This is a genomic window from Acinetobacter bohemicus ANC 3994, assembly GCF_000367925.1.
In the GTDB taxonomy this organism is placed as follows: Bacteria; Pseudomonadota; Gammaproteobacteria; order Pseudomonadales; family Moraxellaceae; genus Acinetobacter; species Acinetobacter bohemicus.
Genome location: NZ_KB849164.1, coordinates 1 through 115,343 on the forward strand (window position 1 = coordinate 1; position 115,343 = coordinate 115,343).

Sequence of the window (115,343 nt, forward strand, 5' to 3'; positions counted from 1 at the left end):
TAGGGGTTGCGCAGGATAAGAAACTGTATAGAATACGCAGCATCCCGACGAGATAGACGGAAACAAGCGAAGCATGAAGTGCTGAGATGTTAAGTTTATTGAGTTGAGCTACTTAATTACTGACGAAGTATTAAGAAGATCATTAAGAGATTATGAAGAACAACTTGTGTGGATTTTTACTGGTTGATTGATCGAAATTATTTTCATTGATTGATGGTAGAAATTACTCGAAGTTTATTTGAGAAATATTTGTCAGAAAATTGATGAGCCAAGATTGGTAGCCTTTAAGCTACTACTGATTTTAAACTGAAGAGTTTGATCATGGCTCAGATTGAACGCTGGCGGCAGGCTTAACACATGCAAGTCGAGCGGAGATGAGGTGCTTGCACCTTATCTTAGCGGCGGACGGGTGAGTAATGCTTAGGAATCTGCCTATTAGTGGGGGACAACATTTCGAAAGGAATGCTAATACCGCATACGCCCTACGGGGGAAAGCAGGGGATCTTCGGACCTTGCGCTAATAGATGAGCCTAAGTCGGATTAGCTAGTTGGTGGGGTAAAGGCCTACCAAGGCGACGATCTGTAGCGGGTCTGAGAGGATGATCCGCCACACTGGGACTGAGACACGGCCCAGACTCCTACGGGAGGCAGCAGTGGGGAATATTGGACAATGGGGGGAACCCTGATCCAGCCATGCCGCGTGTGTGAAGAAGGCCTTTTGGTTGTAAAGCACTTTAAGCGAGGAGGAGGAGCTCTAGACTAATACTCTAGATGCTTGGACGTTACTCGCAGAATAAGCACCGGCTAACTCTGTGCCAGCAGCCGCGGTAATACAGAGGGTGCAAGCGTTAATCGGATTTACTGGGCGTAAAGCGTGCGTAGGTGGTCTTTTAAGTCGGATGTGAAATCCCTGAGCTTAACTTAGGAATTGCATTCGATACTGGGAGACTAGAGTATGGGAGAGGATGGTAGAATTCCAGGTGTAGCGGTGAAATGCGTAGAGATCTGGAGGAATACCGATGGCGAAGGCAGCCATCTGGCCTAATACTGACACTGAGGTACGAAAGCATGGGGAGCAAACAGGATTAGATACCCTGGTAGTCCATGCCGTAAACGATGTCTACTAGCCGTTGGGGCCTTTGAGGCTTTAGTGGCGCAGCTAACGCGATAAGTAGACCGCCTGGGGAGTACGGTCGCAAGACTAAAACTCAAATGAATTGACGGGGGCCCGCACAAGCGGTGGAGCATGTGGTTTAATTCGATGCAACGCGAAGAACCTTACCTGGTCTTGACATAGTAAGAACTTTCCAGAGATGGATTGGTGCCTTCGGGAGCTTACATACAGGTGCTGCATGGCTGTCGTCAGCTCGTGTCGTGAGATGTTGGGTTAAGTCCCGCAACGAGCGCAACCCTTTTCCTTATTTGCCAGCGGGTTAAGCCGGGAACTTTAAGGATACTGCCAGTGACAAACTGGAGGAAGGCGGGGACGACGTCAAGTCATCATGGCCCTTACGACCAGGGCTACACACGTGCTACAATGGTCGGTACAAAGGGTTGCTACCTAGCGATAGGATGCTAATCTCAAAAAGCCGATCGTAGTCCGGATTGGAGTCTGCAACTCGACTCCATGAAGTCGGAATCGCTAGTAATCGCGGATCAGAATGCCGCGGTGAATACGTTCCCGGGCCTTGTACACACCGCCCGTCACACCATGGGAGTTTGTTGCACCAGAAGTAGGTAGTCTAACCGTAAGGAGGACGCTTACCACGGTGTGGCCGATGACTGGGGTGAAGTCGTAACAAGGTAGCCGTAGGGGAACCTGCGGCTGGATCACCTCCTTAACGAAAGATTGACGATCGGTAAGAATCCACAACAAGTTGTTCTTCATGAAGATGTATCTGAGGGTCTGTAGCTCAGTTGGTTAGAGCACACGCTTGATAAGCGTGGGGTCACAAGTTCAAATCTTGTCAGACCCACCAATCTAACGAACGAAGATGAAGAAATTCATTGAGAGACAGAGAAGAAGATATATCGAATCTAATGATAAGCTGGGGACTTAGCTTAGTTGGTAGAGCGCCTGCTTTGCACGCAGGAGGTCAACGGTTCGACTCCGTTAGTCTCCACCATATATAAAGCTAGGTGATTACAGAATTTAGTGAATATAAAAACTTAATTAAGTTTTTAGTTTATTAAATTCTGTGATTTATCACAGTTACCTACGATCTGACGAAGACGTAGTTAATCATTAACAGATTATAAATTTGAGTTGAAATAAATTGTTTAAACTCAGAACTGAATTGACATTAATTTGTATCACGCAAGTGTTACGAAGAAATGAAAATAAAGAACTGAGCACTAGCGATTAACTGAATCAAGCGTTTTGGAAAACGAACTAGATTGAAGCTGTACTGTGGTTAAATCCACAAAACTCGAAGCAAGGTCATCAACATTAACTTGTAGTGTTGAAACGACTGTTTGGGGTTGTATAGTCAAGTAATTAAGTGCATGTGGTGGATGCCTTGGCAGTCAGAGGCGATGAAAGACGTAATAGCCTGCGAAAAGCTCCGGGGAGGCGGCAAATATCCTGTGATCCGGAGATTTCTGAATGGGGAAACCCACTTACCATAAGGTAGGTATCGCATGATGAATACATAGTCATGCGAAGCGAACGAGGGGAAGTGAAACATCTCAGTACCCTTAGGAAAAGAAATCAATTGAGATTCCCTTAGTAGCGGCGAGCGAACGGGGAAAAGCCCATTAAGTTATCTAAGTTCTAGTGGAATGCTCTGGGAAGTGCAACCATAGTGGGTGATAGTCCTGTACACGAAAGGGCTTAGATAATGATGTCGAGTAGGGCGAGGCACGTGAAACCTTGTCTGAATATGGGGGGACCATCCTCCAAGGCTAAATACTCCTGACTGACCGATAGTGAACCAGTACCGTGAGGGAAAGGCGAAAAGAACCCCTGTGAGGGGAGTGAAATAGATCCTGAAACCGCATGCATACAAGCAGTGGGAGCCGGCATTGCGTCCGGTGACTGCGTACCTTTTGTATAATGGGTCAGCGACTTATATTCAGTAGCGAGGTTAACCGAATAGGGGAGCCGTAGAGAAATCGAGTCTTAATAGGGCGAATTAGTTGCTGGGTATAGACCCGAAACCAGGTGATCTATCCATGAGCAGGTTGAAGGTTGGGTAACACTAACTGGAGGACCGAACCCACTGTCGTTGAAAAGCCAGGGGATGACTTGTGGATAGGGGTGAAAGGCTAATCAAACTTGGTGATAGCTGGTTCTCCCCGAAAGCTATTTAGGTAGCGCCTCGGACGAATACCATTGGGGGTAGAGCACTGTTTCGGCTAGGGGGTCATCCCGACTTACCAAACCGATGCAAACTCCGAATACCAATGAGTACTATCCGGGAGACAGACTGCGGGTGCTAACGTCCGTAGTCAAGAGGAAAACAATCCAGACCGCCAGCTAAGGCCCCAAAATTATAGTTAAGTGGGAAACGATGTGGGAAGGCATAGACAGCTAGGAGGTTGGCTTAGAAGCAGCCACCCTTTAAAGAAAGCGTAATAGCTCACTAGTCGAGTCGGCCTGCGCGGAAGATGTAACGGGGCTAAAACTATATGCCGAAGCTGCGGATTTGCAATTTATTGCAAGTGGTAGGGGAGCGTTCTGTAAGCCGATGAAGGTGGATTGAGAAGTCTGCTGGAGGTATCAGAAGTGCGAATGCTGACGTGAGTAACGACAATGCGAGTGAAAAACTCGCACGCTGAAAGACCAAGGGTTCCAGTCCAACGTTAATCGGGGCTGGGTGAGTCGACCCCTAAGGCGAGGCCGAGAGGCGTAGTCGATGGGAAATTGGTTAATATTCCAATACTTCTGTGTAATGCGATGAGAGGACGGAGAAGGTTAAGTCAGCCTGGCGTTGGTTGTCCAGGTGAAAGGTTGTAGGCATGTATCTTAGGCAAATCCGGGGTACTCTATGCTGAGAACTGATAGCAAGCTGTACTTGTACAGTGAAGTGGCTGATACCATGCTTCCAGGAAAAGTCTCTAAGCTTCAGTTACACAGGAATCGTACCCGAAACCGACACAGGTGGTCAGGTCGAGTAGACCAAAGCGCTTGAGAGAACTCTGCTGAAGGAACTAGGCAAAATGGTACCGTAACTTCGGGAGAAGGTACGCTGCCGACGGTGATGGGATTTACTCCCTGAGCGGTTGGCAGCCACAGAAACCAGGCCCCTGCAACTGTTTATTAAAAACATAGCACTCTGCAAACACGAAAGTGGACGTATAGGGTGTGATGCCTGCCCGGTGCTGGAAGGTTAATTGATGGGGTTAGCGTAAGCGAAGCTCTTGATCGAAGCCCCAGTAAACGGCGGCCGTAACTATAACGGTCCTAAGGTAGCGAAATTCCTTGTCGGGTAAGTTCCGACCTGCACGAATGGCATAATGATGGGGGCGCTGTCTCCAGCAGAGACTCAGTGAAATCGAATTCGCCGTGAAGATGCGGTGTACCCGCGGCTAGACGGAAAGACCCCGTGAACCTTTACTGCAGCTTGACATTGAACTTTGATCTTACTTGTGTAGGATAGGTGGGAGGCTTTGAAACTCGGACGCTAGTTCGAGTGGAGCCAATCTTGAAATACCACCCTGGTAATATTGAGGTTCTAACTCTGCTCCATTATCTGGAGCGAGGACCATGTCTGGTGGGTAGTTTGACTGGGGCGGTCTCCTCCTAAAGAGTAACGGAGGAGTACGAAGGTGCGCTCAGCGTGGTCGGAAATCACGCGTAGAGTATAAAGGCAAAAGCGCGCTTAACTGCGAGACCCACAAGTCGAGCAGGTACGAAAGTAGGTCTTAGTGATCCGGTGGTTCTGTATGGAAGGGCCATCGCTCAACGGATAAAAGGTACTCTGGGGATAACAGGCTGATACCGCCCAAGAGTTCATATCGACGGCGGTGTTTGGCACCTCGATGTCGGCTCATCTCATCCTGGGGCTGAAGCAGGTCCCAAGGGTATGGCTGTTCGCCATTTAAAGAGGTACGCGAGCTGGGTTTAGAACGTCGTGAGACAGTTCGGTCCCTATCTACCGTGGGCGTTGGAAATTTGAGAGGATCTGCTCCTAGTACGAGAGGACCAGAGTGGACGAACCTCTGGTGTACCGGTTGTGACGCCAGTCGCATCGCCGGGTAGCTATGTTCGGAAGGGATAACCGCTGAAAGCATCTAAGCGGGAAGCCTACCTCAAGATAAGATTTCCCAAGGACTTTATGTCCTCTAAAGAGCCGTTGAAGACTACGACGTTGATAGGTTGGATGTGGAAGTGCAGTGATGCATGAAGCTGACCAATACTAATTGCTCGTGAGGCTTGACTATACAACACCCAAACAGTTGTATTGCTCATCTAATTCGATACAAAATACTTGATTTAGTTTAAAAGCTAGTTACAATACCAACTCAAATTTAGCATAATCTGTTAATAACTCATTTGGTACAAAGTAAGGCATACGAAATAAACAGCGTAAATAAGACCCGAAAAAGTCCATAAACAGTTGTGCTGGCGACAATAGCAAGAGTGAACCACCTGATCCCTTCCCGAACTCAGAAGTGAAACCTCTTCGCGCTGATGGTAGTGTGGGGTTACCCATGTGAGAGTAAGTCATCGCCAGCTCATTATTACTAAAAACACCCCAACCTAAAAAGTTGGGGTGTTTTTTTATGCGGGGGGAAAATTAAATAAAAATATAGGCCTTAAAATGAGCCTTTGAGCGGATATTAAAATTCGATATTATGAAGCTTCTTGCTGTATTGAGTTACTTGCATTTTTAAGCATATATAGTAATTGTCCTAAAAGGATATCTTTCTCTGCTAAAGCAATAATAATCATGGGATGGTTTACAGAAGGAACAGAAGTTAAGATAGCTTTACCATTTTCAGCATCTAGAGTGATTGATTGGCAACCATTTAAGTGAATTTCCTGCATAAAAGCAGAAACCATAGCAAGAATTGAGCTACTAACCGCAGCTAATTTGCCATTATTATAATTGTCTTTTTTATGAATAGTTGCAAGCTCAAAACCATCTGTTGAGCAGAGCATAATAAAGTTCACACCTCTAACACTATGTATAATCTCTTGAATTTGATATTTAGCAAATTGAATTAGCTCTGGTGATGCTGCTCTGTTATTTTTAAGTGCGAACATAATAGCTCCTTTATGCAGTTATTTGATGATTAACTTCTACAGAAGTGATTAATGCTTCAAGTAGAAGGAGTACATCTTCTTTTTTTCGAGCATCGATAAAAAATAGTGGTGAATATAGATCCTGACTAATCAGCCAATCTTTGTAAATTAAAGTTGATTTTGTATTGTCTACATCTGTATGGGTAATACCAATTGCAATATTGTCAGTATGATTTTGGAATGTATCGAGGTAGTTTTCGAGTTCTTCAATCGGATTTTCAACCGTATGGTCGATTAAAATAATGGCACCAATGGCGCCTTTACATATGACAGACCAAATAAAATCAAAACGGCTTTGCCCTGGAGTACCATATAAACCGATTTTAATACCATCCTCAAGGGTTACTTCACCATAATCTATACCGACCGTGGTTTCCATTTTATTGTGGCTTTGTTGATCGGTATTAAAAGCTTCAGTAAGTAAAACAGGCACATCTGAGAGTGAGCGAATGGCTTCCGTTTTACCAGCTCCCATTGAGCCTGCAAAAACTATTTTGTATTGTTGTAGAATCATAACTTATTCCTTAAAAGCCAAATTTTCTGCGTAATTTACTGAAAAAGCTTTGTATCGTACTTTGTTCTTTTTGTTTGATTTCCTGTGATGGTGGGGCGTAATGCTTGTCCCAGATATTTATTTTCTCAATATTATTTGCTGCAATATTGGTTGCAATAAAGTGCCGTACTGTATTTTGAGACAAATTAAGTTGTTCTGCTATTTTTGAAATTTTTCCACCTTGTATAAAGCAGGCGGATAGTTGGAAAATAATTTTCTGATTAGATTGATCCGATGGTTTTGGCCATGTGTGAATTTTATAATGACCATCTTCAGGCGCTAAATTGTCAATAATTTCAGGTGAGTTCCAGAATAGATTCCATAGCCAATCCTGCAATATAAACTTCTCTTTGCGAGAAACCTTGGTTAGATCCGTTGTATTCGCTAAATTATAATGAAAACTCTGGTTTGTGCTCTTGATTGTCCTTTGCGTACTTAGCCAAGCCGTATTCTGCGCAGGGTGTATGACCGCTAATGTTCCAGCATCATCTTGTAAATGTAATTTTGAGTTATGTTGGATATCATATAAATTAAGGAAAAACTTTTTATCTAAAGTCTCGGTCTCATCCGTAATCAGAAGTTCATCAGCTACATTTTCTTTATGGGGAGCACTAATCAAAGCGCGATTGATCCATTCAAATAAATTTTCTTGTTCAGTCACAGGTAAAAATAAGATGTTATTTTCAAGCTGTATTTGGGTTGATGATGGCGTGGATGTTTTTAACCACGGAAAGCAGTTTTTATTGATAATTCGCTGTATGTTTTCTGTTTTGTAAAAGCTTTCATTAATACATAGACAATCAATATTTGGATCTGTAGCAGTAACCCATTGGAGCATATAGTTTTGCGGGATTAAGTTGCGTAGCTGAATTTTTAATTCTTCAGAATGATTGAGACTTAATCCAGCAATCGCAATATTTAAATTTTGCTTATTCATATGCTCACCCTGTTGTATTGGGTTTAGGGGAATTTAAGAACTAAAAAGCCTTGTAGATCTAAATATACAAGGCTTTTATCAGATTTAAGAGAAACTTAGTCCTTTCTCATAGCCTTTTAATTCATGACGTGCCATGGCTAAATTTGCTTTAGAACGGTCTAGCACAAGATAAAGAAAAACATTCTCATTTTTTTCAAGTGGACGAATGATATGGTATTGCTTACCTAGAGTAATCAAGATGTCTTCAATTGCATCATTCAGATTTAAGGCTTTTGCCACACGTCGTTTAGAACGAACGACTTCTGTATTACCAGCAGCAGCTAGTTCTAGATCAATGTCACCTCCGCCTTGTGTTGCAAGTGCTAAGCCACTTTCACCGTCAACTAATGCAGCCGCATGGAAGCCATCGATATTTGTTAATGAATCAAGTGATATTTTAGCCATATTTATTTTCTCTCTCTGATTGTTATAAAGAATTATTTGATATGTTTTTGGCTTGCTTGAACTGTTGGTTAACAAGTTAATTTCATTATAGAAGTGCGCTTAATTTTATCAATGCAATTAATTTTCTAACTAAAAGTTATTGAAAGTGAAGCGAAAAAGTTGATCATTTTAGTCAATTTAAATGTGTATTAGCTCACATTTTTTCTAAATAAGTGCATGTTCGTTGTTTTATTTTTCTGTAATATTTGGAGTTATTTGATAATGTAAATAAATGTAAAAACCAGCGAAAAAATTATAAAATTACATGATATAACGTAAAATTACATATTGATACATGGTGGGGAATTTAAAGAGAGTAATTTTGAATGTTAAATTACTTAGATTAGCATTTGAAGTGCAACACCATGTTCTTGCAATAATACCTGACTCGGACTTTTATCCGAGTCTTTTTCTTGGACGGTGATTCAATCGGTAAGTGATCTCAGCAATATATTCGTCTGAATAATCATTTAAATTACTCCCTTTTCTAATATATTGCCGTATTAATCCATTCGTATTTTCATTTTTCCCTCTCTGCCATGCACTGTAAGGATCAGCAAAGTAGAATTCTATTCCCAACTCATCAGCAATTTATTCATGAAGACTAAACTCTTTGCCATTATCCGCAGTGATTGTTTGTAATTCTTCTTTTATCGGATGCAGTAAATCAACAGTCGCTTCACGAACATCCTGACTCTTACGGGTACTGCACTTTTTTAGCCATAGATAGCCTATTTTTCTGTCCACAATAGACACTAAAGATTGCTGATGAATGATTTGAGGTCTTTCGTGAATACTTCTTCGATTGTTCAGTTTCCCACGGGTTTCTGGATGTCCATACTTCCTCTTGCGCTGATTCCTAAAACGTAAATGCTGATATAGGTGACCTCCCTTCATTTTATCTTGAAGAATATAACGGTAAATTGAATGCATACTGACAGCAATATATGAAGCAATCTGTTCAGGACTCCATTGCAGAGCAAGATAACTTTTGACCTGTTTCCATACAGCAGGATCAACAGTTTTATGATTTGAGCTATGACGTGTTTTTGCCAGCTTATGAGCATGTTTAGCAGGTTGAGCAAAGTAAGCATTTCTGTTTCGATTACGTTTGATTTCTCTACAAATCGTAGATGGGGCACGCTCCAATCTGAGTGCAATATGACGCTTAGAAAAACCTTCACGTAATAAAGCGTAAATCTGATATCTTTCTTCTTGAGTGAGATGAGTGTAGTTCATTGTGCAACTTTGACTTTGGTCGGTCTGGAAGCAAAATGCTATCTCATCTCACTTCCTACCTAAATTAATCTTTGTTGCACTTCGTTTGAGAATCTAAGTTTTTAAAAAGATAACCCAAAGATAGGTTATCTTTTTTCTTGATTAAACAAAGATTTGAGTTGCTGCACAATATAAAACCCAAAGAATAATGAGCGCGACTATAGGTTCAAAAATTTTTGCCCACATTGGAACAGGCACGGCTAAAGTCTCTGAGCTATTGTGTAGATCTTCATTTGCATGAATTTGTGGTTGATTGACCATTTGATTAAACTCCTTCATTGTTGAGTCTAATGATATCTCTTCTTGCACGATCGGTTTAGAGCCTTTTAGTTCTGACAGGCCATTTGTTAACCAAACCCAGTCTGTGGCTTGACCTGAAAGGTGTTCGATTTGTCCTAAAAGTAGTTCATGTAATCCGTTAATTTTGAGATTGCCAATATCGTTGAGTTGTTTAAGCTCAGCCAGTTGTAATTTTAAGATCTCAGTAACGGTTTGCTCTAATTCATTTTTAGCTAATAGGGATCGATTGTTTGAAGACGTGGTGAGATGACGTGCCACCTCTTGAATAAAAAGTTCATCCGGTGAGGCTATTTCTTGATAAACTTTTTTGTCATCAGTACGCCAGAGTGTAATTAACTTACCTAATACCAATGCATTAATTTCTAATAAATACTCTTTTCGTTCTTCTTTGCTGTATTGTTCGAGAAGCTGAGGCTTCTGAGTATAAATCTGCTCAGCAAAATATTGTACTAAATCAAAAGCCATCAACTTACTCCATATTATTTTAGTCTAATAACCGTAGGCTCGGTTTTTTCTTAGGTGGTTTAGTTTCTTCTGCCTGTGTGGTTGATTTTAAAGTATCTTCAGAGATTTGGATATCTTCATATTCATTTGGATCAAAGAATAAGCCTTGACCATTTTCACGTGCATAAATCCCGATTACCGCATTTAAAGGGATGTAAATATCACGCGAAACGCCACCAAAGCGAGCAGAGAACGTGATTGTGTTATTGCTCATATTTAATTTGTGTACGGCATGAGGTGCTAGATTTAGAACAATTTGTCCATCTTGAATAAATTGTTCTGGAACCATTGTATTTGGTTGGGTGGCATCGACCAATAAATGAGGGGTGAGGTTATTGTCACAAATCCATTCGTAAATTGCACGAGCAAGATAAGGGCGTGTAGGAGTGAGGTTTAATTCTGGTTCAGACATTGAAAAATACTCTATTAATTAACTAAAACATCACGATATTTATTTTTTTCCTGCATGGTCATCGACTTGGTAAAAGCAGGACGGCTAAATATACGTTGGCAATATAATAAAATCGGTCGGCAATGTTGTTTCGGAAGTTCAATTCCCATTGAATTTAACCGTAGAAAGATGGGGGCTAACATACAATCTAGAATGGTAAAATTTTCCGACATGAAATAGGGGAAATGCTGAAATAGAGGGGTTAAGGAAATTAGTATATCGCGCAGTTGCTTTTGTGCTTGGGCTTTTTCTTTTTCATTCAAGCTATCAGGATGACGCAACATAATATCTGCAAGTTTTAGCCAGTCTTGTTCGAAGCGCCAAATGTATTGGCGCTGTTCGGAACGTGGCATTGGTGCGTCGGCATACAGTTTGTTTTGACGGTAACGATCATCTAAATATTCAGAAATAATTCCTGTATTAAATAATTTAAGTTCGTTTTCAATCAGCATCGGCAATTGATTATATGGGTTTAAGCTAGCCAGATCTTCGTCGTCTTCATCCACCATAATAAGGTGATATTTAATTTGCTTCTCGGCAAGGACATAACGAATCCAATGTGAACGAAAGTCATCTGCATGGCTATACAGTGTAATTCCTTGAAGAGGTGCGGTTTCGACGGACATAATCCCAAACAAAGCAAAGTGAATAGAATAGAATACTAAAATTCAGCATGAAAATCACGAGAACAAATGAGAGAAATTTTAATCAGATATCGTGAAGCAATAATTTATGCTGTTGTCTTAATTTTATTGGGCATGGGCTTTTTAGGATAGGGCTGTAATTGCTGTATTGCTTTTGAGGTAATGTGTTGAATATGAAAATTTAAAATATAAATTTTTTTAGGGTGTTGGTGAAAAAATTAAGACATAAAAAAGCCTTGGATAAACCAAGGCTTTTTGTCCGATTCGGTAAACGAATTAACGTTTAGAGAACTGAGGACGTTTACGTGCTTTACGTAAACCAAGTTTCTTACGTTCAACTTCACGAGCATCACGAGTAACGAAACCAGCTTGACGAAGAGCAGGTTTTAAAGTTTCGTCAGAAGCGATCAACGCACGAGTAATACCGTGACGGATAGCGCCAGCTTGACCACCAATACCACCACCAGCAACAGTGATGTAAAGGTCAAACTTTTCAGTAACTTCAAGAAGTTCTAAAGGCTGACGAACAACCATACGAGCAGTTTCACGACCGAAATATTGCTCAAGTGTACGGTTGTTGATTACGAGTTTACCAGTACCAGCTGATAGGAAAACACGTGCAGTTGCGGTCTTACGGCGACCTGTACCATAATTAGTAGCCATGTGCTGTTATCCCTTAGATGTCCAAAACTTGTGGCTGTTGAGCAGTATGAGGATGCTCAGAACCAGCGTACACTTTCATTTTTTTGATCATTGCATAACCAAGAGGACCTTTTGGTAACATACCTTTTACAGCTTTTTCTAAAACTGTTTCAGGTTTGTGAGCAATTAACTTCTCGAAGTTAGTCTCACGGATACCACCAGGGAAACCAGTATGGCGATAGTATTTCTTATCCTGAGCTTTTTTACCTGTTACAGTAATTTCTTCAGCATTGATAACAACGATGTAATCGCCAGTGTCAACGTGCGGAGTATAAGAAGTTTTATGCTTACCGCGTAAACGACGAGCGATTTCAGTCGCAAGGCGACCTAAAGTTTTGCCAGAAGCATCAACAACATACCAGTCATGTTGAACTTCAGCAGGCTTAGCGCTGAGAGTTTTCATTAAACCACTACCTATTATAGTTGGTTTGGACTATGGAATCTGTCCAAACAAAAGGAGACCGAATTCTACCTGAAAGACAGGTGAATCACAATGAAAATATAGAATTTCAAGCGCTGTATTATAGGCTATTGCTCAATATTTGACTAGTGACTTTTAAGATATTGTGCTATTTGTTTATTTTAATGAATATCAATGATTTGATTTGAAATAAAAATGCTGAAACTAAAAATAAAAACGACAGCTTAGCGTACTAAAGTTCAATTTATTGGGCTAATTTTATTTGCGCATATTTTGCCGGCATTATGTATCCCTTTGTATTCTCTTATCATTCAAGCTAATGCAGGGGTATGGATTATCTTTGTCTTATTGGCTGTAATGGTTGCTATTATGTGGGGTTTGGCTTTATTGCCTATTTTACTTTAGCTGATTGTACATTTTATTTTATGAGCGCCGATTGCTTACAGTCTCTTTCTGATGATGACTTTAAGTCTTGTATATCTCCTGTATCGCTCTTTTCCTCTCATGCTTGATTGGCTTCTTAAAGCATGCAGCATTGCCTCTGTTATGGCTATTTTCATTTATATTGCATTATTTATTGCTTATTTATCTGCTGCTATGGTTCCACCATCGTCCTAGCTAAAAACATAAAAAGCAACGGCATTTATTTTCTAGATTCAGTAAAATAGCGGCACTGAAATAAGTCTGCATAGGTCAGCCATGCTTCCTCTATATGTCACCAGCGGTGAGCCTGCTGGTATCGGTCCTGATATTTGCCTAAGTTTGGCAGATCGAATTGATGAGCGTCCAATTGTGGTTTTGGCAGATATTCATATGCTGAAGCAGCGGGCTGAAATTTTAAATCAGCAGATAGAATTGATTGAGTATCAAGGACAATCTAATACATCTGCACAGGGGCAACTTTATGTGGAGCATGTTGGATTAAATACAGAGGTTGTTTTAGGGAAATTAAATGCTCAAAATTCAGCTTATGTACTCGAACAATTACGTCGTTCAGCCGATTATGCCATGCAGGGTAAAAGTGTAGGCGTTGCAACGGCACCCGTACAGAAATCAATTATCAATGATGCAGGCATTCATTTCAGTGGGCACACCGAATATTACCAAGAGTTTGCGGGTGTTGAACGTGTGGTCATGATGCTGGCAACCAAGACTTTAAGGGTTGCATTGGCAACCACGCATCTTGCATTACGGGATGTGCCAGATGCCATTACCGCAGAGCGTCTGCATCAAGTGATTGATATTTTAATTTATGATTTAAAAACTAAATTTAAGATAGATCAGCCGCATATTTTGGTCTGTGGCTTAAATCCTCATGCAGGTGAAGACGGTTATTTAGGCCGTGAAGAGATTGAAGTGATTAATCCAGTGCTTGAAAGCTATCGTGCACAAGGCATTGATATGAGTTTAAGCCTTCCTGCCGATACCTTATTTACCCCTGAAAATTTAAAAGATGCAGATGCAGTTTTGGCGATGTATCACGATCAAGGCTTACCTGTGTTAAAATCTCAAGGATTTGGTGAAGCCATTAATATTACTTTAGGCTTACCGTTTATTCGTACTTCTGTAGATCATGGTACAGCACTCTCCCTTGCAGGTACTGGACTGGCAAAAAGTTCAAGTTTGCACGTTGCTGTCGATTTAGCCCTTGATTTAGCCCGTCACTGATTTTTTGGTGAATAACCTTCACGTTGGAACTGTTTTTATGTATCAGATTAATGCCCTAAACCCAAAAGAAGAAGGGCATCAGGCTCGAAAACGATTTGGTCAAAACTTTTTACATGATCAACGTGTGATTGCCAAAATTGTGCGATCGGTCAATCCGCGTGCTGGTGAAAATATTGTTGAAATTGGTCCCGGTCTTGCAGCATTAACTTCGCCTTTGATTGGTGAGTGTGATGCTTTAACGGTCATTGAGCTGGATCGTGACTTGGCAGCGGGTTTACCGGGTCGTGTGCCACATCCTGAGCGTTTGACTATTGTTGAAGCTGATGCTTTGAAATATGACTATACCGCGTTGTTTCAAGAAGCTCGCCCATTACGTGTCGTCGGGAACTTGCCTTATAACATTTCAACGCCACTACTTTTTCATCTCTTGGAATTTGGCGATAAAATTAAAGACATGCATTTCATGTTGCAAAAAGAAGTGGTTGATCGTATTACCGCTGCTCCAAATACCAAAGAATATGGCCGTTTATCAGTCATGATTCAGTATTATTGCAAACCGACATTTTTATTCGAAGTACCACCGGGGTCTTTTAATCCACCACCGAAAGTGACTTCTGCTGTGTTCCGTTTAGAGCCTTATGCGGTGAAACCCGTGATCGCTAAAAATGAAAAAGCTTTGGCCCGTTTGGTTTCGCACGTCTTTACGCAGCGTCGTAAAACTTTGCGTAATAGTTTGAAAGGGATGTTAGTAGAAGAAGCTTTCGAAAATGTAGGCATCGACCCGATGGCACGTCCAGAAACTTTAACGATGGCTCAATTTGTTGCTTTGTCAGATCAAATGGTGGCTTAAACGTGGCTCGCTCCGATATTAGACACAACTATGTGATTGGTGATGTTCAGGGCTGTTTTGAAGCCTTGAAAGCCTTACTCAAAGAAATTAAGTTTGATCCCGATCAGGATTTTATTTGGTTTGCAGGCGATTTGGTTGCCCGTGGTGAAAATTCAATTGGTGTACTGCGTTTTGTGAAAAAATTGGTTGATCGTGGTGTTGCTGCAACGGTATTGGGCAATCATGACTTAACCCTTTTAGCCTGTGCACGTGGCGTAAAAGAGCTCAAAGATAAAGACAATACGCGTGATGTGATTGATGCAATTGACAGTGATGATTTGATTGATTGGCTACGTAAACAGCCGTTATGTCTTTTTCCGACTGAGCACACTATTTTGACGCATGCCGGTATTCCATGTATTTGGTCGGCAGAGCAAACATTTGCTTTCGCTAAAGAAGTTGAAGCCATGATTAGTCATGAAAATTTTGACTTGGTGGATACTTTCTTAGCCGAGATGTACGGTAAACAACCGGATTTGTGGTCACATGATCTTGAAGGTAATGCGCGTTTACGCTGTATTACCAACTATTTAACCCGTATGCGTTTAACCAATGCGGAAGGGAAAATGGAATTCAGTTTTAAAGATTCACTTGACGATCCAATGCCTGCTGGTTTCCAGCCTTGGTTTGAGTTTGAGTCGGAAGCTGCCAAAACGCATCAGATTATTTTTGGTCATTGGGCGGCATTACAGGGTAAAACTATTAATTCTCAGATTCAAAATGTCGACGGTGGTTGTGTGTGGGGCAATCAACTGGTTGCTTATCGCTTAGAAGACAAAGAAATTTTTAAAGTTGATAATTCAATACTTTAATTTTTAGCTTTATTTTAAAAGCGGATCTAAGTGACATTATCTTGTCTAGTCTGTCCAGTTCTAAAATAAAAAAAGCCGCAAAATTGCGGCTTTTTTCTAGTGCAGCTTAGTCTAGACGAATCCAAGTTTGATTGCGTCCTAATGCTGAAACACCCATATAGGCTCTGAGGGTTAAGCGTTTGCCTGATGCACTCAATTTCATTTTTGCATCATAGAGTTTGCCCGCAAGTGGATCAATCACGCGGCCATGTTCATAGCTGTTGGTGCCTTCCACGTGCTTCAAACCCTTAAGAAGCTCCATGCCTAAAATAGGTTTGTTGGTATATGGCGCTGGGCATTTATTACATATTTCTCTTGGTGTATAACCCGGACGAGGCGTGATTTTCACAATTTGGCCCGTATAGGTGCCGTTGCTTTCTTTACTGATTTGAATCACTGCTTTGGGAGAGCCGGTTTTATCATCAATTTGTTGCCACGTACCGCTTAAATCCTGCGCCAGTGCAGATCCACTTATTGCAGCACCAAGCAGCAGAAGTCCTAATTTCAAATTTAGCTTCATAAATATTCCTATGCGATTCCATCGCCACTTTAAACTTTAATTGGCGCAAAAGCCTATTCTTGGCGAATCCAAGTTTGTGTGCGGCCAATAGCAGAAATGCCGATATAGCCCCTTAACAGCAGGCGTTTACCATTAGTTGATTGTTTTCCTTTCAGATTGTAAATCTTACCAGAAAGAGGATCAAGAATTTGACCGCCAGCGTACAGGTTTTCTCCTTCAAATTTTAAATTTTTAAAGATTTCTAAACCCAAAATTGGCTGATCTGTATAAGGCGAAGGACAATTGACGCATTTTTCCCGAGGGGTATAGCCTAGGCGAGGGGTAATTTTAACAACTTTTCCTGTAAAGGTATTATTTGAACTTCTATGAATTTCAATAATGGCTTTTGGTGAACCTGTTTTATCATCAATTTGTTGCCATGTTCCTGATAGATCTTGTGCCAATACATTTCCACTGAAAAATAAACTGGCAAAAGTAACAAGCAAAATATTCTTTTTCATATCAATTCCTTTGCTTATGGAGAGTAATTTTTTTATCCAATAAGCACATCTTATGATTGTCTGGGAATTAGTCAATATATTGCGTCATAAAAAACAATAATAATGTGAATGATTTAAATAACGGTGAATAAAAAAGCCACATAGTGTGACTTTTTGTCAGGATGAGACATTAATCATTTTTGATCCACGTTTGACTACGTCCTAAGGCCGAAATACCGACATAACCACGTAAATTTAGACGTTTGCCATTGGGACTCAATTTTGCTTTCATGCTGTAAATATTGCCAGAAAGTGGGTCGATAATTTTACCGCCACTAAAATTTAGTCCTTCAACGTATTTTAACCCAGTTAACACATCCATCCCCAGAATAGGTTTATTGGTATACGGTGCTGGACAGTTGATACAGGTTTCTTTAGGTGTATAGCCTGGACGAGGCGTTATTTTGATAACTTTTGCGGTAAATGTGCCATTTGCTTCTTGGCGAATCTCAAGAATCGCTTTTGATGAACCTGTTTTATCATCAATATTTTTCCATGTCCCCGTGATGTCTTGTGCAAAGGCAAGACTACTAAGCGAAGAAAAAACCACTGCTGTTAAAATTTTAACACTTTCCATTAACAAATTCCTTTTTGATAATTTTGTGACTCATTTTCATTCTAGATTTATTTTTTATACTAAACAATCATTTGTTTGTTATTGTGATTTTTGAGTCACATTTTTTGTAAATAGAGTATAAATGTTGGCAACCAGATGGCCGTAAATACGGCATTTACTGCCATACCAAAAGCCGCATAGCGTCCAGCAATGCTACCTCTTTGCCATGCTTGGGCTGTACCAATGGCATGTGCAGCTAAGCCTAATGCCAAGCCAGATGCTCTTTCATCATGAATATGACGCAAGATAAATGGGGAAAATGCAGCACCAATCACACCAGATAAAATTACAATCAGAATGACTAAGCTGAGTGGGGCATGCAGTAGCGTAGCGATATTAATTGCAATCGGCGTGGTCACAGCACGTGTTGAAAATGCCATAATGCTTGCATCTGACATATGTAATAAATAAGCAAGTCCCATGGGCAATGCCACGGCACTGATACTGGCAAAGACCAAAATACCAACAATTGCTTTGAGGGGTAAGTCGTCATAACGCATGGCTGCCAGCGGAATGGCTAAGGCAACAGTGACGTAACCGAGTAAATGATTAAAAAGCGGATTAACTTGGTTCATATATGATTCATAAGGCATACCAAAGACAAACAACAGCCCAATAATGAAGAACATACCAATCACGATGACCGGAACTTGTGGAAGTTTTTTATTGATAGGTTTAGCAATCAGATAAGCCATCAGCGTGATGATAAAACCAGAAAGTACTGCGAACATATGATTTCCCTATAACCAGCGTTTGGCCATTTTTGCATACACCCATAATGGAATAAGGGTACTGATGAACATGACGATGAGAAAAAGAGGAATTTCTTTGCCCATTTGCACCAACATAATCAGTGAACCTGCACTAATGGGTAAAAAGGCAAAAGCACTTTCTTTCATAATTTTATTGTTGGTATCGACTAAACGGGCTGGTAATTTATGCACATTTCTCCAAACCAGTAATGTCATTAATAAAGCAATTAAACCGACGAGATTGCCTAATTCAGGATGATTGAATTGTGTCATTAACCAAACTGCTCCCTCACGAAAGCAGATGATTAATGCCAGTGTACCGATCCATGCAGGCCAGTCGATTCTTTTTATCCAGTCCATGTTTACCAAACTTTAAAATTATACTTATCACGTTTTAACCGATTTATCTTTTAATTTCAAATTCCTCAAGCGGTCTTTTAAACTGGGTGGCTTTATGACCTAGAATTTCATCAATCGGTAGGTGGGCTTGTTTAATCAATTGTTCCAGCTTTTGTGGGGCAATAATGACATGTAAATGCAGGTTACCTTGATCATCATAATTTTCAGTTTGAATGACATTGAGTGCATACAATTGAGTGCGCAATTTTCCATATTCTGGTTTTAACACCAACTCGAAGCTTTGCAGTTGCCCCATCAAGCATTCTTGAACGGCTTGGCGTAATAGGTTTAAGCCTTGTTTAGAATGTGCCGAGACATAGACACGATCGGGTAGATGCGGCTTGGCATAGACAATTTTGGCATCTTCGCCACTAACATCTATTTTGTTATAGACACGTAGTACAGGAACGTCCACCCCGATTTCTTTTAAAACTTTCTCAACTGCTTCAATTTGCTCCATCATATCGGGACTACTAGAGTCAATAACATGGAGCAGTAAAGTCGCCTCTAAAGTTTCCTCAAGCGTGGCTTTAAAGGATTCTACCAAAGCATGTGCGAGGTTGCGGACGAAACCCACGGTATCTGCAAGGACTAAAGCACCAATACCATCCCAATTTAAACGGCGTAAAGTCGGATCTAGCGTTGCAAATAATTGATCTGCCGCATAAACGTCAGAGCGGGCGAGTATATTGAATAATGTAGATTTACCTGCATTGGTATAACCCACTAGAGAGACCGTTGGAATAGCAGCTTTTTGTCGTGCAGCACGACCTTGGATACGGGTTTGGCGAACTTTTTCCAGCTTGTCTTTTAGCTGTCCAATACGTAAACGCAGTAAGCGACGGTCTGTTTCCAGTTGCGTTTCACCTGGTCCACGTAAACCAATACCACCTTTTTGACTGTCTAAACTAATGCCACTACCGACTAGTCGAGAAGACAAATAGTCCAATTGTGCCAATTCAACTTGCAGTTTACCTTCATGGGTACGTGCGCGTTGTGCAAAGATATCTAAAATGAGGCGAGTACGGTCGATGACCCGACATTGCATCACTCGTTCTAAATTACGTTCTTGTGAGGGGCTGAGGGCATGATCAAAAATCACCAAATCTGCTTCTAAAGCTTTTGCTAATTCAGCGATTTCTTCAGCCTTTCCTGAACCGATAAACAGTTTAGGATCTGGTTTAATGCGTTGAGCGGTAATGTGTTCTAGAATTTCAGCACCAGCAGACTGCGCCAATAAGCGAAATTCTTCAACATCAAGGTCATCTAACAGTTGTACGGATACACTGACTAATATGGCGCGGTTGCTATCTTGATGTTGTTCAATATATTCCACTAAATGCAATCTCAACGACATGAAAACTTTATTTTAGTGGAAAATTACTGCTGATAGTAAAAAATAGCGAAAAGTTCAGCATGCATCGTAACAAAACGTTGAGTGAACAAAAATAAGGCCATGATTTGTCAGTATGATGAACCTTCATTGATTTTAACTGGCTGACAGTATTAATCATTTTAAGGCTTGAAGATGTTTATATTGGCTATATCGCTGTGGGTAGAATGGGTATTTTTGTTTAAAGCACTGACTTAGTCATTTTAATCATGCAGCAAAAAACCATCGGGCGGTTTTTATGATCAATGCAAGATGAAAATGAACAGTATAGAATGGCAGCAACTGAACGATTAATGCTGTATCTGGTAATTAGTGATCAATCTATGACTCAATCCTCTGTAACTGAAAGTTCGTCGTTAAATAGCATGTCTAAATTTTTGTTATATAGTAAAAAATTGTTGGCTGGTTTGGGAGCGATTCTTCAAGGGTTTTATTTGGTTTTTCGTCATCGTTTATATAAAGATCCGAACAACCCAAATAATACGCGCTATGTGCAACACTTTTGCCGCCAGTTAAGCAAAGTATTTAATATTGAAGTTCAAATTCATGGGCAGATTCCAAGACAATCTGCTTTATGGGTGAGTAATCATATTTCTTGGTTAGATGTTGCTGTTTTAGGTTCAGGCGCTCGGGTGTTCTTTTTAGCAAAAGCTGAAATTGAAAAATGGCCATTATTTGGAAAATTGGCTAAAGGTGGCGGAACGCTGTTTATTAAACGGGGTTCTGGTGATTCAGTTAAAATTCGTGAACAAATTACCGCGTTCTTAAAGCAAGATATTCCAGTATTGTTTTTTCCTGAAGCAACCACTTCTGATGGTTCAAAAATAAAAAAAATCTATGGGCGTATTTTAGGTGCAGCGATTGAGGCCAATCGTCCGATACAAATTTGTTTAATTTGTTATGTGAATCAACATGGACAATTGGATATGGTCGCGCCGTTTGTCGGTCATTTAAGTTTTATCGATCATGTCAAAAATGTCTTGGAAATGCCTAAAGTGACAGCTCATTTAATGACATTGCCGGCAATTTCGGTTGAGGGGCATACCGTCGAAACCTTGACTCAAGAAGTGCAAACCAAAATGGTTGAAGGTTTAGCGCAATTACAGCAACGAGTTCTGCAAACCGATAGCGTAAATGACTAAAGATGAACGGCGAAGGAAAACAGTGCGTCTAGCAAAGAAGGCTTACATAAAGCCTTCGATAGGCAGCCATGAAATGATTTTTACCCCAGCTTTTTGCCACCATTTCATTTTCGGTTCTTTGTGATAGATTTTAATGTCGCCATTATGCTTTTTAATTTTCCAGTTGATATTTTGATTGGCATCCAAAACCAGTTTATAGGCATATTTAGATAAATTTTCATCCATCGTTTGATGAATGGCTTTGGCTAAGTTGGGGCTATTCAGCAGAACGCCAATTTCAGTATTTAAATAGGCTGAACGAGGGTCGAAATTAAAAGAACCAATAAAGACTTGTTTTTGATCAATCGCCATGAGTTTGGCATGTAGGCTAGAGCGGCTTAAACCTTTTAAGCTGACTTTGGTTTTTTCCGCAATTTCCTCTGTATTGGCATTTAAGTTTTCAGCTTCAGGTGCGGACAAAAATTCATACAGTTCTACCTTATTTTTTAATAAATCTTTGCGATATTTAGCATAAAAAGCATGGACCACAGCGACATCATTGGCTTTAAAAGAATTGGTCAGGACACGGACTTGGATATTACTTTGAGCCAGATCGCTGAGCATTTTTTCGCCTTTCTTTTCAGGGACGAAATAAGCCGAAACGATATCCACACTGTGTTCTGGGTTTTCTAGATGATTAATCAGCTGAAAATTTAAATATTGTTCTTTCTTGGCTTTGGATTTGATTTTACTTGGTGAATCATAAACCACTTCGGCCTTGACCCAATCAAATTGAATACTATTATTGAGCCACTTTTCAACATTATGGGATCGGGTGGCTAAATCAAGATAATTTTGTACGGTAATCTCTTGATAATAATTATTAAGTTGTTGTTTTAAACTTTCAAAACGCAAGGCATAGTGTCTTGAATTAACAATTTGTTTTACTGGAAATGCATATTCATCATTCCAGTATTCATCAAAAGAATGAATGATTTCATCAGATGCAGAGCCGACCAGCATGACATCGACATCGGAAAATTGATAATTGTCACTGACGTTATAATATTGATTACTCATATTGCGCCCGCCAATCAAGGAGATTTGATTGTCTGCAATAAAGCTTTTGTTGTGCATACGACGGTTAATGCGTTTTAAGTCGAGCACCATATCCATGGCACGGTAATGTCTAAATCGGTAGGGGTTATAAAGTTTGACATCAATATTCTGATGTTGATCGAGTGCAAGATAAATGCCTTCCATTTTTTTGGCATTGTTATCATCCATCAATAAACGGACTTTTACACCACGATCAGCCGCTTTAATAATAGAATAAAGTGCTAGTGAGCCAATTCTATCGTTATCCCAAATATAATATTGCAGATCTAAGGTTTTTTCTGCTTTATCAATAAGATGTATACGTGCTGCTAAAGCCTCAAGCGGATCATATAGCACATGATAACCGGTAAGATTAGGATTTTGTTCTCTTAATGGCTCAACGATTTTAGCCAGTGAGGTTTGCTCTGTTTCGGTATCGAACGCATATTCCATCGGTTGTGGTGTTTGTTTGGGGAGCGTTGAACATGCAGGCACCCCTAAAATGAGGCTACAACTCAGCAATACTGCGGTTTTATAGGTAGAAAAACCATACCCTTTACCGCTGTTTAATTGTGCTATTTGCTGGGGAGATCGCGCCATATTTTATAAACAATACCAAAAATTGGTTTGAGTATAAGTGCCAGCTGTGAAAAGATAAATATCAAAAGAGATGAATGATGTCATATCATCGTTATCATTAGAGAAGTTATTATGTGGGATACGCACTCCGTCGTTTTTTATTTTTATATCAGTTTTGTCGTGATCGGACTTTGGGGTGTTGCACAGGCATGGCTAAGCCAAACGCGTACTGAAACCATTCATCCCTTTAAAGCCTTTGTTCATTTATTGGCATTTTATTTATCTTATTTACTTTTCCCTTTATTTTTCTTCAGCTTGTATGCAGGGTGGAGTGGTTATTACTCGCTTCATGAAGCCGTCTTTATTTTTGGACTTAGTTGCCTGCTGATTTATGCACGCTTTATTGAACCCCATCATGTCGGGGTGAAAACCATGCAGTATCAATTGAATCCCGATCAAAAAATGCAGCAGCCGATTAAAATTGCATTGATTGGCGATTTACATATTGGTTTATTTTCAGGGCATGAACGTCAACTCAATATTATTGTAACGAAAATTAATCAGCAGAATCCTGATTTAGTGCTGGTGGCTGGGGATTGGACTTATGAACCAGAAAACACACTTGCCGATGAACTGGCGATTTTAAAACAGATTAAAGCACCGGTTTATTCGGTGAATGGCAATCATGATGAACAGTATCCTGGACCACCGATTCAAAATTTATTAAGACATGCCTTAAAGGTCAATAATGTGATTGATATTGAAGGCCAGATGGTGGAGTTTGATGAATTCCGTTTGCTTGGGGTCGGTGATTTATGGGCAGGAAAAACCGATATGCGTTATATGCCGGACTTGCCGCAAGATAAGCCGTGGCTACTTTTATCACATAATCCCGATACGGTAGATATGGTGCCAAAATTACCAACACGGCCATTAATGCTGTCTGGACATACGCATGGCGGACAAGTTGAGCTGCCGTGGCTGACCAACTATATTATGAAAAAAGTCTCTATTCTTGGGCACAAGAAGGGGTTATATCAACACGAAAATGCCGATGTGTTTGTGACGGTTGGCACGGGAATGGTGGGTGTACCATTTCGTTTTCGCGTCCCCCCAACCATTGACATTATTGAGTTGGTTTAACGCGGAAATATAAATTTGCCTGTTGATAATTTACGCTATGATAAAGATCAAATAAGAACCATAGGAGGAGACAATGTCTTTTTCGCAAGAAGTGGGACAGTTTTTCGCATTAACAGAAACGCAATCGGCACAGCTCGAAGCGGGTTTTATCCGTTTAGAACAGGACTTTCAGCAAGCAGCAGCGGATGAGGTGAATACGCCAGAATTTGCGCGTGCCTTTTATCAAAAGTTTGAACAACTGATCGCAGCATTTGGCTTTGATGAAAGTAATGTGGAAGCATTGCTTGAGCATTTATATGGCACAGAGCGCTATCGCCAACTGGTGACTTATATTGTTCCGAGTTATTACAATGCTGGTGGCGATCGAATGGTCTTTGAAGAGATCTATCAAGAAATGTTAAGTGATGAACAAATCTGAGAAAACCGTATTTGAGAAAACAATCTCTGAGAAAATCATATCAATCTCATAAGAAATTAGATAAAAAACCAGCGTGAGATGACGCTGGTTTTTTTAGGCTTTGATGAACTTAAACTTGGTTGTTGACGTCATCATTTTTTGTTTCACGAATGGCTAAGAAAGCCAGCAGTGACAAGATGGATGCAGCAGTTAAATAATAACCGACTGCTTGTAAACCATACGTGTTGGCAAGTTTAGTTGCAATTAGTGGCGCAAAAGATGCCCCAAAAATACCCGCAAGGTTAAAGGTTAATGCCGAACCGGTATAACGAACTGAAGTCGGGAAGATTTCAGACAGGACCGTTCCGATTGGACCATAAGTCATGCCCATTAAGGATAAACCTAAGCACAGGAACAGGAAGACCATGACTGTGCTGCCCGATTCAAGCATACTCGAGAACACTAAACCGAATAATGCACAGGCGATACAGACGCCAATAGAGGTCGCTCTACGGCCAAATTTTTCAGCAAAAACCGCAGAAAGCGGAATAAATGCTGCAAAGCACAGCGTTGCAAGCAATTGAAGTTCTAAGAATTCAGCACGGCTATAACCCAGTTTTGTGGTTCCCCAGTTAAGTGCGAAGACTGTGGTTAAATAGAACACGACAAAGGTACAAATTGCAGCAATTGTACCCAAAATAAGCATGCGCCAATGTTTGGTCATGACTTCTTTAAATGGAATATTAACTTCTTTTTGCTTATCCAAGACTTTTTGGAATGCAGGTGTTTCGTGTAGTTTAAGACGAATCCAAAGACCGACAATCACCAGCAGTGAACTGGCAATGAATGGAATACGCCAGCCCCATTGCATGAAGTCTGCTTCAGACATCAATGCACCGAGGGTTAAAAAGGAACCTGTGGCTAAAATAAAGCCGATAGGTGCCCCCAGTTGCGGGAACATGCCATACCAAGCACGTTTGCCTTCAGGTGCATTTTCAGTGGCAAGCAATACTGCACCACTCCATTCACCGCCTAAACCCAGCCCTTGCCCTAAACGACATAGTGCCAGTAGCAGTGGCGCAGCAATACCAATTTGCGCATAGGTGGGCAGTAAACCGATACACACGGTGGAAACACCCATGGTCAGCAAAGCGGCAACCAGTGTGGCTTTACGTCCAATTCGGTCACCCAAATGTCCAAACAGTGCAGCACCAATAGGACGCGCAATAAAGGCAATGGCAAATGTGGCTAACGATTGGATGGTTGCAGTCGTTGGATCTGTACTTGCAGGAAAGAACAGATGAGGAAAAATAATGACGGCAGCTGTGGCATAAATATAAAAATCGAAAAATTCGATTGTTGTACCAACAAGGCTTGCGCTAAGTACACGGAATTTTGAATTGGTCGCGACTTCTTGAGTAGCGATAGAGTTTGATGACGCCATAAGAACCTTACACTTACTAAAAATAAAAAAACTTAGTTTTAAAAGGGTAATCTTTTTAAAAAAGGCGTAATTTCTTAAAAAAATACGAAATACCGACTGATGCCTACGGATTTAGGGTTGCTAAAAAATGTAGAAATAGAGGGTTATATCACGTAAAGATAGATGGCTAAGAAATGTGATCCAGCACCAATCAATACAAAAACATGCCAGATAGCATGGGTGTATCTTACTCTTTTTAAGGCATAAAACAATGCACCAACGGTATAAGCAAGCCCGCCAATGATCAGATAGGTTAACGCGGGTTGACTTAAAAAGCGTTGCATATCATCCATGACCAGTACTGCCAGCCAGCCCATCAACAGATATGCGAAGAGCGAAATCTTATGAAAGCGATGAATGAAAACTAACTTGAATAGTGTACCAATTGCAGCAATCACCCAAAGTGCAATTAACAAGTAATGTGCTTTTGTTGTGGGAATTGCGATCGATAGAAAAGGGGTGTAAGTTCCAGCAATCAAATAATAAATAGCGGTGTGATCCAGTTTTTTATACCAATAGCGTTTGGTGTCGTCAGTGGCAAAGTGATAAAGGGCGGAACTTGAGAAAAGCAGGATCATACTGAGCGCATAGACACATAGGCCTAGAAATTGTCCTCGTGGTAAATCACTGCCTTTAATCAACAACAAGACACCCGCAATGACCGCGAGTACTGCGCCAAGTGCATGACTCATTGCATTTATTTTTTCTTCACGTGGATCGTAAGATTGCATATTGGAAGTCGTCATGGTAGATTTCTATTATTAAAAATACACTTGTATAGTAATGAAATTTTACCTTTAAAGTAAGAAGTTTTACACTCACAGCTTAATTTATTTGAGTTATCTTCATGTCGCAATTGGCTTCTTCTTTTATTCAGGAACAACAATTCTTAGATGCCTTTCAGCAAGCCATTGAAACGCAAAGTTTTGATCGAATAATTCTGAGCCAATATAAAGGTGAATTAGAACATTTAGAGAAAATCACGTTACGCGTCATTTTATTACAAGATCAGCCTGTTTTAAGTGGCTTGTATCGTTATAAGACTCAGGATGTTACGAAAAACTATCCTTTGGCGGAAGCGCAGCCACTCATTCAAGATTTATTGGCACACTGTAAACAAGCCAATCTTTTTACCCGTACAGAAGAGCTGCAACTGAAAAAGAATAAGAAAAAAGCCATGTTGACGGTCACTAAAAATCAAGCTGCCGCAAAGTCCCAGACTTTAGAACAGCAACAAGGGCATGATCGTGCCAAGCATCGTTATGTTGATCAGGACAGTTATTTTTTACAACCGTTAGGGATTACCGACAACAAAGCACAAATTATTCCAAGCATGGCGCGTAAGTGGAAACAGATTAATAAATTTGTGGAAATTTTTTCAGGTGCTTTAGATCAAATCACAGCGCAAGCGCATACTTTACGTGTGGTTGATTTTGGTTCGGGTAAAGGTTATTTGACCTTTGCTTTATATGATTATTTAGCCAAACAAGGTCAAACGCCATTTGTCACTGGGGTAGAGTTGAACCCGAAAATGGTCGAATTTTGTCAAAAGGTGGTGCAAGAATCGCAATTTACCCAACTGGATTTTTTCCAAGGCGATGTCCGCACTTATCAACCTGAACACTTAGATGTGATGATTGCACTACATGCGTGTGATGTTGCTACTGATTTTGCCATTCATACCGGAATTCGTTTAAACGCACAAATGATTATGTGCGCGCCGTGTTGCCATAAAGAATTACGTCCACAGATGCAAAGTCCAAGTGTGTTGAAGCCGATGTTGCAATTTGGTATTCATGCCGGACAGCAAGCAGAAATGCTCACCGATACCATTCGTGCCTTATTGTTAAAAGCCTATGGCTATGAAACCAAAGTTTTTGAGTTTGTGGCTTTGGAACATACCAGCAAAAATAAAATGATTTTGGCGACCAAGCGTCAAGATTTTGAAGCCCCTGATCAGGCTGTTTTGGCGCAAATTGTGGCGTTAAAACAAATGTATGGTATTCAAAAACACTCGCTTGAATTGCTATTAAATCATCAGTGGGATCAGCAAAATATTGGTGAAAAGTGTTAATTTAAAATGAATGAAGCAGTCGCAAGGCTGCTTTTTATCTCTAGGAAAATGATTTTTGATGACCCCATTTATGATACGCACAGGCAGTTGGGATGAATTGCAAAATGATGCAAAACTGATTCGTGAACAGGTATTTATTCAAGAACAGCAGATTGCTGCTGAAGATGAATGGGATGCAGAAGATGCCATTGCTTTACATTTTATTGTTTTAGATGATCAGCATCAGCCAATTGCTACGGCACGACTTTTGAACAATAACAGTGTCGGACGTGTTGCTGTACTGAAAGAATATCGCGGTAAGGGCATAGGTCGTTTGTTGATGCTTGAAATTATTCAACAGGCGAAACATCAACAGCGTGAATTTTTAAAGTTGTCGGCACAGGTTCATGCCATCGCGTTTTATGAAAGTTTGGGTTTTAAAGTTCAGGGCGATGAATATTTGGATTGTGGCATTCCACATGTGGATATGCGACTTTTATTCGCTTGATGGAATGATTGATTTTGAATCAATAAAAGCCGCTTCTTCGTTGATGCTGATCAGTTAAGGGGTTATACAATGAATTCCTTAATTTTTTAGTTATTCACGACGGGGTCTTATCATTTTGAATTATATACTTGGAGCTCATCAGTTCTTTTGTCTCGCCAAAAGAACCAAAAGCATTTGTCATCCGCAAAACTCGTCAAATACCTTTTATTGATCAATTCATCGCAGAAACTGTACTTATCCAAAGTAGTTTTGCCTCGAACAGTTGCGGATGACATTTCCGTGAATCACATAATATATAGAATTTTAAAAAGAAAAAGCCAGTCAATTTCTTAACTGACTGGCATTAACTTTTCGTGGCTTTTATTTGCTGAATCTAAAAATTAATGACCATGTTCAGATTCAGTTGCTGTTTTATTTTCTGTCATCCCAGCATGCTCGTCTGCTGACATATGATGCATTTCTGTGCTTGCTGCTGCACTTGCCGCACTCGGATTTTTTTGCTTTTCAGCTTCAGCCAGTGCTTCTTGAGACATGACAGGTGCATTTTTAAAAGCAGTCTGATTGCTCTCAGCACGTTTCTGACTTGGCATGTAATCAGGTTCGTTGGTTACAGCAAGATAGAAAAAGCCAAGGAAAAAAGCACTTAAAATAAAGGCAATAATGAGCGCTTTCCAACCCCAAGGCGATTTTTCAGGAGAAGTGTTATTAGTCATGAGAAAGTACCAAAATGGATAAAAATAAATCAGAATCTATGTAACTTTATAACACATTATTGTTTGAAAGCCGATGCTTAAATAACGAAGCCCTTCATTTAAGTAACAGCTTAAAGCATTAATTTTTATTTTGAATATGACCAAAAGCATATCTGCCTTGAATGAAAAAATGTCTAAGGTGGAGATCTATTTTGAAAGATAAAATAACGGTTTGAGACATCATCGCCCTAATCTTGAATCAAAAAAGGGCGATCATAGGGTGTATTTATCAGCGCATATTAGGCAATTTTTTCGCCAGTACGAGCTTGATCTATCAGCAGTTGTGGCGCTTTAAAACGTGCACCGTATTTTACTTCTAGTGTATTGGCACGGATTAAGGCTTTTTCTAAACCATATTGATTGAGAAACTGTAACGCACCACCTGTCCAAGGTGCAAAACCAATACCAAAAATCGAACCGACATTGGCATCGACCACGGATTCTAAAACACCTTCTTCCAAACAGCGCAAAGTATCTAAAGACTGTACAAACAGGAAACGGTCAATCATTTCCTGTTCGGACATTTCCGTGTCTTTTTTCCAGTGGCTTAAACCCTCCCATAAATGTTTTTTGCCATTTTCAGGATAGTCATAAAAACCGGCACCTGCGGCTTTACCTTTACGTTGAAATTGATGAATCATGGTTTCAATCACATCATCTGCACCTGAGCGTGGCAGCTCTTTGCCTTCAGCTTGCAAGGCTTTACGGGTCTCATTTGCCACATGTTCAGATAAGCTCAGCGATACTTCATCCTGAATGGCAAGTGGCCCTACAGGCATCCCTGCTTTAAGGGCCGCCATTTCAATTTTGGCAGGATGCACACCTTCAGCAAGTAAACGTAAGCCTTCTTGCACAAACGTACCAAATACGCGACTGGTAAAGAAGCCACGACTGTCATTAACCACAATTGGTGTTTTGCCAATTTGTTGCACATAGTCATAGGCTTTGGCTAATGTTTCGGCTGAGGTGTTTTTACCTTTAATAATTTCAACCAGTTGCATTTTATCGACAGGGCTAAAAAAATGTAGACCAATAAAATGACTATCGTCTTTAGAGGCTTTGGCCAGTTCGGTAATCGGCAAGGTTGAGGTATTGGAAGCCATAATACCGTCATTGACTAAATAGCTTTCTGCTTCTTGGGTAACTTTGGCTTTCAGTTCTGGATTTTCAAAAACGGCTTCAATGATTAAATCGCAGCCTTTTAAGTCCTCAGCAGATGCTGTTGCTGTAATCAGCGCTAAAATTTGCTCACGTTTTTCCGCAGTCAGTCGTCCTTGGGATACTTTTTTATCCAGCAGTTTTTGGCTATAGGCTTTGCCTTTTTCTGCATTTTCCAGCGTCACGTCTTTGAGTACAACTTGAATGCCTTTACTTGCTGTTACGTAGGCAATTCCTGCACCCATCATGCCTGCACCGAGCACAGCGACTTTTGTAGCTTTCCATTTGGTAATATTTTTGGGACGGCTTGCACCCGATTTAATCGCATTTAAGCCGTGCCAGAAGGTGCCAATCATATTTTTGGAAATTTGACCCGTGGCAAGATAAGTAAAGTAACGTGATTCTATGGTCAGAGCCGTATCAACATCGACCTGAGCACCTTCCACGGCTGCTGCCATAATTGCTTCAGGGGCAGGGTAACAACCTTTGGTTTTATCGCGTAGCATGGCAGGGGCAATCGCCAGCATTTGCGCAACAGCAGGTGTTTTAGGGTCGCCACCGGGGATTTTATAATCTTTTACATCAAATGGTTGTTGTGATATTGGATTGGCTTTGACCCAAGCAATGGCTTTATCTAAAAGCTCTTGTTCATTTTCAGCCGTATCGTGGATTAAGCCAAGTGATTTTGCTTTATCAACACCAAACTGCTTGCCTTCCATTAAGAAAGGAAAAGCATTTTGCAGACCGAGTAGGCGCACCATACGCACCACACCACCACCACCCGGTAGTAAACCCAAAGTGACTTCAGGTAAGCCAAATTTGGCTTTAGCATCATTTAAAGCAATACGATGATGGCAGCCTAAAGCCAGTTCCCAACCGCCGCCCAGCGCTGTACCATTTAAGGCTGCGACCACAGGAATCCCACGCGTTTCGATATAACGCAGCTTGGCTTTCATCTCTTCAATCATGTTGAAAAATGTTGTGGCATGATCCGGCTCTGCTTGAATCAGTTCATCAAGGTCACCGCCTGCAAAAAAGGTTTTTTTCGCTGAACGCAAGATAATGCCTGAAATTTCGGCATCGGCTTGTAGCTTGGAGACGATATCTTCCAGTGCCACACGGAAATCAGCGTTCATGGTGTTGGCAGATTGGTTGGGAGAATCTAAAGTCAAAATGACAATATTATCGGCATTTTTTTCATATTGAATTGCGCTCATGATTATTCTCCTTATACCAATTCAATAATGGTTGCGATACCCATACCACCACCGACACACAATGTTGCAAGACCACGCTTTTTGCCTTGACGTTCTAACTCATCCAACAAGGTGCCTAAAATCATTGCGCCCGTTGCACCGAGTGGATGTCCCATTGCAATTGCACCACCATTGACATTGACTTTGGCAGGATCAACCTTAAGTTCCGTGATGAAACGCATCACAACGGCAGCAAAAGCTTCATTTACTTCAAACAGGTCAATGTCATCAATCGTTAAGCCTGCTTTGGCTAAAGCTTTACGTGCAGCAGGTGCAGGGCCTGTCAACATGATAGTCGGGTCACTACCAACCAATGCCGTTGCCAAGACTTTGGCACGCGGTTTTAGCCCTTGTTCTTGGACTGCTTTTTCAGAAGCCAGCAAAACGAGTGCAGCACCATCGACAATACCCGATGAATTCCCTGCATGATGGACATGATTAATTTGGCCAACTTCGGGATATTTTTGTAGGGCAATGGCATCGAAACCCATTTGGCCCATCATGGTAAAACTGGGATTGAGTTTGGCTAAACCTTCCGCAGTGGTATGGGGTTTAATAAATTCATCTTCAGCTAAAATCGTCACGCCTGCTTTATCTTTCACAGCAACAATCGATTGATTAAAATAACCCTTAGCTTGTGCCACAGCGGCTTTTTTTTGTGAGTGCTCGGCAAAAGTATCGACATCAGAACGCGTATAACCATCAATGGTTGCAATTAAATCTGCACCAATGCCTTGGGGAACAAAGTTTGCCGCCATGTTGGTTTCAGGGTCCAGTGCCCAAGGGCCGCCGTCTGAACCCATCGGCACGCGAGACATCGACTCAACCCCACCTGCAACCACAAGATCTTCCCAACCGGAACGGACTTTTTGCGCAGCCATATTGACGGCTTCTAAACCCGAGGCACAAAAACGGTTGATTTGTACGCCAGCCACATCATTGTCCCAACCTGCTGCAATGGCAGCGGTTTTGGCAATATCAGCACCTTGATCACCAATAGGGGTGACACAGCCCAACACAATGTCATCGACTTTAGAGGTATCCAGTTGATGACGGTCTTTTAGTTCATTGAGCAATGTGGTCAGTAGGGTGATGGGTTTCACTTCATACAGTGAACCGTCTTTTTTTCCTTTTCCGCGTGGTGTGCGAATGGCATCAATGATGTAAGCCTCGCTCATACAATATCCTTTTTTATGACTTTAAAATTGTTATGCTTTTTCGATTTTAATGATTAATTGTTGAAGTGCAATGACCAGAACGGATCAGATCAAATGAGTTTTTTAGCCAACCTGATGGAATTGTGCTGTGATTAGCCATGCTGTTTATTTTTGTCTTTTTAGTCATGGGTGGGTTCGCTTTTAATTAGACTGCATCTTCAATATTTTTTGCTTGATTACATGGGGTAAAGGGATGCTCAAACTAAAAAGTCGCTCTGCTGTCATTTTGTTGCTGTTGTCTTTAGTCGGGTGTGATTCATCTGGTGGTGATCTGGGAAAAAATAATATGGGAGAGAACAAAACTAAAGTGAGTCAGACTTATTCGAATCAGGTGGCTAATGACAAAATGTTATTGGTTTTGTCCGCGCCATCCATCCATGATCCTTACTATAAATCAGCATTTCAACGCATTGTCGATTTCCAAATTAATTACGCAAAATCAATTTTGGGTAATGATAATGTGGTGATTTTAGTCGATGAAGACACCAAGCCTTTTTTCACAGGCAAAGTGCCAGAAGATATTTTACTGGTGGATGACGTGCGTGATATTTGGATGCGTGACTTCACCACGGTCAATCCAAAGCAGCCTGTGCAATTTAGCTATACTTGGGCTTCGATGAGCCAGAAGCAAAGTCAGGACGTACAAAAAAGTTTTAGTCGTTTTGCTGACCGCTATAAAATTCAACGAGCCAAAACAGATTTGATGATTGATGGTGGGAATCTTGTCGATGATTATGCAGGGCGTGTGATCACAACGACTCGTTTTATGGAAGATAATGAACTGAGCTATGATGAAGCCAAACAAGAATTAAAAACCGTTTTAGGCGCGAGTCAAGTTGCAATTTTAGAACCTGATGAAGAAGTGCTTGCCCATTCCGATGGCATGGTCAGCTGGGTGGATAAAAACACACTGCTGGTCAATGATTATTCAAAAACACCTTCTTTTAGAACCGTGGTCATGGATGAGTTGAAAGCTTCATTTCCATCAGTAAAAATTGTTGAAGTGCCGGTTGAGTATAAAACCAATCCGAAAGGACAATGGGACGGCTTTGAATCGGCATGTGGTGTCAATCTTAACTCGACCGTGACTTATAACAATATTTATGTGCCGACTTTTAATATGCCGCATGATCAAAAAGCGCTGAGGATGATTAAGCAAAACACCACTAAAAAAGTCATTCCTGTAAATGCTGAAAGTGTTTGTCCTATGGGCGGCAGCGTACGTTGTCTGACTTGGCAAGTTACAGGTGAAAATGCAGTGAAACTCATTCAAGCTGCGAGAGAAAGATAATCATTTGAATAACTTGCATCTGCTGCTTCACAGGTAGATGCAAGTCCGCTAAACTCGCCTGCCATTTTTATTGTGCTGATAAAAAATGAAATTTATTAATATTATTGGTACCACAGGCTCAGGTAAATCGACATTTGCCCGAAAATTGGCACAAAAGCAACAATTACAATATATTGAACTTGATAATTTATTATGGCTGGATGATTGGCAGGAGTCAGCAGATGATGCCTTCTTTTGCAAGCTTAAATCGAGTATGGAGGCAGCTGCAACAGGTTGGGTCATTGATAACCTCTATACCCGAAGCATTGAGATGATTTGGTCACAGGTTGATACGGTCATTTGGTTGGATTATTCATTTTCACTAAATTTGTATCGTCTGACTAAACGGACTTTATCTCGTGTTCTGAGTCAGCAACCATTATGGGAAAATTCTAACAACAGGGAAAACTGGAAAATGATGTTATCCAGAAAATCAATTTTCCTCTGGATGCTTCAGAAATATCCACAAAATAAACAAAGATATGTCGCCATGATGCAGGACTCTAAATATCAACATATTCAATTTATTCGTTTAACATCACCCAGACAGGCGCAGGAGTTTTTAAAACGCTTGAGCGATTTCAATTGAAATAAAAAAACCTGAGTAAGACTTATAATGTCAGTTAGTTAAGAAGTTGACTGGGGTTTTATTTTTTAAATTCATGATGTTATTCGATACGCGAAAATGTCATCCGCAACTGTTCGAGGCATGAGGTGTATACACCGCAAGATTGGAAAAGTACAGTTTCTGCGATTTATTAATCAATAAAAGGGATTTGGCGAGTTTTGCGGTGAGGCGCACTGCGCCGCAAGATGCCTTTCTTGCGAACTCAAAATATATTTTGAGTTTCTCATTTGGGCTTATCCAAAGTAATAGATGAGCTCCAAGTATTTGATTTAAAAATATAAGACTCCGTTGTGGAGAACTAAAAAGTTAAGGAGTTTATTATAAAACTCCTTAACTGATCAGCATTAGAGCAATGCTCAGGCTTTTTTATCAACTCATGAAAAATTAATGATAGCCGTGTAATTGACGGTACAGTCCCGGTGTGACACCTGTCCATTTTTTAAATGCACGGTGGAAGGTACTGGTTTCACTAAAGCCAACTTGTTGTGCTACATCTTCCAAGGTTAAATTTGGATTTAATAATAGATGGATTGCAGCATCACGGCGTAAGGCATCTTTCACACCTTGATAACTTTTGCCTTCCGCAGCCAAACGACGACGTAAAGTTTGCGGTGAAAGATAGAGCATTGACGCGACATCATTCAAGGTTGGCATTTCTTCACCAATTTGGCTTTTTAATACGTCACGAATACGTGAAGTTAAAGAGTTGGTGTTTTTAAATTTAACCAAAAGCTGAGCAGGCGCAGCTTTCAGGAATTCTTCAAGATTTTCTTCCGTTTGACGAAGCGGTAAATCTAGATAGTCGGCAGCAAAGGTAATTTCGGTACGCTGTGCATCAAATTGCATGACAGGTGCAAAGAACAGTGCATCGTATTCATCTGCATGCGCAGGACGAGGGTAGCCAAAATGCACGCGTTCTAAAGGCAGACGGCGTTCAATCAACCAAGATGCTAAGCCATGCCAAATCATCAGCATGCTTTCAGTAATGAAATGATCTGGATCTAGACTTTTTGGAATTAGGGGAACCAGACGTGCTTCATGCTTGTCGCGTTCTAGGGCAACTGACCATTCATCACCAAACAGTTTATAAAACTGCGATGAAAGTTCTAAAGCATCTCCAAGCGTTTTGGCGTGGATAATGAGCTGACACATAATGGCAAAAGTGCCTAAACGACGTGGCTGAATATCAAAGCCGATATGTTCGTCTTGGGTTACCATCCACAACATTTTAATAAAACGGGTGTACTGTTCTGGGGAAATACGTGCTTTAGGCTGACGTAATAACTCTGCCTCTATGCCGACATGGGACAATAAGGTTTCAACGTCCATGCCTAGACGTTTGACACCTGTGAGAGCCGCATTGACAAAGTGGATACTAATCGTATCGCGACTCATGTTAAATCCTTCAGTCTCTTTTATATTCACTTTTAGTTGACCTAAATGACGCTAAAAATTATTTGAATAGCAATTTACAATGGGTATTTTGCCTTGTTTACATCTTAAATTGCCGAAATGATCAAGGTAAATGGCTGAACATGACATTGTTTTATGACTTTTATATTTCTAATATGGATAAAAAATCAACATAGAGTGAGTAAAAATAACATGGATACAGCTTTAAAGGGATTGAAAGTCCTCGATTTTTCCACACTTTTACCGGGGCCATTTGCCACATTGTATTTAGCAGATTTAGGTGCAGAAGTGATTCATGTCGAATCGCCTTCACGCCCAGATCTGATTCGTATCTTCCCGCCTTATGCCAATGGACAAGCGACTTCACATAGTTATTTGAATCGTAATAAGAAATCTATAGCCTTAGATTTAAAAGATCCGCAAAACATAGAACTGATTAAAAGTAAAATTGCTGATTTTGATATTGTGGTGGAGCAGTTTAGGCCCGAAGTGATGAAACGACTGGGTTTGGATTATCCTACGCTCGCAAAAATTAACCCGCGATTGATTTATTGTTCCATTACGGGCTATGGGCAAACAGGACTTTATAAAGATAAAGCCGGTCATGACATTAATTATCTTGCCCTTTCTGGGATTGTCGGGCATAGCGGTCGACAAGACAGTGGCCCACCGCCAATGGGCATTCAAATTGCTGATATTGCGGGTGGTTCTTTACATGCGGTGATTGCTATTTTATCTGCGGTGATTGAACGTCAACGCAGTGGACAAGGGCAGTATATTGATATCTCAATGACCGATTGCGTGGCTACTTTAAATAGTATGGCTGCGGCCGCTGTTTTAGCTGGAGAAACCAAACAGTATGCAGAACAATCACATTTAAATGGCGCGACTTATTATGACTATTATCAGACCCTTGATGGTCGATATTTATCGGTAGGTAGTATTGAACCGCAGTTTATGTCGGGTTTAGCCACCGTTTTAGAACTGCCGATCCTTTTAGAAAAAGGCACTTCTTTTGATGCGACAGATCAAAAGTTAGTGAAACAAGCACTGCAAGAAAAAATTAAAACCAAGACATTCACAGAATGGTCATCCATTTTTGCAGAATTAGATGTCTGTGTAGAACCGGTTTTGCACTTAGATGAAGCATTAACTTCGCCTTTGGCAAAACAACGGCAATGGGTGGTTGATGTTCCTCTTGCTGAGGAAAGTGCACAGACCGAAGCTCAGTTAGCATGTCCGATTAAATTTTCACGCTCAAAGATGAGCTATAAGCATATTGGCAAAAAATTAGGCGAAAATTCTTTTTAAATATCACAATGTGATAAAATATAGCCATATTTAAACAAAAAAATAACAAAAATATGCATTATTTACAAATGATAGGCGTAACCTATACATAGGTTACATATTGTTGAAAAGGTCACTAATGATGAATAAATATAGTAGAGAAATATTTTTTGGAATTAGTTTTTTAGCAGTAAGTTGCACAATACAAAGTACTTTTGCTAATAGTGCTTTTTCATCTGAAAGCCCGTGGATGTTCGGTGACTGGAATGGTCAACGTACTGAATTACAGCAAAAAGGTTACGCCTTTAGCCTAGGTTATACCGGTGAAATGGCAACCTTGCTTGATGCAAGGCATGCTTCTAGCCATGGCACTGAATATGCGGATCAATTCGCGATCGGTGCGCATTTCGATTTAAACAAAATCTTAGGTTGGCAAGATACTGAAGCACAAATTACCGTGACTGAGCGTAATGGCCGTTCACTTTCACAAACTTCAGATGCATTAAATGGTCAATCGACTGGTGTTGGAAATGGTCATTTAAGTTCTACACAAGAAGTCTGGGGCCGTGGTCAAACTTGGCGTTTAACTGATTTTTGGATCAAGAAAAAATTCTTAGATCAAAAATTAGATGTGAAAGTGGGGCGTTTTGGTGAAGGTGAAGACTTTAATAGTTTTGACTGTGACTTCCAGAATTTGGCTCTTTGTGGTTCTCAGGTGGGTAACTGGGTCGGTGATCAGTGGTACAACTGGCCAGTCAGCCAATGGGCTGCACGTGTGAAATATAACGTCACGCCAGACATTTATGCACAACTAGGTGCATATGAATACAATCCTGAAAATTTAGAGCGCGGTAAAGGCTTTAACCTCAGCACCGATGGTTCTCATGGTGCCATTATTCCTGCGGAATTGGTTTGGACACCGAAAATTGGTGCACAAAAACTTCCGGGTGAATACCGTGCCGGTTATTACTACAGCACAGCTGATGCTGGAGTGATTGCTCATCAAGATCAAAAAGACCAGCATCAAGGGGGCTGGATTGTTGCGAAGCAACAATTAACGGCACATAACGGTGATGTCTCTCGTGGTCTCACTGGTTTTGTCAACGCGACTGTGCATGATTCAGAAACCAACAATGTTAGCGATATGCAAAATATCGGTCTGGTTTATAAAGGCGCGATGGATTCACGTCCTAAAGATGAAATTGCTTTCGGTCTTGCACGTATCAACTTGAACGATGCTCTAAATGATGGTCGTAGCGAAGAATATGATGCAGAAGTTTACTACGGTTTACATGCAAGCAACTGGTTAACCATTCGTCCGAATGTTCAATATATTCGTCATGTCGGTGCATATAAGCATGGCGAAAATGCTTGGGTGGGCGGGGTTAAGTTCCAAACAGCATTCTAGTTTGTAGATAATAAATACTTGAGTAACAACTGAAGCCTTGAATTTTTTGCGCTTTCAGACATGCTATATCGGTAGCCTTAGGTATTTAAACTTAGGTATTTAAAATCTAAAAACTAATAAAAAAAGCTTCTCATACTTGTTCACAAGTATGAGCTTTTCAATTAAGAATTTTAGAAATAGGTGGTTAATATGAATACTCCATCTTCAGGTTCAGGATTAAAAACGATTTTAGCCATTGTGGCTATTATTCTCGGTTTAGTTCTGCTGATTGGAGGGATTTATCTTGCAGTGCTTGGTGGGTCTTGGTACTACATCATTGCAGGTTTATTCTTCATCGCGACTGCAATTTTATTGCAAAAATTAAAAAGCTCAGCACTGATTGTGTATGCAATATTGGTATTGGGTACAGTGGTATGGGGCTTATGGGAAGTGGGTTCTGACTTCTTCGCATTGGCTCCTCGTTTGGATATTTTGGGTCTATTTGGTCTTTTATTGTTAATTCCAGCGGTCACTCGTGGTTTTAATGAGAGCAAAGGTGCAAAAATTGCTCTGACCGGTACATTGGCCATCACTATTGCAGTGATGATCTATGCGGTATTTAATGACCCGCAAGAAATTCGCGGTGAATTAACCACTAAGCAGCCTGCCACTGCACAGCCGATTCCGGGGATTGCAGACGGTGATTGGCCAGCCTATGGTCGTACTCAGTCAGGTCTACGTTATTCGCCATTAACTCAAATTAATTCAGAGAACGTGAAAGACTTAAAAGTCGCTTGGACGTATAACACAGGCGATTTTAAAACTGAAAATGACTCAGGTGAAACCACCAATCAGGTGACGCCAATTAAAGTTGGCGACAATATGTACATCTGTACAACGCACCAAAAATTGGTTGCGCTAGACCCGACAACGGGTCAGGCGAAATGGACATTTGATCCGAAATTAAAAGCGGATAAAACCTTCCAACATTTAACTTGTCGCGGTGTTTCATATTTTGATGCGAGCAATACCGCTGGTTTCGAAACCAGTTTAGCTGCGAAGAAAACCATTTCAGCAGAATGTCCTCAAAAAATCATTTTACCTGTCAATGATGGTCGTCTGGTTGCGATCAATGCTGAAACGGGTAAAGCATGTACTGATTTTGGTAAAAATGGCGAAGTTGATTTACAAAAAGACATGCCATTCCCTTATCCGGGGGGGTATATCCCAACGTCACCGCCAGTGATTACCGGTACAACCATTATTATTGCTGGTTCAACCACAGATAACTATTCGACTGAAGAGCCATCGGGTGTGATCCGTGGTTATGATGTCAATACGGGTGAACTTCTTTGGGTCTTTGATACGGGCGCGGAAGATCCAAATGCCATTCCTGCACCGGGTCAAAAATATGTTCAAAACTCGCCAAACGCATGGGCACCTTTAGCCTATGACGCGAAGTTGGACATTGTGTATGTGCCAACGGGTGTCGGTACGCCTGATATTTGGGGCGGTAACCGTACTGAGTTGCACGAGCGTTATGCAAACTCAATGTTGGCGATCAATGCAACGACAGGTAAATTGGTGTGGAACTTCCAAACCACGCATCACGATTTGTGGGATATGGACGTACCATCTCAACCTACATTGACTGATATTAAAGACAAATCTGGGAATTTGGTTCCAGCAATTTATGTCTTGACTAAAACGGGGAATGTCTTTGTTTTAGATCGTCGTACGGGTGCAGCGATAGTTCCGATTACTGAAAAACCTGTGCCACAAACGGTGAAACGTGGTCCACAAACCAAAGGTGAGCGTTATTCTGCTACACAACCGTTCTCTGATTTTGATCTTGCACCGAAAGAAAGATTAACGGACAAACAAATGTGGGGTGCCACGATGTTTGACCAATTGATCTGCCGTGTGTCTTTCCATAAATTGAACTACGATGGTATTTATACTCCACCTTCTGAAAATGGGACTTTGGTATTCCCCGGTAACTTGGGGGTATTTGAATGGGGCGGTATGTCAGTCAACCCAGACCGTCAAATTGCCGTGATGAATCCAATCGGCTTACCATTTGTCTCTAAACTGATTCCAGCTGATCCGAACCGTCCAAAAACGGCCAAAGGCGCGGGTACTGAAGCCGGTATTCAGCCAATGTATGGCGTGCCTTATGGTGTTGAAATTAGTGCGTTCTTGTCTCCATTCGGTTTGCCATGTAAACAACCTGCTTGGGGCTATGTGGCTGGTGTCGATTTAAATACGCATCAAGTGGCTTGGAAACGTCGTATTGGTACAATTCGTGACAGTATGCCGGGTATTCCTTTACCACCATTTAAAATGGGGGTGCCAATGCTCGGCGGTTCAATTTCTACTGCGGGTAACGTAATGTTTGTCGGTGGTACTCAGGATGATTACATTCGTGCAATCAATGTGACCAATGGTGACGAACTCTGGAAAGGTCGTTTGCCAGCAGGTGGACAAGCAACCCCAATGACCTATGAAAGCAACGGTAAACAATACGTGGTGATTATGGCGGGTGGTCATGGTTCATTTGGCACCAAGATGGGTGATGCTTTGGTGGCTTATGCTTTACCCGATCAAAAATAACCTATTGTAAATGATCGATTTAAAAGCCTGATTCGTCAGGCTTTTTTTATGCTGTAAATAGAGTTATTTTTAACAATTTAATTCGTTTATTTAAAATAGTGATTCGTTTTTTTGCTTAGATTTGCAGATTTAGGTGGTATATGAAAAATAATGATAAACAAGTGAAAAGAACATCAAATCTGATAAAAGCAGCAGGATTCTGCTGTATCCCGCGCTGTCTGTGAAAGCTTGACACCCTTATCAATAAAATCGCTATTAAATATGTAAAAAACGCATTTTGTTGATAGGTTAAATCTCGTTATGCTGTGCATCGTTATAATAGAAACTACTAGCTGTACGCCATGTATTTATATACTGATTTTGATCAGCAACTGGTCAATGAACGTGTTGCACAATTCCGTGACCAAACGGAACGTTATTTAGCGGGTAAATTGACGGAAGATGAATACCGTCCGCTACGTCTACAAAATGGTTTATACGTTCAACGCTATGCGCCAATGTTACGTATTGCCGTGCCTTATGGCTTAATGAACTCAAATCAACTGCGTAAAATTGCAGATTTGGCAAAAGAGTACGATCGTGGCTATGCCCATGTATCAACACGTCAAAATATTCAGTTTAACTGGCCAGCACTTGAAAATGTGCCTGACATGTTGGCAGAACTTGCGACAGTTCAAATGCATGCCATTCAAACCTCAGGTAACTGTATTCGTAATACCACCACTGACCAGTATGCAGGGGTGGTTGAGGGTGAAATTGCCGACCCACGTCCAACTTGCGAATTGATTCGTCAATGGTCAACATTCCATCCTGAATTTGCGTTCTTGCCACGTAAATTTAAAATTGCCGTCTCTGCATTGGCGGAAACGGATCGTGCCGCAGTTTCATTCCATGATATTGGTGTATATATCGTGAAAAATGAAGCAGGCGAGGTTGGTTATAAAATTAAAGTGGGTGGTGGCTTAGGCCGTACACCAGTCATTGGTAGCTTTATTCGTGACTTCTTACCACGTGAAGATTTAATTGCATATTTAGAAGCCGTTTTACGTGTCTATAACTTGCATGGTCGCCGTGACAACAAATATAAAGCGCGTATCAAAATTTTGGTTAAAGCGTTAACGCCTGCCGTTTTCGCGGAAAAAGTTGAAGCTGAATTTGCGCATACCATTCAGACTTTAAAAATTCAGCCTGAAATTTTGACAAAATTAGACCAAGAATTTACCCCGTTTGATTATCAAGATTATGCAGATGAAGACTTTACGGAATTGTTTGCAGCGCATCCGAAATTCAAGCAATGGTTTAATATCAATACCAATGCACATAAAGTCAAAGGTTATCGTATCGTTACGATTTCACTGAAACGTACTGGTATTGCACCGGGTGATATGAGCACTGAAGAGATGAACTTGATCGCAGATCTTGCAGATCAATATACCTTCGGTGAACTTCGTACCACACACGAACAAAATATTTCATTGGTTGATGTGCCGCAAAAAGATTTATTTGCAGTATGGCAAGCACTTGAAGCGAATAATTTGGCACGTGCACATATTGGTTTTGTCACCGATATTATTTGCTGTCCGGGCGGTGATTTCTGTTCCTTGGCAAATGCGAAATCTATTCCAATCTCTGAAGCGATTTCACGCCGTTTTGATGATTTAGACACGATTTACAACTTGGGTAAATTGGATCTCAATATCTCAGGCTGTATGAATGCCTGTGGTCATCACCACGTGGGGAATATTGGTATTTTAGGTGTCGATAAAAAAGGTGCCGAATTTTACCAAATTACCTTAGGTGGCAACGCGGATCATGATGCTTCAATTGGTGACATCTTAGGACCCTCATTTGCAGCAGACCGTGTACCAGATGTGGTTGAAGAAATTTTAAATACCTATCTTGATCTTCGAAACGAGGGTGAAGAATTCATCGAAACTTATCGCCGTGTTGGCATTCAACCCTTTAAGGAGCGTGCATATGCTTAATACCGCACTACAAGTGCTCTCTAAAGATGGCACGATTGCAGACAATACTTATCAAGTAATTGGCGAAGATGGCATATTGCCACAAGGTGATGTGGTTTTAACTGTTGAACAGTTAGACCAAATTGCAAATGTATCTGGTAAAAAAGCACTATACATTACTGTGGATGCATCTCCTGAAGTAAACGAATTTCCACTGGATCAACTCGATGCAATCTTTATTGAGTTTGCAGGCTTTAACGATGGCCGTGGTTATTCATTTGCAGCATTGTTGCGTCGTCAAGGCTATCAAGGCGAACTTCGTGCGACAGGCGATATTTTTAAAGATGTGTTGAACTATTTGAAGCGTTCAGGTTTCGATACTTTCGTGGTGAAAGAAGGTAAAGATATTCATGAAGCGGCAGCAGGTTTACATGATTTTAAACATCCGTACCAAGCATCGACGGCAGTTGAACAAGCAAGTTATCAAACAGGTGCTTAATTTCAATTAAGGACTTAAAAAAAGCCGGATGAATTCCGGCTTTTTTGTGTTTAAAGAAAATCTTACATCTGTTCTAATTGGCAATTCACCATCCATTTCACCCCAAACTGATCGGTAAAAGCGCCATACAATGCTCCCCAAAACGTTTTTTCTAAAGGCATTTCAATTTGACCATTGAGAGATAAAGCATCAAATAAGCGTTTTGCTTCTGCTTGCTCACTGGCAGCTAAATTAATCGAAATATAATGATTGGTGCCTTGGGTAAAGACAGTATTTGCTGCACAGCATTGATCATTGGTATCGGAGGCCATCAATTCAGTAAATTCATTGATCGGTAGGGACACATGCAGAATAAGATTTTTATCGGCTTCTGATAAGGTGACACCTTCTTCAGCAGGTAATTCACCATAACGGGTCAGGTTGGAAAACTCACCACCAAAAACAGATTTATAAAAGTTGAATGCGGCTTCGGCTTGACCCTGAAAATTAAGGTAATGATTGAGTTGCATCTTGATGTGTCCATATTGTTGTTTTGAAAGATACAACTTACCAGCTCATATGTTAAATATTAATGAATAAATTGTAATCAAAAAAAATCCCTCAATAATGAGAGATTAAGTTCTCTCTCCCCTAGGGGAGAGAGTTAGAGAGAGGGGTAAAAATTATAGTAATTCAATCGCTACCGCAGTTGCTTCACCACCACCAATACATAAAGCAGCAATACCTTTTTTACCGCCAGTACGTTTCAATGCATGAATTAAAGTCAAAATGATACGTGAACCTGTAGAGCCGACAGGATGACCGAGTGCACAAGCACCGCCATTAATATTCACTTTTTCAGCATCTAATTTAAAATCATCAATCGGGCACATGGTAACCATAGCGAAAGCTTCGTTAATTTCCCAAAGATCGACATCAGAAGCCGTCCAGCCCGCTTTATCCAACGCTTTTTGAATGGCACCCACTGGCGCAATGGTAAATTCTGAAGGGTGCTGAGAATTTGATGCATAAGCCACAATTTTCGCAAGCGGGTTTAAACCTTTTGCTGCTGCATTTTCTGCTGACGTTAATACCAATGCCGAAGCACCATCAGAAATTGAACTGGCATTGGCAGCGGTAATGGTGCCGTCTTTGGCAAAGGCAGGGCGTAGCGTTGGAATTTTATCAATATTGGCATTAAATGGTTGTTCATCTTTATCAATGACAACATCGCCTTTACGCGATGAAACCGTAACAGGTACGATTTCATCTGCAAAATAGCCTTCGGTAATCGCCGTTTGAGCACGTTTGAGTGAGCGAATAGCAAAATCATCCATTTGTTCACGCGTATAGCCTCGTGTATTGGCCATATCTTGTGCAAAAGAACCCATTAAACGACCTGTTTCAGCATCTTCTAAGCCATCAAGGAACATATGATCTTTGATTTCACCATGACCCATGCGATAACCAGCACGTGCTTTTGGCAACACATAAGGTGCATTGGTCATTGACTCCATACCGCCTGCAACCACAATTGCAGCAGAACCAGCTTTAATCATATCTGCTGCCTGCATGACAGCTTTCATACCAGAACCACAAAGTTTATTGATTGTTACCGCACCTGTTGAGTCAGGCAGACCGGCTTGGCGCATTGCTTGACGTGCAGGGCCTTGTTTTAATCCAGCGGGGAGTACACAACCCATTATGACTTCTTCGACATCGTTTGGTTGTAATCCTGAACGAGCAATCGCTGCTTTAATAGATGCTGCGCCCAGTTCGGGTGCTGTTACAGTCGCTAAACTTCCTTGAAAACCGCCCATTGCTGTACGTGCACCATTTACAATTACGATGTCTGTCATTGTTTTGCTCCGATCTTTACTTTTAAGTAGATTATTTTCCAAACTTAATCAGTATATTGAAAAAAACATAGGAATAAAGTCTGATTGTGCTCTAGTTGTAGACTCATGGGTTCTTAGCAAGTTAAGGGCTTTTCAATCCGGACATTTCCCATATGACTGAGTATGATTTTATACGCTGGTTGCTGAGCGATGGAACAATAATAAAAACTGCCATTCGAACCAATAGGAAGACCATTTGCTGCTTGAAAAGTTAAACTTGGAATGCTTAGCGTTCCTCTCCAATTTAAATTGCCATATTTCAAATCGGTTGATTCAGCCAGAATAATCTGTTCATTGGCATCCACCTGTCGGTTTTTATTCGAGTCGAGAAAAATAATAAAACCTGAATTCCAATGGTTCACTTGACAATTTAATTTATCTTGGCTAGGGCAAATGACAGCATTGCTATGGTGAAGAGAGGCCTGTGATTTTGCCAATTGAATACTTGAAATCAGTTTGTTACTGGTTTTGATTGTTTCTTGTTTGGCCATGATTTCATGGAAATAAGGTAGGGCAATGATGGTAAGAATCGCTAAAATAGCGATGGTCATGATTAGCTCTATGAGCGTAAAACCATTTTTTTGTTTAAAAAACATTGAATTAACCTTTTGGTGTATTTTTTTAATTGTTTATGTTATTAATGTTTTGTTTTTAATCGTTTTTTCTGTAAGTAATATTTATTACTCAACTTTTAAGAAAACTGTTAAAATAATTAGCAAGTGACCATAAGCTATTCGCAACAAAAAATTGAGTAAAAAATTACCGAATTACAACGGAAATTGTAAGTAATTTTGTCAATAATTCACTTGATTAAATTTATCAAGCACTTGGAAAAAAAATGAAGTGTTTGTATGATTCATAGTGAGTAGCTTAAAAATAAAACTGGGTATTAGAAAACCTATTTCAGGATAGCCAAATTTTAGGCTTGAGCTTGAACAACAATTGTTATCTCTGGAGGATAAATCCATGAAAATGAGTCGTATTGCACTAGCTATGCTAGTTGCTGCACCTTTAGCTGCTGCTAATGCTGGCGTAACTATTACCCCATTAATGGTTGGTTATACTTTCCAAGACACGCAACACAACAACGGTGCAGATCATTTAACAGATGGTCCTGAACTTCAAGACGATTTATTCGTTGGTGCTGCGATTGGTGTTGAATTAACTCCATGGTTAGGCTTTGAAGCTGAATATAACCAAGTCAAAGGTGATGTAGAAGGTGTTGGTGTACCTACAGGTGCAGAGTACAAACAAACTCAAATCAATGGTAATTTCTATGCGACTTCTGATTTGATTACTAAAAACTACGACAGCAAAATCAAGCCGTACGTATTATTAGGTGCTGGTCATTATAAATATCAAGCTGCTGGTTCAATCGCTGACAGTGAATCAGAAGAAGGTACTTTAGGTAATGCTGGTCTTGGTGCTTTCTGGCGCTTAAACGATGCTTTGTCTTTACGTACTGAAGCTCGTGCTACTTACAACATCGATGAGGATTTCTGGAACTACACAGCTTTAGCTGGTCTAAATGTTGTTCTTGGTGGTCACTTGAAACCAGCTGCACCTGTAGTTGAAGTTGCTCCAGTTGAACCTGTTGTTCCAGTTCAACCAGCTCCACAAGAGTTGACTGAAGACCTTAACATGGAACTTCGTGTGTTCTTTGATACAAACAAATCAAACATCAAAGATCAATACAAACCAGAAATCGCTAAAGTTGCTGAAAAGTTAGTTGAATATCCGAACGCTACTGCTCGCATCGAAGGTCACACAGATAACACTGGTCCACGTGCATTAAACGAACGTTTATCTTTGGCTCGTGCTAACTCTGTTAAATCTTCACTTGTAAATGAATACAATGTAGATCCAGCGCGTTTGTCTACTCAAGGTTTTGCTTGGGATCAACCGATTGCTGACAACAAAACTAAAGAAGGTCGTGCTATGAACCGTCGTGTATTCGCGACTATTTCTGGTAGCCGTACTGTACTTGCTCAACCAGCTCAATAATTTATTATTGAACTGAGCTAAAAAAAGCAGCCGTAAGGCTGCTTTTTTTTATGAAGAAAAATTTATTTTGATAATAGATCACTTGCATAAATCAAGAAATGTTCAATATTTGCTTTTTAAAAGCAGTACTCCTGCGGAAGACAAAAACCTTTTGTTTGCCATACACGACATCTTGAGCCAGTTTTAATGTACTGCATTTAAAATGCAGCGTAAGGATCGGAAACGTATGGCATTCATGCCACACTCATGAATCCAATGCCTGCTAAAATTCATGTTTTAATTTTTACGTCATTTAATTTTTCAGTTTTAGAGGGAATTCAGCTTTTGTAATTTAAGATTTTTAACCTGTATAAACGTGATCAAGGTTTTACTCAGATCTGAACCAGAACAACCATATTTCAAAGCGCTTTATTTTGGATGATTGTCGCTTATTGAGAAGTTAGTTATATCAAAAGGCTATGTTGCCGAGATTTATGATTTTTGCACAATAAAAAACAGCCCTAAGGCTGCTTCTTATTTAAGTAGAAGATTAATCATTTTCTACATTTACGGGTTGAACATCCATTTCTTTATATGGAATAAGTTTGGTTTTATATTTCCATTTATAACCTAACCAGATGACCAGAAATAGCGGAATACTAATGTAAGTCGAAGCTAAACCTAACCAATCCACTCTTCCACCAATCAGTGCTTCATAGTTCTGACCTAGAATGATGATTGAGCAGAGGATAAAAGCAAACCATGGTGCGAAGGGGAAGAACTTTGCTGTATAGGCTAAGTCTTCCAGTTTATAGCCTTGTGCTAAATAGCCTTTACGGAAACGATAGTGTGAAATCGCAATGCCTAACCAGACGATAAAGCCACACATGCCTGACATATTAAGCAACCAATTAAACACTTGTTGCTCACCAATAAAGGTGGTTAAGAAACACAGTGCTGCAATTGCAGTCGTTGCATAAAGTGCATTCATAGGTACGCCGCGAGTATCGAGTTTTGCAAACCATTTCGGTGCGCGACCTTCACGTGCCATGTCAAATAGCATACGTGTAGATGAATACATTCCCGAGTTACCTGCGGATAAAATGGCCGTTAAGATCACCGCATTCATTAAACTTGCAGCAAAAGCAAAGCCTGCTTTTTCATACAATAAGGTAAATGGTGAAAGGGTGATGTTGTCACCTGCCGCAGCTTGTAACAGACGAGGATCATCATAAGCGACGAGTGTGCCAATAATGAAAATACACACCACATAAAATAATAAGATACGCCAGAAAATTTGCTTAATGGCAACAGGAATGGTTTTTTTAGGATCTTTCGATTCTCCCGCGGCAACCCCCACCATCTCTGTTCCTTGGAAGGAGAATCCTGCAATCATGGCCACACCAATCATGGCTTGTAGTCCACCGACAAAAGGTGCATCACCTTTGGTCCAGTTAGAGAAAGTGACCATATTCGGTGTCAGGATGATTTTTGCAATCATGGCAATGCCAATAATAATAAAGACAATAATGGCAATGACCTTGACCAGTGAGAATAAAAACTCACTTTCACCAAAACCTTTTACGGTCAGTGAATTAATGGCAAAAATAATGGCAAGGAAAATGGCACTCCAGTAGAAACCGGGAATATCTGGAAACCAGAATTTCATAATGAACTGCACCGCAACCAGTTCAAAAGCAACCGTGATTGCCCAGTTGTACCAATAGTTCCAACCCAAGGCGAAACCAAAACCGCCTTCTACATATTTAGTACCATAGGTAAAAAATGCACCTGAAGTGGGATTGTGCGTGGCAAGTTCGCCCAAACTTGTCATTAAGAAATAAATCATTAAACCAATAAGCGCATAAGCAAGTAATGCACCACCGGGACCTGCATTGGCAATGGTTGCACCAGAAGCAAGGAATAAACCTGTGCCGATGGAGCCACCAATCGCAATCATATTCAGATGGCGAGCACCAAGCTTACGCTGTAAGTGTGGTTGATCAATTTCACTCATCATTGTTCCTTAGATTTTTTTTGAGTGTTGGCGAACAGCACTTTAAAGCCTTGTTGATCTGCTTTAGTTGTACATTGACCAAAATTTTGCTCAATTAATAATGGATAATTTAGAAAGCGGTTGGCCACAATCCATAATTCACCGCCCGATTTTAAATGACGTCGTGATGTTTTACATAAACTTTCACTGGCGTTGTAATCGGTGTGGATGCCTTGATGGAAGGGAGGATTACTGACAATGGCATGTAAGAATAGCGGTGCATCTTCAATACCGGTCACTGCTGTAATTTCAAGTTGTTCTGGCGAAAGATTGTTTTTTTCAAAGGTCATTTGGGTGGAAGCCAAAGCAAAAGCATCAACATCCATCGCAAAAATTCGATTTTTCGGATTGAGTTTGGCTAAATAAGCACTGATGACACCCGAACCGCAACCAAAGTCGGCAATTTTACCCGCAGTGACTTGTGATAAATAAGGTAACAGCACCGCAGTACCCATATCTAAACGATTTTGACTAAATACACCGGGTAAGGCACAGATATTCAAGTCGCCATTCGGTGTGGTCACGGTATATTGTTGTGCCCAGTCATCCAGTTTTTTCGCTGTCACGGTTTTTTCAACCGTCATTTGCCACATCTGACAGTGACGCGCACTATCTAATTTACAGGCTGGACCAAACGGCAGTAATTGTTTGGCTGCACGTTCAACGCCCGCTTTTTTCTCTCCGACAAGGAAAATTGAAGCACCGACGTTTAAACGGCTGACCACATTATGTAGGACGTAATTGAGGAGTTCTTTTGACTTTGGGACAAAAATAATCGCTTGATCAAAATCATCTACAGGAAGGTCGATACCAAAATGTACATTGGCTTGTTGGGACTGAAAATATTGTAATTCATTATAATTCCATGTCCAGAAACATGGAGTGATGTCTTTTTCTAAATTGGAAAGTAAGTCATCCGTAGGTGCATTAATGAGCAGTACACGTCCAGACAGATATTCGTGCTGTCGAATGACAACTTCACTTCTAGGATCCATTTTTTTATCTCGCCATTGAAAAACTCTGCCCAGACAATGCTGGGCAGGGTTGATGCTGAAATGAAATTATTTCTTCGATTCAGGAAGAATAATGTTTAATAACAATGCTGCAATACCGCCTGTCGCAACACCAGAACTGAAAATGTTACGGAATAATTCAGGCAGGTGTTCAAGAATTTGAGGTACTTGTGCCACACCTAAGCCTAAGGCCAAGGAAATTGCAATAATCAGTAATGCACGACGGTCAAGTTGAATACCCGACAGGATATTAATACCTGAAGCTGCAACAGCACCGAACATCACCATGACTGCACCACCCAATACCGCTTGTGGTACGGCCTGAATCACACCTGCAACAGCAGGAAATAAACCCAGAATAACCAATAAAGCCGCAATCCAGATCCCGACATAACGGCTTGCAACACCTGTTAGTTGAATGACACCGTTGTTTTGTGCAAAAACAGAACTTGGGAAGGTGTTAAAAATACCGGCAAGAAAAGAATTTGCCCCATTGACCAATACACCACCTTTAATACGTTCCATCCATACGGGACCGTCTACAGGTTGATTGGATATTTTTGAAGTTGCGGTGACATCACCAATCGCTTCTAAAGAGGTTACAAGGTAAATAAATGCCATTGGAATAAATAAGCTCCATGAGAAACTTAAACCAAAATGCATGGGTGTTGGAATTTGAATGAGGGGGGTATCTTCTAAACTTGAAAAATTAAGATGTCCCATAAAACCGGCAACAATATAACCAATCACTAAAGCAATTAAAATAGCCGAGCTTTTGACCCAGACAATACGAACACGATTTAAAACAACAATGATCGCCAGTACCGTACATGACATGATGAGGTTGTCGGCATTGGCAAAAGTTTTATCGCCCATGGCTTGATAACCGCCCCCCATGCTGATCAGACCTTCTTTAATTAAAGTCAAACCAATCAGCAACACCACAATACCCGTTACCAATGGGGTAATCAGCTTTTTTACCCAAGGCAGAATACGAGATACGCCCATTTCAATAAATGAACCCGCAATGACCACGCCAAAAATTGAGGCCATGACAGCTTCAACAGGTGTGCCTGCTGCAACCATGGCAGAACCAATACCAATAATGGGACCAATAAAGTTAAAGCTGGTTCCTTGAACAATCAGTAAGCCTGCACCAAATGGACCTACTTTTTTACATTGTAAAAAAGTGGCAATCCCTGAGATCACCAAAGACATGGAAAGAATCATATTGGTGTCTTGTTTTGAGACACCTAAAGCTAAGCAGATGAGTAAGCCGGGGGTAACAATCGGGACAATAATCGCCAATAAATGTTGCAGTGCAGCTAAAAAAGCGATGAATGGTTTTGGACGATCGTTTAATCCATAAACCAAATCAAGATGATCTTTTTGCTCGGGAGAGTTTGTTAAATCAGACATTTGAAAACGGTACAGCAGCAATTTATGGCTATTCTAATCGAGTTACAGGACTTTACAAACCAAAAAAAGACCGATTTTTTAAAAAAACTTGTAACTGTCAATAAACTGTCACTACTAAAAGTGAGTATTTTTCTGTATAATTTGCCCTCAAATTTAAAGCGTATCGAATTTACATGTCAGATATTAAAACTCTCCGCAACATTGCCATTATTGCGCACGTTGACCATGGTAAAACCACTCTTGTAGACAAACTTTTGCAACAATCTGGTGCTCTCGGTGACCGCGCGGGCGAGATTGAACGTGTTATGGATTCTAACGCGCTTGAGTCTGAACGTGGTATTACCATTCTTGCAAAAAATACTGCAATCAAATGGTTAGACAAACGTACAGATACTGAATACCGCATTAACATCGTCGACACCCCGGGACATGCTGACTTCGGTGGTGAAGTTGAACGTGTAATGTCTATGGTTGACTGCGTACTTCTTCTTGTTGATGCACAAGACGGTCCAATGCCACAAACTCGTTTTGTGACATCTAAAGCATTTGCGAGTGGCCTTAAGCCAATCGTTGTATTAAACAAAATTGACCGTCCGGGCGCGCGTCCTGACTGGGTAATGGATCAAGTATTTGATTTGTTTGATAACCTTGGTGCGACTGATGAGCAGTTAGACTTCCCAGTCGTTTATGCTTCTGCAATTAACGGTATTGCTGGTCGTGATGTTGAAGCAATGGCTGAAGATATGACGCCATTGTTTGAAACAATTGTTGACATCGTTGAACCACCTAAAGTTGATGTTGATGGTCCGTTCCAAATGCAAATTTCATCTCTTGACTATAATAGTTTTGTCGGTGTAATTGGTATTGGTCGTATTCAACGTGGTTCTGTGAAAACAAATACCCAAGTGACTGTGATTGATAAAGACGGCAAAACACGTAACGGCCGTATCTTAAAAATCATGGGTTACCATGGTCTTGACCGTGTAGACGTTGAAGATGCTTCTGCTGGTGATATCGTATGTATTACTGGTTTGGATGCACTGAACATTTCTGACACGATTTGTGATCCGAAAAATGTTGAAGCTTTACCACCATTGTCTGTAGATGAACCTACAGTTTCGATGACATTCCAAGTAAACAACTCACCGTTTGCTGGTCGCGAAGGTAAATTCGTAACTTCACGTAATATTCGTGAACGTCTTGACCGCGAATTGATTCATAACGTAGCTTTACGTGTTGAAGATACTGATTCTCCAGACCGTTTCAAAGTATCTGGTCGTGGTGAGCTTCATTTGTCTGTTCTTATTGAGAACATGCGTCGTGAAGGCTTCGAGATGGGTGTATCTCGTCCTGAAGTAATCATGAAAGAAATTGATGGTGAAATCCAAGAGCCGTATGAAAATGTAACTTTTGACGTTGAAGAACAACATCAAGGTTCAATCATGGAGCAAATGGGCTTCCGTAAAGGCGAAATGACCAATATGGAACTTGACGGCAAAGGCCGTATCCGTATTGAAGCAACTGTTCCTTCACGTGGCTTGATCGGTTTCCGTTCTGAATTCTTAACCATTACTTCTGGTACTGGTATTATGACTTCAAGCTTCTCTCATTATGGTAAAGCGAAAGCGGGTACTGTAGCGAAGCGTCAAAACGGTGTACTTATTTCAATGGTTAACGGTACTTGCTTAGCGTTTGCATTGTTTACATTACAAGACCGTGGTCGTCTATTTGCTGAACCACAGTTAGAAGTTTATGAAGGTATGATCGTGGGTATGAACTCACGTTCTGACGACATGACGGTTAACCCAACTAAAGCGAAGCAGTTAACCAACATGCGTGCATCTGGTACAGATGAAGCATTAACGTTAACGCCAGCAATTCGTTTCACGCTTGAACAAGCGCTTGAATTCATTGAAGATGATGAATTAGTTGAAGTTACACCTAAGTCAGTACGTATTCGTAAGCGTTGGTTGACTGAAAATGATCGTAAACGTAACCGTGGTAAATAATTTTTAATTATTGTCCATGACTGCGTTTGGTCATAAAAAGGTGCTATCAATTCGTTGATAGCATTTTTTTTTGTTTGAAATGAGCAACTAAATATATTCAATACGGAGAATTCCAAGTAAATTACAAGGAATTCTGAATGTTTTCTTAATGCTTAAGCATAGGAAACAGTTCAATAAATATTTTAATAAAGAATAGCATCAAAGAGAAACTGGAGAAAAACATGAGTATTGTGCAAGAATTTAAAGAGTTTGCCATTAAAGGCAATATGATGGATTTGGCGATTGGTGTCATCATTGGTGGCGCTTTTGGTAAAATTATTGATTCATTGGTGAAAGATGTCTTAATGCCTTTAATTTCTGTGATTACAGGCGGTGATGTTGATTTTTCGCAATGGTTTATTGTGTTAGGCGATAACCCGAATAATTTGCAAACGCTTGAAGAATTGCAAAAAGCGGGGATCAACGTTTTACAATATGGTAGTTTCTTAACGGTATTTATTAATTTCTTGATTTTAGCTTGGGTGGTTTTCTTACTGGTTAAAGTCATGAATCGTCTTCGTAAACAGGAAGCACCTGTAGAAGCACCAGCTGCAACGCCGGAAGACATCGAATTATTACGTGAAATTCGTGATGAATTAAAACGTCGTCCACAAGTTTAAACTGTGGAAGAATAAAAAGATGGTACTTTAAGTTAATGCCAGTCAGTTAAGAAATTGACTGGCATTTTATTTTTTAAATTCATAATATTATTCGATACGCGGAGACGTCATCCGCAACTGTTCGAGGCAAACTATTTTAAAAAAGTAAGGTTTCTGCGATTTATTAATCAATAAAAGGCATTTGGCGAGTTTTGCGGATGACAATGCTTTTGATTACTTTGGGCTTATCCAAAGTAATAGATGAGCTCCAAGTATTTGATTTAAAGATATAAGACTCCGTCGTGAACAACTAAAAAGCTAAGGACTTTGTTTCTAAAACCCTTAACTGACTGGCATTAGCACTTTAAGTGCCGTTTTTATTGCAAGTGAGAAAAGAGTTCGTAATTTTTCATGTAAGAACAACCGTCTTTTGCATGGAAACTTTGATAATTTGACTTTAAAATGCCGTACATATTGCAATGGAATAACAGTGATGAATCAATTGTTTGTGTACGGTACATTGTGTCCTAACCGAGAAAATGCACATATTCTGGGTGAGATGAAGGGTGACTGGGAAAAAGCATCCGTTCATGGAACTGTTCATATTTTGGATTGGGGCCCAGATAAGGGATTACCAGCGCTTGTGCTCAATGAACAGGATTCTCAAATCGAAGGTTATTTATTTAGCACCGAAAAATTACAACACAACTGGCAAATGTTAGATGATTTTGAGGGGCTGCAATACGAAAGAGTACAAGTCACGGTGTTTCTGGCATCTGGTGAAAAAACAGAGGCTTGGACGTATGTAATGAAACCAAAACAAGACTAATCTAGATCACTTTAGTAACTTTATAAGGCTCAACAACTTTTTTAATTTTGGGGTGATTTGGGTCTGGAAATAAGTATCTTTTGCTAAGCATTTTTTGTCTGAGATATCATTTTCCATTTGTGCAAAACAAAATTATGCGCATCAATGTATAAATAGCTCAGCTCAAAGAATGCAATATAAAGCTGTTTGGCTCGATATTTTTGTCTACATGAAACAGCATCTTTAAGCTGGCTTTTAAAATTCGAAATACCATCAATATGAATAGCAATACCGTCTGCGCCGTTCCAAGCATTATTGAACCAAAGGCCTTTAGAACCATAATCTGCCAGTATTGCTGCCATTTTATGGAAATTATAGGTTTCCTGTGCTTTTGGATTGAGTGTCCGATATTCAATTTGTTCAAATTTAAGACCATCTTGCTCAATCATCTTAGTCCATCCGAAACTTAATTTCGAGTAAATGCCAGCCAAACTGACTTTTGATTGGGCCATGCAACTCACGTTCAGCTAAGGTAAATACTGCTTTATCAATGGGGCCGACCAATTGTCCTTTTTTAATATCCCCCAGTTCACCGCCTTTTTTGCCTGAAGGACAAGTGGAATGTTGTTTGGCAATTTGGGCAAAGTCTGCACCCGCTTTAATTTTCTTTTTTAACTGTTCAGCCAATGCTTTGTCTTTGACTAAAATGTGACGCACGATGGCAGATTTCATGCTTTATTCCCTTTAGATGGTGTCTTGGTGAGCATTTTAACGCTTTTTAAAGGCTGACATTGCGGACAAAATACACTGGCACGCTGTCCGAGTTTTAAATTTTCTAAAGTGGTTTCACAGTTCACACACATTTCACCCGCACGACCATAGGCCAATAGAGTTTGTTGGAAATAACCATTTTCGCCCATGGCATTACTATAATCGCGCAGGGTTGAGCCGCCTAAATCTATGGCTTGTTTTAAAATTCGTTTGATCTCGACCACTAATTTTTCAATTTGCTGCATACTTAAACTGGATGCGGGTTGGGCAGGGTGAATGCCTAAATTGAATAAACTTTCAGTGGCATAGATATTGCCGACCCCAACCACCATGTGATTATCCATAATGGCAACTTTGGCAGCGACATTTTTCTTTTTAAATTTGTTTGCTAAATAGTCCGCATTAAAAGCATCACTTAAAGGTTCAGGACCCAAAGTATCAATTAACTTGGTTTGAGCATTTTGATCTAGCCAGAGAATGCAGCCAAAACGACGTGGGTCATGGTAACGCAGTTCTATATCTTCAAACTGAATGATCAAATGATCATGTTTACGCAATTCCGTCTGGGGTTCACACAGACGAAAACTCCCCGACATGCCCAAATGCCATAACATAGTGTCGTGTTCAAATTCCGCCAAAATATATTTAGAGCGTCGCGTAAGCTTAAGTAATTTTTGTCCTATGAGTTTTTGAATATCTTCAGGAATAGGCCAGCGTAAACTGGATTGTCTGACTTCAACAGAAATGACTTTTTGCTCAATTAAAGGCAATAAACTGGTTTTTGTGGTTTCAACTTCAGGTAATTCAGGCATTTTTAGCAAATTAAAATGGATTATGGCTAATATCGGGATGAATGGTCGAGAATACAAGTTTTAATTGAAGCATAAAGTAAGTCATCCACATACTGTAAGAAACCGAGTTCAAAAATAGATTGAAAATAAGCTGAACAATATAATATCAAGCTGAACTATTCATATTACCCATTGAAATTATTCATATTCGGTCCTTTGTTACAGTATGTGATCAATTCTGCTGCCACGGAAAGTTGATAATGCGCTGAGAGTTGGTTTAAGCTCTAAAATCATTTTTTATTCTGAAATAGAGGCTGCTCAATGCAAAGTAAATCACCAATAAAGTCCATCAATATGACTTTACTTTGCTTGACGGCATGTATTTGTCAAAATCTTTATGCAGAAGCAGGTTCTACGGAACCTGTTTTACTTCCAACCTTAAAAATACAAGCCACACGTACCGATACAGACTGGTTAGCAACACCGGCATCGGTCTATCGTATTGAACAAAAAAATAATGAAAATAATTTGGGGATTAATTTATCTGAAACCTTGAAAGGCGTACCGGGTTTACAACTGAATAACCGTGAAAATTATGCACAGGATTTACAACTGTCTATGCGTGGTTTTGGCGCGCGTTCAACCTTTGGGGTGCGTGGGATTCGTTTATATGTCGATGGCATTCCTGCCACCATGCCTGATGGTCAGGGACAAACTTCGAATATTGATTTAAGCAGTCTAGATCACATTGAAGTCTTGGGTGGACCCTTTTCATCGTTATATGGTAATTCTTCTGGCGGTACTGTTTTAACCAGCACCAAGCAAGGTGAAGGCCGTGATTCAATTCAGTTAGGCTATGCTGGGGGGAGTCATCACAAAGGTCGTGCAGATATCGTCTTACAAGGTGGGGTAGATAAAGCGGGTGAGCCAAGTTATGTGGTGAGTTCTTCTTATTTTGATACCGATGGTTATCGTGACCACAGTGCAGCGCGTAAAGTTTTAAGCAATGCCAAATTGACTTGGGATTTAGACGATGGTTCTAAAGTAAATTGGATTGTGAATCATGTGGATATGAATGCCGATGATCCACAAGGTTTAACCCGAGAGCAATGGAAAGCCAATCCCAAACAAGTAAATGATGCAAAAAATATTTATGATGTGCGTAAGGCAATTAACCAGACCCAAACAGGACTGACGTGGACGAAGCCGATTAATGACCAACATGAGCTTTATGCCATGGCTTATGCGGGACATCGTGAAGTCACTCAATATCAATCCATTCCAAACACAGCTCAAGCTAATCCGCGCCATGCAGGTGGTGTGATTGATTTTAGCCGTGATTATTACGGGACTGATTTGCGTTGGACGGGTAAAGATTTACTACCGAATACACGTTTTACTGCGGGATTTGCTTTTGATGCCATGGATGAAGACCGTCAAGGTTATGAAAACTTTGATAGTAATGGACATTATGGGGTAAAAGGCAATTTACGCCGTGATGAAAATAATACCTTATGGAATTTAGATCCATATCTACAAGCATCTTGGCAGTTTTTACCCACTTGGCGCTTAGACACAGGTTTGCGTTATAGCAACGTGCATTACCAATCTAAAGATCACTATATTCAAGGGACAAATGCTGATGACAGTGGTAAGACTGACTATGACAAGCTATTGCCTTCAGCTGCATTCACTTGGGAAATAAGCCCTCAGTTGAGCACGTATCTGAGCTATGCCCAAGGGTTTGAAACACCGACATTTACTGAAATGGCATATCCAACAACAGGAACAGCTGGGATTAACTTTGCTTTAAAACCTTCAAGCAGTGACAACTATGAATTGGGTTTAAAAGCACAAAATAGTTTTGGTAATTTTACCGCAGCAATTTTCCACAGTGAAACTCAAGACGATATTGTTTCAGCAGGAACACTGGATGGTCGATCGACCTTCCAAAATGCTGATAAAACTTTGCGTCAGGGTGTAGAACTGTCATGGAATAAAAATTTATGGCGTGATTTGACGGCACAAGCCAGTTATAGCTATTTAGATGCAACATTGGATGCCGATATTCCCAATATTGATCCTCAAAAAGTCGTTTATAGCGGGAACTACATTCCCGGTGTCGCAAAAAATCAGGCCTATGTTGCTTTAGGCTGGCAGCCTGAAACAGGCTTTAATGCGGGCATCGATGTACGTTATATGGATAAAATTTATGTCAATGACAGCAATAGCGATGTAGCACCTAGCTATACCGTGACTTCGGCAAATATAGGTTATGTCTGGAAAAATAATGATTGGAAAGTGCGTAGTTATGCACGTGTAGATAATATGTTTGATGAAAACTATGTCGGTTCAGTGATTGTCAATGATGGCAATAATCGATTCTTTGAACCCGCAGATGGGGTGAACTGGAGCGCGGGTTTAAGCATCACCAAAGCATTCTAAGGAGCAAAAAAGTGTCTTTATTATTTGAACCGATTCAGTTTGGTCAGTTAGAACTCAAGAATAGAATTGTGATTGCCCCGATGTGTCAATACTCTGCAACCGAGCAGGGCGAAGTGACTTATTGGCATGAACAGCAATGGGCAAATTATGCATTGTCTGGAGCGGGTTTGTGTGTGGTTGAGGCAACAGCTGTACAGCCAGAAGGGCGTATCAGTTATGCTGACTTAGGACTGTGGAATGATACACAGCGCGATCAAATCAAAACATTACTGACAAAAGTAAAAACACTTTCGCCTATGCCTTTTGCCATTCAGTTGGCGCATGCAGGCAGAAAGGCATCTACGGATAAACCTTGGGATGGCAAAGGCCAATTTAGCCCCGATCAAGAGCATGGGTGGCAGACCGTTTCAGCCAGTGATATTCCATTTAATGATCACGATCATGCGCCACAGGAACTGTCAAAAAATGGCATCCAAAAAATTATTCAAGACTTTAGCAATGCGGCGATTCGTGCGGTTGACGCGGGTTTTGATTTAATTGAGTTACACGCCGCGCATGGTTATTTATTACACCAGTTTATGTCGCCTTTAGCGAATAAGCGCAGTGATGAATATGGCGGTTGCTTTGAAAACCGTATTCGGATGGCGATAGAAACATTTCAGAGCATGAAAGCTGCTGTTCCTGAAAATTTCCCGATTGGTGTACGCCTTTCTGCTCAAGATTGGCTTGAAGGCGGTTGGTCGTTAGAAGAAAGCGTTGAATTGTCGAAACGATTAGAAGGTTTAGGTGCAGCTTATATTCATGTTTCGAGTGGGGGATTACACGCCCAGCAAGACATTAAAATTGGCGCCAATTATCAAGTGCCATTTGCTGAAGCCATTAAAAAAGCGCTTCATATTCCAGTGATTGCGGTGGGTTTAATTACTGAAGCGCTGCAAGCAGAAAGTATTCTTGCAAAGGGACAAGCCGATGCGATTGCTTTGGCACGCGCGCTGCTTTATGAGCCACGTTGGCCTTGGCATGCAGCTGCAACATTGGGTGCGAAAATTGAAATTTCGCCACAGTATTTACGCTGCCAGCCACATGGCGTGAAGTCACTGTTTAAGCCCTTTCAACCCTAAAATGTGCTTGCAAAAAATGGCAGCGATGAAGTCGATTTAGGTCTTTTGCAAGATAGGGAGTCGCTGTGGTTTTAACTGTTATTTTACCGATATGCCTGCTGCTTCTATTGGGGTTTATTTGTGTAAAATTTGAATTTATTTTACCTGAGCATATTACAGGTTTAAGTCAGTTTGTTTTTAAAATCTCATTACCTGCATTTTTACTGCAAGCTTTAGCCAGTAAGCGTTTCGATGAAATTTGGCATCCCAGTTATTTCATTGCTTATGGTGGCGGTTCACTGATTATTTTTGCTTTGGCTTTTTTCTTGTATCGCAAATATTTTCAATGCCGTTTGACCGAATCTGGGGTGTTGGCGATGGGTGCATCCATGTCCAACACGGGTTTTATTGGCACAGCAATACTGACGATGCTGATTGGACAACATGCCGCTATTTATCTTTCTTTGACTTTGATTATTGAAAATTTACTGATTGTGGCATTAACTTTAGTGATTGCTGAAGTAGGGATGCAGCAACATCAATTGACCTCTCAATTGCTTAAACAAACCTTGCACAATGTCATTAAAAACCCCGTCATTTTGTCTATTGTGTTGGGCATGCTTTGCGTCGTTTTAAATATTCAGCTGCCATTTTATCTGGTTCAAGTTTTGGAGATGTTAGGTAAAACAGCTTCGCCAATTGCGTTGTTTGTGATTGGGGCAAGTTTGGTCGGGATGAGCTTAAAATCACTGAATATGCAAAGTGTAATTTTAGTCGGTTTTAAAATTGTACTGATGCCACTGACGATTTTTGTTTTATTCAGTATTTTACCCAATGTCAGCCAAGAAATGCTTTATGCAGGGACTTTACTTGCCGCATTACCCATGCCTATTGTGTTGGGTATTTTGGGGCAAAATTATGGACTGAGCGATAAAGCCTTAACTGCTTTAATGTTAAGCACCATATTGGGTTTTATTGGGATCAGTAGTTTGATTGCACTGTGGTGGTAAATTCGGCTGACAGTAAAAAGCCCCTGATTTAGGGAATGCCAGTTAGTTAAGAGTAATTTAATGATTACTCATTTAAAAATCTCTCCTCTTGCGAAGCAATGCTTCTCATCTTTGAAAAAGAGGGGAACTATTGAGAATTTAAAATCATTTTATATTCTTGAAGCTCCCTCCTTTTTCAAAGGAGGGTTGGGGAGGATTTAAAATGCTTCAGTAAAAAGCCCCTCATTTTTAGGGGCTTTGTTGATTTGGATCTTGTATTGGTTGAAACGCTTTAGCTTTTCTTTTCAGCTTTTGGCGGGTTTTTTGCGGTTTCAGCAATCATTTTATCCACCACCGCTAAAGACTCTTTTGCCTGAGGTACGTTTTCTTTTGCTAGAGCCGAGAAAATCTTTTTCGCTTCTACAAGGTTTTGCGGAACGATCTTACCATTGGTAAACATATTGCCGACAGCCAACAACGCTGGAATATAGCCGCTTTGAGCTAAGTCCTGTATGCTTTTTAAGCCCTGTTTAATTGATGCTTCATTTTTAGTTTTAAAGCCTAAGCTAATGTCATATAAGGCTTTAGCATGGATTGCTTGATAGTTGTCCTTTTTAATTAAAGGATCTAGTTTTTGTAATGCCAATTTCTCTGATGCAGGCGTGCCTTCAGCAAAAAGCAAAACGGCTAAATCGACAGTGGCATCATCAAAACCTTGTTTAGATGCTTTTTCTAAATACTGTTTGGCTTTGTTGATGTCTTGCTTAAGACCTAAAGTACCCGCCATATAGTTTTTGCCTAAGACATAGTTGGCAACAGGGTAGCCTTTATTGGCAGACTCTTCGTACAGCTTAATTGCCTTTTTTTCATCTTTGGCGGTGCCTTGACCTGTTTGCGTGAGGTAACCTAAATTATAGATTGCCTGCGGGTTACCTGTTTTTGCTAATTTATCCAGTTCTTGATATGCGCCCTTCATATCCTTGGCTTTGACCATGGTTTCAATTTTGGCAAAGGCAGGATCGATGGATGGTTTTGCAGTTTCTGCTAGAGCAAAATTTGAAGATAATGCGATGATACTAGCAAGTATGATTTTTTTCATAGTGTTAAAAACCTTTTATAAACATGCACATAATTCCATTTATGTGTTTAGGGGGTATAGGGAAGACTTAATTACAACATCATAAGTTTAATTGTGTGAATGTAAATATATGATTTGTGTATTGCAATAGAATTTCGTAGTTATTTGCATAATGAATGTTAAATCAATATGAAGAAATGTTTACTTCTACTTAAAAATCTAAAGCCAAAAATGAAAGTTCGAGTTGCTTATATAAAATGAGTATCAGAATGAACTTTGCTTTTTAGCCAATGTTTGTTTAAATCTCGGTTGAATTTTATAGCGAGTAGATCCATGTTCATTAAAGGCATTAAGCGTAACTATTTAAAAGTGAGTCAGGATGAATCGATTGCTGATGAAGATAAGATTGATGCGTTATTAATGAAATTGGGCGCTGAGTTTTTAGTGAGTAAAGAAGATCGGGTCTATATTTTTCAGAAAGATGGTCATAGTGCAAAATTTGATGCAAAACATGCACGTGCTTTTCATTTTAAAGATTATGTGGTGAAAGATATGAATAAGCTGTTTCATGATTTTTAATAGACGTGATTTTCTGTTTTTAAAAGTATTAAGTTAAATGTGTGCTCATTGAAAGTTTAATAATTTCAATGAGTTCTTCATCTATATAATGATAATCATCAGGGATATCTAGAACAATAACGGTCTTGTGTTTCAATTGCTTTGAAAATTTTTTCTGCAAAGCTTGTTTGTGTTTGTACTCTATCACTGCAATTAAATCTGCCAAACAATATCTTTGGCTGACACTTGATATTTTGCCTGTTTACTGGTTCCAGCTGAGCGTGTGTGTATGCCAAAGCCAACAGCAAAAATCGTTCCCTTGCGTGGCAGTACCACTCAGGGCTACGGCATTGGTTACAGCGACAGATAAATAGGTAGTTAATGGTGATTCCTCAAAATTTTGATTATTTTCATTGATCTGTCTGAATGTTTTTTAACTTAAAGCATTTGGCTATGTACTCTTCATTCAAATTATATAACATAAAATTGAAGGCTCTTTTTCGTAAGATTAATTGAGGCATATTCAAATATGATAAAAATACTGTCAATCTTATTTATAAGTTTAGTTTGTTCAATGACAAGTTTAGCAGGGCAGCCAAAACTTGTTCCTCATCCAGTAAACTTGAAAAACGGGACGCATTTTTCTTTAAATCTCCCGCCAAATTACGAAATTATTCCAGCGGCAGAGGGCTTAAAACGAGTTCGTTTTTTTACCAAAGCACCCGACGGTAGAATGTTTATCACGGATATGCACGATTTGACCGACAATAAAAAAGGCATCGTTTATATTTTGGATGAATGGAATGCTGAAACGGGTCAATTCGGAAAAATCATTCCTTATATGACAGGCTTAAAGAATCCAAATTCAGTCCAGTTTTATACGGACTCTGAAGGACAAGATTGGTTGTATTTAGCTGAAACCCACCAACTCACCCGACGAAAATTTACCCAAGGTGAAGTTAAACCCACGAGTAAAGCCGAAGTTTTGGCTACCTTTCCTGATTACGGTTTAAGCTATAAATATGGTGGTTGGCATCTAACGCGGACGATCGCAGTCGGTGGAAACGGGAAAATTTATGTTTCAGTTGGATCAAGTTGCAATGCTTGCACCGAGAAAGAAAAAGTTCGAGCGACCGTTTTAGAAATGAATCCTGACGGTTCGGAACAAAAGATTTTCGCCAAAGGCTTGCGCAATGCAGTCGGTTTGAAATGGGTGGGTAAATTTCTATTTGCCACCAATCAAGGTGCAGACCATTTGGGTAAAAATAAACCTGATGAAACTTTTTATGCACTCAAACGAGATGCTGATTATGGTTGGGCTTCATGTTATTCATCAAATGGTAAAATTTTAGCAGATCCAAAATTCAAACGTCCGTCAGGTTGTAAAAATGTGTTGCCTCCCTATGCCTATTTCCCTGCGCATTCATCGGCGCTTGGCTTTGACTATTTTGATAATCCAAATACGGATGACATGATTAAAAATTCTTTTTTAGTTGCTCTGCATGGCTCTACGGATGCCACGATTGGTCATGGCTACAAAATTGTTATTATGCGTAAAGGACAAAAACTACAGACATTTATGGATGGATTTTTAGTGGGTAAAACTGTGTATGGCCGCCCTTGTGATATCTATCGAATTGATGATCAATCATTCTATTTTTCAGATGACAAAGGCGGTGTGATTTATTATGTCAGAAGGAGAGAGCCTGTCTAAGTTTTTTGAACTTATTGCGGACGAGCTACATCACCATTTAAACTTGTCGGTAAAGCTAAAACCTGTAAATCAAGCTCTTCAAGTGCGGCAGGTTTAGCCACAACCAATGCTTTGTAACCACCATCAATCGCAATACTATTGACGATTTGGATATCCTTATTCAATTGAGTTGCAGGGGCAGGAACATCACCTGTGCCTTGAACAAGGTGCAACCAACTTTTCGGTTTTGCCTTAAACCAAAGACGCGCAATAATTTCCTGACCAATATAACAACCCTTGTCATAATGCACGCCTTCACGCTGATGCAATCGTAATTCTTGTGGTTGGAATAGTTCTGCTGTTGTTGCTGAAATCCACGCCTGACCTGCTTCAATCGCTTGCAGTTGCCAGATATTGATATCCGTTTCAGCGGTAGCAAAATCGGTGGTATCAGCATTGATCGTTGGGAAGACTTGTGCAGCTTGTTCCAACTTCATTTTAGAAAATGCACCAAATTTTTTAATATGTTTGGCAAATTCTTCACTTTGATCTTGCGTTGTGACAATTTCAAAACTTTCAGGATTAAGTTTTTTTAACCATAAACCAAACTGAATACGCCCTTTTAAACTACAGATCGCGGTATAGCGCGTCACGTTCTCAGCCAAAGCTGCCACGTTTAGTGTGACTTGTCCTTGAAGGAATTTTTGTGCATCCACACCATTTAGTGTGAATGAGGAAAAAGCCAAATTGTTCATTTATCGCCCACCAATACTGGATCTAATACTAAAGAATTAGCCTAATTTTCCACTATTTTTCAAAAAAAATCAGATTTAGTGCAAATAATTCAATAAAGTTGTTACTAATTATTTCAAAACCCCCTGTTTTTATACCTAAGAATATGAAATATAAAGGATTTGGGAAATGGCTTTTCAGCAGTGTACTATGCCAATCATTAGACACGCAGAAAAAAATGATGCAAGAGGCACGACAATGAATAACAACTACCGTAAACCACTGCAAAACACCCAGCTCGAATATTTTGATGTACGCCAAGCCGTAGAAAATATTCAGCCAGGCGCATATGCAAAACTTCCATATACTTCAAAAGTGCTCGCAGAGCAGCTAGTACGCCGTTGTGATCCTGCTATTTTAGAGCAATCATTAAAAGAACTGATTGAACGTCGTCAAGAGCATGATTTTCCTTGGTATCCAGCTCGTGTGGTCTGTCATGACATTCTCGGACAAACTGCATTAGTCGACCTTGCAGGTTTACGTGATGCAATTGCTGACCAAGGCGGCGACCCGTCTAAAGTCAATCCTGTTGTACCGACCCAGCTGATTGTCGATCACTCATTGGCTGTAGAGTTTGGCGGTTTCGACCCAGACGCGTTTGAAAAAAACCGTGCCATTGAAGACCGTCGTAATGAAGACCGTTTCCATTTTATTGAATGGACCAAAACAGCGTTTGAAAATGTTGATGTGATTCCGGCGGGCAACGGCATCATGCACCAAATTAACTTGGAAAAAATGTCGCCAGTAATTCAAAACCGTGGTGGCGTGGCATATCCAGATACCTGCGTAGGGACAGATTCACATACCCCGCATACCGATGCTTTGGGTGTAATTTCAATTGGTGTGGGTGGTTTAGAAGCTGAAAATGTCATGCTCGGTCGTGCATCGTGGATGCGTCTGCCGGACATCATTGGTGTGGAGTTGGTGGGTCAGCGTAAAGCAGGCATTACCGCAACCGATATCGTGTTGGCTTTAACTGAATTCTTGCGTAAAGAACGTGTGGTCGGTGCCTATTTAGAATTTTTTGGTGAAGGTGCAGACAGTATGTCGGTGGGCGATCGTGCCACGATTTCCAACATGACCCCTGAATATGGCGCGACTGCGGCAATGTTCTACATCGACCAAAACACGCTTGATTATTTGACTTTAACAGGCCGTGAAGCAGAGCAAGTGAAACTGGTTGAAACCTATGCCAAAGAAATTGGTCTTTGGGCATCGGAAATGAAACAAGCAGAATATCCGCGTGTGCTGCGTTTTGATTTATCGACTGTGACCCGCAATATTGCAGGGCCATCAAATCCACATGCGCGTGTATCGACTGCGGACTTAAAAGCCAAAGGCATTGCAGGTGTGGTTGAACAGCGTACTGATGGTTTAATGCCAGATGGTGCTGTGATTATTGCAGCCATTACCTCTTGTACCAATACATCTAATCCACGAAATACCGTTGCCGCAGGTTTGTTGGCACGTAAAGCCAATGAATTGGGTTTAACGCGTAAACCGTGGGTGAAATCTTCTTTTGCACCGGGTTCTAAAGCGGCGGCTTTATACCTTGAAGAAGCAGGGGTGTTGCACGATTTAGAAAAATTGGGTTTTGGTATTGTCGCCTATGCATGTACCACCTGTAACGGCATGTCAGGTGCGTTAGATCCAAAAATTCAGCAAGAAATTATTGACCGTGATTTGTATGCAACAGCGGTACTTTCGGGCAACCGTAACTTTGATGGTCGTATCCATCCTTATGCAAAACAAGCATTCTTGGCATCTCCGCCTTTAGTTGTTGCTTATGCCATTGCGGGAACCATTCGTTTTGATATTGAAACCGATTCACTCGGGAACGACAAAGATGGCAATCCAATTTACTTAAAAGACATTTGGCCGTCGGATGAAGAAATTGATGCTTTGGTGAAAGTTGCGGTAAAACCTGAACAGTTCCGTAAAATTTATATTCCGATGTTTGATTTGGGTGTCAATGAAAAAGCGGCAAGTCCACTCTATGACTGGCGTCCGCAAAGTACCTATATCCGCCGTCCGCCATATTGGGAAGGGGCTTTGGCTGCACCACGCACTTTAGCCAATATGCGTCCGCTGGCAATTTTAGGCGACAACATCACCACCGATCATTTATCACCATCGAATGCAATTGTATTAGACAGTGCTTCGGGTGAATATTTGGCGAAAATGGGTGTACCTGAAGAAGACTTCAACTCATACGCAACGCACCGTGGCGATCACTTGACCACACAACGTGCCACATTTGCCAACCCGAAATTGTTTAATGAAATGGTACGTCGTACCGATGGCACGATTAAGCAAGGTTCCAAAGCACGTGTAGAGCCTGAAGGCGAAGTGATGCGCATGTGGGAAGCGATTGAAGTTTACATGAACCGTAAGCAACCGCTGATCATCATTGCAGGTAAAGACTATGGTCAGGGTTCAAGCCGTGACTGGGCAGCTAAAGGTGTGCGTCTTGCAGGTGTAGAAGCCATTGTCGCGGAAGGTTTTGAGCGTATTCACCGTACCAATTTGGTCGGCATGGGCGTGCTACCGCTTGAGTTTAAAGCAGGCGTTGACCGTAAAACCTTAAAGTTAGATGGTACGGAGCTTTATAGTGTAATTGGTAATATTGCACCGCGTTCTGACCTGACTTTAGTGATTGAGCGTGCGACTGAAGATGGTAAAAATGAAGTGGTTGAAGTTGCCGTGACCTGTCGTTTAGATACGGAAGAAGAAGTGCATGTGTATGAAGCGGGTGGTGTATTGCAACGCTTTGCGCAGGATTTCTTGGAAGGGAATGTGGCTTAAGACTTTAGCTAAAAGTTATTGATATTGTTGTGAAAAGACCCTACTGTTAAGTGGGGTTTTATTTTTTGGTGGAAGTATGGAAGACGTTATTATAAAAGAAGCAGTATCTGAACTGATAAAACAATTTACAATACCAATTTATAATGGTCTAAAAAAGTTAACTAAAGATACTAATGATAAAATTCAAGTTAATTTAAATTTATGTTTTACAGAGTATTTAGAAAGAAATTATGAAAGATACTCTAAAACTAAAACACTTTTGTATAGAGATATACCCGTAAATATAAAAGATTTTTATATCCGTACTAATTTAATGATTAACTATAAAGAAGTAGAAGAGCAAGAGTTCATTAGTGAAATAGAGAGAAATAAAAGAGTAGTAATTTTAGGTGGTGCTGGATGTGGTAAATCAACATTTTGTAAAAGTATATTTGTTGAGTTGATAGAAAAACCCAAGGGGATTTTTCCTATTTTTATAGAATTGCGACATTTAAATAACTTAGTAGATAAGTCGTTATATAGTTATATATTAAGTTTAATGTTGAAAATTAATTCATCTTTTAATAAGGAGCAATTGGACTACTCTTTTAAGTTGGGGAAAATTTTAGTTATATTAGATGGCTTTGATGAGGTAAATAGAGAGGATCGAGAGAAAATAGAGCAAGAAATTTTATATTTGTCTAATACTTATCATGGTATTAGAATATTGATTTCGAGTCGTTTTGATAATAGGTTTTCTTCTTGGGAAGAGTTTTTTCAATATAAAATACAGCCTTTAGATAAAAATAAAGCTTTATCACTGATTAATAAACTAGATTACGATAGGGTGGTAAAGCAATCGTTTATAAATGTACTCGAGAAAAAATTATATCAGTCTCATAGGAGTTTTGCTTCGAATCCACTCTTGTTGATAATGATGCTCATGACTTATGAACAAATAGCAGAAATACCTAATAAGTTGCATTTATTTTATGAGCAAGCATTTTTAACTTTATTCAATAAACATGATTCTTTAAAAAGCATGTATAAGCGAAAATCTTTTTCTGGTTTGCCATTAGATGATTTTAAACGATGTTTAGAAGCTTTTTGTATTTTAAGCTATTGTGATAGGTTGTATTTTTTTGAAGAAATTAAAATAAAAAAATATATTGATAATGCTCTTAAGATTGCTAATGTCAATGCAGAAGTTGATGACTTTCTAAAAGATCTACTTGATTCGGTATGTATTCTGCAAAGAGATGGTTTAGGTTTTTCTTTTACGCATAGATCATTCCAAGAATATTTTACAGCTCAATTTTTAGTAAATAAAGCTATTGAAAGAAAATATGAAATTTTTGATAAAATATATATAGTAAATGGGGGGGATAATATTCTTCCTATGGTTTATGACATTAATAGTGATTTGATTGAAAAAGAATGGATAATTCCAAAAATTGATAAAATTTACTCTCATGTAAATGAAATGAATCAAAATCTCAGTTCTGAATTGAATATTTTGAGTAGTATGTATTCTAAAATTACTACAATAGATGGAATAGAGAATGAAGATGTAGTGGAAATAGGTTATGTGTTAGGGGAAAATCCTGAAAAATACTTTAAATTTTACTTGTTTTTGAAAGATTTTTATAAAGATGGGAGTTTTAATTTTTATGATCTCAGAAAGGATATAGTGGATGGGTGTACAGATCAGTATTTTGAAGATCAACTCATAGATTACATTCACGAACATGGCGATATTGATTTAAATGAAACTTATAGAATTGATCCGCTTGCAAGAGAGTTAATTAAGAGAACTAAATTGGTGGAATTAGTCTTAGAAAATATAAGGTTTTTAAAAGATCAAGCTAATATCCTTAAGAAAAAACATTCGAAACAAGAAGTTGATATTTTTTCACTCTTATTAAATTAGTGATAGGTTCATGACTTAATTCGCTTATCCGCCACCATCACCCGTCGAAATGGACAGTAGACATTCATCACATTAGGGTTATACTAGGTTCACCATTTCTAAAAACATATGGAGAACAAAAATGGTTACTGCTGGCTCTAAACCCGGAACAGGCTTCTATTTTTGCGTCCAGTGCGGGCATCGCACTTACTTAGAAATTGGTACAGACCGTTTACCCCCGTGTACCAAATGCCAAGGCAATCAATTTAACAATAAGAATGCCTAAGCTAAACAATTCAAACAGTTACCCACTGTTTTAAAGAAAAGCCCTATTACTCCATAGGGCTTTTTGTTAATTTATAATCAAATTAGATAAAACAATAACAACTAATCACGGTCTATAAGCTTGAAAATCATGATGGAAACAATGTTAAACCGCTTTAAAATTAATGTACTTCAATACGTGTCGTGGCTTTAATTTTTCGGCATTCTTTATCGCTTTCGACTAATGATCTGATTTTAAAATCATAAAATCGAACTTCTCTGTTTTGCATGGCAAACTGTTCAGGCGTTTTAATTTCTAAGCATTGAAAAGGACGGAGGTTTTTTAAAATTTCTTTTTGTTTATCTGTCATTTTCTGTGTGGACAAATACACATAGCCTTTGCTGGTTTTTAGTAAAACATCATCTGCTTGTGGCTCACTTGAACTGGTCACTTTTACAATATGCGTTTTTAATACTTTGCATGAACTCAGTGAGAGTGCCGTGAGCATAATCAAGAGCGCCATTTTTGTTTTCATGATGATAATATTCTTTGAAATCAATGTGCCAACTTTACATGAAAACTTTTAAAATCAGCAATATCCAATACGCTTGTTATGCAATCAAATGCTTTTAAAACTTATCCCCTCAAAATTTAAACTACAAAACTGTATATCACACCTAAATTCAGCCTAAAATAAACACAGAAAATAAAGAAAAACAGGGTGAGTATAATGAATATCGCTCAACTTACAGATTTCTTACTTTATTGCACGCTGATTAACTATGTCGTTCTATTGATTTGGTTTTTTGCATTTATCTTTGCTAAAGATTTGATGAAAAAACTGCATAGGCAATGGTTTAAGCTGTCGGATCAAAACTTTGATGCAATTCATTATTCAGCGATGGCGGTCTATAAAATTGGCATCCTGTTACTGAATCTTGTGCCGTTCATCGCGTTAAAGTTGCTTTAACACGCTTAAGTTTTACCGTGCATTCAATTGGTGATATGACCGATCAGCAAGAAAAATCACTCAATTTTATTCAGTCATTTCATCGCAAAACAAGTCAAATTTTGGTCGGATTTTGACTGTAAAAATGCATCAAAAACAATTACTCTACATAGTAAAACCATGTCGGGTATTTCATCGTAATGAGAACACTGGAAAAATTACTTTTAACCAATACCTTTGCCCGACGGATGGTTATTTTTTCAAGTATTGCGATATTGGGCTGGATTGATCTGGCTACAGGTTTTGAATACTCATTTTCCGTATTTTACTTAATGCCTGTCTCCATTGCTGCTTGGTATGACAGTGTAAGAAGTACCATTATTACCATTGTTGTATCGGGGCTGACATGGCTTTATGCCGACTTTAGTGCAGGGCATGATTACTCGAACCCATTTATTCCCTTCTGGAATGCCTGTGTTCGATTAGGCTTTTTTAGCATTGTGGCCATGCTGTTAATCAAAGTACGCAGAAACCTTGCCGTGCTGACCATGATGGCAATGCAAGATACATTGACCACTTTAAATAATGTGCGTGCATTCAATTTCGAATATCAGTTATTGCATAAAATCAGCTTGAGAAAAGGCATGCAATTTGCGGTTGCGATGATTGATCTAGATGGTTTTAAAGCGGTTAATGATCAATTGGGACATAGCGCAGGTGATACTGTATTGGTGAAATTTGCTCAAGTCCTGAAACAGTCTTCACGCAGTTCAGATATTTTAGCGCGTATGGGCGGTGATGAGTTTGTGGTGGTTTTGCTGGATACTGATCACGCTGGGGCAGAACAATATTCCAGTAAATTACGTGAAATCTTTCTCTCCAGTGGCTTAAAAGAACAGTATGGCATCGATTTTAGTATGGGGATTCGTATCTTTAACCATTTACCTGAAAACTGTGATGAAGCCACAGGTCAAGCTGATCAACTGATGTATCAGGCGAAAGCATTAGGCAAATCTCAAACCATGATTTGTTTTGCCTAAATTTGTGCTTAATGTGAGGTGAGTTTGTAGTGATGGAAATTTCGATAAAATGTGTTTTTATGCAATAAAAAATCACTATTTTATCTAAAATGGTAATAAATACTGTTTTTATTATTTTAAGTGAGAATTTTTCCTAAAAAAGATGAAAATTGATTTTTCTTAGGGAAATAATCCCGAAGCGATCTTGGTAAATTATATCTCAAGGGTGTGACGGGGATCGAAAAGAGTAGATGCTACCAGTTACTTATAAAGTCAGTGTAGTACTCGCCCAAAAGGTCTCGATTCGGCTTAGGACGCTATAGATCACAAGTTTATAGGCTAAAAGTTATCGCTTACAAAGCTATAATTGTTGAAGTTAAACATGATGTTTTCCCCAACACCCTAAAAAATTCTTTATCGAATAAAACAGCATAAGAAGATAAAAAATAAAAATAAAAAACATAGAATAAATTTTAAATTATAGATACAAATGAACCATTCATATCCATAGATCAAATCTGTTACTTTAAAGGTCATCCGCTGCTATGCAGGGAATCATGATCTATCCTGAATTTATATTAAAAATAAGCTAAGCAATTTTTTATGCTGCTGTATAAGCAATCACACAACCACAAAAGCTGGATAAAAATAATAGGTAAAAGGAGTTTAGTTCGATGAATCAATTCAAACCGGCACTGATTTTAGGAGGTTTTATTTGCTTGGGCATGATTATTGCGGGCTGGATTTTAGCCAATAGCGCATTGAAAATTAAACAATATGAACGAATTGTTTCAGTCAAAGGTTTATCGGAACGTGAAGTAAAAGCCGACGTTGCGGTGTGGCCCATTCGTTTTAGTTCAGCCAATCAAGATCTGACCCAGTTATACGACACGATGGAAACCCATACTCAGCAAATTCAGGCATTTTTAAAAAGCGAAGGTTTTACGGCAGCGGAAATTACCACGGCTGCCCCCGGCACTACCGATAAATATGCCCAACAATATGGTGGCGATGCAAATGTTGCGCTACGTTATACTGCCCAGCAAACCATTACCGTATATACCCATAAAATAGATGCGGTACGTGGAGCGCAAAGTCGTTTAGTGGTATTGGGTAAAAAAGGGATTGCCTTTGGTGGCGATGACTCTGGACAAAGAACCGAATATTTATTTACCAAATTGAATGAGATTAAACCTGCCATGATTGAGCAGGCAACCCAAAATGCACGTAGTGTTGCAGAAAAATTTGCTGCCGATTCTAAAAGTGGTTTAGGTAAAATTAAATCGGCAAATCAGGGCTTGTTTAGTATTGAAGATCGGGACAGTAATACGCCGTATCTAAAGAAAGTACGGGTCGTGTCAACGGTGGATTATTACCTAGCGGATTAAAGTAATACGGCCTTATGCAGTGATTGACAGCTGAATTCTGCCTTGTTATTTTTCCTCTAAATTTTTCCGATTCGCTATACATCATGCCTTCAAACCACTTTGTTTATATGCCTCCGCAGCAACCACTTTGCATCATCTATGAAGATGATGATTTGGTGGTGATTGACAAGCCTGCGGGGTTATTGTCTGTACCCGGGCGTTTGCCTGAGCATCAAGACAGTGCTTATTTACGTGTGGTTGAAAAATATCCTCATGCCAAAATCACCCATCGCCTAGATATGGCAACTTCGGGTATTTTAATGTTTGCCAAACACCGAAATGCCGAAGTGGCAGTCAGCAAGATGTTCCAAGCGCGTACAGTGCAAAAAAATTATATTGCGCTGGTACAAGGTAAACTAGAAGGACAGGGCAGCGTGGATGTGCCGCTGATGACCGACTGGGAAAACCGTCCGCGTCAGATGGTGCATTTTGAATTGGGGAAAGCGGCAAAAACCTTGTATCAAGCTGTGCAGTATTTTGAGGCGGATGATATTACGCGGGTATTACTGACCCCTGTGACTGGGCGTTCACATCAGCTGCGTGTGCATATGCAATATATTGGGCATCCCATTACAGGAGATCAGTTTTATCATCCTGACTATCGACAGTCAGCGTTAAAGCGCATGGCATTGCACGCGAGTTATTTGGCATTTAAACAGCCATTGAGTGGGGTAGATGTTGAAATAAGAGGAAACACTCCATTCTAAGGCGTTGATTACAAAATGATCATAATGGCTGCTGTGGATGTATGATTTTAGAATCATAATCAGCTTCGTTGATACGTCATTTTTGAGTCAAGATAAGCGTGGTTCGTAAAGCGGAAATTAAAAAAAATTTTAGGTGATGCTCATTTTAAAGAATCGAATTTTAAAGAATCGAATCTTGAATATTTTTTGCTTTATGCAGGTCATCTCTTGATCCGAATTTAACCATAACGTTGGATTAAATCGCTAAACTGAAACAAACTTGAGCTAATCTACGTACAATGGTATAGCTGTACATAATGAAGATAAGGAAACTCCCCATGACACGTAATTTTGAACAATTTCCAGATGACGACAATGGCAATGTACTTTGGCAAATGGCTGAAGATGGTGATGACCTAACAGAAGCACATGAAATAGAGTTTTCTATTGCATTCCAAACTGAAGAACAAGCTGAAAAATGTGCACTTTATTTGCTTAAAGAAGAACAAAAAATCAGCATGTTTGAAGATGATGATTCTGACACAGCAGAATGGGTGATTACGATTTATGTGTATATGGAGCCTGAATATTCAGACATCGTGGATTTAGAAGAATGGTTTGGCAAAATTGCAGAACAGCATGGCGGTGAATACGACGGTTGGGGCTGTATGGCTTACGTCTACGATGATGAAGATGTTGAAGAAGAATAAATCTAAATTCTGAATGTATTGAGTTATTTTAAAAAGCATGTTCAATTGGGCATGCCAGTCAGCTAAGGAGTTTTGTAATAAACTCCTTAGCTTTTTAGTTGTTCACAACGGAGTCTTGTATTTTTAAATCAAATACTTGGAGCTCATCTATTACTTTGGATAAGCCCAAATGAGAAGCAGAGCTTCGCAAGAAAGGCATCTTGCGGCGCAGTGCGCCTCACCGCAAAACTCGTCAAATATCTTTTATTGATCAATTCATCGCAGAAACTGTACTTTTTCAAAGTAGTCTTGCCTCGAACAGTTGCTGATGACATTTTCTCGTATCAAATAACATCATGAATTTAAAAGAAAAAAACCAGTCAATTTCTTAACTGATCAGCATTATGTTCAATTGGGCATGCTTTTTTATCCTCGATGGATCTAACTCAAACCATACACAAGCCAAAACGATACAAAAGTTAAAGTCATACAGCGTAAAATATTGTCCGGATAAAACAAAAATAAGGAATGAAATCGTGAGTAATACAGTGAAATTGCATCGCGTATTTAGTGCGCCACCAGAACGGGTATTTAAAGCATTTATTGACCCTGATGCCTTAGTGAAATGGATGGCACCACATGGCTTTACCGCCAAAGTTCATCATCTTGATGCTCAAGTCGGCGGAACATATAAAATGTCCTTTCGTAATTTTTCTACAGGTTCGAGCCACGGTTTTAGTGGAACCTATCATGAGCTGGTTCCCAGCCAGTTATTACGCTATACCGACCAGTTTGATGATCCGAATTTATCAGGACAAATTGAAGTGATCATTCAGCTAAAAGCTGTTTCTGTCGGGACGGAGGTCAATATTACTCAATCGGGGATTCCCGATGTCATTCCAGTTGAAGCCTGTTATTTGGGTTGGCAAGAGTCATTGCAACTGTTGGCTTTGTTGGTTAATCCTGAAATTCCAGATCAATAAAAGTGCATTATATTTTGAGTGAATGTCATTCATTGGTATTTACTCGTATGCCAGATAAGCGTAAACATAATAAAAAACAGAGAAGTAATAGATGAATAATACTGAACAAATGCAAAGATTAGAGCAGAAAGCGCGAGCTGCGATCTTATCTGCATATCAGCGTAGTGCTGATGAAAATCAAGTCCGTTTATATGCTGAACATCATCTAGAGGAACTTGAGTCAGATTATTGGCTTAAAAACTTAGGTACTGCAACGCCTCAACCTTTACAGGTTTTAACGGTACTAGAACTGAGTCCACATCTTGATTGGACGCTTGAGCAGGATAAAAATTATCGGATTGATTTCACGCTTCCAGAAGAGGTTACTCAATATGTTTTGTGTGTAGAACTGGATCGTGATGAGAGCTTAGTTGGCATTTCGATGGAGAGTTAATATGTTTAAAGGATAGATCATATGAATATCTATATGAAACGTATTTATACAGCCGCTTCAGAGATGGATGGTAAACGAATTTTAGTTGATCGACTGTGGCCTAGAGGCATTAAAAAGGCAGATGCCAAAATTGATCTATGGGCAAAAGAGATTACGCCTTCGACTGAATTGCGGAAATGGTATCATCAAGATATTGAGCATCGTTGGGACGAATTTCAACAGCGCTATAAAGCAGAACTGCTTGAACAGTCGGAGATGCTTCAGCATCTTAGGAAGCTCGCTCAACACGAAAAAGTGACTTTAATGACTGCTGCTAAAAATGAACTTCATAATCATGTGGTTGTGCTTAAACAGATTTTAGAACAAGGATAAGTTGGTTGAAGTCTTCTTTATTCCATAAAATAAATAGGGTTTTAGCCATCGACTGAGGGATAAAATGTTATAGTAGTCTTTTTGAGGTTTTTTATGTCTTTACCAAATTGCCCAAAATGTAACTCAGAATATGCTTATCAAGATGGCGATTTGCTGATTTGTCCAGAATGCTCTCATGAATGGAAAGAGGGTGAAAGCAAGGCTGAAGAAGCAACAATCATTAAAGACGCAAATGGTAATGTCCTTAGCGATGGTGATACGGTAACAGTCATTAAAGATTTGAAAATTAAAGGTTCATCTTCAGTGGTGAAAGTGGGTACAAAAGCGAAAAATATCCGCTTATTGCCCGATGCAACTGATGGTCATGATATTGATTGTAAAGTAGATGGTTTTGGCCCAATGAAACTCAAATCTGAATTTGTAAAAAAAGCTTAAAGAATACAGTTTGAAGTCAAAAAAAGCCCTCGCCAAAATGCGAGGGCTTTTTTTATGGGAGTGTAATTGAACGATTGACCGCATGATGCTTCCGGATGCATTTATTGGCATCATTCGTATCAAGTTTTATATAAAAGATCGCAGTTGTTAAGATGGCTATTTTTTATTAATACTAACAATTGGTTAAAGATTGAGACATTGACCTGCTGTTGAAGCACGCAGCATGCTATAACCAAGCAGTGATCTTAAAGGATTTTTGTTATGCCACATATTCATTTGGAATATTCAGACAATATTGAAAACTTAGCACCGCAACCCCTTCTTCTTGCTTTAAATCAAGCATTGCTCGATGGCGCTTATGTGCATTCAGCCAATGAGGTGAAAAGTCGTGCCATTTGTCAGCAAGATTATGTCATTGGTTTAGGGGATGAAGCACAAGCTTATGTACACGCCAAAGTTTCGTTATTAACAGGGCGAAGTGTGGAATTACAACAGGAAATTTCCCAATTGTTATTAAGCGTCCTTGAGCAGCATTTACCGAAGCAAAGCCAAGTGAGTTTACAAATTTGTGTAGAAATTTTAGAAATGCAGAAAGCAACCTATAGCAAAAAAATTGTCTAATCTGTAGCAAGCAAATAGGGTTAATGAGGGAATGAGATCTGAGATTTCATTCTCTTTGATGATTTGATGACTCAAAATAAATCATGCAATCATTTGGATTGTTAAAGCCATATTCTAAGAAAAAATCACATTATCAATTCGTAACAAAACAGATTTTTTAAAAAGCGAAAAGTCATTTATATTGAATACAAATAGGTTGATTTTTAATCAACACGATGTTGTTTATAAACTTTAAAATAACAAGAGGGTGTTCACGATGTCAGGATGGTATGAATTGAGTCAAAGCAGTGACGGACAATATCGCTTTGTTTTAAAAGCAGGAAATGGCGAAGTCATTTTGACCAGTGAATTATATAAGGCAAGAGCCTCTGCACAAAATGGGATTGAATCGGTACAAAAAAATAGTGCAGATGAAAGTCGTTTTGAGCGTAAGGAAGCAAAAAACGGTAAGCCTTATTTCAATTTAAAAGCGGTTAATCATCAAATTATTGGAACCAGTCAGTTTTATTCAACTGAGCAATCGCGTGACAAGGGGATTGAGTCGGTAAAAAGTAATGGTTCAAGTACAACAATTAAAGATTTAACAGTTTAAATTAAAGCCATATGTACATCAAAGTATGTGTTAACACATACTTTTTTTATGGATCAATGAAACAGCGATGCCCACTGTTTAAATAGGGTAAAACCTGATCTCAAAGCGATAACGCGTTGATGAACAGGTTTTAATCATTTGAGGGTTAAAAGCGCTTCGGAATTCTCTGTCCATTCGGCACAGGTATTTCAGCTTTTTTCAGTACAGCAAATAACCATGTTTCCGCATGGTTCACCGCTTGTTTTAAATCATCGCCCTGCGCTAAACGACCTGCAATAAAACTTGCCAATGAGCAACCTGAACCGTGATATTCCCCTTCAAGACGCGGGCAGCGAGTTTCGAAAACCAACTGACCCTTGCTGTATAAAGCATTGCGAATATAGTCAGGGGTGTCTTCATGTCCACCTTTGATTAAAACGGCTTGAGCACCCATTTCAAAGAGTTTCGTTGTGGCTTGGTCGATGTCCTGAATGCCTGTTAATGCACGTAGTTCTACGGTGTTAGGGGTGAGTACGGTGGCCAGTGGAATAAGCTCGATAAAGGCTTTGACTAAAGTTGCTTGATCACCAAGTGAACCGCCACTATTGGCAACGAGTACAGGATCGAGTACATATAAATAGTCTGGATGTTCGCGTAAAAATTCAGCCAAAGCCGCAATATTATCAGTCGTGCCGAGCATGCCAGACTTCACACACTTAATCGGTAAATCACCAACTACAGCATGGGCTTGAGCAAGCAGAAGCTCTTTAGAGGTCGCTTCAAAGCCAAATACTTGTTGTGAGTTTTGAATTGTCAGGGCGGTACACGCAGTGGCTGCATGTGCACCACTTTGACCAATCGCTTCAATATCTGCTTGTAAGCCAGCTCCGCCTGATGGATCTAAACCAGAAAAGCAAAGTACAGTAGGGCGCACCATGATATCCTTCTTGACAAAATTTGCCTTAGTATAGGCAACTTTGAAAGAACTCTCGATAGTAATTTTTTTAAAGTAAATGATGTGGCAAAGGGTTAGTTTGTGATTAAAAATATTTTGATTGATTTAGATGGAACACTCACTGATCCTAAAGTAGGGATTACCACCAGTGCACGTTATGGTTTAAATAAAATTGGTCATCCCATTGCCGATGATGTCAATATTGATTGGATTATTGGGCCACCATTGAAAGCCTCTCTGGCAAAAATTTTAAATGTCGATGTCCATGATGTTTTGGCTGAACAAGCTTTAATGGGATATCGTGAACGATTTGCGGTTACGGGCCTTTATGAAAACCACGTTTTTCCTCAAGTGGCTGAAACCTTAAAAGCATTGCAACAACAAGGTTACCGTCTATTTTTAGCAACGGCAAAACCAGAAGTGTATGCCAAACAAATTTTAGAGCATTTTGATTTATTGCAATATTTTGAATATCCCTATGGCAGTGAATTAAACGGGGAACGTACCAATAAAGGCGATTTGATTGAATATATTCTTAAAAAAGAACAGTTAGATTCGGCGGAATGTTTGATGGTTGGCGACCGTGAACATGATATTTTGGGTGCGCGTCGTCATGGAATAGAAACCATTGCGGTGGAATATGGTTATGGTTCATCCGCAGAGTTAGATGCAGCCGAACCTAAAGCGCGAATTCAACAATTTTCAGAAATTTTGAATCATGTCGGGCATTAACCCTGATCAAGCGATTGCGTGATTGTTGACGCGTACATCGCTTTTTTACAGCACAGTCTTGCTGAAATTTACATTGAAGACGATCAGAAGTATCGTCTTCGAAGTATGATCTTAAATATTATCTCAAATCGAGGTACAGCGTTTCTTTCACTTCTTCCATCACGATATAACTATGTGATGAGGCTGATGATGGCAATTTTTTCAGTAAATCACCCAATAGGCGACGATAGGCACTCATTTCTTTTAGCCGTGCTTTGACCAAATAATCGAATTCACCTGAAATGAGGTGGCATTCCAATACCTCTGGAATTTCGACTAAATCACGGGCAACTTGATCAAATACATCACCCGATTTAGCCGATAATTTAATCTCTAAAAAAACCAATAAACTACGATTGACCAACTCAGGATTAAGTCGAGCATAGTAGCCCATAATAATGCCATCACGTTCTAAACGCTTCACACGTTCAGAGCAGGGGGTAGTCGATAAATTAACCCGTGATGCTAACTCACTAATTGCAATCCGCCCATCACGTTGCAAGATCTCTAAAATTTGATGATCAATTCGATCTAATTTGCGCATGAGTTTTTTCCTTTTTTTAGGGTTATTTCATACTGAATTTATTAATTTAACTACATTATAATGCTTAAAACAGTGAAAAAAACTATTTATTGCAAAATATACTAGGTAAATAAACTAAATATACGTAAAGGAAGAGCGATGCGTGTAATTGTCTTAGGTAGTGGTGTTATTGGTGTTGCAAGTGCGTATTACCTAGCGCAGCAGGGAGCAACCGTAACTGTTTTAGACCGCCAGTCGGGTCCAGCAGAAGAAACCAGTTTTGGTAATGCAGGACAAATCTCACCAGGATATTCTACACCTTGGGCTGCACCAGGGATTCCTTTTAAAGCTGTAAAGTGGATGTTCCAACATCATGCGCCACTTGCCATTAATATTGATGGCAGCATGTGGCAGTTGAATTGGATGGCGCAAATGCTTAAAAACTGCAATCCAAATAGCTATGCCATCAATAAAGAGCGCATGACTCGTGTTGCAGAATATAGCCGCGATTGTTTAAGAGAGCTCAGAAAAGAGACTGGTATCAGTTACGAACATCGCTCAAAAGGCACATTACAAGTATTCCGTAACGAAGCTCAACTTGACGCGGTACAACGCGATATTCAAGTCCTTAAAGAGTGTGGTGTGGATTATGAACTGTTACTTAAAGATGAACTTGCAAAAGTAGAACCGGCTTTAGAACACGCCAAAGATAAATTGGTCGGTGGCTTGCATTTGCCGAATGATGAAACAGGTGACTGTTATATGTTCACCAATGCCTTAGCCGATTTAGCCAAAGGTTTAGGTGTCGATTTCAAATTTAACCAAAATGTTGAAAAACTTGTGGTTGAAGGCGATGAAATTAAAGGTGTTGTGGTCGATGGTCAAGTCCTGACTGCGGATCGTTATGTTTTGGCATTTGGTAGCTACTCACGTGACTTCCTGAAACCACTGAATTTGAATTTACCGGTTTATCCAGTGAAAGGCTATTCACTCACGATTCCAATTGTTGATCCTGCTTTTGCACCGCAATCGACTGTGTTGGATGAAACCTACAAAATTGCGATTACGCGTTTTGATCAACGTATTCGTGTGGGTGGTATGGCTGAATTGAGTGGATTTAACCATGGTTTAAATACCGACCGCCGTGCAACTTTGGAAATGGTCACCCAAGACTTATTCCCGGGTGGTGATTTAGCGCAGGCTTCTTTCTGGACAGGTTTACGTCCAATGACCCCTGATAGCACACCGATCATTGGTGCAACAGGTTATAAGAATCTGTTCTTAAATACTGGTCATGGCACTTTAGGTTGGACCATGGCATGTGGTTCAGGCAAGTTAATCAGTGACTTGGTCATGAATCATAAGCCAGATATTAGTACGGATGGCTTGTCTATTCTGCGCTATCCACATGCTGCTTAAAACCATTTGAAATTGATTATTCAAGGAAGAATAAAATGCCACGCCCAATTACTGCCATCATTCATAGTGACGCATTGCAGCATAATTTAACCATTGCAAGACAGCAGATGCCGAATAGTAAAGTCTATGCTGTGGTCAAAGCCAATGCTTATGGTCACGGCATCGAACATGTCTATTCGTCATTTAAAACGGCAGATGGTTTTGCGCTATTGGACATTGCCGAAGCTAGACGGTTACGTGAGCTGGGTTGGACGGGTGCAATTTTATTATTGGAAGGCATTTTCTCAGCGCAAGATTTACAGGATTGCCTTGAGTTAAATTTAAGTTTTACCATTCATAGTGAACATCAACTTCGTTGGATTGAGCAATTTTCTCCCGTTGCTCACTTTGATGTTTATTTAAAAATGAATAGTGGCATGAACCGTTTAGGTTTTCAGCCTGAGCATTATCGACATGCTTGGCACAGACTCAATCAGCTAGATCAAATTCAAAGCATCACCCATATGATGCATTTCTCCGATGCAGACAGTGATCGTTTTGGTGAGTCAGGTATTGACTATCAATACACTATTTTTGAAGAAACGATTCGCGATTTACCCGGTGAAAGAACGGTGTGCAATAGTGCTGCGATTCTTAGACATTCAGCCCTACATTCAGACACTGTACGCAGTGGAATCATGCTGTATGGTAGCTCTCCAGATTATCCGACCCATACCATTCAAGATTGGAATTTACAGCCAAGCATGAGCTTGCGCAGTGAAATTATTGCCATTCAAGACATCCAAAGTCATGACAGTGTCGGCTACGGCTCGACTTTTATTGCAGAGCAAGCGATGAAAATCGGCATTGTGGCTTGCGGTTATGCCGATGGCTATCAACGCATTTCACCGACGGGAACGCCTGTACTGGTGAATTCAATTCGGACCAAAATTATCGGGCGTATCAGTATGGATATGCTCGCAGTTGATATTTCAGATATTAAAGATGTGGACGTTGGCAGCGAGGTTGTGCTTTGGGGGAAATCGTCAAATGGAACGATTCTGCCTATCGATGAAGTCGCTGCAAGTTCAGGAACAATCGGCTATGAACTGATGTGTGCGGTCACTGCGCGTGTCAATTTTATCAATCAAGAATAGGGACATTAGCATGTCAAATAATGATATCCAAAAGATCAACAGCAACGAAGTGATGAGTGCTGTAACTGTGTTTAATCAGGTGGTGTATTTGTCAGGCCAAGTGCCAAAAAATACCGATGCAGATGTTGCTGGGCAAACGCGTGAAATCTTGGCGACTATTGATGAATTACTGGCATTGGCCAATACCGATAAGACACGATTATTGTCTGCGCAAATTTATTTAAAAAACTTACCCGATTTTTCAGCAGTGAATGCAATTTGGATTGACTGGCTTCAAGGTTGTGTGGCACCTTCGCGCGCAACAATTCAAGCCGATTTGGTTAACCCAAATTGGCTCATTGAAATCGCAGTAACAGCAGCACAAAAGTAATGTGGTGTTGTTGAGAAACAAATGAAACACTTAGAATGAAAATGAAATGTCATCCATTTCGTTTCATTCTTGGACGGGTAAATCACATTATTGAGTAGAACGCTCAAGCGCCAAAAGCATGATTTACCTGTTGAGGGATATGTCAAAAAGGATATTTTATGACCACTTCAAGCCAACACGAAGACGCACAATCGTCGCCCCATGAGTTGCAGCGAAAATTATCGAACCGCCATTTACAGTTAATTGCTATCGGTGGTGCGATTGGAACTGGACTCTTTATGGGTTCTGGAAAAACCATTTCTTTAGCAGGACCTTCAATTCTCATCATTTATATGATTATTGGTGGTATGTTCTTTTTCCTGATGCGTGCATTAGGTGAAATCTTATTATCGAACTTGCACTACAAATCATTTATTGATATGGCTCATGATTTAATCGGGCCGGGGGCAGGTTACTATATTGGATGGTCATATTGGTTAGGCTGGATTTTAGTCGGTATTGCCGATTTAGCTGCCATTATTAACTATTTAGGCTTTTGGTTGCCGCCAGACATGACCTTCACCCCAATGGGACAGGCACTGATTAGTGCAGGCTGTGTGCTCTTTGTTTTAGGCATTAATCTACTTACCGTCAAATTATTTGGTGAAATTGAATTTTGGTTTGCACTGATTAAAATTTTAGCCATTATTGGTTTAATTTTTATTGGTGGCTTTATGGTGTTCACTCATTATCAAGCACCAGGTGGTTCAATCGCGAGTTTTAGTAATGTCTGGTCTCATGGCGGCATGTTCCCTAAAGGTGCCGAAGGCTTCTTGGCTGGTTTCCAAATCGCACTGTTTGCCTTTGTCGGCGTAGAGTTGATTGGTACCATGGCTGCGGAAACAAAAGATCCTGAAAAGAATCTACCAAAAGCGGTCAATGCAATTCCAACACGAATTATCTTATTTTATGTTCTCGCATTATTTATTGTAATGTCTGTGACGCCATGGATCGAAATTCCAGCAGATCAAAGCCCATTTGTATCCTTGTTCTTGCATGCAGGTATTCCAACTTCAGCCATTATTATGAACTTGGTGGTGTTGTCTTCAGTACTTTCTTCAATGAATAGTGGTGTATTCTCAACCAGTCGTATGTTGTTTGGTTTAGCCAAAGAAGGGCAAGCGCCAACCAAGTTAGCAGAACTTTCTGCACGTGCTGTTCCTGCGAAAGGCCTTGTATTCTCTTGCGCTTTCATTATGAGTGGCGCGGCATTACAGTATTTTGTTCCGAACACCATAGAAGCTTTTACCTTGGCCAGCTCTCTGTGTGTGATTTTGTTTATTAGTATTTGGAGCTTAATTATGGTGTGTTATTTACGCTATAGAAAGTTAAATCCAGAACTACATACAAAATCAACATTTAAAATGCCGGGCGGTATATGGATGTCCTACATTGTTTTGGCCTTCCTATTGTTTACGTTAGTAATCTTAAGCTTAGAGCCAGATACGCTAAAAGCATTAATTATTAGCCCATTATGGTTGGTAGTTTTAGCGGTAACGTATCACGTTCTGTATAAGCCACGCATGAAAAAGCTAAACAAAAAGCTTTAGTCATGATTTGAATTTAAAAAGGGCTGATGTTTATACATCAGCCCTTTTTTATTGAGCAATGTTCAGAATATAAAAATAATGCTTCTTTATTTTGAACAAAAATTAAATGCAATTATATGATCATTATTATTTAATAGAACGCTTTGAAAATAAGAACAGTGTAGATGCGAAATTATAAAATTGATGTACTACGGGGAATCTGCATACTTTTAGTTTTATTCCACCATTTTAATATCCCGTATAAACTACATGATACATTTTTAGGCGTACATATCTTTGGAGAAAGCTTGAGCACTTTAATTGCCCGCAATGGTAATTATGGTGTAACTATGTTCTTTGTGATTTCAGGTTTTTTAATTACCCAACATACATTACAACGCAGTAGCTCACTGGCTCAAATCAATTTCAAAGACTTCTATATTCGCCGTATTGCGCGCATTATGCCCTGTTTGGTTTTATTGGTCACAGTGGTGACTATGCTCGGAAGTTTCGGTTTAAAGCCATTTTTAAATCAAGCACCGAATGACATAGAGGTCTCTTATGGTTTAACGGTTCTTTCCGCTTTTAGTTTTTGGATGAATATCCTGATTATTCAATATGGCTGGGTCAATTATGCACTGGGTGTGTTGTGGTCATTATCGGTAGAAGAAGTTTTTTATTTGGTTTTTCCAATACTCTGTTTGCTATTGGGGCGTAGTCAGGGCTTTATTCTGTTTTTACTGGCCGTGATTTGTTATGCACCCTATTTCCGGTCACTACATTTTGCTGAACAAAGTGGCGCATACCTCTATCATTATTTTTCCAGTTTTGATGGGATCGCAATCGGCTGTTTAACCGCTTTAATTGCACAGAAGTTTCAATTGAATGGAAAAATAAATTCGTTTCTCATTCTTTTTATGTGTTTATTGATGGTCGGTCTGTATTTGTATGCACCGATTAAAGAGGTGAGCACGTGGGGAATCAGTATTTTTGCACTATTATCCGCAGTGTTAATTTTCTGTTTTGCACAAAATCCTCAAGCAGCAGCTCAATCGAAAATGTCTAAAGCTCTGGTCTGGATCGGGCAACGCAGTTATGAAATGTATTTGTTTCATTTAATTGTTTTGGGTTTGATTAAAGTTTTCTATTTTCCTAAACAAACGTTGCCAACCGAAAAATTAATCTTGTTGCCCGTATTTTTGATCGCGACGTTTATTTTGAGTTGGGCAATTGAAAAATATTATTCAGCACCGTTGAATTTAAAAATTCGAACCATATTGATGAAATCCGGACGTAGATAAAAATTTACCTGTGATTTTGTAGCGCTGAATTAGCAGCAGGGTGTTGCCGTGGTGTGAAGGAAAAACGCGAGAGAATAAAAAAGCCTCGAATGATTCGAGGCTTTTAAAATTTTTAGGATTAAACAAGATTAGAACTGCGGCTTAACCACCACTAAGATGATCACTGCGACTAAAATCAGGGTTGGCATTTCATTAAAGAAACGCCAGAACTTATGCGATTTATAATGCGCATTGCCAATCAGTTTTTTGCGGTAATAACCACAAACAAAGTGGTAAATCACCAACAAACCAACCAAGCCAACTTTAAGGTAAAACCATAACGCTTCATGATAGTGGCGCGTTGCATCGCCCCAATCTACCAAAAAGTGCGCCGTGATGAGTGTGGCAATCATAGATGGCCACATAATGCCGCGGTACAACTTACGTTCCATGACTTCGAAACGTTGATGACTGACGGCATCATCACTCATGGCATGGTAAACATATAACCGTGGTAAGTAGAACAAAGCAGCGAACCAACAGACCACAGCGATAATATGTAATGCTTTTACCCACAAGAAAGCATCAGAAGGTGCATCCATCGAAAATCCTATCGGGGATTATGCATCCCACTTCTTGAAAACGAGGCAGGCGTTTACACCGCCAAAGCCAAAACTGTTACTCATCACAGTATTCAGTTTTGCGTCACGTTTTTCAAGTACGATGTCATAACCTTTTGTACCTTCATCAAGTTCAGTCACGTTGATGTTTGGTGCAATAAAGTCATTTTGCATCATTAGGATAGAATAAATCGCTTCTTGTACACCCGCAGCACCTAAGCTATGACCTGTCATCGATTTGGTCGAACTAAGCGGTGGTACATGACCTTCACCAAAAGCACGACCCATGGCTTGCAGTTCAGTGATATCACCTGCTGGAGTAGACGTACCGTGAGTATTTACATAATCAATGCTATCTACACCATGTTGTTTGGCTTCTTCTAAAGCCATCAGGATACAACGTGTTGCACCTTCACCACTTGGCGCAACCATATCTGCACCATCACTATTGGCAGCATAGCCAACCACTTCAGCCAAGATGTTTGCACCACGCGCTTGGGCATGTTCAAGTGATTCAAGTACTACGAAACCACCACCACCGGCAATCACAAAACCATCACGGTCAGCAGAATAAGGACGAGAAGCTGTTTCAGGCGTGTCATTGTATTTAGAACAAAGCGCACCCATCGCATCAAACAATAAACTTTGTGACCAGTGATCTTCTTCACCGCCACCCGCCAGCATTAAATCCTGTTTGCCTAATTGAATTAGGTTGTAGGCATAGCCAATGGCATCGGCAGATGTTGCACAAGCGCTAGTAATGGTATGTGCAATACCTTGCATTTTGAAGGCAACACCAACATTGGCAGTAATGGTGTTAGACATGTTGCGAGGTACAAAGAACGGGCCAACTTTACGTGCGCCTTTGGTGTCTAGCAGCTCTTTCATTTCCATTACAGAGGCTGTAGAGCCGCCACCTGAACCACCAGCAATACCATAGCGCGGGTTGCCGCCAATTTGTTCTGCTGTCAGACCGGCATGTTGAACAGCTGCCAATGCTGCGTTATATGCATACATTGCACATACGCCCATAAAGCGCTTTAAGCGGCGGTCAATGCCGTCAAAGTTCTGTTCAGCGGCTGCGCTGATATGGCTTTTAAAATTCATTTCCGCATAAATGGGGTTAAAACGTGTTCCCGAAATCCCGTTTTGCAAAGAGTGAGTGACATCTTCCAATGTATTACCAATGCATGAGTTAATGCCCATACCAGTGATTACAACACGTTTCATCTACAGATCCCTTTATGGTGAGATTGAGGCATGCCTTGCGGGCGCTGGAATCAGCAGCCGGCGGCACGCAGCTCATATTTTTGAATTGCAATCATGATAGCAGAAAGAATTTTGAATTCTTATGGCAAATATTATGCCTATTTCCCTGTCTGTGTATTTGTGAAACAACCACAAAGCAATTAACTAAAACACACACATTAATATTGAGATAAACTTAGACTATGCCTAGTATTTATCAATAATTGTAAGAATCAAAAATGAGGATAAAGAATGACAGATAGTAATAATAAACATTCACATAGTTTCTTCTCAAATGCCTTTGGAGTGGCTAAAAAGATCAGTGCAACTGGAATGGGTGTGCTGAACCATGTCGCTTCAGACCGGGTAGCGAAGGTAATGCAACCCTCGAAAAATGGTCAGATGTTTGAGGGGAGTTCGCGTCATATGAGCCCATTTGAATCACCAAAATATGAGAATCCTCAACAAATGCTGCGCGAATATTTGCCCAATGTTTCTAAACAATTATTGGGTCGTCAGTATAGTAAAGTGAATCGTGTTGCCAGTTTTGTGTCCCCAGAATTTTCAGATAAATTATCAGACTATTTTTTTGATCACCTTAATCAATTTACTTCGGATTTAAGCTCTGTCGATCTGGTGCTTGATCAAGCAGGTGCGCGAGATTTAGAAGAACTGACGCTAGACGTAGATCGTTCCAAGCGAATTAGCCAAGCATTGGCAGAACAAAATAAATGGATTGCATCGGTACAAGGTGCTGTAACAGGTGCAACAGGCGTTATAGGTTCAGCGATTGATGTTCCTTTATCCTTGGTGATGTCTTTACGCATGATTTATCAGGTTGGACGTGCTTATGGCTTTGAACTGAACAAAGAAACGGAACAAGATATCGTTCAGTTTGTTTTTAAACAAATTGATTTAGGCATGATTGCAGAGAAACAAAGTGTTTTGATGGCGTTAAAAGCTTTATCGAATATGTTACAAACACATGATATTTCTCAATTCCAACAAATCTTGGGTTCAAGTAATGATATTGAATCGCTGAAAAAATGGTTGGTCAATGAAAGTGGTGAAATGAAATGGGATTGGTTGAATCACCTTCCTAAGGTTTCATTGCTGGGTAAATTGACCCCTGTTGTTGGTGCAAGCATTGGTGCAGCATATAGTTGGAAATTGGTTGAAGATGTCAATCAGAAAGCACAGCAAATATTTTCCCATGCACGAAGTTATTTACAGCAGCATCAGGGTGTAGAATTATCGGCTATAGCCGCTTATGAAAAATCATTAGAATTATTGGCGCAAGCAACGCCAAAATTGTTAGATCATTTTGCTAAAGTGGATGTGGCTGCAAATGAAATTAAATTAGATCAGGAAATTCAGGTCGATAACCATCAGACCATTTCGAAAGTGACCATTAAAAAGAAAACAGAGACCTTTGTCGATGAAACTGAAAAAGGTCAAAAAGTTCAACAGGGTTTAGAGCAGTTGGCGCAACAAATGCTTGAGCAACACGAATATGTAGAACCTCAAAAACCGGCAATCTCTATAGCAGAATTTGAATTGGATGAATATGCAGTGGACGATAATCGTGTAGAAGAGGGTATTGATCCGTCTACTCCTATTCAGCCTCAAGCAAATGATGAACCTGCCGCTGTAAAGAAAAAAGTTACAAAAAAGAAATCATAAAAGCACAGCATGAAGTCTGGTAAATGCTTTCAAACGGTCTAAATACAAGGAAATGGTCAATATTTGACATCACCTCGAATATTGACCATTTTTCTATCTTCGCTTACAATTGCGTGCCCTCGAAAAGTAGTATTTTTTTGAGGCTTTTTATTAACGGGAGATTTGCCAAATGGCAACAACAAATCAGTTGATCCGTAAGGGTCGTACGACTTTGATTGAAAAATCAAAAGTTCCTGCGTTGAAGGCTTGTCCACAACGTCGTGGTGTTTGTACACGTGTTTACACAACTACACCTAAAAAACCTAACTCAGCAATGCGTAAAGTTTGCCGTGTTCGCTTAACTTCTGGTTTTGAAGTATCAAGCTACATCGGTGGTGAAGGCCATAACCTACAAGAGCACAGTGTTGTTCTTATCCGTGGTGGTCGTGTTAAAGACTTACCAGGTGTACGTTACCATACCGTTCGTGGTTCTTTAGACTGCGCTGGTGTTAAAGATCGTAACCAGTCTCGTTCTAAATACGGTACTAAACGTCCTAAGAAATAATCTTTTAATAAGATCATTTTCTTAAGAACGTAGAACCGCAATCCTTTATCGTCTCGCTTGTCTGATTTCTGCATTTAATTTTGTGAAATTCAAGCGACGTGTAGTAAGGCCAGCGAACAGTACATGACACTTTGTACTCATGCTGGATAAACCTGAAGTGTCATATTTATAGGTGTATTAAAATGCCAAGACGTCGCGTAGTCGCTGCCCGTGAAATCCTTCCGGATCCTAAGTTCGGCAGCCAAACAATCGCTAAATTCATGAACCACGTAATGCAAGATGGTAAAAAATCTATTGCTGAAAGTATCGTTTACGGTGCTTTAGACCGCGTTCAAGAAAAAAGTAAAGTAGACCCAGTTGAATTTTTCGAGACTACTCTTGAAAAAGTTCGTCCTATGGTCGAAGTAAAAGCACGCCGTGTTGGTGGTGCTACTTATCAAGTGCCTATGGAAGTACGCCCATCCCGTCGTACTGCCTTAGCTATGCGCTGGTTAGTAGATGCTGCTGCTAAGCGTTCTGAAAAAACTATGGCTTTACGTCTTGCTGGTGAGTTGCTTGATGCAGCTGAAGGTAAAGGCTCAGCTATTAAAAAACGTGAAGATGTGCATCGTATGGCTGAAGCCAACAAAGCATTCTCTCACTACCGTTTCTAAGCGGATAAAACAGCCCCTAGTCAGGAGGGTGGTGAGTCAGTTTCACTGAATTGTCATCGAATCGCTTTAAGTTGCTATGCAGCTTAAAGCGTCCTGTTTTAAACAACAAAATTTAGGAATGCAAGAAATCATGGCTCGTCAAACCCCAATTTCTCGTTACCGTAACATTGGTATTTCTGCGCACATTGATGCGGGTAAAACCACGACTACTGAACGTATTTTGTTCTACACAGGTGTATCTCACAAAATTGGTGAAGTACATGATGGTGCAGCAACAATGGACTGGATGGAACAAGAGCAAGAACGTGGTATTACCATTACTTCTGCTGCTACAACTTGTTTCTGGTCTGGTATGGGTAAACAATTCCCAGAACATCGTATTAACGTAATTGACACCCCAGGACACGTTGACTTCACAATTGAAGTTGAGCGTTCTATGCGTGTTCTTGACGGTGCGTGCATGGTTTACTGTGCTGTAGGTGGTGTTCAACCTCAGTCTGAAACTGTATGGCGTCAAGCAAATAAATATAAAGTGCCTCGTTTAGCATTCGTGAACAAGATGGACCGTACTGGTGCAAACTTCTTCCGTGTTGTTGAACAAATGCGTACGCGTTTAGGTGCTCATCCTGTACCTGTAGTAATTCCAATTGGTGCTGAAGATACATTCGCTGGTGTTGTTGACCTAGTTGAAATGAAAGCAATCATTTGGGATGAAGCTTCTCAAGGTATGCAGTTCGAATACGGTGAAATTCCTGCTGAACTTCAAGCAACTGCTGAAGAATGGCGCACTAACTTGGTAGAAGCGGCTGCTGAAGCTTCTGAAGAGTTGATGGACAAATACCTAGAAGAAGGTGAGCTTTCTAAAGAAGACATCGTTGCAGGTATTCGTGCACAAACTTTGGCTGGTCAAATCCAACCAATGCTTTGTGGTACAGCGTTCAAAAACAAAGGTGTTCAACGTATGTTGGATGCTGTAATTGAATTCTTACCATCACCGACTGAAGTTAAGCCTATCGAAGGTATTCTTGACGACAAAGCTGAAACTAAAGCGATTCGTGAAGCATCTGACGAAGCACCGTTCTCTGCACTTGCATTCAAAATCATGAATGACAAGTTCGTAGGTAACTTAACTTTCGTACGTGTTTATTCTGGTGTGCTTAAACAAGGCGACCCAGTATATAACCCAGTTAAATCTAAGCGTGAACGTATTGGCCGTATCGTGCAAATGCACGCGAACGATCGTCAAGACGTTGAAGAAATCCGCGCTGGTGATATCGCTGCATGTGTAGGTCTTAAAGACGTTACCACTGGTGATACACTATGTGATGAGAAAAACATCATCACTCTAGAGCGTATGGAATTCCCAGAGCCAGTAATTTCTTTAGCTGTAGAGCCTAAGACAAAAGCTGACCAAGAAAAAATGTCGATCGCTTTAGGTCGTTTGGCGAAAGAAGATCCATCGTTCCGTGTTCGCACAGACGAAGAATCTGGTCAAACAATTATTGCGGGTATGGGTGAGCTTCACCTTGACATCCTTGTTGACCGTATGAAACGTGAATTTAACGTTGAAGCGAACATTGGTAAACCAATGGTTGCTTACCGCGAAACAATCAAAAAGACTGTTGAGCAAGAAGGTAAATTCGTACGTCAAACAGGTGGTAAAGGTAAATTCGGTCATGTATATGTTCGTTTAGAGCCTATGGATGTTGAAGAAGCTGGTAAAGAATACCAATTCGTTGAAGAAGTTGTAGGTGGTGTTGTACCTAAAGAATTCTTCGGCGCAGTTGATAAAGGTATTCAAGAACGTATGAAGAATGGTGTATTGGCTGGTTACCCTGTTGTGGGTATCAAAGCGACATTATTCGACGGTTCTTACCATGATGTCGACTCTGACGAATTATCGTTCAAAATGGCAGGTTCTTATGCCTTCCGTGATGGTTTCATGAAAGCGGATCCTATCCTTCTTGAACCAATCATGAAAGTTGAAGTAGAAACTCCAGAAGACTACATGGGCGATATCATGGGTGACTTAAACCGTCGTCGTGGTATGGTTCAGGGTATGGAAGACTTACCTGGTGGTACTAAAGCAATTAAAGCTGAAGTTCCATTGGCTGAGATGTTTGGTTACGCAACTTCAATGCGTTCTATGTCTCAAGGTCGTGCGACCTACTCTATGGAATTTGCTAAATATGCTGAAACTCCACGTAACGTGGCTGAAGGCATCATTTCTAAGTTCCAATCTGGCGGTAAAAAAGGTGACGACGAGTAATCTTTCGATTACTATAAGCCCAAACTAATTCATAGTTAAAAACCAAGTGCTCATGGGTTAACCCCCATGGGTAGTTTAAAAAGGAAGATCTCATGGCTAAGGCTAAGTTTGAACGTAATAAGCCACACGTAAACGTGGGCACAATTGGTCACGTTGACCATGGTAAAACAACTTTAACTGCTGCGATTGCAACAATTTGTGCAAAAAACTACGGCGGTGAAGCTAAAGACTACGCAGCAATTGACTCTGCACCAGAAGAAAAAGCACGTGGTATTACCATTAATACTTCACACGTAGAATACGATTCTCCAACTCGTCACTACGCGCACGTAGACTGCCCAGGTCACGCCGATTATGTTAAAAACATGATCACTGGTGCTGCTCAAATGGACGGTGCGATCCTTGTATGTGCTGCGACTGATGGTCCTATGCCACAAACTCGTGAACACATCCTTTTGTCTCGTCAGGTTGGTGTACCTTACATTCTTGTATTCCTTAACAAGTGTGACCTTGTTGATGACGAAGAATTACTTGAATTAGTAGAAATGGAAGTTCGTGAACTTCTTTCTACTTATGACTTCCCAGGTGATGACACTCCAATCATCCGTGGTTCAGCGCTTCAAGCGTTAAACGGTAACGAAGGTCCTTATGGCGAATCTGCTGTAATCGAATTGGTTGCTGCGCTTGATTCTTACATTCCTGAACCAGAACGTGCGATCGATAAAGCATTCCTTATGCCAATCGAAGATGTATTCTCTATCTCTGGTCGTGGTACTGTAGTTACTGGTCGTGTTGAATCTGGTATCGTTAAAGTTGGCGAATCAGTTGAAATCGTTGGTATCCGTGACACAGTTGTAACAACTGTAACTGGCGTAGAAATGTTCCGTAAATTGCTTGACGAAGGTCGTGCTGGCGAGAACTGTGGTGTTTTACTACGTGGTACTAAACGTGAAGACGTTCAACGTGGTCAAGTACTTGCTAAACCAGGTACAATCAAACCGCATACTAAGTTTGATGCTGAAGTATACGTACTTTCTAAAGAAGAGGGTGGTCGTCATACTCCATTCCTTAACGGTTACCGTCCACAATTCTATTTCCGTACAACTGACGTAACTGGCGCAATCCAATTACAAGAAGGCGTGGAAATGGTTATGCCTGGTGACAACGTAGAAATGTCAGTAGAATTAATCCACCCAATCGCAATGGACCCAGGTCTACGTTTTGCGATCCGTGAAGGTGGTCGTACAGTTGGTGCTGGTGTTGTTGCTAAAGTAACTGCATAAGTATTGATTGTGTGAAAAAAGCGCTCCTTTGGGGCGCTTTTTTTATTGCCTTAAAATTATAAACTTAATCATTGTCTAACAATTTATTCTAAAGCTGTCCCTATGTGATATTTCTCTGACCTGATCTGCCCTTATTCTCTCAATTTAAACTCGTATGATGAATCAAGAGTGGTCATAAAAAGAATATGAGGAGTAATAGGCATGAATGCTAAAGTAAATATTTCAAATCGTGCGGGTGCGAGTTTTCCTGTTCGTCGCATGGATTTTGAATTTGGTGAAGTGGCACGTTATTGGGCAGGCGGCGATGCGGGACTTACGCATTTTATGACTGCATTATCTGCCTTATTTCCTGAAGGTGAGCAGTTTTTTGTGGATAGTACCCGTGCTGTACGCAAAAATCCAAAACTCAGTGATCCTGATTTACAAAGGGAAATTAGTGCTTTTATTGGCCAAGAAGCTATGCATTCTAAAGAGCATTTGGCTTTTAATTCTTCTGCCCAAGCATATGGCTATGATGTTAGAACGATGGAAAATCAGACCGCAAAAGTCATTAAAACAGGCACAAAAGTCGTTGCTCAATTATTAAAGCCATTTGGTTTTAGCAAGGAAATGATTGATTTAACAGGGACGTGTGCTTTAGAGCATTTTACGGCAGTCATTGCTGCTGAATTATTACAAAATGAAGATGTTCAGGCCATTTTTAACAATAAAACCATGTATCAGTTATGGATGTGGCATGCAGTTGAAGAAAATGAACATAAAGCGGTGGTGTTTGATGTTTATACAGCAATGTATGGACGTGGTCTGAAAGCATATGGAATGCGTGCAACAGCAATGATTCTTGCTATGACACTCATTTTTATAACGCAATCTTATTTTACCGCGCAATTAATGAAAACTGACCGAAAATTGACATGGAAAGACAGTAAATATATGTTGAAATTTATGTATGGTCGTAAAGGTTTTATTACTCGCCAAATTCCTGAGTTGTTAGATTTCTTCCGTCCTAATTTCCATCCAAATGATAGCAATACAGATCAGTTATTGGCAGACTGGAAATTAAAATTGGGATTCTGATTCGAGTGCTTATATTGAAAGGGCAAACAAAATTGCCCTTTTTTGTATTGGTGTTGTGAGCTGATGCTTTATAATATAAGCGACTGAATTAAAAAGTTGTTTCTACACATGATACGTTCAATGTATACCTCTGATCTCGCGGCAGTGACCGCAATTGAACAACTGGTTCAAACTCATCCTTGGAAGGAACAACAATTTAAAGAGTCGATAGATTCTTATCACAGTACCGTGATTGAACAGCAAGGGCAGGTGGTTGGTTTTTGTATCTTACAACCCGTTTTGGATGAAGCAAATCTTTTGTTGATGGCTGTTCATCCAAGTCAACAAGGCAAAGGATTGGGTTATCAATTACTTGAAGCTTCGATTGCGCAATTGAAAAATGATCCGCTGCAAATTTTTTTAGAAGTGCGAGAAAGTAATCAAGCGGCGATCGCACTGTATGAAAAATCAGGTTTTCATCAAATCGATTTACGTAAAAATTATTATCCTAATGCGAATGGTACTCGTGAGCATGCCATTATTATGGTCAAATCATGCAGTGATGATTTTTCACAACTGTTTAAATAAGAAAGAAACGCTTATTTAATAATTGGGTTGTTCCAGCCAGAGGGCAATGTCGTCATGAGTGAGTTTCCCAATTGTTGAATTTCTTCTGGATTTAGCATGCGATTTAAACGTCGCCATTGCCCATCAATCAATAATTCTAAAGGCACATATTGAGACTTATAATTCATTTTATCTGAATGAGGCACCCAATAGCCTAAATAGACATAGGGTAAGTTTAAAGCTTTGGCATGTTCAATTTGTTTAAGTACTGCAAAAACACCTAAAGAGCGGCGATTTTCATCGGGATCGAAAAAAGTATAGACTGCGGAAAGACCATCATCTAAAGGGTCACAGCTAGATACGCTAATTAATCGATCATCTTTCCAAAATTCTAGAAAAAAACTCTCTGTGCAGCTGTGCACTAAAAACTTTTCAAATTGATCTAGACTCGGTGGAAACATATCGCCATCCGAATGGCGCTCATTAATATAGCGTTCATATAAGTTGTAATGAATTTCAGAGGCATCCGCAGTACGGGTAATTTTAATCGTGAGGTCTTGATTGCGTTTTAATGCCTTTTTTTGCGAACTATTCATCTGAAATTCAGCTACAGGCACACGACAAGATAAACATTGTCGACATAAATGGCATTCAGGACGATAGACAAAATCGCCACTGCGACGAAAGCCTGTGCGTGATAATTCGGATAGCGTGACCACGTCAATCCGGTGTGCAGGATCTAAAAAAACCATCCGTGCAGACTTATTTTCTAGGTAACTACAGCTATGGGGTGGCGTAATATAATACTGTAAATCATTTAATCGGGACTTTGGGTGATACGAATTCATAGCAAGATCCCTCTATTATTGTCATTCAATTAATCGTGCTTGCTGCACTATTGTTTTACTTGAAAATACACCTTCTTGATATTTTTTCCAATCGATAGGGGGTTGTTTAACAACATCTTGTAACGAATTAAGGTACGCTTGGCGAGAAAGTGTACAGGCACCCAAGCTTAAAAGGTGATCATTGACCAATTGGCAGTCAATCCAAGGCAGGTAATTTTCCTGACCAATGCGCATTAACGTATAAAAAGCCATTTTTGAAACATCGGTTTGCGTGCTAAACATGGATTCGCCAAAACAGCCATGCCCAATGGTGACACCATATAAACCACCGACCACTTTACCTTCATCCCACACTTCAATACTATAACCATAACCAGCATCAAAGAGTTGGCAATAACCTTCAATAATGTCTTCGGAAATCCAAGTGTCTTCAGCATAACTGCGCGGAAGTGAACAGGAACGAACCACCTGTTCAAAAGCATGGTTGATCGTGATTTTATAATCAAACTTTTTCATATTACGAACTAAAGACTTACTCGGATGATAGTCTTGAGGACGAATAATGCAACGCGGTTCAGGACTCCACCAGCAAATTGGTTCATCTTCACAAAACCACGGAAACAGACCATGCGTATAGGCTTCAAATAAGGTCGCAGGGGAGAGGTCGGCACCTATGCAAATCAGTCCCTGCCCATCCGGATCAGACTCAATCGGGTCTGGAAAAATAAATTCTGATGGTGCTAAGGTATGCATAAAATTTAGCCTGAGTGAAAAATGAATGTGCGGTAAAAGGTGCTGTGATTTTTATCATATAAAAAAACCGCCCAGAGAGGACGGTTTTTGTTGCATTGAATTGATTTATTTCAATCAGTCAGCCAAAGCATCCAGATATTTTTCTGCATCTAGTGCAGCCATACAACCTGAACCTGCTGAAGTAATGGCTTGACGATAAACGCTGTCCGCGATGTCACCCGCTGCAAATACCCCAGCAACAGAAGCTGCGGTTGCATTACCAGATGTACCACTTTGCACTTGAATATAACCATCACGCAAGTTCAATTGACCTTCAAACATGCTGCTATTTGGTTTATGACCAATCGCCACAAATAAGCCTTGAACGTCTACATCTTGAGTTGTTTCATCTGTGGTTGATTTTAAACGTACCGCAGTTACGCCGGTTTTATCACCCAAAACTTCATCGACTTGGTTATTCCAAAGAATGCTGATTTTGCCTTCTTTTTCTTTTTCAAATAAATGATCTTGCAAGATTTTTTCTGAACGTAAAGAGTCACGGCGGTGAACGAGAGTCACGTGAGCCGCAATATTGGATAAATAAAGTGCTTCTTCAACCGCAGTATTACCACCACCGACAACCATCACTTTTTGGTTTTTATAGAAGAAACCATCACAGGTTGCACATGCGCTTACACCTTGACCCATGAATTTAGCTTCAGATTCTAGACCTAAGTATTGCGCTGTTGCACCTGTTGCAATAATCAGGGCATCACAGGTGAACTCCTCCATATCGCCTTTTAGAACGAATGGACGAACGCTTAGATCAACTTCGTTGATGTGGTCATATACAATCTCTGTGCCAAAGCGTTCGGCATGTGCTTGCATACGTTCCATGAGTGCTGGACCTGTTAAACCTTCTGGGTCGCCCGGCCAGTTGTCAACTTCAGTTGTCGTGGTCAATTGACCACCCAATTGTATGCCTGCAATGAGCATTGGCTTTAAGTTGGCACGAGCAGCGTAGACCGCTGCGCTATAACCTGCAGGGCCTGAACCTAGAATAATCAAACGTGAGTGACGAGCGCTCATTCGCGGCATCCTTTTTTTATTTAGAAATTTGTGGAATTATACGTGAAACTCGATACAAGTTGTGGCCGTTCAATGTCGATATTATTGATCATTGAAATCGATTTGAGCTATATACAAGAAGAGCGCTGTACTAGATACTTAATTCATAAGATTTGTTAACAACAGCGCCTACATAATATTGCATCTTTTTTCTTGCAACAGGTGCATAATATCGAGCTTAATTGCGAAACTATTTTGTCTTAGTTTCTTACAAAAACATGAATGAAAAATTGGTTACAGGACAGTATATGACTGCGGTGTCGAGTGTTTATGCACAACGCTTAATAATGACATTATTTTTAGCCTCATTTGGAATTTATTTATTCCTAGCAACAGTGACTTATACGCCTTTTGATCCGGGCTGGATGCATATTTCCAGTGATACTCAACAGGTGTCAAATGCCAGTGGTGTCGCAGGCGCATGGATAGCAGATTTATTGTTTGGTTTCTTGGGCTGGGCAAGCTTACTGATTCCAATCTTTTTATTCGTTGAAGCCATTCAAGTCTGGTGGCCCTACAGTTTTTTAAATAAACCGTTTCGCTATGCCGCGCAATTTTTTATTTTATTGGCAACCTCGAGTTTATTGTATTTGTATTGGCAAGTTCCTGCCGATACTTTGGATAATTCATCAGGCGGTATTATTGGTTATGAATTGGGTGAAAGTCTTTCACAAATTTTAACCATTTATGGGGCAACCGTTTTTCTGGTGGTCTTTTGGTTTGTGCTTTTTACCCTCGCATTTGGTGTGAAGTGGAATAAAACATGGGCGACACTCAAGGCAACACCTGCTTATTTACAAGATTTATTTTATAAAAATGTTCCTGAAACAGAATCTGCATTTGATCGTACAGCCCCTGAAGTCAAAAAATCAGTGGCAAGTACTCAAGCAAAAGTTGCAGTAGAAAACATCACCGTTGCGCCAGAACATCGTGAAGTACAAATCGTATCCTCTATGGTGCGAGATCAGGCTGCGGAGCGCTTGTTCGATGATATGGTTGAAAAAGAGCATCATGCTCAGCAACAGCTGATTATTGATGAAGAAGATGAAGATGAATTCAACCAAGTTTTAGAAAAAGCCCATCGTTTAGAACAAAAGACTCAACGTGTTGTCCCTACGGGTGAAGTTTGGCGTGCATTAAATTCAGATGAAGACCAAACACATAAGCAAGATATTGATGCTTTATTAAGAGCAGCAGAAGAATCTGAACAGCATACGCCGAATGAACATTTCAAAGCGGTTGTGCATGATGAGCCTGCATCAACTGTCGCATCTGATATTAAGCAAAATTTAGATTGGGATGATGATGAAATCTTTGATGAATTGCTTGCAGCCGTGCCAAGTGGAAAAACAGCCACAGATGTTCATACGCCTTTTAATCCTGTAGCGCTTGAACCTGCACCATCAATGACAACAGAAAAGATTGTACTGGCATCATCAACAATCGCAGCTTCACCTTTATTGCATAGCACACCTAAAAATACGGCATTAGATGATGATTTTGACGAACTGGATGATTTGTTGGTTGATGACTTATTAGAAGCTGATGATCGGGAACAAGTCGCTCCAGCTCGTACAAGCAGCAGTTATGCACAATCATCAGCATTTGTACGTGCAGAAATTAATACTCAACCCCCACAACCGATGATTTCAGAAGATGAAAAAGCATTAATTTCATCCAATAAAGATGTGTTTCGTGAAGTTTGGCAGGAGACAGCGGGTAAACCTGTAGAGGTTGTGGAGTCGGCTGAAGATGATTTTGACTTAGATGCACCTTTGACCGATTCAATGGGGCGACCAATGTCGCTTTCCATGCAAGTGGCACAAAAACGTCGTGATTTACCGACCTTGCCGGGTTTAGAGTTGCTTGATTCGGTTGATCCAAATAAAAAAGTTAACTTCACTGCCGAACAATTGGCGCGTTTATCTGAACTTTTAGAGATTAAACTGCAAGAGTTTAATGTCAAAGCCAAAGTTATAGAAGCACAGCCGGGACCGGTGGTGACTCGTTTTGAGTTGGATTTAGCACCGGGCGTTAAAGCCTCTAAAGTCACCAATATTTCACGTGACCTTGCGCGTTCAATGTCGATGGCATCTGTACGTGTGGTTGAAGTGATTCCGGGTAAACCGTATATCGGGATTGAAGTGCCGAATAGCACACGTGAAATGGTGCGTTTGATCGAGTTGTTGACCATTCCTGCTTTTACCGACCCAAATAGCATTCTTTCGATGGCAATGGGGAAAGATATTTCGGGTAATCCAGTCATTGCTGACTTAGGTAAAGCGCCGCATATGCTGGTTGCAGGTACAACGGGTTCAGGTAAATCGGTGGCAGTGAACTCGATGATTTTATCGATGTTGTTGAAATATACGCCGAATGAGTTGCGTTTAATTTTGATTGACCCGAAGCAGTTAGAACTTGCCAACTATAACGATATTCCACATTTGCTCACACCAGTGGTCACGGACATGAAAGATGCCGTGAATGCCTTGAATTGGTGTGTCAATGAAATGGAACGTCGCTATAAGCTGATGTCTTACTTAAAAATTCGTAAACTTGCAGATTACAATCGTAAGGTGGAAGAAGCGATTGCTAATGGTGAAGATCTCATTGATCCGACGTGGAAAGCGAGTGATTCGGTTGTAGGAGAGCGTGCGCCACGTTTAACGCCTTTGCCTTCAATTGTGATTGTGGCCGATGAATTTGCCGACATGATTATGCAGGTGGGTAAAAAAGCTGAAGAAATGATTACCCGTTTGGCGCAAAAATCTCGTGCTGCGGGAATTCATTTATTGTTGGCTACACAGCGTCCATCGGTGGATGTGATTACTGGTCTGATTAAAGCCAATATTCCAACCCGTGTGGCTTTACGGGTAAACAGTAAAATTGACTCGCGTACCATTTTGGATGCAGGCGGTGCAGAAGACCTTTTAGGTCATGGTGATATGCTGTTTCTTGGGCCGGGTAAAATTGAGCCTGAGCGTGTGCATGGGGCATTTATTTCAGATGATGAAGTGAATAATATCTGTGATGCATGGCGTGAACGCGCTGCGCCTAACTATGTCGATGAAATTTTGACCCCTTACGATGAGGAACCAACTTCACGTGGTTTTGAGGATGGTGATGGGGGTTCGGAGCGGGATGCTTTATATGATCAATGCGTGTCATTTGTTTTAGAAACGCGTAAGGCTTCAACTTCATCGTTACAACGTAAGTTTAGTCTCGGCTATAACCGTGCCGCACGTATCATTGACCAAATGGAAGAAAATGGCATCGTTAGTGGTATGGGCGCGAATGGGAAACGTGAAATTTTAGTTTAATAGCATGCCCCATGATTAAGGCGCCACAATAGGCAAAGGTCTATTGTGGCGTTTCTAAAATAAATAAAGCCATTAAAATCAAAAGCCAAAAAACAATCCCAAATGCAATCAAGAATTTTTGCGCCAGACTGAATTTTTTTATTTGGACGGCATGAAGCCCTTGCGAGTTCAATTTTGCATAATTCAGCGCCTGAAATGCCGGAATGAGAAAAACAAAATTGAATACTGAAATGAGCCAGTAAGGATCAGGCAGACTTGATAGCAAGGATGACACGATAAATCCTATGCACATCATGAGCGGTAAATTTTTTTGTGAATAGCCTTGCTTTTCAGCATATGTTTGAATTTTATTAAAGAGCGAATAGATAAAGAAATAAGCGAGTATTGTCCGCATAGCAGGCATGATATCTAATCTATCTTTCTGCATGAAAAATCGCCAAGCTTCAAAGATCCACCAAATGGGGTAGAGGCCAAAAGAAATAATAGATAAGAAGATGAACCGTTTTAGGCTCATGATTTTTTGTTCTTCGATACCAATATTCAGTATTTGGACTTCAGTTTTTGTGTTTTCTAGATTTTGCATGATCATTATTTTTTTGGTTTATTTTTTAATATAGTAACCATTTACTTTTAAATCAATAACCTTAGTTAAATGACGTTACCCAAAATACAAATTAGTGATCAATGCTCTTATGATATTTATTGCTTAAAATAAAACATTTCTTGTGCCAATTGAATAAATGCTTTCGTTGCGGGGCTGATGGATTTCTCATCTTTAACTGCAAGCCCAATTTGACGCTGAGTGTTTGGAATAAGGGGACGTTTCACTACATTCGGATGTAACCGTAGTAGTTCGGAGCTCATCGACATATCTGCAACAATGGCAATGCCTTCCTGCAAATTGACCATATTTAAAATGGTCAATAATTGGGACAATTGATATTGAATTTTTGGCTGAACATGATATTGGCGTAACAACTGCTCTACATGGGTTTGACTGCCCGCCTTGGTCATAATAAAAGGATAGTCTTGCAAATCTTGAATATTTAAAGCGATTTTTTCTGAGACAGGATAGCTTTTGGGGATGAGTGCGATAAAAATATCTTGCAGCAAGGGGTAAGTTATTAAATGGGAGCGAGGTAATACCGCAAATCCAACATCAATTTGTCGTTCTTGAATCCACTGGGATACTTCAAGGTCAGTACCTTCCTCAATAAATATTTCAATATGAGGATAGCGTATTCGGTACGCTTTGAGTAATTCAGGCAGTAAATGAATGGACGCCGATGCACCAAAGGAACCAATTCTCAAGGTTCCTTGCTGAATACCATGCGAGGCTTTTACTTGTTGTTGCATCATTTGTGCAGTATTCAACAGCTCTTTGGCATGTAGCAGTAATTGCTGACCAATTTGAGTGAGTTCTATTTGATTTTGCTCACGAATCATTAAACGAACGGCCCAGTGCTTTTCTAAAGATTTTAAAGCATGTGAAACAGCCGATTGGGTAATGTTCAGATGTTGAGCGGCTAAAGTAAAACTTTGATATTGAGCCACTAAAACAAAAATTTCTAGTTGTGTGAAAGTCATTTTGATATGAGTGTTTACTCATTTTGTTATGAATGTAAATGAGTATTATATTGTGCACTTAGACAAAGTGAAAGTGCATATTATGTGCAAATGGATGTATTCGTGAATATTATCATCGCTCTATTTCCCTTAGTGGCCTTAATTGCAATGGGCTATATTTTTAAACGAACTCAGTTTTTAAGCGATGAATTTTGGCGTGGTACTGAAAAACTCAATTATTTGATTCTGTTTCCCGTATTACTTTTTAATAATCTTGCTTATGTGAAGTTTGAATGGTTAACGCTGACTCAAGTGTTATTGGCACTCGTTATCATTATTATCATGAGCAGTTTGACTTTATGGCTGGCGAGGGCATTTTTTCATATTCCAGTAGCGCGTTTTGGTGTGTATGTACAAAGCCAGATTCGCTTTAATACTTATATTGGCTTATCCATTATGTCGTTGCTGTTTGGTGCCCAAGGCATGCAAATGTTTGCCATGATGATTGCGCTGGCGATTCCTTTGGTCAATGTAATTTCAGTGTTGGCTTTTTCACAAGGACAGGGGTTAAAACCTAGGCAGATTTTATTTTCTGTGATTAAAAACCCATTAATTTTAGGCTGTGTGGTGGGGATTATTTTTAACTTACTACAACTGTCTTTATTTTCTGGCTTGGAGCAATTGCTTAAATTTTTAGCCAGTATGAGTTTACCTTTAGGGTTGATTTCTGTTGGCGCTGCTTTACAGTTTGCTCAGCTTAAACATGATTATATGCGACTATTATTGAATACCTTGGGGCGTTTAATGCTGGTGCCATGTTTGGCTTATTTGATTTGTTCTATGCTGAATTTAAATGATTTTGAAACGATTATTCTGGTGGTGTTCTGTTCTTTGCCCACGGCATCTGCGGCCTATATTTTAACGCGCTATTTTAACGGAGATAGCCAGCTCATGGCAGGGGTGATTAGTTTGCAAACTTTATGCTTTGCATTTACCTTTCCTGTGCTGATGATCTTGCTGAATTAAGATGATATTTAAATTTCACCATAAAAAAAGCCCATCTATTTTATGCAAACAGATGGGCTTTTTTTATTTTTCAACATTATGCAAATTTTGCAAGAACTTCTAAAAATCCATCCCGTTGACGAGGATATTCAGCAATCACATCATGAATGCGTTGACCTTCAGGATTGGTAGCATTGACATCACGACCATCGGTCACGAATTGAGTCAATAAACGCTCGTAATCATTTGGACGCATATGTTTGAATGCATGATAGAGCACGTGAAAATCACCATTCACGCCTACAGGAGGAAGCTGAGTTAAATAGGCAAATACACGCTCGTCTGACCATTCTTCGTTGAACGTTGCTGGCTGAGATAATGCCATCGCAATCTCCTTGGTATGAATAAAATAAAAAGGCAAAATATGCGGCAGGTTGAGGAAAGTAGCACTTTCTTCTGCCAACTCGAAGCATAGCTTCTCGTTTTGCGACTGGGTAAATCCTTAAAGCAATGCTTTAAGTTTGCTAATCCAGTCCACTCGAAGCATAGCTTCTCACCTTGCGACTGGGCAAAGTAATACTTTGCTAATCCAGTCTCATATTTTGCCTTGATTCAATTTGCTTGACTAATCAAAAATCAGATTAACGTTCTTCAGGCAAATTGATATTCATTTCTAACATTTCGATATTTGCTTCAGAGCGAACAGACATTTGAATATGCTGTTCATCCACACCGCGAACATAACGATTGACCACTTGCATGATTTCTTTTTTCATTTGGTCAATTTTATCTTGGCTTAAGCGTTTACCTAAACCTTGTTCAGAGGCAACAATTACTTTTAAGCGATCTTTAGCAGTTTGTGCGCTTGAAGGTTTATCATCGTTGCTGAATAATTTACTCCAGAATCCTGCCATTTTTTACGCTCCAAATAATCGTGCTAACCAACCTTTAGGTTTTACCGTGATATGACGGTAAGGACGTTCTTCTCCCAAAAAGCGCGCCACAAGATCATCGTAAGACTGACCTGCTGTTTCTTCAGTGAAAAGAATTACGGGTTTACCTTCATTAGACGCTTGTAATACGCTTTTGCATTCAGGAATTACACCCAAAGTTGGTACGCGTAAAATATCTTTAGAAATATCGTCAATGGTTAACATTTCTTGTTTATCAGCACGTTCTGGATTGAATCGTGTAATACACAAATGCTTACGGATACGCCCTTCGTTTTGTTCCACTTTCTTGGTTTTGCTATCTAACATACCAATAATACGGTCAGAGTCACGTACTGAAGAAATTTCAGGGTTGGTCACAATGATGGCTTCATCAGCATGATACATTGCTAGAATTGCACCGCGTTCAATGCCCGCTGGTGAATCACAAATAATGTAGTCAAACTCTTGTGAAAGTTCATCCATCACACGTGCAACACCTTCATCGGTCAAGGCATCTTTATCACGGGTTTGTGATGCAGGTAGGATGTATAAATTTTCAATATCTTTATCGCGGATAAGGGCTTGTTGAAGTCGAGCTTCATTATTTAATACATTCACAAAATCATAAACAACGCGACGTTCACAACCCATAATTAAGTCGAGATTACGTAAACCTACGTCAAAATCGATCACAACAGTTTTGTGACCGCGAAGGGCTAAACCTGTTGCAAAAGATGCACTAGTTGTAGTTTTACCTACGCCACCTTTGCCTGATGTTACGACAACAATTTTCGCCACCGAATCCACTCCTGTTATGGTTCAAATCCCCTTTTTGATATGGGGCTTCTGGTGTTTATTTATACATTAAAATTCTAGAACTTCAAATACAAGCTCTTGCTGGTCATTCAGGTAAATATGTACAGATTTTTTTAAGACATGCTGTGGAATGTCATCTGCTACACAATATGTGCCTGCAATAGAGACCAATTCTGCTTCTAGGGAGTGGCAGAAAATGCGTGCTGCATGGTTCCCGCCTGCGCCGGCAATGACTCTACCACGGACGCTACCATAAATATGTATATTTCCTGAAGCAATTACTTCAGAACCACTATTAATCCCTGCATTGAGAATGATATCGCCATGATCTTGTACCAGACATTGACCTGTGCGTAAAATTTCATCGTGATAAGAGGTCACATGATTGACGATACGGGGCGCGTTTGGCTCTTCTTTTGCAGGCGTGGCTGCTTGTTCATCAGAAAATTCAGGTTTGACCTCAACCACTTGCTCTTTCGTGGCTTTAATACGCTGCAAAGATTTATTGTCTGCGGGTAGAACAGGGAATTGAATCGCATGCGCTTCTGCTGTCAGCAGGCCATCAATTACGCCCATAGGTTGTAAATCGAGGCTAATTAACAACTGAATAAGCGCAATCAGTTCTTGTTCTACTGTACTGTCAATAATGACCAGAGTGCCGTGAGAGGCAGTCTCTTGAAGCATTTGAGTCAATTGCTGGCGGATTGCATGGTGATCATTGGTGTCAAAAGTTAATCGGGTAAAATTAACCATTCTGCCTGTAATCCGTATATCAGCCATAATTATTCCTTAAGACTTCTGACTCATTCATTTTATGTCGAAGTAATGTTGTAAATAGAGCAAATCCTAGAACAAATTGAATGTTTTCTCTAGCTGTGTTTTCAATATTTTTATCTCATGATCATTCTTTAACTTGATCCCGCTGTTGCATCTGGATCAGCCACTGTTTGACTGCGACTTGCTTGCGGATAGCTGCCAGACTTTCAAAAACTGCAGATTCGACCAGTTTTTCCAAATGTGGATTATCTTCAATTTCCAGTGTGCTGATTTTGTTCGCAATATAGTGATAAATATTTTGCTCATCTTTCGGGTCATTTTCGTTTTCAGCAACATTGGGTGTGAAAGGATCAATCAAGCCCTGCGTGATATTTTCCCCAAGACGTTGTCCAATACTTTGAATTTGCTGTTCAATGCGACTGCCGACCAAAGGAATAAGTCGGAGCAGCTGAGTGAGTTCCGGTGTGTCTTCAATCGCTTGATTGACAATGTTTCCGACATTTTTGGCAATCACATGACGCTGAGCCTGTAATTCTGTGCTTAGGGTATCCTGCAAAATATCGGCAAGGGCTGTGGCAAACAACACACGGTGATGTTCGACCAAATCATGAATGATGACTTTATGGCTCGAACTGGTTTCCAATTCATTTTTAATGCCATCAAGGACATTAATCACAATTCGATCCGATAGTTCTTCCATCACCACGTTGTAATAAAACTGGCCCTTAAGCTGTAGTGATTTGGGAACGATTTTATAGCCCATTTCATGCAAACGATAGGCAATGATGCCGGCACGGAATAAACGTAAAAAGCGCAGATAGGGAATAATGGCGAGAACTTCATACCAATGAATAAACGGAAAGAAAAACCAGCGCTGATGGTGGCGCTGCACAATGGCAATGCCCCAACGAATGAGCAACTCGGCAATCAGAAATACAATAAACCAAGCTTCTGTGCTGATCACCCAAGGGTGTAAATGGCTACGATAAAAGTTCAGTACATCAATTAGATGAATGCTTTGAAAAAACCAAATGCCGATATTGCTCATCAAGAACAGATTGGCGCATAAGCAGAACAGATTGAAAATAATAATAAACACCATAAAGATGTCGTAAATCAGAAATAGTTTGAAGGACAGACTATTCGGATCTAGATGGTGATATTTAGACTTGGTTTTCATAGTGTTCTGCATCGTAGGTTAAAGCTGCGCCAATTTAGGCTTGAGTGGTTTGATATTGCTGTTTCATCTGTTCAATCAGTTGATCTTTTTCAGTCCATAATTCATCGACCCATTGTTGAAAGCGTTCACGATAGGCTGCATCATCTTCATAATTGCCTGCTAATACCCAAGGGGGAATGTTAATTTTACGCAGATTGACCGCAATACGATTGACGTCTCCTAACCAAAAATCACCATAACCGGGTGCGCCATCAGGATAAACAATCGTCATATCAACCAGAGCATCAATTTTGTCACCCAAAATATTTAAGGCTAAAGCTAAGCCGCCTGCTTTGGCTTTGAGGAGATGTTTATACGGTGATTGCTGCTTGGCATGTTTTTCTGGGGTAAAACGTGTGCCTTCTAAGTAGTTGAGTAAGGTAAAAGGCTGACTCAATAATTGTTCACAGGCTTTACGAGATTCTTCCAGATCACGGGTTTTCAGCTCAGGATTTGCCGCAATCTGTTCTTTGGAATGACGTTTCATCATTGGAAAACCTAAAATTTTAAAGGCGGGTCCAATGAACGGAATAAAGATCAGTTCCCATTTGGTAAAGAAACGCGTCAGTGGCATACGGGTTAAGCCAAAATATTGATTGACTGTGGTATCGACCCAACTTTGATGATTACAGGTCATCAGGTAACGCCCTTGCATGCTCAGCTCTAAATCGTCAGCAATGCTAATGTCCCATTTCAAGTGCGGTAACACATGATCAATCAGCCAATTATTGATACTTAACCAACTGTTGGTAATTTGAATATTGGTTTCATCAACTTTACGTGATTTTTTGACTAATTTTGTTAAGCCAAGTGCAAGAACAGGGGGGCCATGGAAAAAGGTACTTCCAGTAATGACCGACCCAACAGTTAGTCCTCGAGATATTTTTTTTAATAGAGGTTGTTTCTTAATTTGCGATGACATATAAAACAGTCCTAAAATAAAGTCACTTAATCTTTTTTTCATCTTTTAATATAAGTGTAGAATTTGAAATAAAAAAGCCTATTCATCCAACTATGAAGAAATTGTGATTAAGTCACCCGCTACACTCACATAAAATATTACAAAATGTAACTAATGATTGTGTTATTTACAAAAAATCAATGGTGTGCCGATTTTTTTTAATTCATCATTCCAGCATACAACAAAACACAAGAAGGAGGCATGCGATGCGTGCACTAGTTATTTCAGCTGTAGTTGGGGCCTTGGCACTTTCGGGTTGTCAAAATATGGAATATGACAAAGCTGCCATCGGTACTGGTATTGGTGCTTTATTGGGTGCAGGAATTGCCTATTCTAATGCCGACAAAGACAAAATGGGTCAAGCAGCAGCGATTGGTGCAGTTGTGGGCGGCGGTGCGGGTTTACTTCTTGATAAGAAAGAAAAACGTCTTCGTCAAGAGTTGGCTGGTACAGGTGTTGATGTAGGCCGTAATCCAGATGGTTCAATTAATCTTGTTATGCCAAGCGTAACATTTGCAACCAATTCGTCTACGATTCAAGCACAGTTCCAATCTGCTTTAAATGACGTTGCTAAAGTTCTTCGTGAAGATGGTACTTCAAGCAAACTGGCTTTGGTTATTCATGGTCATACAGACAATACGGGTAGTGATGCAATTAATAACCCATTGTCTCAAAACCGTGCGAACTCTGTGAAAAACTACTTAGCTTCACAAGGTATTTCAAGTTCACGTATGACTGCACGTGGTTACGGTTCATCTTCTCCAATCGCTGACAACTCAACAGCTGCTGGTCGTGAACAAAACCGTCGTGTAGAGATTTCTGTTTACGAAACTAAATAAGTTTCGTTTACTCATAAAAACCACCTTCGGGTGGTTTTTTTATGAATGTCAAATTTGTATTTTAGGTTATGCAAGCGTGGCTCAGATGACTATAATCTAGCTCGAATCAAAACGAGGAAATACTATGTCGTCGGCAAGTCAACTCAATGACAAGCAACTTGAAGCCATGAAATATACTCAAGGACCCTTGTTAGTACTTGCAGGGGCAGGTTCAGGTAAAACGTCTGTGATTACACGAAAGGTCGCGCATTTGGTTCAGAACTGCGGTATTCCTGCACATCGTATTACAGCCATGACCTTTACCAATAAAGCGGCACGTGAAATGAAAGAACGTGTCGGGAAGTTATTGTCTCGTGAGGAAGCCAAAGGGCTTTCGGTTTCGACTTTCCATACTTTTGGTTTGAATTTACTGCGTTTAGAACTTAAACATACGCCATTAAAAAATAATTTCTCCATTTTAGATGCCGATGATTGTAAGCGCATTTTGATGGACTTAATGCACCGCGATAATTTATCGGGGGCAGAAAGCAAAGAACTGATTGCCAAGGCAATGAAAATGATTTCGGATTGGAAAAATGATTTGATTCCACCCGAACAAGCACATACCACCTGTGAAACAGCAGACGATGTCCAGTTTGCGCATTTGTATCAACTGTATGAGCGTAATTTACGTGCTTATAATGCGGTCGATTTTGACGATTTGATCGTTATGCCAACACGTTTATTACAAGAAAATGCCGAAGTTCGTGACAAATGGCAAAACCGTGTCCGTTATTTACTGGTCGATGAATATCAAGATACCAATACGGCCCAGTATATTTTGGTGAAATTGCTGGTCGGTGTGATGGGGCAATTCACTGCCGTAGGCGATGATGACCAATCCATTTATGCGTGGCGTGGTGCGAAGCCTGAGAATATGGCGTTGTTAAAAGATGACTTTCCGAATTTAAAAGTGGTTAAGCTTGAGCAAAATTATCGTTCAACCAGTCGTATTCTTAAAGCCGCCAATACGGTGATTGGTAATAATCCGCATCTTTTTGATAAAAAACTCTGGTCAGATAAGGGGCATGGCGAGGTGATTCGCGTGATTACCTGTCGTAATGACGATGATGAAGCGGAACGCGTGGTAAAAGATCTCATCACACATAAACTGATGAATGGTAAAAATTGGAAAGATTATGCGATTTTATATCGGGGTAATTTCCAAGCACGGGTTTTAGAAACCCAGCTACGTCAAATGCAAATTCCGTATAAATTGTCAGGCGGTCAGTCGTTCTTTGGTCGTGCTGAAATTAAAGACATTATGAGTTATTTGCGCATTATCATTAATCCAGAAGATGACAGTGCATTCTTACGGATTATTAATACGCCAAAACGTGCGATTGGCCCTGTGACTTTAGAAAAGTTAGGATTATTTGCACAAGAAAATCATTTGTCGTTATTAACCGCCGCGGGTGATCAGCGCTTGACGATGGTGATGCCTAAAAAAGCCACCACTCAACTGGCTGAATTTGCCGATTTTATTGGTAACTTTACCCGTAATTTAACGGAAGATGATGAACCTGTTCCGATCATTCGCCAGATGATGCATGAAGCAGGCTATATCGATTACATCAAAGAGCAAGCCGCAACGCCGGCGCAAGAGAAAACCAAACTAGATAACATTGAAGTGCTGTATAGCAGTATTCAAAGTTTGATTAATCGTGCTGAAGATGTCGATGAAAAAAACATTGAAAGCGTGATTCGCAAGATGGTGTTGCTGGATATGTTGGAGCAACAACAAGAAGAAGAAGATACCGACAAGGTCAATCTGTTGACGCTACATGCCGCGAAAGGGCTTGAATTTCCTTATGTGTATATGATTGGTTTGGAAGAAGAACTGTTACCGCATAAGAATTCGATTGCGGCAGAAACCGTTGAAGAAGAACGCCGTTTAATGTACGTGGGGATTACGCGTGCACGTCAAGGCTTAACCATGACGCTGGCAGAACAGCGTAAAAATGGTGGTCAAATGAAGCAAATGACACCAAGTCGTTTCCTTGATGAGTTACCCCAAGATGATTTGGACTGGCTGGGTCGTAAGAAAAAATTGGCAGGCAATATTGATCCAAAATTGCAAGCACAGCATTATCTCGAAAATTTACGTGCGCTGATCAAGCGTTAATTTACTCTTTAAACCATGCAATTAGGAAAGAACAGATGAAAGTTCAAGTGAAAGTACTCGATACACGTTTAGGTAATGAATGGCCTATGCCAACCTATGCGACTTCGGGTTCGGCAGGTTTAGACTTGCGTGCTTGTGTACATGAAGCGACTGTCATTGAACCGGGTCAAACGGTATTGGTTAAAACAGGTTTAGCCATTTATATTGAAGATACTCACTTTGCAGGTTTGATTTTACCGCGTTCAGGTTTAGGTCATAAACACGGTATTGTTTTAGGTAATTTGGTGGGCTTAATTGATTCAGATTACCAAGGTGAGTTGATGGTATCAGTTTGGAATCGTAGTCAAACAGCATTTACTTTAGAGCCGGGCGAGCGTTTGGCGCAATATGTACTTGTTCCTGTGGTTCATGCTGAATTTGAACAAGTGCAAGAGTTTGCTGCAACGGAACGTGGTGCAGGTGGTTTTGGTCATACGGGTCAAGGCTAAAAATTAGATTTACTTTAAAAATGAATGACCTGATAAATAAATAACCCGATTATTTTTTTATCAGGTTCGATGATTGATGTACTTTGATTTAAAATAAATTTAATAATAAAAATCACTGTAAACAGGGATTTAAAATATTGTCATTCATGATATTAATTGTGTGGTTGTTTATTTGATCGTAAATCATTATTTTGATTTAAAAGGATATTTATTTTTTGGTTTGAAAATAAAAACAAATAATTTATTTTTCAAGTAAATATAGCCTTTTGAAATTTTATAAATATTTTTACCATTGATAAAAAGCATGGAATGCTTTTAAAATGTTGCTCTTCCCATTTTAAATGATTTACTGCTTGTGAATTTTGACCTAAATAAAGCATTCCATATTTTATTTATTTTATGGGCTACAGTAAGTGGAAGAAATAATTATGAATTTTAAAAATAAAAAATTTCCGTCACAAATTTTTCGTGCCTATGATATTCGTGGAAACATCGCTCTTTTGACACCAGAACTTGTGCAAGCGATTGCTTATGGGTTGGTTGCTCAATATCAGGCGGCAGGGCAGACTCAACTTGCAATTGGTTATGATGCACGTTTAACCAGTCCTGCATATGCAGAAATCATCCGGCAGGTGTGTGAAGAAAATCAGATTCAGACAACCATTTTAGGCTGTTGTTCGACACCATTATTATATTTTATTGCCCGTCAATTTGACGGTAATGGGATTATGCTGACCGCAAGTCATAACCCGAAAGGGGATAATGGGATTAAGTGGATTATTCAGCATGAACCACCGAGTCCAGACATGATCCAAGACGTTGCGATTAGTGCGACGCATGTTTTTGATCCAACGCAAAAAATAACCATCAAGCCTGTGCAACATGAAATTGTCATTCAATATTGTATCGAGTATCAACATGCGTTGTTGCAAGATATCCAGTTAAAACGCCCATTTAAAGTGGTGCTCGATGGATTAAATGGTTCAGCTGGGCGCTGTGCGGCTTTGGTGTTAAAAAAAATAGGCTGTGACGTCATTGCAATCCGTTGTAATGCGGATGGTCATTTTCCAGATCATGCACCAGATCCATCTCAAGAAAAGCATCTGGTTGAATTAAGAAAAACGGTGCTTGAGCAACAGGCCGATATTGGGATTGCACTCGATGGCGATGGCGACCGTTTAGTTTTGATTGATGAATGTGGAACCATTATTTCAGCAGATCGCTTAATGTCTTTATTTGCTGAAATATGTTTGAAAACACATCCGGGGCATGAAGTTGTCTTTGATGTGAAATGTTCGACGATGGTGAAAAACACGGTTTGTCGCTTGGGCGGACAGGCAAAAATGATTCGTACGGGAAGTTCTTTTTTACGAACTTACATCGCGCAGTCCAAGGGTCATG

108 protein-coding genes, 2 tRNA genes, 3 rRNA genes and 1 pseudogene (1 of these 114 running past the window's edge) are annotated in these 115,343 nt (G+C 40.1%); 62 read left to right on the plus strand and 52 right to left on the minus strand.

From position 1 onward, the window contains the following. Positions 1–303 precede the first annotated feature (303 nt). The 5 genes from F994_RS00025 (at position 304) to rrf (ending at position 5,680) form a co-directional block, all read left to right on the plus strand. A 16S ribosomal RNA gene (locus F994_RS00025) occupies positions 304–1,841 on the plus strand. Positions 1,842–1,902: 61 nt separating this feature from the next. Beyond that, positions 1,903–1,979: transfer RNA gene (locus tag F994_RS00030), tRNA-Ile, on the plus strand. 71 nt (positions 1,980–2,050) lie between these two features. Continuing rightward, a tRNA-Ala gene (locus F994_RS00035) sits at positions 2,051–2,126 on the plus strand. A gap of 361 nt (positions 2,127–2,487) precedes the next feature. Next, a 23S ribosomal RNA gene (locus tag F994_RS00040) occupies positions 2,488–5,385 on the plus strand. 180 nt (positions 5,386–5,565) lie between these two features. Beyond that, positions 5,566–5,680, plus strand: a 5S ribosomal RNA gene (gene rrf / locus F994_RS00045). Together the 16S, 23S and 5S rRNA genes with 2 tRNA genes alongside form the textbook arrangement of a ribosomal RNA operon. A gap of 117 nt (positions 5,681–5,797) precedes the next feature. Here rrf and F994_RS00050 read toward each other — a convergent pair. From F994_RS00050 to rplM, 11 genes are all read right to left on the minus strand, one after another. Continuing rightward, positions 5,798–6,211, minus strand: coding sequence for a roadblock/LC7 domain-containing protein (locus tag F994_RS00050; RefSeq protein WP_004647919.1), 414 nt, complete (start codon positions 6,209–6,211; stop codon positions 5,798–5,800). A gap of 10 nt (positions 6,212–6,221) precedes the next feature. Further along, positions 6,222–6,764, minus strand: coding sequence for a GTP-binding protein (locus F994_RS00055; RefSeq protein WP_004647920.1), 543 nt, complete (start codon positions 6,762–6,764; stop codon positions 6,222–6,224). Positions 6,765–6,774: 10 nt separating this feature from the next. Continuing rightward, the gene (locus F994_RS00060) at positions 6,775–7,740 is read right to left on the minus strand and encodes a hypothetical protein (protein ID WP_004647921.1); all 966 of its coding nucleotides are present in this window, start codon (positions 7,738–7,740) and stop codon (positions 6,775–6,777) included. A gap of 84 nt (positions 7,741–7,824) precedes the next feature. Further along, a complete protein-coding gene (locus tag F994_RS00065) occupies positions 7,825–8,184 on the minus strand; it encodes a roadblock/LC7 domain-containing protein (protein ID WP_004647922.1) in 360 nt (119 codons plus the stop codon). A gap of 435 nt (positions 8,185–8,619) precedes the next feature. Continuing rightward, complete coding sequence (locus tag F994_RS18005) at positions 8,620–8,802, minus strand: IS30 family transposase (protein WP_167555787.1); 183 nt, start codon at positions 8,800–8,802, stop codon at positions 8,620–8,622. Between the two features lie 12 nt (positions 8,803–8,814). Then, a complete protein-coding gene (locus F994_RS00070) occupies positions 8,815–9,462 on the minus strand; it encodes an IS30 family transposase (protein WP_004647923.1) in 648 nt (215 codons plus the stop codon). 141 nt (positions 9,463–9,603) lie between these two features. Further along, positions 9,604–10,266, minus strand: coding sequence for a hypothetical protein (locus F994_RS00075; RefSeq protein WP_004647924.1), 663 nt, complete (start codon positions 10,264–10,266; stop codon positions 9,604–9,606). A 19-nt stretch (positions 10,267–10,285) separates the two neighbouring features. Next, complete coding sequence (locus F994_RS00080) at positions 10,286–10,717, minus strand: ClpXP protease specificity-enhancing factor (protein WP_004647925.1); 432 nt, start codon at positions 10,715–10,717, stop codon at positions 10,286–10,288. Positions 10,718–10,731: 14 nt separating this feature from the next. Further along, positions 10,732–11,382, minus strand: coding sequence for a glutathione S-transferase N-terminal domain-containing protein (locus F994_RS00085; RefSeq protein WP_004647926.1), 651 nt, complete (start codon positions 11,380–11,382; stop codon positions 10,732–10,734). A 294-nt stretch (positions 11,383–11,676) separates the two neighbouring features. Beyond that, positions 11,677–12,063 (minus strand): 30S ribosomal protein S9, encoded by a 387-nt coding sequence (rpsI, locus tag F994_RS00090; RefSeq protein ID WP_004647927.1) that lies wholly within the window; start codon positions 12,061–12,063, stop codon positions 11,677–11,679. Between the two features lie 13 nt (positions 12,064–12,076). Then, positions 12,077–12,505: a 50S ribosomal protein L13 gene (gene rplM, locus F994_RS00095; RefSeq protein ID WP_004647928.1), complete on the minus strand. Its 429-nt coding sequence runs from the start codon at positions 12,503–12,505 to the stop codon at positions 12,077–12,079. Positions 12,506–13,222: 717 nt separating this feature from the next. Between rplM and pdxA the strand changes: the two genes are divergently transcribed. From pdxA to F994_RS00110, 3 genes are read left to right on the plus strand one after another with little or no spacing between them, the layout of a single operon-like run. Further along, positions 13,223–14,191, plus strand: a complete 969-nt coding sequence (pdxA, locus tag F994_RS00100) for a 4-hydroxythreonine-4-phosphate dehydrogenase PdxA (protein ID WP_004647929.1) — start codon at positions 13,223–13,225, stop codon at positions 14,189–14,191. A 37-nt stretch (positions 14,192–14,228) separates the two neighbouring features. Continuing rightward, entirely contained in the window at positions 14,229–15,041 is an 813-nt protein-coding gene (rsmA, locus tag F994_RS00105; protein ID WP_004647930.1) for a 16S rRNA (adenine(1518)-N(6)/adenine(1519)-N(6))-dimethyltransferase RsmA, read from the plus strand. A 17-nt stretch (positions 15,042–15,058) separates the two neighbouring features. Continuing rightward, positions 15,059–15,892 carry a symmetrical bis(5'-nucleosyl)-tetraphosphatase gene (locus F994_RS00110; RefSeq protein WP_034696574.1) on the plus strand — a complete coding sequence of 278 codons (834 nt, stop codon included), beginning with the start codon at positions 15,059–15,061 and terminating at the stop codon, positions 15,890–15,892. Positions 15,893–15,998: 106 nt separating this feature from the next. On the opposite strand, the gene F994_RS00115 is transcribed toward F994_RS00110, so the two are convergent. The 6 genes from F994_RS00115 to hflX all read right to left on the minus strand — a co-directional run bounded on the left by F994_RS00115 (position 15,999) and on the right by hflX (position 20,114). Then, positions 15,999–16,451, minus strand: a complete 453-nt coding sequence (locus tag F994_RS00115; protein WP_004647933.1) for a DUF2147 domain-containing protein — start codon at positions 16,449–16,451, stop codon at positions 15,999–16,001. 53 nt (positions 16,452–16,504) lie between these two features. Next, on the minus strand, positions 16,505–16,951 hold the full coding sequence (locus F994_RS00120) for a DUF2147 domain-containing protein (protein ID WP_004647934.1): 447 nt from the start codon (positions 16,949–16,951) through the stop codon (positions 16,505–16,507). Between the two features lie 169 nt (positions 16,952–17,120). Continuing rightward, positions 17,121–17,567 (minus strand): DUF2147 domain-containing protein, encoded by a 447-nt coding sequence (locus F994_RS00125; RefSeq protein ID WP_004647935.1) that lies wholly within the window; start codon positions 17,565–17,567, stop codon positions 17,121–17,123. A 95-nt stretch (positions 17,568–17,662) separates the two neighbouring features. Continuing rightward, the gene (locus F994_RS00130; protein WP_004647937.1) at positions 17,663–18,337 is read right to left on the minus strand and encodes an LrgB family protein; all 675 of its coding nucleotides are present in this window, start codon (positions 18,335–18,337) and stop codon (positions 17,663–17,665) included. 9 nt (positions 18,338–18,346) lie between these two features. After that, positions 18,347–18,718 (minus strand): hypothetical protein, encoded by a 372-nt coding sequence (locus F994_RS00135; protein ID WP_034696396.1) that lies wholly within the window; start codon positions 18,716–18,718, stop codon positions 18,347–18,349. A gap of 43 nt (positions 18,719–18,761) precedes the next feature. After that, positions 18,762–20,114: a ribosome rescue GTPase HflX gene (gene hflX, locus F994_RS00140; protein WP_004647939.1), complete on the minus strand. Its 1,353-nt coding sequence runs from the start codon at positions 20,112–20,114 to the stop codon at positions 18,762–18,764. 359 nt (positions 20,115–20,473) lie between these two features. Between hflX and F994_RS00145 the strand changes: the two genes are divergently transcribed. After that, positions 20,474–21,292 (plus strand): lysophospholipid acyltransferase family protein, encoded by an 819-nt coding sequence (locus F994_RS00145; protein WP_034696577.1) that lies wholly within the window; start codon positions 20,474–20,476, stop codon positions 21,290–21,292. Between the two features lie 42 nt (positions 21,293–21,334). Here F994_RS00145 and F994_RS00150 read toward each other — a convergent pair whose 3' ends face one another. Further along, positions 21,335–22,969: a phospholipase D family protein gene (locus F994_RS00150; protein WP_004647941.1), complete on the minus strand. Its 1,635-nt coding sequence runs from the start codon at positions 22,967–22,969 to the stop codon at positions 21,335–21,337. 111 nt (positions 22,970–23,080) lie between these two features. On the opposite strand from F994_RS00150, the gene F994_RS00155 reads away from it, so the two are divergent. Both F994_RS00155 and F994_RS00160 read left to right on the plus strand, forming a co-directional pair. After that, entirely contained in the window at positions 23,081–24,091 is a 1,011-nt protein-coding gene (locus F994_RS00155; protein WP_004647943.1) for a metallophosphoesterase, read from the plus strand. A gap of 73 nt (positions 24,092–24,164) precedes the next feature. Beyond that, positions 24,165–24,509 carry a hypothetical protein gene (locus F994_RS00160; RefSeq protein WP_004647944.1) on the plus strand — a complete coding sequence of 115 codons (345 nt, stop codon included), beginning with the start codon at positions 24,165–24,167 and terminating at the stop codon, positions 24,507–24,509. A 109-nt stretch (positions 24,510–24,618) separates the two neighbouring features. Here F994_RS00160 and F994_RS00165 read toward each other — a convergent pair whose 3' ends face one another. Next, entirely contained in the window at positions 24,619–25,932 is a 1,314-nt protein-coding gene (locus tag F994_RS00165) for an MFS transporter (protein WP_004647945.1), read from the minus strand. A gap of 143 nt (positions 25,933–26,075) precedes the next feature. Continuing rightward, positions 26,076–26,717: a PAQR family membrane homeostasis protein TrhA gene (gene trhA / locus F994_RS00170; RefSeq protein WP_004647946.1), complete on the minus strand. Its 642-nt coding sequence runs from the start codon at positions 26,715–26,717 to the stop codon at positions 26,076–26,078. A gap of 101 nt (positions 26,718–26,818) precedes the next feature. Here trhA and F994_RS00175 point away from each other — a divergent pair, with 101 nt between their 5' ends. Together F994_RS00175 and F994_RS00180 are read left to right on the plus strand one after the other, a co-directional pair. Beyond that, positions 26,819–28,045 carry a class I SAM-dependent methyltransferase gene (locus tag F994_RS00175; RefSeq protein WP_004647948.1) on the plus strand — a complete coding sequence of 409 codons (1,227 nt, stop codon included), beginning with the start codon at positions 26,819–26,821 and terminating at the stop codon, positions 28,043–28,045. Between the two features lie 58 nt (positions 28,046–28,103). Then, positions 28,104–28,532 (plus strand): GNAT family N-acetyltransferase, encoded by a 429-nt coding sequence (locus F994_RS00180; protein ID WP_004647949.1) that lies wholly within the window; start codon positions 28,104–28,106, stop codon positions 28,530–28,532. Between the two features lie 380 nt (positions 28,533–28,912). Here F994_RS00180 and F994_RS00185 read toward each other — a convergent pair whose 3' ends face one another. The 3 genes from F994_RS00185 to F994_RS00195 all read right to left on the minus strand — a co-directional run bounded on the left by F994_RS00185 (position 28,913) and on the right by F994_RS00195 (position 32,876). After that, positions 28,913–29,245, minus strand: a complete 333-nt coding sequence (locus tag F994_RS00185) for a hypothetical protein (protein ID WP_004647950.1) — start codon at positions 29,243–29,245, stop codon at positions 28,913–28,915. 278 nt (positions 29,246–29,523) lie between these two features. Continuing rightward, on the minus strand, positions 29,524–31,659 hold the full coding sequence (locus tag F994_RS00190) for a 3-hydroxyacyl-CoA dehydrogenase NAD-binding domain-containing protein (RefSeq protein WP_004647951.1): 2,136 nt from the start codon (positions 31,657–31,659) through the stop codon (positions 29,524–29,526). An 11-nt stretch (positions 31,660–31,670) separates the two neighbouring features. Continuing rightward, the gene (locus F994_RS00195) at positions 31,671–32,876 is read right to left on the minus strand and encodes an acetyl-CoA C-acetyltransferase (RefSeq protein WP_004647952.1); all 1,206 of its coding nucleotides are present in this window, start codon (positions 32,874–32,876) and stop codon (positions 31,671–31,673) included. Positions 32,877–33,108: 232 nt separating this feature from the next. Here F994_RS00195 and F994_RS00200 point away from each other — a divergent pair, with 232 nt between their 5' ends. Both F994_RS00200 and F994_RS00205 read left to right on the plus strand, forming a co-directional pair. Further along, positions 33,109–34,206: an agmatine deiminase family protein gene (locus tag F994_RS00200; protein ID WP_004647954.1), complete on the plus strand. Its 1,098-nt coding sequence runs from the start codon at positions 33,109–33,111 to the stop codon at positions 34,204–34,206. Positions 34,207–34,291: 85 nt separating this feature from the next. Beyond that, positions 34,292–34,834 carry an AAA family ATPase gene (locus F994_RS00205; RefSeq protein WP_004647955.1) on the plus strand — a complete coding sequence of 181 codons (543 nt, stop codon included), beginning with the start codon at positions 34,292–34,294 and terminating at the stop codon, positions 34,832–34,834. A gap of 423 nt (positions 34,835–35,257) precedes the next feature. Here F994_RS00205 and F994_RS00210 read toward each other — a convergent pair whose 3' ends face one another. Beyond that, positions 35,258–36,268, minus strand: coding sequence for an AraC family transcriptional regulator (locus F994_RS00210; RefSeq protein ID WP_004647956.1), 1,011 nt, complete (start codon positions 36,266–36,268; stop codon positions 35,258–35,260). 210 nt (positions 36,269–36,478) lie between these two features. Between F994_RS00210 and F994_RS00215 the strand changes: the two genes are divergently transcribed. The 5 genes from F994_RS00215 to F994_RS00235 all read left to right on the plus strand — a co-directional run bounded on the left by F994_RS00215 (position 36,479) and on the right by F994_RS00235 (position 44,039). Then, positions 36,479–37,597: a CaiB/BaiF CoA transferase family protein gene (locus F994_RS00215; protein WP_004647957.1), complete on the plus strand. Its 1,119-nt coding sequence runs from the start codon at positions 36,479–36,481 to the stop codon at positions 37,595–37,597. A gap of 121 nt (positions 37,598–37,718) precedes the next feature. Continuing rightward, positions 37,719–38,984, plus strand: coding sequence for a carbohydrate porin (locus F994_RS00220; RefSeq protein WP_034696402.1), 1,266 nt, complete (start codon positions 37,719–37,721; stop codon positions 38,982–38,984). Between the two features lie 189 nt (positions 38,985–39,173). Continuing rightward, positions 39,174–41,576 (plus strand): glucose/quinate/shikimate family membrane-bound PQQ-dependent dehydrogenase, encoded by a 2,403-nt coding sequence (locus tag F994_RS00225; protein WP_004647959.1) that lies wholly within the window; start codon positions 39,174–39,176, stop codon positions 41,574–41,576. 341 nt (positions 41,577–41,917) lie between these two features. Next, the gene (locus F994_RS00230; protein ID WP_004647960.1) at positions 41,918–43,561 is read left to right on the plus strand and encodes a nitrite/sulfite reductase; all 1,644 of its coding nucleotides are present in this window, start codon (positions 41,918–41,920) and stop codon (positions 43,559–43,561) included. Continuing rightward, the gene (locus F994_RS00235) at positions 43,554–44,039 is read left to right on the plus strand and encodes a DUF934 domain-containing protein (protein ID WP_004647961.1); all 486 of its coding nucleotides are present in this window, start codon (positions 43,554–43,556) and stop codon (positions 44,037–44,039) included. Before F994_RS00230 ends, F994_RS00235 begins: the two co-directional genes overlap by 8 nt. A 62-nt stretch (positions 44,040–44,101) precedes the next feature. Here the strand turns inward: F994_RS00235 and F994_RS00240 are convergent, their stop codons facing one another. The 3 genes from F994_RS00240 to F994_RS00250 all read right to left on the minus strand — a co-directional run bounded on the left by F994_RS00240 (position 44,102) and on the right by F994_RS00250 (position 46,512). Further along, entirely contained in the window at positions 44,102–44,548 is a 447-nt protein-coding gene (locus F994_RS00240; protein ID WP_004647962.1) for a VOC family protein, read from the minus strand. 153 nt (positions 44,549–44,701) lie between these two features. After that, complete coding sequence (locus F994_RS00245; RefSeq protein WP_004647963.1) at positions 44,702–45,877, minus strand: thiolase family protein; 1,176 nt, start codon at positions 45,875–45,877, stop codon at positions 44,702–44,704. Positions 45,878–45,990: 113 nt separating this feature from the next. Next, entirely contained in the window at positions 45,991–46,512 is a 522-nt protein-coding gene (locus F994_RS00250) for a GspH/FimT family pseudopilin (RefSeq protein ID WP_004647964.1), read from the minus strand. 370 nt (positions 46,513–46,882) lie between these two features. Here F994_RS00250 and omp38 point away from each other — a divergent pair, with 370 nt between their 5' ends. Further along, complete coding sequence (gene omp38 / locus F994_RS00255) at positions 46,883–47,920, plus strand: outer membrane protein Omp38 (RefSeq protein WP_004647965.1); 1,038 nt, start codon at positions 46,883–46,885, stop codon at positions 47,918–47,920. 529 nt (positions 47,921–48,449) lie between these two features. On the opposite strand, the gene F994_RS00260 is transcribed toward omp38, so the two are convergent. From F994_RS00260 to F994_RS00270, 3 genes are all read right to left on the minus strand, one after another. Next, complete coding sequence (locus F994_RS00260; protein WP_004647967.1) at positions 48,450–49,916, minus strand: amino acid permease; 1,467 nt, start codon at positions 49,914–49,916, stop codon at positions 48,450–48,452. Continuing rightward, a complete protein-coding gene (locus F994_RS00265; RefSeq protein ID WP_004647968.1) occupies positions 49,916–50,950 on the minus strand; it encodes a class I SAM-dependent methyltransferase in 1,035 nt (344 codons plus the stop codon). The genes F994_RS00260 and F994_RS00265 overlap by 1 nt, the downstream gene beginning before the upstream one ends. 66 nt (positions 50,951–51,016) lie before the next feature. Next, entirely contained in the window at positions 51,017–52,387 is a 1,371-nt protein-coding gene (locus F994_RS00270) for a uracil-xanthine permease family protein (RefSeq protein ID WP_004647969.1), read from the minus strand. A 173-nt stretch (positions 52,388–52,560) separates the two neighbouring features. Here F994_RS00270 and typA point away from each other — a divergent pair, with 173 nt between their 5' ends. From typA to F994_RS00285, 3 genes are all read left to right on the plus strand, one after another. Further along, positions 52,561–54,396, plus strand: a complete 1,836-nt coding sequence (typA, locus tag F994_RS00275) for a translational GTPase TypA (RefSeq protein ID WP_004647970.1) — start codon at positions 52,561–52,563, stop codon at positions 54,394–54,396. 221 nt (positions 54,397–54,617) lie between these two features. Next, complete coding sequence (gene mscL / locus F994_RS00280) at positions 54,618–55,055, plus strand: large conductance mechanosensitive channel protein MscL (RefSeq protein ID WP_004647971.1); 438 nt, start codon at positions 54,618–54,620, stop codon at positions 55,053–55,055. A 472-nt stretch (positions 55,056–55,527) separates the two neighbouring features. After that, positions 55,528–55,863 (plus strand): gamma-glutamylcyclotransferase family protein, encoded by a 336-nt coding sequence (locus F994_RS00285; protein ID WP_004647972.1) that lies wholly within the window; start codon positions 55,528–55,530, stop codon positions 55,861–55,863. Between the two features lie 83 nt (positions 55,864–55,946). On the opposite strand, the gene F994_RS00290 is transcribed toward F994_RS00285, so the two are convergent. From F994_RS00290 to mutM, 3 genes are read right to left on the minus strand one after another with little or no spacing between them, the layout of a single operon-like run. Then, the gene (locus tag F994_RS00290; RefSeq protein WP_004647973.1) at positions 55,947–56,291 is read right to left on the minus strand and encodes a hypothetical protein; all 345 of its coding nucleotides are present in this window, start codon (positions 56,289–56,291) and stop codon (positions 55,947–55,949) included. Between the two features lies 1 nt (position 56,292). Further along, positions 56,293–56,574 carry a peptidylprolyl isomerase gene (locus F994_RS00295; RefSeq protein ID WP_004647974.1) on the minus strand — a complete coding sequence of 94 codons (282 nt, stop codon included), beginning with the start codon at positions 56,572–56,574 and terminating at the stop codon, positions 56,293–56,295. Beyond that, complete coding sequence (gene mutM / locus F994_RS00300; RefSeq protein WP_004647976.1) at positions 56,571–57,425, minus strand: bifunctional DNA-formamidopyrimidine glycosylase/DNA-(apurinic or apyrimidinic site) lyase; 855 nt, start codon at positions 57,423–57,425, stop codon at positions 56,571–56,573. Before mutM ends, F994_RS00295 begins: the two co-directional genes overlap by 4 nt. Positions 57,426–57,725: 300 nt before the next feature. On the opposite strand from mutM, the gene F994_RS00305 reads away from it, so the two are divergent. The 3 genes from F994_RS00305 (at position 57,726) to F994_RS00315 (ending at position 61,959) form a co-directional block, all read left to right on the plus strand. Further along, a complete protein-coding gene (locus F994_RS00305; RefSeq protein ID WP_004647977.1) occupies positions 57,726–59,849 on the plus strand; it encodes a TonB-dependent receptor in 2,124 nt (707 codons plus the stop codon). Positions 59,850–59,860: 11 nt separating this feature from the next. Beyond that, positions 59,861–60,970: an NADH:flavin oxidoreductase/NADH oxidase gene (locus F994_RS00310; RefSeq protein WP_004647978.1), complete on the plus strand. Its 1,110-nt coding sequence runs from the start codon at positions 59,861–59,863 to the stop codon at positions 60,968–60,970. A gap of 65 nt (positions 60,971–61,035) precedes the next feature. Beyond that, the gene (locus tag F994_RS00315) at positions 61,036–61,959 is read left to right on the plus strand and encodes an AEC family transporter (protein WP_004647979.1); all 924 of its coding nucleotides are present in this window, start codon (positions 61,036–61,038) and stop codon (positions 61,957–61,959) included. 271 nt (positions 61,960–62,230) lie between these two features. On the opposite strand, the gene F994_RS00320 is transcribed toward F994_RS00315, so the two are convergent. Continuing rightward, positions 62,231–63,037 carry a tetratricopeptide repeat protein gene (locus tag F994_RS00320; protein WP_004647980.1) on the minus strand — a complete coding sequence of 269 codons (807 nt, stop codon included), beginning with the start codon at positions 63,035–63,037 and terminating at the stop codon, positions 62,231–62,233. Positions 63,038–63,349: 312 nt separating this feature from the next. Between F994_RS00320 and F994_RS00325 the strand changes: the two genes are divergently transcribed. Further along, a complete protein-coding gene (locus F994_RS00325) occupies positions 63,350–63,595 on the plus strand; it encodes a hypothetical protein (protein WP_004647981.1) in 246 nt (81 codons plus the stop codon). Between the two features lie 28 nt (positions 63,596–63,623). Here the strand turns inward: F994_RS00325 and F994_RS00330 are convergent. Further along, a pseudogene (locus tag F994_RS00330) lies at positions 63,624–63,957 on the minus strand (protein tyrosine phosphatase). A 146-nt stretch (positions 63,958–64,103) separates the two neighbouring features. Here F994_RS00330 and F994_RS00335 point away from each other — a divergent pair. Further along, positions 64,104–65,288, plus strand: a complete 1,185-nt coding sequence (locus F994_RS00335) for a PQQ-dependent sugar dehydrogenase (protein WP_004647982.1) — start codon at positions 64,104–64,106, stop codon at positions 65,286–65,288. An 11-nt stretch (positions 65,289–65,299) separates the two neighbouring features. Here the strand turns inward: F994_RS00335 and ygfZ are convergent, their stop codons facing one another. Further along, positions 65,300–66,022, minus strand: a complete 723-nt coding sequence (gene ygfZ, locus F994_RS00340) for a CAF17-like 4Fe-4S cluster assembly/insertion protein YgfZ (RefSeq protein WP_004647983.1) — start codon at positions 66,020–66,022, stop codon at positions 65,300–65,302. A gap of 235 nt (positions 66,023–66,257) precedes the next feature. Between ygfZ and acnD the strand changes: the two genes are divergently transcribed. From acnD to F994_RS17675, 3 genes are all read left to right on the plus strand, one after another. Beyond that, positions 66,258–68,864: a Fe/S-dependent 2-methylisocitrate dehydratase AcnD gene (gene acnD, locus F994_RS00345; RefSeq protein ID WP_034696579.1), complete on the plus strand. Its 2,607-nt coding sequence runs from the start codon at positions 66,258–66,260 to the stop codon at positions 68,862–68,864. 76 nt (positions 68,865–68,940) lie between these two features. Further along, positions 68,941–70,773, plus strand: coding sequence for an NACHT domain-containing protein (locus F994_RS00350; RefSeq protein ID WP_004647986.1), 1,833 nt, complete (start codon positions 68,941–68,943; stop codon positions 70,771–70,773). A 106-nt stretch (positions 70,774–70,879) separates the two neighbouring features. Next, positions 70,880–71,038 (plus strand): zinc ribbon-containing protein, encoded by a 159-nt coding sequence (locus tag F994_RS17675; RefSeq protein WP_228128028.1) that lies wholly within the window; start codon positions 70,880–70,882, stop codon positions 71,036–71,038. Between the two features lie 160 nt (positions 71,039–71,198). Here the strand turns inward: F994_RS17675 and F994_RS00355 are convergent, their stop codons facing one another. Continuing rightward, positions 71,199–71,552, minus strand: a complete 354-nt coding sequence (locus F994_RS00355) for a hypothetical protein (RefSeq protein WP_004647988.1) — start codon at positions 71,550–71,552, stop codon at positions 71,199–71,201. A gap of 195 nt (positions 71,553–71,747) precedes the next feature. On the opposite strand from F994_RS00355, the gene F994_RS00360 reads away from it, so the two are divergent. The 11 genes from F994_RS00360 to F994_RS00410 all read left to right on the plus strand — a co-directional run bounded on the left by F994_RS00360 (position 71,748) and on the right by F994_RS00410 (position 79,223). Beyond that, positions 71,748–71,987, plus strand: coding sequence for a DUF6868 family protein (locus F994_RS00360; protein WP_004647989.1), 240 nt, complete (start codon positions 71,748–71,750; stop codon positions 71,985–71,987). Between the two features lie 179 nt (positions 71,988–72,166). Continuing rightward, positions 72,167–73,006, plus strand: a complete 840-nt coding sequence (locus F994_RS00365; RefSeq protein ID WP_004647990.1) for a GGDEF domain-containing protein — start codon at positions 72,167–72,169, stop codon at positions 73,004–73,006. 653 nt (positions 73,007–73,659) lie between these two features. Then, a complete protein-coding gene (locus tag F994_RS00370; RefSeq protein WP_004647991.1) occupies positions 73,660–74,373 on the plus strand; it encodes an SIMPL domain-containing protein in 714 nt (237 codons plus the stop codon). A gap of 83 nt (positions 74,374–74,456) precedes the next feature. Continuing rightward, positions 74,457–75,119, plus strand: coding sequence for a pseudouridine synthase (locus F994_RS00375; protein ID WP_004647993.1), 663 nt, complete (start codon positions 74,457–74,459; stop codon positions 75,117–75,119). A gap of 317 nt (positions 75,120–75,436) precedes the next feature. After that, positions 75,437–75,808 (plus strand): ribonuclease E inhibitor RraB, encoded by a 372-nt coding sequence (locus F994_RS00380; protein ID WP_004647994.1) that lies wholly within the window; start codon positions 75,437–75,439, stop codon positions 75,806–75,808. Positions 75,809–76,323: 515 nt separating this feature from the next. Beyond that, on the plus strand, positions 76,324–76,770 hold the full coding sequence (locus F994_RS00385) for an SRPBCC family protein (RefSeq protein ID WP_004647995.1): 447 nt from the start codon (positions 76,324–76,326) through the stop codon (positions 76,768–76,770). Between the two features lie 91 nt (positions 76,771–76,861). Continuing rightward, complete coding sequence (locus F994_RS00390; protein WP_004647996.1) at positions 76,862–77,203, plus strand: DUF2004 domain-containing protein; 342 nt, start codon at positions 76,862–76,864, stop codon at positions 77,201–77,203. 21 nt (positions 77,204–77,224) lie between these two features. Further along, positions 77,225–77,575 (plus strand): DUF488 domain-containing protein, encoded by a 351-nt coding sequence (locus F994_RS00395; protein WP_004647997.1) that lies wholly within the window; start codon positions 77,225–77,227, stop codon positions 77,573–77,575. Between the two features lie 93 nt (positions 77,576–77,668). Then, positions 77,669–78,010, plus strand: a complete 342-nt coding sequence (locus tag F994_RS00400; RefSeq protein WP_004647998.1) for a zinc ribbon domain-containing protein YjdM — start codon at positions 77,669–77,671, stop codon at positions 78,008–78,010. A gap of 261 nt (positions 78,011–78,271) precedes the next feature. Further along, positions 78,272–78,631, plus strand: coding sequence for a 5-carboxymethyl-2-hydroxymuconate Delta-isomerase (locus F994_RS00405; RefSeq protein ID WP_004647999.1), 360 nt, complete (start codon positions 78,272–78,274; stop codon positions 78,629–78,631). 256 nt (positions 78,632–78,887) lie between these two features. After that, positions 78,888–79,223 carry a YegP family protein gene (locus F994_RS00410; protein WP_004648000.1) on the plus strand — a complete coding sequence of 112 codons (336 nt, stop codon included), beginning with the start codon at positions 78,888–78,890 and terminating at the stop codon, positions 79,221–79,223. 145 nt (positions 79,224–79,368) lie between these two features. On the opposite strand, the gene F994_RS00415 is transcribed toward F994_RS00410, so the two are convergent. Beyond that, positions 79,369–80,136 (minus strand): hydroxymethylpyrimidine/phosphomethylpyrimidine kinase, encoded by a 768-nt coding sequence (locus F994_RS00415; RefSeq protein ID WP_034696581.1) that lies wholly within the window; start codon positions 80,134–80,136, stop codon positions 79,369–79,371. Positions 80,137–80,238: 102 nt separating this feature from the next. Between F994_RS00415 and F994_RS00420 the strand changes: the two genes are divergently transcribed. Further along, the gene (locus F994_RS00420) at positions 80,239–80,889 is read left to right on the plus strand and encodes an HAD-IA family hydrolase (RefSeq protein ID WP_004648002.1); all 651 of its coding nucleotides are present in this window, start codon (positions 80,239–80,241) and stop codon (positions 80,887–80,889) included. 118 nt (positions 80,890–81,007) lie between these two features. On the opposite strand, the gene F994_RS00425 is transcribed toward F994_RS00420, so the two are convergent. Then, positions 81,008–81,472 carry an Lrp/AsnC ligand binding domain-containing protein gene (locus tag F994_RS00425; RefSeq protein WP_004648003.1) on the minus strand — a complete coding sequence of 155 codons (465 nt, stop codon included), beginning with the start codon at positions 81,470–81,472 and terminating at the stop codon, positions 81,008–81,010. A 138-nt stretch (positions 81,473–81,610) separates the two neighbouring features. On the opposite strand from F994_RS00425, the gene F994_RS00430 reads away from it, so the two are divergent. The 5 genes from F994_RS00430 (at position 81,611) to F994_RS00450 (ending at position 87,245) form a co-directional block, all read left to right on the plus strand. Continuing rightward, entirely contained in the window at positions 81,611–82,870 is a 1,260-nt protein-coding gene (locus tag F994_RS00430; RefSeq protein ID WP_004648004.1) for a D-amino acid dehydrogenase, read from the plus strand. 35 nt (positions 82,871–82,905) lie between these two features. Further along, a complete protein-coding gene (gene alr / locus F994_RS00435; RefSeq protein ID WP_004648005.1) occupies positions 82,906–84,006 on the plus strand; it encodes an alanine racemase in 1,101 nt (366 codons plus the stop codon). Positions 84,007–84,016: 10 nt separating this feature from the next. Next, positions 84,017–84,376 (plus strand): RidA family protein, encoded by a 360-nt coding sequence (locus tag F994_RS00440; RefSeq protein ID WP_004648007.1) that lies wholly within the window; start codon positions 84,017–84,019, stop codon positions 84,374–84,376. 158 nt (positions 84,377–84,534) lie between these two features. Continuing rightward, positions 84,535–85,965 (plus strand): amino acid permease, encoded by a 1,431-nt coding sequence (locus tag F994_RS00445; RefSeq protein WP_004648008.1) that lies wholly within the window; start codon positions 84,535–84,537, stop codon positions 85,963–85,965. A 164-nt stretch (positions 85,966–86,129) separates the two neighbouring features. Beyond that, the gene (locus F994_RS00450; RefSeq protein WP_004648009.1) at positions 86,130–87,245 is read left to right on the plus strand and encodes an acyltransferase family protein; all 1,116 of its coding nucleotides are present in this window, start codon (positions 86,130–86,132) and stop codon (positions 87,243–87,245) included. A 128-nt stretch (positions 87,246–87,373) separates the two neighbouring features. Here the strand turns inward: F994_RS00450 and hemJ are convergent, their stop codons facing one another. Then, entirely contained in the window at positions 87,374–87,826 is a 453-nt protein-coding gene (hemJ, locus tag F994_RS00455) for a protoporphyrinogen oxidase HemJ (RefSeq protein WP_004648010.1), read from the minus strand. Between the two features lie 18 nt (positions 87,827–87,844). Further along, entirely contained in the window at positions 87,845–89,074 is a 1,230-nt protein-coding gene (locus F994_RS00460; protein WP_004648011.1) for a beta-ketoacyl synthase N-terminal-like domain-containing protein, read from the minus strand. Positions 89,075–89,344: 270 nt separating this feature from the next. On the opposite strand from F994_RS00460, the gene F994_RS00465 reads away from it, so the two are divergent. The 7 genes from F994_RS00465 (at position 89,345) to rimI (ending at position 97,168) form a co-directional block, all read left to right on the plus strand. Beyond that, positions 89,345–90,775, plus strand: coding sequence for an EcsC family protein (locus tag F994_RS00465; protein WP_004648012.1), 1,431 nt, complete (start codon positions 89,345–89,347; stop codon positions 90,773–90,775). Positions 90,776–90,944: 169 nt separating this feature from the next. Next, positions 90,945–91,319, plus strand: a complete 375-nt coding sequence (rpsL, locus tag F994_RS00470; RefSeq protein ID WP_004648013.1) for a 30S ribosomal protein S12 — start codon at positions 90,945–90,947, stop codon at positions 91,317–91,319. Between the two features lie 182 nt (positions 91,320–91,501). Continuing rightward, positions 91,502–91,972, plus strand: a complete 471-nt coding sequence (rpsG, locus tag F994_RS00475) for a 30S ribosomal protein S7 (RefSeq protein ID WP_004648014.1) — start codon at positions 91,502–91,504, stop codon at positions 91,970–91,972. A gap of 130 nt (positions 91,973–92,102) precedes the next feature. Continuing rightward, positions 92,103–94,241, plus strand: a complete 2,139-nt coding sequence (fusA, locus tag F994_RS00480; protein ID WP_004648016.1) for an elongation factor G — start codon at positions 92,103–92,105, stop codon at positions 94,239–94,241. A 92-nt stretch (positions 94,242–94,333) separates the two neighbouring features. Next, positions 94,334–95,524, plus strand: a complete 1,191-nt coding sequence (tuf, locus tag F994_RS00485; RefSeq protein WP_004648017.1) for an elongation factor Tu — start codon at positions 94,334–94,336, stop codon at positions 95,522–95,524. 201 nt (positions 95,525–95,725) lie between these two features. Then, entirely contained in the window at positions 95,726–96,601 is an 876-nt protein-coding gene (locus F994_RS00490) for a metal-dependent hydrolase (protein ID WP_004648018.1), read from the plus strand. A gap of 108 nt (positions 96,602–96,709) precedes the next feature. Further along, entirely contained in the window at positions 96,710–97,168 is a 459-nt protein-coding gene (rimI, locus tag F994_RS00495) for a ribosomal protein S18-alanine N-acetyltransferase (protein ID WP_004648019.1), read from the plus strand. 11 nt (positions 97,169–97,179) lie between these two features. Here the strand turns inward: rimI and F994_RS00500 are convergent, their stop codons facing one another. From F994_RS00500 to trxB, 3 genes are all read right to left on the minus strand, one after another. Beyond that, a complete protein-coding gene (locus F994_RS00500; protein ID WP_004648020.1) occupies positions 97,180–97,995 on the minus strand; it encodes an arginyltransferase in 816 nt (271 codons plus the stop codon). Between the two features lie 21 nt (positions 97,996–98,016). After that, positions 98,017–98,748 carry a leucyl/phenylalanyl-tRNA--protein transferase gene (gene aat, locus F994_RS00505; protein ID WP_004648021.1) on the minus strand — a complete coding sequence of 244 codons (732 nt, stop codon included), beginning with the start codon at positions 98,746–98,748 and terminating at the stop codon, positions 98,017–98,019. Between the two features lie 114 nt (positions 98,749–98,862). Continuing rightward, positions 98,863–99,816: a thioredoxin-disulfide reductase gene (gene trxB / locus F994_RS00510; RefSeq protein WP_004648023.1), complete on the minus strand. Its 954-nt coding sequence runs from the start codon at positions 99,814–99,816 to the stop codon at positions 98,863–98,865. A gap of 287 nt (positions 99,817–100,103) precedes the next feature. On the opposite strand from trxB, the gene F994_RS00515 reads away from it, so the two are divergent. Next, entirely contained in the window at positions 100,104–103,175 is a 3,072-nt protein-coding gene (locus F994_RS00515) for a DNA translocase FtsK (protein WP_004648024.1), read from the plus strand. Between the two features lie 40 nt (positions 103,176–103,215). Here F994_RS00515 and F994_RS00520 read toward each other — a convergent pair whose 3' ends face one another. Both F994_RS00520 and F994_RS00525 read right to left on the minus strand, forming a co-directional pair. After that, positions 103,216–103,758 (minus strand): hypothetical protein, encoded by a 543-nt coding sequence (locus F994_RS00520; RefSeq protein ID WP_004648025.1) that lies wholly within the window; start codon positions 103,756–103,758, stop codon positions 103,216–103,218. A 116-nt stretch (positions 103,759–103,874) separates the two neighbouring features. Beyond that, on the minus strand, positions 103,875–104,762 hold the full coding sequence (locus F994_RS00525) for a LysR family transcriptional regulator (protein ID WP_004648026.1): 888 nt from the start codon (positions 104,760–104,762) through the stop codon (positions 103,875–103,877). 90 nt (positions 104,763–104,852) lie between these two features. Here F994_RS00525 and F994_RS00530 point away from each other — a divergent pair, with 90 nt between their 5' ends. Then, positions 104,853–105,767: an AEC family transporter gene (locus F994_RS00530; RefSeq protein WP_004648027.1), complete on the plus strand. Its 915-nt coding sequence runs from the start codon at positions 104,853–104,855 to the stop codon at positions 105,765–105,767. Between the two features lie 76 nt (positions 105,768–105,843). On the opposite strand, the gene F994_RS00535 is transcribed toward F994_RS00530, so the two are convergent. From F994_RS00535 to F994_RS00560, 6 genes are all read right to left on the minus strand, one after another. Then, positions 105,844–106,131, minus strand: a complete 288-nt coding sequence (locus F994_RS00535) for a PA4642 family protein (protein WP_004648028.1) — start codon at positions 106,129–106,131, stop codon at positions 105,844–105,846. A gap of 256 nt (positions 106,132–106,387) precedes the next feature. Next, entirely contained in the window at positions 106,388–106,660 is a 273-nt protein-coding gene (gene minE / locus F994_RS00540) for a cell division topological specificity factor MinE (protein ID WP_004648029.1), read from the minus strand. Between the two features lie 3 nt (positions 106,661–106,663). Continuing rightward, positions 106,664–107,476 (minus strand): septum site-determining protein MinD, encoded by an 813-nt coding sequence (minD, locus tag F994_RS00545; protein WP_004648030.1) that lies wholly within the window; start codon positions 107,474–107,476, stop codon positions 106,664–106,666. A 66-nt stretch (positions 107,477–107,542) separates the two neighbouring features. After that, the gene (gene minC, locus F994_RS00550; RefSeq protein ID WP_004648032.1) at positions 107,543–108,274 is read right to left on the minus strand and encodes a septum site-determining protein MinC; all 732 of its coding nucleotides are present in this window, start codon (positions 108,272–108,274) and stop codon (positions 107,543–107,545) included. Positions 108,275–108,395: 121 nt separating this feature from the next. Then, positions 108,396–109,463, minus strand: a complete 1,068-nt coding sequence (locus tag F994_RS00555; RefSeq protein ID WP_034696413.1) for a hypothetical protein — start codon at positions 109,461–109,463, stop codon at positions 108,396–108,398. Positions 109,464–109,485: 22 nt separating this feature from the next. Next, complete coding sequence (locus F994_RS00560) at positions 109,486–110,412, minus strand: acyltransferase (RefSeq protein WP_004648034.1); 927 nt, start codon at positions 110,410–110,412, stop codon at positions 109,486–109,488. A 245-nt stretch (positions 110,413–110,657) separates the two neighbouring features. Between F994_RS00560 and F994_RS00565 the strand changes: the two genes are divergently transcribed. The 4 genes from F994_RS00565 to F994_RS00580 form a co-directional block, all read left to right on the plus strand. Beyond that, positions 110,658–111,290: a YiaD family glycine zipper/OmpA-like lipoprotein gene (locus tag F994_RS00565; RefSeq protein ID WP_004648035.1), complete on the plus strand. Its 633-nt coding sequence runs from the start codon at positions 110,658–110,660 to the stop codon at positions 111,288–111,290. Positions 111,291–111,414: 124 nt separating this feature from the next. Beyond that, positions 111,415–113,454 (plus strand): DNA helicase Rep, encoded by a 2,040-nt coding sequence (gene rep, locus F994_RS00570; protein ID WP_004648036.1) that lies wholly within the window; start codon positions 111,415–111,417, stop codon positions 113,452–113,454. Positions 113,455–113,489: 35 nt separating this feature from the next. Further along, entirely contained in the window at positions 113,490–113,942 is a 453-nt protein-coding gene (gene dut, locus F994_RS00575; protein ID WP_004648037.1) for a dUTP diphosphatase, read from the plus strand. A 428-nt stretch (positions 113,943–114,370) separates the two neighbouring features. Continuing rightward, a protein-coding gene (locus F994_RS00580; RefSeq protein WP_004648038.1) for a phosphomannomutase/phosphoglucomutase crosses the window boundary here: on the plus strand, positions 114,371–115,343 show its 5' portion. The gene runs 452 nt beyond the window's last position; 973 of the gene's 1,425 nt are visible here — the first part of the coding sequence; its start codon is at positions 114,371–114,373; the stop codon falls past the right edge of the window.

What these genes read in the sequence shown, in the direction of transcription:
- F994_RS00050 (WP_004647919.1), bottom strand. Translation starts at nt 6,211, where the DNA reads ATGTTCGCACTTAAAAATAACAGAGCAGCATCACCAGAGCTAATTCAA.
- F994_RS00055 (WP_004647920.1), bottom strand. Translation starts at nt 6,764, where the DNA reads ATGATTCTACAACAATACAAAATAGTTTTTGCAGGCTCAATGGGAGCT.
- F994_RS00060 (WP_004647921.1), bottom strand. Translation starts at nt 7,740, where the DNA reads ATGAATAAGCAAAATTTAAATATTGCGATTGCTGGATTAAGTCTCAAT.
- F994_RS00065 (WP_004647922.1), bottom strand. Translation starts at nt 8,184, where the DNA reads ATGGCTAAAATATCACTTGATTCATTAACAAATATCGATGGCTTCCAT.
- F994_RS00070 (WP_004647923.1), bottom strand. Translation starts at nt 9,462, where the DNA reads ATGAACTACACTCATCTCACTCAAGAAGAAAGATATCAGATTTACGCT.
- F994_RS00075 (WP_004647924.1), bottom strand. Translation starts at nt 10,266, where the DNA reads ATGGCTTTTGATTTAGTACAATATTTTGCTGAGCAGATTTATACTCAG.
- F994_RS00080 (WP_004647925.1), bottom strand. Translation starts at nt 10,717, where the DNA reads ATGTCTGAACCAGAATTAAACCTCACTCCTACACGCCCTTATCTTGCT.
- F994_RS00085 (WP_004647926.1), bottom strand. Translation starts at nt 11,382, where the DNA reads ATGTCCGTCGAAACCGCACCTCTTCAAGGAATTACACTGTATAGCCAT.
- rpsI (WP_004647927.1), bottom strand. Translation starts at nt 12,063, where the DNA reads ATGGCTACTAATTATGGTACAGGTCGCCGTAAGACCGCAACTGCACGT.
- rplM (WP_004647928.1), bottom strand. Translation starts at nt 12,505, where the DNA reads ATGAAAACTCTCAGCGCTAAGCCTGCTGAAGTTCAACATGACTGGTAT.
- pdxA (WP_004647929.1), top strand. Translation starts at nt 13,223, where the DNA reads ATGCTTCCTCTATATGTCACCAGCGGTGAGCCTGCTGGTATCGGTCCT.
- rsmA (WP_004647930.1), top strand. Translation starts at nt 14,229, where the DNA reads ATGTATCAGATTAATGCCCTAAACCCAAAAGAAGAAGGGCATCAGGCT.
- F994_RS00115 (WP_004647933.1), bottom strand. Translation starts at nt 16,451, where the DNA reads ATGAAGCTAAATTTGAAATTAGGACTTCTGCTGCTTGGTGCTGCAATA.
- F994_RS00120 (WP_004647934.1), bottom strand. Translation starts at nt 16,951, where the DNA reads ATGAAAAAGAATATTTTGCTTGTTACTTTTGCCAGTTTATTTTTCAGT.
- F994_RS00125 (WP_004647935.1), bottom strand. Translation starts at nt 17,567, where the DNA reads ATGGAAAGTGTTAAAATTTTAACAGCAGTGGTTTTTTCTTCGCTTAGT.
- F994_RS00130 (WP_004647937.1), bottom strand. Translation starts at nt 18,337, where the DNA reads ATGTTCGCAGTACTTTCTGGTTTTATCATCACGCTGATGGCTTATCTG.
- F994_RS00135 (WP_034696396.1), bottom strand. Translation starts at nt 18,718, where the DNA reads ATGGACTGGATAAAAAGAATCGACTGGCCTGCATGGATCGGTACACTG.
- hflX (WP_004647939.1), bottom strand. Translation starts at nt 20,114, where the DNA reads ATGTCGTTGAGATTGCATTTAGTGGAATATATTGAACAACATCAAGAT.
- F994_RS00145 (WP_034696577.1), top strand. Translation starts at nt 20,474, where the DNA reads ATGACTCAATCCTCTGTAACTGAAAGTTCGTCGTTAAATAGCATGTCT.
- F994_RS00150 (WP_004647941.1), bottom strand. Translation starts at nt 22,969, where the DNA reads ATGGCGCGATCTCCCCAGCAAATAGCACAATTAAACAGCGGTAAAGGG.
- F994_RS00155 (WP_004647943.1), top strand. Translation starts at nt 23,081, where the DNA reads ATGTGGGATACGCACTCCGTCGTTTTTTATTTTTATATCAGTTTTGTC.
- F994_RS00160 (WP_004647944.1), top strand. Translation starts at nt 24,165, where the DNA reads ATGTCTTTTTCGCAAGAAGTGGGACAGTTTTTCGCATTAACAGAAACG.
- F994_RS00165 (WP_004647945.1), bottom strand. Translation starts at nt 25,932, where the DNA reads ATGGCGTCATCAAACTCTATCGCTACTCAAGAAGTCGCGACCAATTCA.
- trhA (WP_004647946.1), bottom strand. Translation starts at nt 26,717, where the DNA reads ATGACGACTTCCAATATGCAATCTTACGATCCACGTGAAGAAAAAATA.
- F994_RS00175 (WP_004647948.1), top strand. Translation starts at nt 26,819, where the DNA reads ATGTCGCAATTGGCTTCTTCTTTTATTCAGGAACAACAATTCTTAGAT.
- F994_RS00180 (WP_004647949.1), top strand. Translation starts at nt 28,104, where the DNA reads ATGACCCCATTTATGATACGCACAGGCAGTTGGGATGAATTGCAAAAT.
- F994_RS00185 (WP_004647950.1), bottom strand. Translation starts at nt 29,245, where the DNA reads ATGACTAATAACACTTCTCCTGAAAAATCGCCTTGGGGTTGGAAAGCG.
- F994_RS00190 (WP_004647951.1), bottom strand. Translation starts at nt 31,659, where the DNA reads ATGAGCGCAATTCAATATGAAAAAAATGCCGATAATATTGTCATTTTG.
- F994_RS00195 (WP_004647952.1), bottom strand. Translation starts at nt 32,876, where the DNA reads ATGAGCGAGGCTTACATCATTGATGCCATTCGCACACCACGCGGAAAA.
- F994_RS00200 (WP_004647954.1), top strand. Translation starts at nt 33,109, where the DNA reads ATGCTCAAACTAAAAAGTCGCTCTGCTGTCATTTTGTTGCTGTTGTCT.
- F994_RS00205 (WP_004647955.1), top strand. Translation starts at nt 34,292, where the DNA reads ATGAAATTTATTAATATTATTGGTACCACAGGCTCAGGTAAATCGACA.
- F994_RS00210 (WP_004647956.1), bottom strand. Translation starts at nt 36,268, where the DNA reads ATGAGTCGCGATACGATTAGTATCCACTTTGTCAATGCGGCTCTCACA.
- F994_RS00215 (WP_004647957.1), top strand. Translation starts at nt 36,479, where the DNA reads ATGGATACAGCTTTAAAGGGATTGAAAGTCCTCGATTTTTCCACACTT.
- F994_RS00220 (WP_034696402.1), top strand. Translation starts at nt 37,719, where the DNA reads ATGAATAAATATAGTAGAGAAATATTTTTTGGAATTAGTTTTTTAGCA.
- F994_RS00225 (WP_004647959.1), top strand. Translation starts at nt 39,174, where the DNA reads ATGAATACTCCATCTTCAGGTTCAGGATTAAAAACGATTTTAGCCATT.
- F994_RS00230 (WP_004647960.1), top strand. Translation starts at nt 41,918, where the DNA reads ATGTATTTATATACTGATTTTGATCAGCAACTGGTCAATGAACGTGTT.
- F994_RS00235 (WP_004647961.1), top strand. Translation starts at nt 43,554, where the DNA reads ATGCTTAATACCGCACTACAAGTGCTCTCTAAAGATGGCACGATTGCA.
- F994_RS00240 (WP_004647962.1), bottom strand. Translation starts at nt 44,548, where the DNA reads ATGCAACTCAATCATTACCTTAATTTTCAGGGTCAAGCCGAAGCCGCA.
- F994_RS00245 (WP_004647963.1), bottom strand. Translation starts at nt 45,877, where the DNA reads ATGACAGACATCGTAATTGTAAATGGTGCACGTACAGCAATGGGCGGT.
- F994_RS00250 (WP_004647964.1), bottom strand. Translation starts at nt 46,512, where the DNA reads ATGTTTTTTAAACAAAAAAATGGTTTTACGCTCATAGAGCTAATCATG.
- omp38 (WP_004647965.1), top strand. Translation starts at nt 46,883, where the DNA reads ATGAAAATGAGTCGTATTGCACTAGCTATGCTAGTTGCTGCACCTTTA.
- F994_RS00260 (WP_004647967.1), bottom strand. Translation starts at nt 49,916, where the DNA reads ATGAGTGAAATTGATCAACCACACTTACAGCGTAAGCTTGGTGCTCGC.
- F994_RS00265 (WP_004647968.1), bottom strand. Translation starts at nt 50,950, where the DNA reads ATGGATCCTAGAAGTGAAGTTGTCATTCGACAGCACGAATATCTGTCT.
- F994_RS00270 (WP_004647969.1), bottom strand. Translation starts at nt 52,387, where the DNA reads ATGTCTGATTTAACAAACTCTCCCGAGCAAAAAGATCATCTTGATTTG.
- typA (WP_004647970.1), top strand. Translation starts at nt 52,561, where the DNA reads ATGTCAGATATTAAAACTCTCCGCAACATTGCCATTATTGCGCACGTT.
- mscL (WP_004647971.1), top strand. Translation starts at nt 54,618, where the DNA reads ATGAGTATTGTGCAAGAATTTAAAGAGTTTGCCATTAAAGGCAATATG.
- F994_RS00285 (WP_004647972.1), top strand. Translation starts at nt 55,528, where the DNA reads ATGAATCAATTGTTTGTGTACGGTACATTGTGTCCTAACCGAGAAAAT.
- F994_RS00290 (WP_004647973.1), bottom strand. Translation starts at nt 56,291, where the DNA reads ATGATTGAGCAAGATGGTCTTAAATTTGAACAAATTGAATATCGGACA.
- F994_RS00295 (WP_004647974.1), bottom strand. Translation starts at nt 56,574, where the DNA reads ATGAAATCTGCCATCGTGCGTCACATTTTAGTCAAAGACAAAGCATTG.
- mutM (WP_004647976.1), bottom strand. Translation starts at nt 57,425, where the DNA reads ATGCCTGAATTACCTGAAGTTGAAACCACAAAAACCAGTTTATTGCCT.
- F994_RS00305 (WP_004647977.1), top strand. Translation starts at nt 57,726, where the DNA reads ATGCAAAGTAAATCACCAATAAAGTCCATCAATATGACTTTACTTTGC.
- F994_RS00320 (WP_004647980.1), bottom strand. Translation starts at nt 63,037, where the DNA reads ATGAAAAAAATCATACTTGCTAGTATCATCGCATTATCTTCAAATTTT.
- F994_RS00325 (WP_004647981.1), top strand. Translation starts at nt 63,350, where the DNA reads ATGTTCATTAAAGGCATTAAGCGTAACTATTTAAAAGTGAGTCAGGAT.
- F994_RS00335 (WP_004647982.1), top strand. Translation starts at nt 64,104, where the DNA reads ATGATAAAAATACTGTCAATCTTATTTATAAGTTTAGTTTGTTCAATG.
- ygfZ (WP_004647983.1), bottom strand. Translation starts at nt 66,022, where the DNA reads ATGAACAATTTGGCTTTTTCCTCATTCACACTAAATGGTGTGGATGCA.
- acnD (WP_034696579.1), top strand. Translation starts at nt 66,258, where the DNA reads ATGAATAACAACTACCGTAAACCACTGCAAAACACCCAGCTCGAATAT.
- F994_RS00350 (WP_004647986.1), top strand. Translation starts at nt 68,941, where the DNA reads ATGGAAGACGTTATTATAAAAGAAGCAGTATCTGAACTGATAAAACAA.
- F994_RS00355 (WP_004647988.1), bottom strand. Translation starts at nt 71,552, where the DNA reads ATGAAAACAAAAATGGCGCTCTTGATTATGCTCACGGCACTCTCACTG.
- F994_RS00360 (WP_004647989.1), top strand. Translation starts at nt 71,748, where the DNA reads ATGAATATCGCTCAACTTACAGATTTCTTACTTTATTGCACGCTGATT.
- F994_RS00365 (WP_004647990.1), top strand. Translation starts at nt 72,167, where the DNA reads ATGAGAACACTGGAAAAATTACTTTTAACCAATACCTTTGCCCGACGG.
- F994_RS00370 (WP_004647991.1), top strand. Translation starts at nt 73,660, where the DNA reads ATGAATCAATTCAAACCGGCACTGATTTTAGGAGGTTTTATTTGCTTG.
- F994_RS00375 (WP_004647993.1), top strand. Translation starts at nt 74,457, where the DNA reads ATGCCTTCAAACCACTTTGTTTATATGCCTCCGCAGCAACCACTTTGC.
- F994_RS00380 (WP_004647994.1), top strand. Translation starts at nt 75,437, where the DNA reads ATGACACGTAATTTTGAACAATTTCCAGATGACGACAATGGCAATGTA.
- F994_RS00390 (WP_004647996.1), top strand. Translation starts at nt 76,862, where the DNA reads ATGAATAATACTGAACAAATGCAAAGATTAGAGCAGAAAGCGCGAGCT.
- F994_RS00395 (WP_004647997.1), top strand. Translation starts at nt 77,225, where the DNA reads ATGAATATCTATATGAAACGTATTTATACAGCCGCTTCAGAGATGGAT.
- F994_RS00400 (WP_004647998.1), top strand. Translation starts at nt 77,669, where the DNA reads ATGTCTTTACCAAATTGCCCAAAATGTAACTCAGAATATGCTTATCAA.
- F994_RS00405 (WP_004647999.1), top strand. Translation starts at nt 78,272, where the DNA reads ATGCCACATATTCATTTGGAATATTCAGACAATATTGAAAACTTAGCA.
- F994_RS00410 (WP_004648000.1), top strand. Translation starts at nt 78,888, where the DNA reads ATGTCAGGATGGTATGAATTGAGTCAAAGCAGTGACGGACAATATCGC.
- F994_RS00425 (WP_004648003.1), bottom strand. Translation starts at nt 81,472, where the DNA reads ATGCGCAAATTAGATCGAATTGATCATCAAATTTTAGAGATCTTGCAA.
- F994_RS00430 (WP_004648004.1), top strand. Translation starts at nt 81,611, where the DNA reads ATGCGTGTAATTGTCTTAGGTAGTGGTGTTATTGGTGTTGCAAGTGCG.
- alr (WP_004648005.1), top strand. Translation starts at nt 82,906, where the DNA reads ATGCCACGCCCAATTACTGCCATCATTCATAGTGACGCATTGCAGCAT.
- F994_RS00440 (WP_004648007.1), top strand. Translation starts at nt 84,017, where the DNA reads ATGTCAAATAATGATATCCAAAAGATCAACAGCAACGAAGTGATGAGT.
- F994_RS00445 (WP_004648008.1), top strand. Translation starts at nt 84,535, where the DNA reads ATGACCACTTCAAGCCAACACGAAGACGCACAATCGTCGCCCCATGAG.
- F994_RS00450 (WP_004648009.1), top strand. Translation starts at nt 86,130, where the DNA reads ATGCGAAATTATAAAATTGATGTACTACGGGGAATCTGCATACTTTTA.
- hemJ (WP_004648010.1), bottom strand. Translation starts at nt 87,826, where the DNA reads ATGGATGCACCTTCTGATGCTTTCTTGTGGGTAAAAGCATTACATATT.
- F994_RS00460 (WP_004648011.1), bottom strand. Translation starts at nt 89,074, where the DNA reads ATGAAACGTGTTGTAATCACTGGTATGGGCATTAACTCATGCATTGGT.
- F994_RS00465 (WP_004648012.1), top strand. Translation starts at nt 89,345, where the DNA reads ATGACAGATAGTAATAATAAACATTCACATAGTTTCTTCTCAAATGCC.
- rpsL (WP_004648013.1), top strand. Translation starts at nt 90,945, where the DNA reads ATGGCAACAACAAATCAGTTGATCCGTAAGGGTCGTACGACTTTGATT.
- rpsG (WP_004648014.1), top strand. Translation starts at nt 91,502, where the DNA reads ATGCCAAGACGTCGCGTAGTCGCTGCCCGTGAAATCCTTCCGGATCCT.
- fusA (WP_004648016.1), top strand. Translation starts at nt 92,103, where the DNA reads ATGGCTCGTCAAACCCCAATTTCTCGTTACCGTAACATTGGTATTTCT.
- tuf (WP_004648017.1), top strand. Translation starts at nt 94,334, where the DNA reads ATGGCTAAGGCTAAGTTTGAACGTAATAAGCCACACGTAAACGTGGGC.
- F994_RS00490 (WP_004648018.1), top strand. Translation starts at nt 95,726, where the DNA reads ATGAATGCTAAAGTAAATATTTCAAATCGTGCGGGTGCGAGTTTTCCT.
- rimI (WP_004648019.1), top strand. Translation starts at nt 96,710, where the DNA reads ATGATACGTTCAATGTATACCTCTGATCTCGCGGCAGTGACCGCAATT.
- F994_RS00500 (WP_004648020.1), bottom strand. Translation starts at nt 97,995, where the DNA reads ATGAATTCGTATCACCCAAAGTCCCGATTAAATGATTTACAGTATTAT.
- aat (WP_004648021.1), bottom strand. Translation starts at nt 98,748, where the DNA reads ATGCATACCTTAGCACCATCAGAATTTATTTTTCCAGACCCGATTGAG.
- trxB (WP_004648023.1), bottom strand. Translation starts at nt 99,816, where the DNA reads ATGAGCGCTCGTCACTCACGTTTGATTATTCTAGGTTCAGGCCCTGCA.
- F994_RS00515 (WP_004648024.1), top strand. Translation starts at nt 100,104, where the DNA reads ATGACTGCGGTGTCGAGTGTTTATGCACAACGCTTAATAATGACATTA.
- F994_RS00520 (WP_004648025.1), bottom strand. Translation starts at nt 103,758, where the DNA reads ATGCAAAATCTAGAAAACACAAAAACTGAAGTCCAAATACTGAATATT.
- F994_RS00525 (WP_004648026.1), bottom strand. Translation starts at nt 104,762, where the DNA reads ATGACTTTCACACAACTAGAAATTTTTGTTTTAGTGGCTCAATATCAA.
- F994_RS00530 (WP_004648027.1), top strand. Translation starts at nt 104,853, where the DNA reads ATGGATGTATTCGTGAATATTATCATCGCTCTATTTCCCTTAGTGGCC.
- F994_RS00535 (WP_004648028.1), bottom strand. Translation starts at nt 106,131, where the DNA reads ATGGCATTATCTCAGCCAGCAACGTTCAACGAAGAATGGTCAGACGAG.
- minE (WP_004648029.1), bottom strand. Translation starts at nt 106,660, where the DNA reads ATGGCAGGATTCTGGAGTAAATTATTCAGCAACGATGATAAACCTTCA.
- minC (WP_004648032.1), bottom strand. Translation starts at nt 108,274, where the DNA reads ATGGCTGATATACGGATTACAGGCAGAATGGTTAATTTTACCCGATTA.
- F994_RS00555 (WP_034696413.1), bottom strand. Translation starts at nt 109,463, where the DNA reads ATGCAGAACACTATGAAAACCAAGTCTAAATATCACCATCTAGATCCG.
- F994_RS00560 (WP_004648034.1), bottom strand. Translation starts at nt 110,412, where the DNA reads ATGTCATCGCAAATTAAGAAACAACCTCTATTAAAAAAAATATCTCGA.
- F994_RS00565 (WP_004648035.1), top strand. Translation starts at nt 110,658, where the DNA reads ATGCGTGCACTAGTTATTTCAGCTGTAGTTGGGGCCTTGGCACTTTCG.
- rep (WP_004648036.1), top strand. Translation starts at nt 111,415, where the DNA reads ATGTCGTCGGCAAGTCAACTCAATGACAAGCAACTTGAAGCCATGAAA.
- dut (WP_004648037.1), top strand. Translation starts at nt 113,490, where the DNA reads ATGAAAGTTCAAGTGAAAGTACTCGATACACGTTTAGGTAATGAATGG.